General features: G+C 59.4%; 95 protein-coding genes and 1 pseudogene. 39 read left to right on the top strand and 57 right to left on the bottom strand.

Going from position 1 to position 115,343, the window contains the following annotated elements; all coding sequences use genetic code 11:
* Positions 1-170: 170 nt before the first annotated feature.
* Entirely contained in the window at positions 171-977 is an 807-nt protein-coding gene (locus CRI94_RS13130) for a M12 family metallo-peptidase (protein ID WP_098076501.1), read from the bottom strand.
* A 199-nt stretch (positions 978-1,176) separates the two neighbouring features.
* Between CRI94_RS13130 and CRI94_RS13125 the strand changes: the two genes are divergently transcribed.
* From CRI94_RS13125 to CRI94_RS13115, 3 genes are all read left to right on the top strand, one after another.
* Complete coding sequence (locus CRI94_RS13125) at positions 1,177-3,198, top strand: S9 family peptidase (RefSeq protein ID WP_098076499.1); 2,022 nt, start codon at positions 1,177-1,179, stop codon at positions 3,196-3,198.
* 486 nt (positions 3,199-3,684) lie between these two features.
* Entirely contained in the window at positions 3,685-4,398 is a 714-nt protein-coding gene (locus CRI94_RS13120) for a phosphoribosyltransferase (RefSeq protein WP_098076496.1), read from the top strand.
* Positions 4,399-4,428: 30 nt separating this feature from the next.
* Entirely contained in the window at positions 4,429-5,463 is a 1,035-nt protein-coding gene (locus CRI94_RS13115) for a hypothetical protein (RefSeq protein WP_098076493.1), read from the top strand.
* Between the two features lie 56 nt (positions 5,464-5,519).
* Here the strand turns inward: CRI94_RS13115 and CRI94_RS13110 are convergent, their stop codons facing one another.
* Positions 5,520-6,551, bottom strand: coding sequence for a ribose-phosphate diphosphokinase (locus tag CRI94_RS13110; RefSeq protein WP_098076490.1), 1,032 nt, complete (start codon positions 6,549-6,551; stop codon positions 5,520-5,522).
* A 442-nt stretch (positions 6,552-6,993) separates the two neighbouring features.
* Here CRI94_RS13110 and CRI94_RS13105 point away from each other — a divergent pair, with 442 nt between their 5' ends.
* From CRI94_RS13105 to CRI94_RS13095, 3 genes are all read left to right on the top strand, one after another.
* Positions 6,994-7,668: a BON domain-containing protein gene (locus CRI94_RS13105; protein WP_179862302.1), complete on the top strand. Its 675-nt coding sequence runs from the start codon at positions 6,994-6,996 to the stop codon at positions 7,666-7,668.
* 129 nt (positions 7,669-7,797) lie between these two features.
* Entirely contained in the window at positions 7,798-9,009 is a 1,212-nt protein-coding gene (locus tag CRI94_RS13100; RefSeq protein WP_098076484.1) for a baeRF7 domain-containing protein, read from the top strand.
* 214 nt (positions 9,010-9,223) lie between these two features.
* Positions 9,224-9,670 carry an Hsp20/alpha crystallin family protein gene (locus CRI94_RS13095; protein WP_098076481.1) on the top strand — a complete coding sequence of 149 codons (447 nt, stop codon included), beginning with the start codon at positions 9,224-9,226 and terminating at the stop codon, positions 9,668-9,670.
* Positions 9,671-9,857: 187 nt separating this feature from the next.
* Here the strand turns inward: CRI94_RS13095 and CRI94_RS13090 are convergent, their stop codons facing one another.
* Genes CRI94_RS13090 through CRI94_RS13080 form a run of 3 tightly spaced genes read right to left on the bottom strand, consistent with a single transcriptional unit; the run spans position 9,858 to position 13,332 of the window.
* Positions 9,858-10,052, bottom strand: coding sequence for a hypothetical protein (locus CRI94_RS13090; protein WP_098076478.1), 195 nt, complete (start codon positions 10,050-10,052; stop codon positions 9,858-9,860).
* A gap of 48 nt (positions 10,053-10,100) precedes the next feature.
* Entirely contained in the window at positions 10,101-12,506 is a 2,406-nt protein-coding gene (ppsA, locus tag CRI94_RS13085) for a phosphoenolpyruvate synthase (protein WP_098076475.1), read from the bottom strand.
* A 58-nt stretch (positions 12,507-12,564) separates the two neighbouring features.
* The gene (locus CRI94_RS13080) at positions 12,565-13,332 is read right to left on the bottom strand and encodes an SDR family NAD(P)-dependent oxidoreductase (protein WP_098076472.1); all 768 of its coding nucleotides are present in this window, start codon (positions 13,330-13,332) and stop codon (positions 12,565-12,567) included.
* 521 nt (positions 13,333-13,853) lie between these two features.
* On the opposite strand from CRI94_RS13080, the gene CRI94_RS13075 reads away from it, so the two are divergent.
* The 3 genes from CRI94_RS13075 (at position 13,854) to CRI94_RS13065 (ending at position 18,563) form a co-directional block, all read left to right on the top strand.
* A complete protein-coding gene (locus CRI94_RS13075; protein WP_098076469.1) occupies positions 13,854-14,981 on the top strand; it encodes a sensor histidine kinase in 1,128 nt (375 codons plus the stop codon).
* Positions 14,982-15,091: 110 nt separating this feature from the next.
* Entirely contained in the window at positions 15,092-15,823 is a 732-nt protein-coding gene (locus tag CRI94_RS13070) for a response regulator transcription factor (protein WP_098076466.1), read from the top strand.
* A gap of 31 nt (positions 15,824-15,854) precedes the next feature.
* The gene (locus tag CRI94_RS13065) at positions 15,855-18,563 is read left to right on the top strand and encodes an efflux RND transporter permease subunit (RefSeq protein WP_098076463.1); all 2,709 of its coding nucleotides are present in this window, start codon (positions 15,855-15,857) and stop codon (positions 18,561-18,563) included.
* Between the two features lie 53 nt (positions 18,564-18,616).
* Here CRI94_RS13065 and CRI94_RS13060 read toward each other — a convergent pair whose 3' ends face one another.
* The 7 genes from CRI94_RS13060 to CRI94_RS13030 all read right to left on the bottom strand — a co-directional run bounded on the left by CRI94_RS13060 (position 18,617) and on the right by CRI94_RS13030 (position 27,523).
* Positions 18,617-19,642: an FAD-dependent oxidoreductase gene (locus CRI94_RS13060; protein WP_098076460.1), complete on the bottom strand. Its 1,026-nt coding sequence runs from the start codon at positions 19,640-19,642 to the stop codon at positions 18,617-18,619.
* Between the two features lie 71 nt (positions 19,643-19,713).
* Positions 19,714-20,388 carry a BON domain-containing protein gene (locus CRI94_RS13055; RefSeq protein WP_098076457.1) on the bottom strand — a complete coding sequence of 225 codons (675 nt, stop codon included), beginning with the start codon at positions 20,386-20,388 and terminating at the stop codon, positions 19,714-19,716.
* Positions 20,389-20,830: 442 nt separating this feature from the next.
* Positions 20,831-22,042, bottom strand: a complete 1,212-nt coding sequence (locus CRI94_RS13050; protein WP_098076455.1) for an efflux RND transporter periplasmic adaptor subunit — start codon at positions 22,040-22,042, stop codon at positions 20,831-20,833.
* Between the two features lie 72 nt (positions 22,043-22,114).
* Entirely contained in the window at positions 22,115-24,436 is a 2,322-nt protein-coding gene (locus CRI94_RS13045) for an ABC transporter permease (RefSeq protein ID WP_179862301.1), read from the bottom strand.
* Positions 24,437-24,508: 72 nt separating this feature from the next.
* Positions 24,509-25,225 carry an ABC transporter ATP-binding protein gene (locus tag CRI94_RS13040; protein WP_098076651.1) on the bottom strand — a complete coding sequence of 239 codons (717 nt, stop codon included), beginning with the start codon at positions 25,223-25,225 and terminating at the stop codon, positions 24,509-24,511.
* A gap of 143 nt (positions 25,226-25,368) precedes the next feature.
* The gene (locus tag CRI94_RS13035) at positions 25,369-26,727 is read right to left on the bottom strand and encodes a TolC family protein (RefSeq protein WP_179862300.1); all 1,359 of its coding nucleotides are present in this window, start codon (positions 26,725-26,727) and stop codon (positions 25,369-25,371) included.
* A 91-nt stretch (positions 26,728-26,818) separates the two neighbouring features.
* Positions 26,819-27,523, bottom strand: coding sequence for a hypothetical protein (locus CRI94_RS13030; RefSeq protein WP_143815402.1), 705 nt, complete (start codon positions 27,521-27,523; stop codon positions 26,819-26,821).
* A gap of 667 nt (positions 27,524-28,190) precedes the next feature.
* Between CRI94_RS13030 and CRI94_RS13025 the strand changes: the two genes are divergently transcribed.
* From CRI94_RS13025 to CRI94_RS13010, 4 genes are read left to right on the top strand one after another with little or no spacing between them, the layout of a single operon-like run.
* Complete coding sequence (locus CRI94_RS13025) at positions 28,191-29,630, top strand: GAF domain-containing sensor histidine kinase (RefSeq protein WP_098076443.1); 1,440 nt, start codon at positions 28,191-28,193, stop codon at positions 29,628-29,630.
* A gap of 48 nt (positions 29,631-29,678) precedes the next feature.
* Positions 29,679-30,968 (top strand): sensor histidine kinase, encoded by a 1,290-nt coding sequence (locus tag CRI94_RS13020; RefSeq protein ID WP_098076440.1) that lies wholly within the window; start codon positions 29,679-29,681, stop codon positions 30,966-30,968.
* A 47-nt stretch (positions 30,969-31,015) separates the two neighbouring features.
* Positions 31,016-31,438, top strand: a complete 423-nt coding sequence (locus CRI94_RS13015; RefSeq protein ID WP_098076437.1) for a response regulator — start codon at positions 31,016-31,018, stop codon at positions 31,436-31,438.
* Between the two features lie 53 nt (positions 31,439-31,491).
* On the top strand, positions 31,492-31,779 hold the full coding sequence (locus CRI94_RS13010) for a hypothetical protein (RefSeq protein ID WP_098076436.1): 288 nt from the start codon (positions 31,492-31,494) through the stop codon (positions 31,777-31,779).
* 33 nt (positions 31,780-31,812) lie between these two features.
* Here CRI94_RS13010 and CRI94_RS13005 read toward each other — a convergent pair whose 3' ends face one another.
* Positions 31,813-32,205, bottom strand: a complete 393-nt coding sequence (locus CRI94_RS13005) for a hypothetical protein (protein ID WP_098076433.1) — start codon at positions 32,203-32,205, stop codon at positions 31,813-31,815.
* A 162-nt stretch (positions 32,206-32,367) separates the two neighbouring features.
* Complete coding sequence (locus CRI94_RS17735) at positions 32,368-32,781, bottom strand: ester cyclase (protein ID WP_179862299.1); 414 nt, start codon at positions 32,779-32,781, stop codon at positions 32,368-32,370.
* A 183-nt stretch (positions 32,782-32,964) separates the two neighbouring features.
* On the opposite strand from CRI94_RS17735, the gene CRI94_RS12995 reads away from it, so the two are divergent.
* Both CRI94_RS12995 and CRI94_RS12990 read left to right on the top strand, forming a co-directional pair.
* Positions 32,965-34,116 carry a DUF5700 domain-containing putative Zn-dependent protease gene (locus CRI94_RS12995; RefSeq protein ID WP_179862298.1) on the top strand — a complete coding sequence of 384 codons (1,152 nt, stop codon included), beginning with the start codon at positions 32,965-32,967 and terminating at the stop codon, positions 34,114-34,116.
* 311 nt (positions 34,117-34,427) lie between these two features.
* Positions 34,428-36,245 (top strand): DEAD/DEAH box helicase, encoded by a 1,818-nt coding sequence (locus CRI94_RS12990; protein ID WP_098076425.1) that lies wholly within the window; start codon positions 34,428-34,430, stop codon positions 36,243-36,245.
* Positions 36,246-36,300: 55 nt separating this feature from the next.
* Here the strand turns inward: CRI94_RS12990 and CRI94_RS12985 are convergent, their stop codons facing one another.
* The gene (locus CRI94_RS12985; protein ID WP_098076422.1) at positions 36,301-37,215 is read right to left on the bottom strand and encodes a DUF5996 family protein; all 915 of its coding nucleotides are present in this window, start codon (positions 37,213-37,215) and stop codon (positions 36,301-36,303) included.
* A 199-nt stretch (positions 37,216-37,414) separates the two neighbouring features.
* Between CRI94_RS12985 and CRI94_RS12980 the strand changes: the two genes are divergently transcribed.
* Together CRI94_RS12980 and CRI94_RS12975 are read left to right on the top strand one after the other, a co-directional pair.
* Positions 37,415-37,912, top strand: coding sequence for a hypothetical protein (locus CRI94_RS12980; RefSeq protein ID WP_098076419.1), 498 nt, complete (start codon positions 37,415-37,417; stop codon positions 37,910-37,912).
* 98 nt (positions 37,913-38,010) lie between these two features.
* The gene (locus tag CRI94_RS12975) at positions 38,011-38,337 is read left to right on the top strand and encodes a Smr/MutS family protein (protein WP_098076416.1); all 327 of its coding nucleotides are present in this window, start codon (positions 38,011-38,013) and stop codon (positions 38,335-38,337) included.
* 158 nt (positions 38,338-38,495) lie between these two features.
* Here the strand turns inward: CRI94_RS12975 and CRI94_RS12970 are convergent, their stop codons facing one another.
* Complete coding sequence (locus tag CRI94_RS12970; RefSeq protein WP_179862297.1) at positions 38,496-39,116, bottom strand: GNAT family N-acetyltransferase; 621 nt, start codon at positions 39,114-39,116, stop codon at positions 38,496-38,498.
* Between the two features lie 183 nt (positions 39,117-39,299).
* On the opposite strand from CRI94_RS12970, the gene CRI94_RS12965 reads away from it, so the two are divergent.
* Both CRI94_RS12965 and CRI94_RS12960 read left to right on the top strand, forming a co-directional pair.
* Positions 39,300-39,998 carry a gamma-glutamyl-gamma-aminobutyrate hydrolase family protein gene (locus CRI94_RS12965; RefSeq protein WP_098076411.1) on the top strand — a complete coding sequence of 233 codons (699 nt, stop codon included), beginning with the start codon at positions 39,300-39,302 and terminating at the stop codon, positions 39,996-39,998.
* A gap of 163 nt (positions 39,999-40,161) precedes the next feature.
* On the top strand, positions 40,162-42,000 hold the full coding sequence (locus CRI94_RS12960) for a hypothetical protein (protein ID WP_098076409.1): 1,839 nt from the start codon (positions 40,162-40,164) through the stop codon (positions 41,998-42,000).
* A gap of 154 nt (positions 42,001-42,154) precedes the next feature.
* Here the strand turns inward: CRI94_RS12960 and ppk1 are convergent, their stop codons facing one another.
* From ppk1 to CRI94_RS12935, 5 genes are all read right to left on the bottom strand, one after another.
* On the bottom strand, positions 42,155-44,551 hold the full coding sequence (gene ppk1 / locus CRI94_RS12955) for a polyphosphate kinase 1 (protein ID WP_245846188.1): 2,397 nt from the start codon (positions 44,549-44,551) through the stop codon (positions 42,155-42,157).
* A 135-nt stretch (positions 44,552-44,686) separates the two neighbouring features.
* Positions 44,687-46,756, bottom strand: a complete 2,070-nt coding sequence (gene dnaG, locus CRI94_RS12950; RefSeq protein WP_098076406.1) for a DNA primase — start codon at positions 46,754-46,756, stop codon at positions 44,687-44,689.
* 183 nt (positions 46,757-46,939) lie between these two features.
* The gene (locus tag CRI94_RS17730) at positions 46,940-47,095 is read right to left on the bottom strand and encodes a hypothetical protein (protein WP_179862296.1); all 156 of its coding nucleotides are present in this window, start codon (positions 47,093-47,095) and stop codon (positions 46,940-46,942) included.
* A gap of 344 nt (positions 47,096-47,439) precedes the next feature.
* Positions 47,440-49,482 carry a transketolase gene (tkt, locus tag CRI94_RS12940; RefSeq protein WP_098076400.1) on the bottom strand — a complete coding sequence of 681 codons (2,043 nt, stop codon included), beginning with the start codon at positions 49,480-49,482 and terminating at the stop codon, positions 47,440-47,442.
* A 403-nt stretch (positions 49,483-49,885) separates the two neighbouring features.
* Positions 49,886-50,584 (bottom strand): hypothetical protein, encoded by a 699-nt coding sequence (locus CRI94_RS12935; RefSeq protein WP_143815400.1) that lies wholly within the window; start codon positions 50,582-50,584, stop codon positions 49,886-49,888.
* Positions 50,585-50,711: 127 nt separating this feature from the next.
* Between CRI94_RS12935 and CRI94_RS12930 the strand changes: the two genes are divergently transcribed.
* The 14 genes from CRI94_RS12930 to CRI94_RS12865 all read left to right on the top strand — a co-directional run bounded on the left by CRI94_RS12930 (position 50,712) and on the right by CRI94_RS12865 (position 63,899).
* Entirely contained in the window at positions 50,712-51,350 is a 639-nt protein-coding gene (locus CRI94_RS12930) for a class I SAM-dependent methyltransferase (RefSeq protein WP_179862295.1), read from the top strand.
* A gap of 63 nt (positions 51,351-51,413) precedes the next feature.
* Positions 51,414-52,319: a mechanosensitive ion channel family protein gene (locus CRI94_RS12925; protein WP_098076388.1), complete on the top strand. Its 906-nt coding sequence runs from the start codon at positions 51,414-51,416 to the stop codon at positions 52,317-52,319.
* Positions 52,320-52,632: 313 nt separating this feature from the next.
* Complete coding sequence (trpE, locus tag CRI94_RS12920) at positions 52,633-54,138, top strand: anthranilate synthase component I (RefSeq protein WP_098076385.1); 1,506 nt, start codon at positions 52,633-52,635, stop codon at positions 54,136-54,138.
* Between the two features lie 188 nt (positions 54,139-54,326).
* Positions 54,327-54,806, top strand: a complete 480-nt coding sequence (locus tag CRI94_RS12915) for a hypothetical protein (RefSeq protein ID WP_098076382.1) — start codon at positions 54,327-54,329, stop codon at positions 54,804-54,806.
* Positions 54,807-54,873: 67 nt separating this feature from the next.
* Positions 54,874-55,923 (top strand): tryptophan--tRNA ligase, encoded by a 1,050-nt coding sequence (gene trpS, locus CRI94_RS12910; RefSeq protein WP_098076379.1) that lies wholly within the window; start codon positions 54,874-54,876, stop codon positions 55,921-55,923.
* 100 nt (positions 55,924-56,023) lie between these two features.
* The gene (locus tag CRI94_RS12905) at positions 56,024-56,407 is read left to right on the top strand and encodes a four helix bundle protein (protein WP_098076376.1); all 384 of its coding nucleotides are present in this window, start codon (positions 56,024-56,026) and stop codon (positions 56,405-56,407) included.
* Positions 56,408-56,484: 77 nt separating this feature from the next.
* The gene (locus CRI94_RS12900) at positions 56,485-57,084 is read left to right on the top strand and encodes an anthranilate synthase component II (RefSeq protein ID WP_098076374.1); all 600 of its coding nucleotides are present in this window, start codon (positions 56,485-56,487) and stop codon (positions 57,082-57,084) included.
* Positions 57,085-57,150: 66 nt separating this feature from the next.
* Entirely contained in the window at positions 57,151-58,185 is a 1,035-nt protein-coding gene (trpD, locus tag CRI94_RS12895) for an anthranilate phosphoribosyltransferase (RefSeq protein WP_098076372.1), read from the top strand.
* Positions 58,186-58,272: 87 nt separating this feature from the next.
* Positions 58,273-59,082, top strand: a complete 810-nt coding sequence (gene trpC / locus CRI94_RS12890) for an indole-3-glycerol phosphate synthase TrpC (protein ID WP_098076370.1) — start codon at positions 58,273-58,275, stop codon at positions 59,080-59,082.
* 51 nt (positions 59,083-59,133) lie between these two features.
* Positions 59,134-59,814, top strand: a complete 681-nt coding sequence (locus CRI94_RS12885; RefSeq protein WP_098076368.1) for a phosphoribosylanthranilate isomerase — start codon at positions 59,134-59,136, stop codon at positions 59,812-59,814.
* 173 nt (positions 59,815-59,987) lie between these two features.
* Positions 59,988-61,202, top strand: a complete 1,215-nt coding sequence (trpB, locus tag CRI94_RS12880; RefSeq protein WP_098076366.1) for a tryptophan synthase subunit beta — start codon at positions 59,988-59,990, stop codon at positions 61,200-61,202.
* 110 nt (positions 61,203-61,312) lie between these two features.
* On the top strand, positions 61,313-62,131 hold the full coding sequence (gene trpA, locus CRI94_RS12875; RefSeq protein ID WP_098076364.1) for a tryptophan synthase subunit alpha: 819 nt from the start codon (positions 61,313-61,315) through the stop codon (positions 62,129-62,131).
* An 85-nt stretch (positions 62,132-62,216) separates the two neighbouring features.
* Entirely contained in the window at positions 62,217-63,410 is a 1,194-nt protein-coding gene (locus CRI94_RS12870) for a DUF4837 family protein (protein WP_098076362.1), read from the top strand.
* 21 nt (positions 63,411-63,431) lie between these two features.
* Positions 63,432-63,899: a DUF4296 domain-containing protein gene (locus CRI94_RS12865; protein WP_098076360.1), complete on the top strand. Its 468-nt coding sequence runs from the start codon at positions 63,432-63,434 to the stop codon at positions 63,897-63,899.
* Positions 63,900-63,969: 70 nt separating this feature from the next.
* On the opposite strand, the gene CRI94_RS12860 is transcribed toward CRI94_RS12865, so the two are convergent.
* Positions 63,970-65,919, bottom strand: a complete 1,950-nt coding sequence (locus tag CRI94_RS12860) for a RecQ family ATP-dependent DNA helicase (RefSeq protein ID WP_098076358.1) — start codon at positions 65,917-65,919, stop codon at positions 63,970-63,972.
* Positions 65,920-66,120: 201 nt separating this feature from the next.
* On the opposite strand from CRI94_RS12860, the gene CRI94_RS12855 reads away from it, so the two are divergent.
* Positions 66,121-67,155 (top strand): glycosyltransferase family 2 protein, encoded by a 1,035-nt coding sequence (locus CRI94_RS12855; protein ID WP_098076356.1) that lies wholly within the window; start codon positions 66,121-66,123, stop codon positions 67,153-67,155.
* Between the two features lie 19 nt (positions 67,156-67,174).
* On the opposite strand, the gene CRI94_RS12850 is transcribed toward CRI94_RS12855, so the two are convergent.
* The 7 genes from CRI94_RS12850 to CRI94_RS12820 form a co-directional block, all read right to left on the bottom strand.
* Entirely contained in the window at positions 67,175-68,089 is a 915-nt protein-coding gene (locus CRI94_RS12850; RefSeq protein WP_098076354.1) for a DMT family transporter, read from the bottom strand.
* A 65-nt stretch (positions 68,090-68,154) separates the two neighbouring features.
* Positions 68,155-68,580, bottom strand: coding sequence for a DUF4293 family protein (locus tag CRI94_RS12845; RefSeq protein WP_098076352.1), 426 nt, complete (start codon positions 68,578-68,580; stop codon positions 68,155-68,157).
* Positions 68,581-68,796: 216 nt separating this feature from the next.
* Entirely contained in the window at positions 68,797-69,249 is a 453-nt protein-coding gene (locus CRI94_RS12840; RefSeq protein ID WP_098076350.1) for an ExbD/TolR family protein, read from the bottom strand.
* 79 nt (positions 69,250-69,328) lie between these two features.
* Positions 69,329-69,934, bottom strand: a complete 606-nt coding sequence (locus CRI94_RS12835) for an ExbD/TolR family protein (protein WP_098076347.1) — start codon at positions 69,932-69,934, stop codon at positions 69,329-69,331.
* Positions 69,935-70,018: 84 nt separating this feature from the next.
* Positions 70,019-70,297, bottom strand: coding sequence for a hypothetical protein (locus CRI94_RS12830; protein WP_098076345.1), 279 nt, complete (start codon positions 70,295-70,297; stop codon positions 70,019-70,021).
* A 123-nt stretch (positions 70,298-70,420) separates the two neighbouring features.
* The gene (locus tag CRI94_RS12825; protein WP_098076343.1) at positions 70,421-71,161 is read right to left on the bottom strand and encodes a MotA/TolQ/ExbB proton channel family protein; all 741 of its coding nucleotides are present in this window, start codon (positions 71,159-71,161) and stop codon (positions 70,421-70,423) included.
* A gap of 783 nt (positions 71,162-71,944) precedes the next feature.
* Positions 71,945-73,609 (bottom strand): S41 family peptidase, encoded by a 1,665-nt coding sequence (locus CRI94_RS12820; RefSeq protein WP_179862294.1) that lies wholly within the window; start codon positions 73,607-73,609, stop codon positions 71,945-71,947.
* Between the two features lie 203 nt (positions 73,610-73,812).
* Between CRI94_RS12820 and polX the strand changes: the two genes are divergently transcribed.
* Together polX and CRI94_RS12810 are read left to right on the top strand one after the other, a co-directional pair.
* Positions 73,813-75,612 carry a DNA polymerase/3'-5' exonuclease PolX gene (gene polX, locus CRI94_RS12815; protein ID WP_245846186.1) on the top strand — a complete coding sequence of 600 codons (1,800 nt, stop codon included), beginning with the start codon at positions 73,813-73,815 and terminating at the stop codon, positions 75,610-75,612.
* A 52-nt stretch (positions 75,613-75,664) separates the two neighbouring features.
* Complete coding sequence (locus CRI94_RS12810) at positions 75,665-77,851, top strand: penicillin acylase family protein (RefSeq protein ID WP_098076337.1); 2,187 nt, start codon at positions 75,665-75,667, stop codon at positions 77,849-77,851.
* A gap of 10 nt (positions 77,852-77,861) precedes the next feature.
* Here the strand turns inward: CRI94_RS12810 and CRI94_RS12805 are convergent, their stop codons facing one another.
* From CRI94_RS12805 to CRI94_RS12730, 16 genes are all read right to left on the bottom strand, one after another.
* A complete protein-coding gene (locus CRI94_RS12805) occupies positions 77,862-79,142 on the bottom strand; it encodes a hypothetical protein (RefSeq protein ID WP_098076335.1) in 1,281 nt (426 codons plus the stop codon).
* Positions 79,143-79,346: 204 nt separating this feature from the next.
* Positions 79,347-81,083, bottom strand: coding sequence for a sodium:solute symporter family protein (locus tag CRI94_RS12800; RefSeq protein WP_098076333.1), 1,737 nt, complete (start codon positions 81,081-81,083; stop codon positions 79,347-79,349).
* Between the two features lie 51 nt (positions 81,084-81,134).
* Complete coding sequence (locus tag CRI94_RS12795) at positions 81,135-81,431, bottom strand: DUF4212 domain-containing protein (RefSeq protein WP_098076331.1); 297 nt, start codon at positions 81,429-81,431, stop codon at positions 81,135-81,137.
* Between the two features lie 65 nt (positions 81,432-81,496).
* Positions 81,497-82,807 carry a hypothetical protein gene (locus CRI94_RS12790; RefSeq protein ID WP_098076329.1) on the bottom strand — a complete coding sequence of 437 codons (1,311 nt, stop codon included), beginning with the start codon at positions 82,805-82,807 and terminating at the stop codon, positions 81,497-81,499.
* Between the two features lie 231 nt (positions 82,808-83,038).
* Positions 83,039-85,036, bottom strand: a complete 1,998-nt coding sequence (gene acs, locus CRI94_RS12785; RefSeq protein ID WP_098076327.1) for an acetate--CoA ligase — start codon at positions 85,034-85,036, stop codon at positions 83,039-83,041.
* Between the two features lie 418 nt (positions 85,037-85,454).
* Entirely contained in the window at positions 85,455-86,456 is a 1,002-nt protein-coding gene (locus CRI94_RS12780) for a nitrogen regulation protein NR(II) (RefSeq protein ID WP_098076325.1), read from the bottom strand.
* Between the two features lie 72 nt (positions 86,457-86,528).
* On the bottom strand, positions 86,529-86,948 hold the full coding sequence (locus CRI94_RS12775) for a response regulator transcription factor (RefSeq protein WP_098076323.1): 420 nt from the start codon (positions 86,946-86,948) through the stop codon (positions 86,529-86,531).
* 18 nt (positions 86,949-86,966) lie between these two features.
* Positions 86,967-89,747: an ATP-binding protein gene (locus CRI94_RS12770; protein WP_098076321.1), complete on the bottom strand. Its 2,781-nt coding sequence runs from the start codon at positions 89,745-89,747 to the stop codon at positions 86,967-86,969.
* Positions 89,748-89,759: 12 nt separating this feature from the next.
* Entirely contained in the window at positions 89,760-90,023 is a 264-nt protein-coding gene (locus CRI94_RS12765) for a hypothetical protein (protein WP_218919394.1), read from the bottom strand.
* 57 nt (positions 90,024-90,080) lie between these two features.
* On the bottom strand, positions 90,081-90,410 hold the full coding sequence (locus CRI94_RS12760) for an ArsR/SmtB family transcription factor (protein WP_098076319.1): 330 nt from the start codon (positions 90,408-90,410) through the stop codon (positions 90,081-90,083).
* Positions 90,411-90,618: 208 nt separating this feature from the next.
* Entirely contained in the window at positions 90,619-92,544 is a 1,926-nt protein-coding gene (gene pabB, locus CRI94_RS12755; protein WP_098076317.1) for an aminodeoxychorismate synthase component I, read from the bottom strand.
* A 275-nt stretch (positions 92,545-92,819) separates the two neighbouring features.
* Positions 92,820-93,185 (bottom strand): hypothetical protein, encoded by a 366-nt coding sequence (locus CRI94_RS12750; RefSeq protein ID WP_098076315.1) that lies wholly within the window; start codon positions 93,183-93,185, stop codon positions 92,820-92,822.
* Between the two features lie 579 nt (positions 93,186-93,764).
* Positions 93,765-94,223 (bottom strand): hypothetical protein, encoded by a 459-nt coding sequence (locus CRI94_RS12745; protein ID WP_098076312.1) that lies wholly within the window; start codon positions 94,221-94,223, stop codon positions 93,765-93,767.
* Between the two features lie 368 nt (positions 94,224-94,591).
* On the bottom strand, positions 94,592-94,822 hold the full coding sequence (locus CRI94_RS12740; protein ID WP_098076310.1) for a ChaB family protein: 231 nt from the start codon (positions 94,820-94,822) through the stop codon (positions 94,592-94,594).
* A 174-nt stretch (positions 94,823-94,996) separates the two neighbouring features.
* Entirely contained in the window at positions 94,997-96,040 is a 1,044-nt protein-coding gene (locus CRI94_RS12735; RefSeq protein ID WP_179862293.1) for a YihY/virulence factor BrkB family protein, read from the bottom strand.
* A gap of 616 nt (positions 96,041-96,656) precedes the next feature.
* Positions 96,657-100,166 (bottom strand): methylmalonyl-CoA mutase family protein, encoded by a 3,510-nt coding sequence (locus tag CRI94_RS12730; protein WP_098076306.1) that lies wholly within the window; start codon positions 100,164-100,166, stop codon positions 96,657-96,659.
* 445 nt (positions 100,167-100,611) lie between these two features.
* Here CRI94_RS12730 and CRI94_RS12725 point away from each other — a divergent pair, with 445 nt between their 5' ends.
* Both CRI94_RS12725 and CRI94_RS12720 read left to right on the top strand, forming a co-directional pair.
* Positions 100,612-101,094, top strand: a complete 483-nt coding sequence (locus tag CRI94_RS12725; RefSeq protein ID WP_098076304.1) for an FKBP-type peptidyl-prolyl cis-trans isomerase — start codon at positions 100,612-100,614, stop codon at positions 101,092-101,094.
* 124 nt (positions 101,095-101,218) lie between these two features.
* Positions 101,219-102,025 (top strand): NAD-dependent epimerase/dehydratase family protein, encoded by an 807-nt coding sequence (locus CRI94_RS12720; protein WP_098076302.1) that lies wholly within the window; start codon positions 101,219-101,221, stop codon positions 102,023-102,025.
* A 1-nt stretch (position 102,026) separates the two neighbouring features.
* Here the strand turns inward: CRI94_RS12720 and CRI94_RS12715 are convergent, their stop codons facing one another.
* From CRI94_RS12715 to CRI94_RS12660, 12 genes and pseudogenes are all read right to left on the bottom strand, one after another.
* The gene (locus tag CRI94_RS12715; protein ID WP_098076300.1) at positions 102,027-102,797 is read right to left on the bottom strand and encodes a 4'-phosphopantetheinyl transferase family protein; all 771 of its coding nucleotides are present in this window, start codon (positions 102,795-102,797) and stop codon (positions 102,027-102,029) included.
* Positions 102,794-103,327, bottom strand: coding sequence for a Na+/H+ antiporter subunit E (locus tag CRI94_RS12710; protein ID WP_098076298.1), 534 nt, complete (start codon positions 103,325-103,327; stop codon positions 102,794-102,796). The genes CRI94_RS12715 and CRI94_RS12710 overlap by 4 nt, the downstream gene beginning before the upstream one ends.
* A gap of 78 nt (positions 103,328-103,405) precedes the next feature.
* Positions 103,406-104,893 (bottom strand): proton-conducting transporter transmembrane domain-containing protein, encoded by a 1,488-nt coding sequence (locus CRI94_RS12705; protein ID WP_098076296.1) that lies wholly within the window; start codon positions 104,891-104,893, stop codon positions 103,406-103,408.
* 65 nt (positions 104,894-104,958) lie between these two features.
* Positions 104,959-105,351, bottom strand: coding sequence for a Na+/H+ antiporter subunit C (locus tag CRI94_RS12700; protein ID WP_098076294.1), 393 nt, complete (start codon positions 105,349-105,351; stop codon positions 104,959-104,961).
* A gap of 64 nt (positions 105,352-105,415) precedes the next feature.
* On the bottom strand, positions 105,416-105,856 hold the full coding sequence (locus CRI94_RS12695) for a Na+/H+ antiporter subunit B (protein ID WP_179862292.1): 441 nt from the start codon (positions 105,854-105,856) through the stop codon (positions 105,416-105,418).
* 50 nt (positions 105,857-105,906) lie between these two features.
* Positions 105,907-108,399 (bottom strand): putative monovalent cation/H+ antiporter subunit A, encoded by a 2,493-nt coding sequence (locus CRI94_RS12690; RefSeq protein ID WP_098076292.1) that lies wholly within the window; start codon positions 108,397-108,399, stop codon positions 105,907-105,909.
* A 324-nt stretch (positions 108,400-108,723) separates the two neighbouring features.
* Positions 108,724-109,009 (bottom strand): annotated as a pseudogene (gene mnhG / locus CRI94_RS18160) (monovalent cation/H(+) antiporter subunit G); the annotation flags it as partial.
* Positions 109,006-109,311, bottom strand: coding sequence for an MrpF/PhaF family protein (locus tag CRI94_RS12680; RefSeq protein WP_098076288.1), 306 nt, complete (start codon positions 109,309-109,311; stop codon positions 109,006-109,008). The pseudogene mnhG and the gene CRI94_RS12680, both read right to left, overlap by 4 nt.
* A 465-nt stretch (positions 109,312-109,776) precedes the next feature.
* Complete coding sequence (locus CRI94_RS12675; protein ID WP_098076286.1) at positions 109,777-110,391, bottom strand: superoxide dismutase; 615 nt, start codon at positions 110,389-110,391, stop codon at positions 109,777-109,779.
* A 415-nt stretch (positions 110,392-110,806) separates the two neighbouring features.
* The gene (locus CRI94_RS12670) at positions 110,807-111,805 is read right to left on the bottom strand and encodes a quinone oxidoreductase family protein (protein WP_098076284.1); all 999 of its coding nucleotides are present in this window, start codon (positions 111,803-111,805) and stop codon (positions 110,807-110,809) included.
* Positions 111,806-111,897: 92 nt separating this feature from the next.
* Positions 111,898-112,833, bottom strand: coding sequence for an MBL fold metallo-hydrolase (locus CRI94_RS12665; RefSeq protein WP_098076281.1), 936 nt, complete (start codon positions 112,831-112,833; stop codon positions 111,898-111,900).
* Between the two features lie 339 nt (positions 112,834-113,172).
* A complete protein-coding gene (locus CRI94_RS12660; RefSeq protein ID WP_098076279.1) occupies positions 113,173-114,237 on the bottom strand; it encodes a saccharopine dehydrogenase family protein in 1,065 nt (354 codons plus the stop codon).
* A 245-nt stretch (positions 114,238-114,482) separates the two neighbouring features.
* Here CRI94_RS12660 and CRI94_RS12655 point away from each other — a divergent pair, with 245 nt between their 5' ends.
* The gene (locus tag CRI94_RS12655) at positions 114,483-115,325 is read left to right on the top strand and encodes an SDR family NAD(P)-dependent oxidoreductase (RefSeq protein WP_179862291.1); all 843 of its coding nucleotides are present in this window, start codon (positions 114,483-114,485) and stop codon (positions 115,323-115,325) included.
* Positions 115,326-115,343 lie beyond the last annotated feature (18 nt).

Raw genomic sequence — 115,343 nt, 5'->3', positions numbered from 1 at the left:
GCCGACGGCTGCTTCGCTGCACGATACGGCGGTAAACTCGTGGCAGATCGTCGCGCGACACGGACGCGGAATAAACAATTTTGGGGCCACGGGATGAACATGTGGCCGGCTCGACCGCATCGAAGATACCATCTCGGAGCAACGTCCTCTCGCACGGAGTCGATCACGATTTACTGCGACGCGATCGCATCCATGTCCTCGGTGCAGAATTGCTCGAAGCCGGGCACACTGCCGTCGAAGGCGTTTCCGAAGAAGTTCGTCGTCTCAATCGAATAGTACATTACACATTGGTCGTTCGTGCAATGGGCACCGTTCGGATCATCCTGATGGTCCTGCTGCATCGACGTTCCGTTATTTACGAGTCCGAGATTGTGCCCGAACTCATGTCGCAAGACCGTAGCCTCGACGTTCGCCTTCGACGGCTGTGTGACGCCGCCACTGATTTCCTCGATTGTCTGCCCAAAAAAGGCCTGAGATGTGTTGTAGTACGCAATTCCGACGACGTTTTGCGTCGTGAACTTGCCGTCGACGAAGAGAACATATGCCCATAGCGTGTCCGACCGCGTCTCGGTGTACGCATCGCGATACTGGTCTTCAAGATCGACAATATCATTCGTGGAGTAGGTGTCTTGCCCAGCGGCCGGAATCTCGGTTAGGGACTCAACGGTGATGGACGCCTTATCCAGGTGCTGGACGAGCTCCGACCGGAGGTCGGCTAGAGCGGTATCTTCCGGACGATATCCCGTCATATAGTCTACTTCCAGCGCAAGGACCGTAAAGTTCGTATCATCAAGAAACGATCGAGCCGAGTCGCCCGGTGCTTCGCGACTACTGAACGCTGGCGTAGACCCTCCGCCGCCGTCCCCCCCGCCCGGAGTGCCTGGATCCGTGCCTGTCGGACTGCCTCCACTGTCACAACCAACGAGAGAAACGACGCACAGACAGATGACGAGGGTGTGGAGCGAACATGTTCGCATGGGAAGGAAGGGTTGGGTCGAAAAAATCTATTCGCGATACGAGTAATACACTGAAGCGTTCGGCAACACACCGATTATCACCATTTTCAGGCGGTTGTTCTGCATCAATAACTTGCACGTGGGGGCCGCGCTTATGACTTTGGTTCCCATACGACAGCTCATTGTCCCGTCGCCCGCCTCTCCTCTCCCCCTCCCTCCTATGCGCATCCTTTTTGCCGCGTTGCTGTGTTGTATGCTGCCGTTTTCGGCCGTCGGACAGTCCACCAATACCTTTACGGCTGACGATGTCTTTGACCTCGAATGGGCATCCGATCCTCAGATTTCGCCCGATGGCGAGCGCGTCGTCTACAAGCGAATGAGCATGGACAAGATGAAGGATCGACGGCAGTCTCGGCTGTGGGTCGTCGGCACGAACGGGGACTCGAATCGCAAGCTGACGGGTATGGACGTCTCGGAATCGAGTCCGCGCTGGTCTCCGGACGGCAGCCGGGTCGCGTTTACGGCCGGGACCGACGAAGGAAGCGAGATTTATGTGTACGACTTCGATACCGGCATGGCGACGCGGCTCACCCAACTGAACCGTTCACCGTCTGGGCTCCGCTGGTCGCCCGACGGGGAACACATCGCGTTTTCGATGCTCGTACCGGAAGACGCACCGTCCCTCGACGCAGAGATGCCCGACGCGCCAAAAAACGCTGAATGGGCAGATAAGCCGCGCGTTCTCACTCGGCTACGTCATCAGGCCGACGGTCGAGGGTACCTTGAGCCAGGCTACGACCACCTTTTCGTAATCCCCACGGAAGGCGGCGCAGCACGACAAATCACGACGGAAGACTTTCATCATCGTTCGGCCCCCACCTGGCTTCCAGACGGAAGTGGCCTCATTTTTTCCGCCGACCGATCCGATGATTGGGCCCATGACCGGCGAGAGTCGGAGCTGTACCGCGTGGACCTCAAGTCGGACGCGATTACGCAACTCACCGATCGAGACGGGCCGGACTACGCGCCCGCCGTTTCGCCCGATGGTAGCAAAATCGCCTTCCTCGGATTCGATGATCAGGTGCAAACGTTCCAGAACACGCAGCTTTACATTCAGGACCTCGACGACTCAAACCGTCGCTCACTGACGGCCGACCTCGACAAGAGCATTTCGAGCGCAACGTGGGCCGCCGATGGAAACGGTCTGTACGTCTCGTATCTCGAGTCTGGGGATACGAAGGTAGCGTACATCGGGATGGACGGAGAAACGCAAGAGATCACGGGCAATGTCGGGGGCACATCGATTGGCCGTCCTTACACCGGCGGATCGTTTTCCGTATCGGACGATGGGATCATCGCGTTCACGCATGCCACCTCCGAGCGACCTGCGGACGTAGCAACCGTGCAGGCCGATGCGTCTCCGTCCGTCATCACGGCACTCAACAAGGACCTGCTCCCGCACCGTACGCTTGGCGAGGTTGAGGAACTGACCTGGACCTCCGCAGACGGACGTTCCATCCAGGGCTGGGTCGTGCGCCCGCCGAATTTTGACGCGGATGAGACGTATCCCCTTCTCCTTGAGATTCACGGTGGCCCAATCACAAGCTACGGCCCCACCTTCTCTGCCGAAATACAGCTGTATGCCGCGGCTGGCTACGTCGTCCTCTACGCGAATCCGCGGGGAAGCACGGGCTACGGACAAGAATTCGCCAACCTGCTCTACCACGACTATCCGGGGGGAGATTACGGTGATCTCATGACCGGCGTGGACGCTGCGATCGAAACCGGTAGTGTCGACACCGACCAGCTGTACGTCACCGGGGGAAGCGCCGGTGGCACGATGACCGCATGGATCGTGGGCAAGACAAATCGGTTCCGCGCCGCTGTCGTGACGAAGCCCGTCATGAACTGGTACAGTAAGACGCTGGTGGCAGACAATTACTACGGTTACGCGCATTACCGCTACCCCGGCTACGCGTGGGAGAACCCAGAGAAATACCTCGAAGAATCCCCGATCTCTCTCGCCGGCCAGATCGAGACGCCGACGATGACTATGGTCGGATCCGAGGATCTTCGGACGCCGCCTTCGGAGGCTCTTCAGCTGTACCATGCGCTAAAGATTCGCCAGATCGAAACTGCTCACGTGGAAATCCCCGGCGCGTCGCACCACATCGCCTCCCGGCCGAGTCAGCTTGCTGCGAAAGTGGCCTACACGCTCGCGTGGTTCAAGAGATATCGCTAACCCCAACCTACCCCCGTTCATTCGAGCCCCGGTGGACCCCGAGTCAACTCTCTCGGTGTCACCGGGGCTCGAGTGTATGACCACCGTCGGCCGCCAAGCAGACGGGGGCGACCGAATATCAATGACGTCAATTGTTACCTCATTTGATGCCCGTTGTAGCAGACGCGCCTTGAGGCAGATGACCAAACAAACCGCCGCGAGACCCTCATTTCTACACCCGACCATCGTTTGCTCTACATCCTATTGCTACGATGTCCTGCCACCACTGTCCGTTCTGGTTAGGTTCGAGCGCGTCAGGACCAGCGAGGTTCGATAAAAAGAGACATGCTTCCCACGGGCTTGATCTCACTCTCGTAGCAATAGCCACGATGCCGTCGCGCTGTCGTAAGACGCGGAGGCTCACCTTCCACCTCGAACTACCGAAGGAACTCCGTGCAGAATGGTGAGGCGCACGACATTTTTTAAAGATCGACAGCGAAGCGCACGATGGCCGTTCCTTATCGCTATACAAATCGACAAGAGGCCGGACAGTACCTGGCCCGGGAGCTTGAGTCGTATCATCGAATGAATCCGATCGTGCTCGGCCTTCCCCGTGGCGGCGTGATCGTTGCTGCGGAGGTCGCCCGCGCCCTAAACGCCCCTCTTGACATCTGGGCTGTTCGAAAACTCGGACTCCCGCAACAACCGGAGCTGGCGTTTGGTGCGATCTCCTCCGACGACGTGATGGTATTCGACGAGTCGCTGATCCGCTCGGCGCGACTCTCGGAAACCACAATCGAGGCTGTTGCAAAGCGGGAGTTTGCCGAACTAAATCGGCGAATCAACCGCTACCGCACTGCACAGTCATTTCGATCGATATCGAATTACGACATCGGCGGGAGCAATATCATCCTCGTGGATGATGGGCTGGCGACGGGACTGACGGCTGAAGCTGCAATTCGGTCGCTTCGAATGCACAACCCGAACACGATCATCATGGCCGTGCCCGTTGCAGCCGAGGACTCCGCAAACCGAATTCGCCCGCTTCTCGACGGGTTCGTCTGCCCAATAACGACCCGTAATCTCGTCGCGATCGGCGCCTGGTACAGCGACTTTCCGCAGACATCGGACGAAGACGTACTCGCGGCCCTTAGCGACGCATCCGCCACAGCACGGGCAGAAACAAGTAAGGCATCACGCAATCAAACACGCGAGGCTTAACGCGACCCTCTCATCCCGAATCCGCAGACGATGTCCAATCGGCTGAATGACTCTCCTTGCGGATCCCCAACCATTCAGGATGAGGTGGATTTTCTCAGTGATCCCTCGACATATCCGGGCAAAGACGCTCCGGTGACCACCATTGAAACGCACATGGCGTGGGTTTTCCTGGTCGGCGATGAGGCGTACAAGCTCAAGAAGTGCATTAAGCGTCCCGGGATGGATTACAGCACGCGAGCAGCGCGGCGTCACGATGCGTTCGCGGAAGTTCGACTCAATCGGCGGCTGGCCCCTACCATCTATCGAGGCGTCCAACGTATCACGCGTGGCCCGGATGGTGCGTTGCGCCTGAACGAAGACGGCGACGTTGTGGATTGGGTCGTTCACATGCGTCGGGTTCCGGGCCATGCATCCGTTCATGCGCACATCGAGGCGGATTCGCTCACGCGATCCCACATTCGTGCGGTGGCAGATCGACTCTCCCGGTTTTACAGGGACTCCCCTACCGTTGGCCTCAATCCATCGGCGTACATCGAACGCTTTCACAGCCGACTCGACTTCAACGAAGACGTCCTTCGCACGCCTGCCTACGCCCTGAACGCCTCTCTGATATCTGACGCCACCGAGCGGTTACGCAACCACATCGACGGGCATGCAAGCGACCTCTCGGCGCGCGCATCGCGGGTTGTTGATGGACATGGCGACCTCCGCCCGGAGCACGTCTACTTGCAGCCGTATCCACTCGTGATCGACTGCATCGCGTTCGACCGCGGTCTGCGACTGCTAGACCCTGCCGACGAGTTGTCGTTTTTGTCGATGGAGTGCACGCAGCTGGGCGCCGAGTGGGTCGGCCCCGAATTGTTCGATGTCTATTCCGATATTACCGGCGACCACCCGACTCCCTCCCTGATCTCATTTTATCAGGCACAGGAAGCGTGTACGCGCGCACGCCTAGCTATCTGGCATCTCGATGACGGCGACGACGTGGACGCCGCACACTGGCGAAACGAAGCAGAGCGCTACCTCCTCACGACCGTTGCAGAGATGGAGCGAGCCAAGCCGTAGCGCGTGCAAACCAGCAATGGATCCCGCTCTCTGGTGCCTGCACATGCTCGCGACGCTCACTCGGCAGATACCACTTTGCGCTCCGGCACGTACACATCCGTCATGTGACTCAGCGAGTCGTCGTTGTGCATCCGGTGGATGACCTCCGCGAGCAGTCGCGAAATGTCGACACGAACGACCTTCGTCCGGCAGTGGCCCGTGGGTAGCCGGGATGCCGACACCGAATTGGTCACGTATACCGCGTCCAGGCTCGGATGCGCGAGGGTTACCCCGGCTTCGGGAGCGAACAACCCGTGCGTAACAGCCGCGATCACACTGTTTGCTCCCTGTGCTCGACAGGCTCGCGCCGCCTGAACCAGTGTGGTCCCCGAACTGATCAGGTCGTCAACAATCACAACCGTTCGCCCCTGGACGCGCCCGACCACCGAACCGCCCCGAACGATGCCTTCACTTCGTTCCTTTTCGACAAACGCGAGGGGCACGTCGTCACCGAGGTGTGCGGCGAGATGCTTCCGACACGCTTCGGCCCGCTTCGCCCCGCCCACGTCCGGAGAGACGACCGTGACCGGCAGCGAAATTCCGCGCTGCCGAATGCGTTCGATGAGAGTCGGAATCGCTGTGATATGCTCCGTCGGACAAGAGAACGCGTTCTCAAACGCCGACACGTTATGCACGTCAACCGTCAGCACCACGTCGGTACCCACCGCTTCGAATAGACGCGCAACATAACGGGTCGTGACGGGGTCTCGCACCTTCGTGCGGCGATCCTTTCGAGAATAGCAGAGATACGGGACGATCGCGGTGACGCGGGCCGCTCGGGCATCGTTGAGCGCGCCGATAAAGAAAAGCATTCGGAGCAGTTTGTCGTTTGCACTCGCCCCCTTTTCTCCGTCTAAGCTGCTGATCACGTACACGTCCGCCCCCCGCACGCTCCGTAATGGCCGCGACTTGTGCTCGCCCGCTTCGAACTCTCGTTCTTCGTGTGGACTGAGCGACGACCCGAGGCTCCTCGCCACCTCTTCACCGAGGCGGCGACTCGTGTTCATCGCGAACACGTGAAGTGGAAAAGACTGAGCGGATGCAATCATGGATGCGACCCAACCTTATTCGTGTAGATGAGGCGTTTGCACGATCCTGCCGCTACACCTCGGTTTCTTCGGAAAAGGCTATCAAGGAATGCGCATGACCCCATTCGTCTGATCGGTCAAGTCCCCTCGGGCGCAAACGGACCTGACACTAAGGTTCAATCGCTTTCCGACGAACGACCTCAATCATTTGAAGACGGAGATCTGCATCTCTCAAGCACGCTGTTGGCCTTCCGCATCCCGATGGTGTCGTGCTGCAACGATGCCCCCGTTCACATTCCGATCCTGCCTGACCGCTTCTGTCCCAGAACGATGGGTGTCGTGGTATGAAATCGTGCTACGCTGCAGATGCCTGTCAGGAGCAGTTTCACACTCCAGAGGTCTACGCACGACCTCTCTTTACTTCGCAGTTGACCACCATTCAATTCTCAGAGCGTACGCACCCATGGCGATCAAGAAGCGCGACAAAGAACTACGACAGCACGTGATCGATGCGCTCGACTGGGAACCCAGCATCGACTCGAACAACATTGGGGTGACCGTATCGAGCGGCGTCGTCACGCTTACGGGGCACGTCATTACGCTTGCGGAGAAACGCCAGGCGGAGAAAACGGCTCTGAGCGTCGCCGGGGTGAAGGGTCTCGCCAATGAAATCGAGGTCACGCTCGTCTCCGCCCATAAGCGAACCGACACAGACATTGCAAAAGCCGCGCTCAGCCGCATCAACGACCACGTTCAGTTGTCCGACCAGGACGTCCAGATCAGTGTCAACGACGGTCGCGTGACTCTGGATGGGTCGGTCGACTGGCACTATCAACGGCGCCGCGCGGAGGAAACGGTTCGATACATTCGCGGCGTACGCGAGATTCAGAACAACCTGACAGTGAAACCCGCAACCACGCCCGCAAACCTTCGGGGTCGCATTCGAACCGCCCTCGAACGCAGGGTCGACAAGGAAGCGGCGGGCATCGATATCGAGATCGCCGGTTCGGCCGTAACGCTCACCGGAACGGTACGCTCATGGGCGGACCGTGAAGACATCGAGCGGGCCGTCTGGGCTTCGCCCGGAATCACGGACGTAACGAACAAACTCGTCGTCGGCCGCGGCGTGGCTGCCTGATCAAACGCGCCGACGAACGATGTGCACGTACGGTCCGATTCTGCGTCCATCCTCAAGAATCGTCATCAGCGCCAGCCCTCTTTGCTCTCCTTGCCTCTCTTCTTCCGTTCTGTTACAGGAAGACACAACATGACCCACGCCTCCACGAACCCGCAGCGACTGATTCAAACGCTCATTGAGATCGACGCTCCGGTGGTGATCTCGATCTACGTGCCCCTTGAGCGCACCTGGAACCGAAACAACATGTTTCAGAAGGAGCTCCGAGGCCTGCTGGAGCAGGCAGAGATTGAATGCGAACGGTTCACACACGCATCCGCTGACATCACCCCGATGCTCGAACAAGCTGCAGGTGAAATCACGGCAGCACGTGCAGCTGACCCGGATGCGGACGGCATTGTGATCATCCTGACACCATCAGAGATGATTGTCGAGTCGCTCCCATTCACACCGCCGCTTCACGCCGCGGTGGATACCGTACCGGACCTTCGCTACATCTGGCCCAATGTTTACCCGGACCGTCCGTACTACGTGGCCGCATTGTCCGCAGGCGGCGTCGGCCTGTTCCGCGGCACTCGATACTCAATACAGCGCGTCGATCTTGGCCCGGATGCGTACCAGACGCTGGATGAGTTTCGTCAGTTCGACCAGCCCGTCCGCTCCGTACGCTATCACACAGGAACGCCGGCACAGGGTCAGGGTGGAGGCGGACGGCGCCCTGCGATGTTTTTCGGCCACGAAGACGCGGGAGATCGTGCGTACAAGAACGAGGGCATCCTCCAGTTTCTTCGGTACATCGACAACCAAATCCGGAAACGCATCGACCCGGACGTACCGCTCCGACCGCTCCTCCTGGCCGGCCCCGACCGTCTTCGCGGACTGTACCGGGCGGTGAACCAGTATCCCAGGCTCCACGACACGGAAATCGAAGGGGAATACACTGAAGGAACCAATCGAGCGTGGGATACGCAGGCGCTACATGCATCTGCCTGGCCGCTCATTCAAACGGACTTGCTCCGAGAACGCGAGGAGGCCATGGACCGATTTCGAGGCGCTGCCGAACGGGGGAGCACGAGCCTGAGTCCCATTCTCTCGGGTGCGGTTAGTGGGCGTGTCGACACGCTTTTTATTTCAGCTGCCGCGCCGCCCGTCTGGGGAAATATCGGAGAGGATGGCGTCCCGCACCTTCGCGTCGATCGCCGCAGAGGGGATGGTGATCTCCTCAACGCTGCACTGATCCACACGCTCCGGACGGGAGGGGTTGCGTATGCATACGAGGACGGCGTCCCCGCCTTTGCTGAGCGCCGTCAACAACCGCGGATCGCGGCACGATTCCGATACTAAACGGGTCCCGAGCCTCCATCCGACCACAGAGCCAACTCGTCTCGCAGGGCTGTCTTATTTCTCCTACAGCAGCCTCCCGATATTTCGGATGGCGGCCGGTCCGAGTATCTGTTCTCCAGATCGGTCGAGGCGCGGTAGATTACACGCAGTCGTTACGGGCTGATGACCTATCGTCATCACCCGGTCCTCCTTTCACGCAACCTATGCGAACATAATGGATCTTCTCACGCGATATCGCCCAGCTCAGGGTTTGCGCGGCCTTCAGGATGAAGTCAACCGCATGTTCGACGACCTTTTTGTTTCCTCACGCCAGGATACGGACGAAGCAGGGGCCGCCGTCTGGGCCCCACGGGTGGACATGATGGAAACGGAAAATGACTACATGATACGGGCGGACTTGCCCGGCATGACGAAAAACGAGATTAATGTCCGCCTCGAAGACAATCGGCTGATCATCAACGGACAACGTAAAGCCGAAAAGAAAACCGAAGATGCTAGCGTGATCCGGACGGAACGCACCTTCGGCTCTTTCTACCGCTCCATTCGCTTGCCGAGAACCGTCGACGACTCAAAAATCGACGCTTCGTTCAAAAACGGAGTCTTGGAGATCACGGTACCGAAAGTCGAATCTGCCAAGCCGAAGCAAATTGAGATTCGCTAACCAGTAACGTCTCCTTCCCAAGAAGGAGAAGGCCCGCCCCCATCTCGGGTACGGGCTCGATTGCCTCGGTGCGACCGCCATTCTTGTCCCCCCTCGTCGAGCACATCGATCAGACGGAGGATGGCCGGCCCGCATCGGGGCAATTTTCTTATCTGCGTGCCGGAAGAATATCGACGGAACCGAGAACTTACGTTTTACCCACCGGGGCCTGAAGGAGGCGACGAAGCTCGTCGTAGTGTTCTGCGGAAAGACGCAATGGGTCACGCTCCGGGTGAGCAAAGTGAATCGCGATCACCTGACCAAGCTGAGCGTGATCTTCCTCTCGGATGAAAACCACGTGGTCGAGATTGATGCTAATCCCAGCGATTTCAACGAAGTTCATGGTAGATTGAACGTCTAGGTGAGCATGGTTAGGCCAACGATGTGCGCGTCACTGAATGGGCTGCGCAATCTTTTTCTCTGCCTCTGCGACGGTTTTGAGCGTCTGCACGACGCTGTCCGGAAGCACGGAAATTGAGTCGATGCCGGCCTCCACGAGCATCGAGGCAAAGTCTGGATAGTCGCTCGGCGCCTGTCCGCAGATGCCGACCGGGCAGTTCACAGAGTGAGCGCGCTGGATGAGGCTGCGGATGGTTTCGATAACCGCCGGGTGCCGCTCGTCAAACAAGTATGCGAGCCGTTCGGAATCCCGATCGACTCCGAGCACGAGCTGCGTCAGGTCGTTCGATCCGATGGAGAACCCGTTGAAGCGCTCGGCAAAGGACTCGGCCAGCGTGACATTCGACGGGATCTCTGCCATCACGTAGACCTGGAGACCGTCGCCTCCGCGGACGAGTCCGTGCTGCTCCATCTCTTCCAACACGCGATCCGCCTCTTCCGGCGTCCGGCAGAAGGGAATCATGATGACGACGTTCGTGAAGCCCATCTCAGACCGGACGCGATGGAGCGCCTGGCATTCGAGCGCGAACCCGTCACGATAGGCGTCGCTGTAGTAGCGGGATGCGCCGCGCCATCCGAGCATCGGATTCTCTTCTTTCGGTTCGAATGGCGCCCCACCGACGAGCTGAGCGTATTCGTTGGTTTTGAAATCACTCAATCGCACGATGACGGGACGCGGATACTGCGATGCCGCAATCGTAGCGATGCCTTGAGCGAGCGTTTCGACGAAGAAATCTTCCGGCGAATCGTGACGTAGCGTGAGCCACTCGATCTCCGAGCGCACGTCTGGCTCATCGATCTCATCGAACCGGGTGAGCGCCAGAGGATGTGCGCGGATGACCTGATTGATGATGTACTCCATGCGTGCGAGGCCGACTCCATCCACGGGTAGACGCCACCATCGAAGCGCCGTCGCCGGACTCGCGACATTGATCATAATGTTTGTGCGGGTCTTTGGCAGATCCGCAAGCGCGATCTCTTCGGTCCTGAACGCGAGTTTGCCGTCGTAGACAACGCCCTGCGCTTCGCCAGCACACGAGACCGTCACCTGTTGACCGGACTCCAGGACAGACGTCGCGGTCCGCGTCCCAACCACCGCCGGGACTCCCAGTTCTCGGCTAACGATAGCCGCGTGAGACGTTCGGCCCCCATGATCTGTCACGATCGCCGATGCCTTCCGCATAATCGGGACCCAGTCCGGATCGGTGTTCTCCGCCACGAGGACGGCCCCCTCGGGAAAGGTCGACGACGATGTCGGATCGGTCACAATACGTACTGGCCCGGAGGCGATGCTTTCTCCTACGCTTTGCCCCTTCACCAGCTCTTGTCCCGTTTCGATCAGCTGATAGCTCGTGATCGTCGACGTGCCGGCCTTACCGTGGACCGTTTCAGGGCGGGCCTGGACGATGTAGATCGCGTCGTTTTCGCCATCTTTGGCCCACTCAATATCCATCGGAAAACCGTAATGGTCCTCGATGTCCGCCCCCCAGCGAGCGAGGCGCTGAATTTCCGAGTCCGTAAGTACGAAGGCTTCCCGCTCTTCTGGCGTGGTTTCGACGCTGGACGTTCCGCTCCCCGTTCCTTCCTCAGTATAGACTAGTTTCTGCCGCTTCGTCCCGCACGTCTTCTCGAGAATCGGTGGTCCACCCTTTCGATCAACGAAGGGCGTGTAGACCATGTACTGGTCCGGCGTGACCTGGCCCTTGACGACGACCTCTCCGAGTCCCCACGCGGCGTGAATAAGGGCGACATCGCGAAACCCGCTTTCCGTGTCGATGGTGAACATCACACCGGCACTCGCCCGATCCGCGCGCACCATTTGCTGGATGCCGACCGAGAGAGCGACCTTCATGTGGTCGAACCCATGAGCCTCGCGGTACGAAATCGCCCGCTCCGTGAACAGCGACGCGAAACACCGACGACAGGCGGCCTTCAGATCGTCTTCTCCTCGCACGTTTAGGAAGGACTCCTGCTGACCGGCGAAACTAGCGGTCGGCAGATCTTCCGCGGTCGCGGAGCTTCGAACGGCTACGCTCACGTCGTCTCGTTTAAGTCGTCTGCCGAGCTCTCGATACGCCTCCGTGAGCTGTTGGTCAAGCGCTTCGGGCAGCGGAGCCTCGCGGATGAGCGTCCGGATCTCCCGAGCGGCTTCCGTCGCCGAGATGTCTCCATCGCCTACCGCATTCAAATGCTTCTCGATAGGAGTGCGCAGGTCACTTTCGTCCAGCAGCGCCCAGTACGCATCCGATGTCGTCGCAAATCCCGGAGGCACGCGGACGCCACTTGCAGACAGGTTCTGTACAAGTTCGCCAAGGGACGAATTTTTTCCGCCGACAAGAGCAACGTCGTCCTTTGTGAGTGTCTCGAACCAGCGGATGAAGACGGGGGAATCGGACATCACTCTTCGGGGGAATTAACGTGGTACAGCGAACGAGATTCGTAACGAGCCGACGTGATCAGCGCGCGGTATACCCACCGTCAATGACCAGCTCAGACCCCGTGACGAATTTGGCCTCATCGGAGGCAAGGTAGAGCACCCCGTAGGCGATATCTTCTGGTTTGCCCATATGACCGAGTGGGTGCATAGCGGCCGTCTGTTGCTTCCCCTCTTCGACGTCACCCATCTTCTTCAGGTGATTCTCGACCATGGGCGTCCAGATGTAACCCGGATGGATGGAGTTGACGCGGATCTTGTCCTCCGCGTACAGCAGAGCATCCGTCTTGGTCATCAGGCGCACGGCTCCCTTCGAGGCATGGTATGGCGGAACGTCCGGCCCGCCAACAAGCCCGTAGATGGACGAGATATTGATGATACTGCCCGCACCCGCCTCCTTCATGTACGGGATGGCGTGCTTCGTGCAGTAGAATACGCCCATAACGTTGACGTCCATGACCCGCTTCCAGTCGTCCGCTTCGATCTCATGGGTCGGGAGGTTGACACCGGAAATTCCGGCATTGTTGACGAGGACATCCACGCGCTCGTAGTGATCGTGGATTTCGGCAAACGTATCGCGCACCTCTTCTTCGACCGAAACGTCCATCGGCCAAAATTGCGCCTCGCCTCCCGCATCTCGAATTCGACGGGCCGCCTCCTTCCCCTCGTCATCCAAAACATCCGTCAGTGCCACACGGGCGCCTTCATCTGCAAAGACCTCAGCCGTGGCCTTACCAATACCAAGTGCTGCTCCCGTAACGATGACAACTCGATCTTCGGCGCGTCCCATAACTGCCTCTATCCGGGAAAGTGTAGGAGGAGACTCAGGTGCTCAACGAGAGCCGATGCCGCGCAGAATGACTACGGCATCCACCTCGTAATTAGTCGTCATTCCTACATCCGACCGTCTCGATCCGGCATTGAAAACTGTCATACATTCTCTCCGCCGTCCCTGGGAATTTATCCGATTAAGTATAGGCTCAAACCGGACATAGCGAGTCCTCACGCGATGATGACTTGCGATAAATATATTACGATCGGCGATTCTACCACATAGTGGAAGCGTACTATAGGGAATTCCCCCACGCCCATACATCAGTCAACCCGCCCCCGCAAGTGCGGCAGGATCGCTACGAGTAGTCGTCATGAGGCTCGTATTCTGCATCTAGACTCAGTGCGGTCCGACTCTGCCTAATCGTGGTATACAATGCTGATGTTATCGGATCTGCCATCCCAAACGCGACCCGGCGACGTTTGAAGCCAGACAGAAATCTACCGGCTCGCAAGCCTCCGTTATAAGTATCCACTGCCATGTTAGCCACCCCGACGCACGAGACGGAAGAGACATGCGATAACGCTCTCCATCCTCATATTTTCGACCTTGACCATGTCGAAATCCCCATCATCCTCATTGAGCAAACTGGCGCTATCGCAGCGATGAACGAGTGCGGGCTCGCCGTTCTACAGGTCAATGACACATCTCAAGCCAGGACCGACTTTGTTGACCGTTGCGTCGCGCCTTCGGATCAACGCGACGTGCGGGAGACGATTCGAAAAGTGCTAGAACGAGGCGAAGAGGACCGATCATTTAAGGTCCGCTTCCGGTGGCGTAACAGGTCGGGCACAGAGAACGACGCCTCCCATCGACAGTCGATTGATGGCGGGGCCACGCCGAGTACGATGGAAGCTCGGATGAGAGCGTGGGACACGGATGAAGGCCCATTCGTCGTGGTATCTTTAATCGACCGGTCGAAGGAATCAGAACTCAACCAGGTTGTCGCAAACATCAGCGAGAACGAGCGCTGCCGAATCGGAGAAGACCTGCACGACCTGGTCGCCTCACGCATTACCGCCATTTCCATTCGGCTCCAAAATCTCATGAGTCGGATCGACAAGGAAGAGCCGGATCAACTGCGGCAGAGCCTTTCCCCGATCCTGGACGACGTCTGGAGCGTATCATGCGATGTTCCTTCCCTGTCCCACACGCTCTATCCGGTCGAAATCGCGGATACGAGTCTCGCTGAAGCGCTTCAGAATCTCGTCAACACGTTTGACGAGCGGCACGAACCAACATTTCAGTATTTGGGCGATCCGTTTGAGGAGAGACCGGACGATGTGGAGACGGCAACGCACCTCTACCGAATCGCCTATGAAGCGCTGAATAACGCCCTGCATCACGCCAATGCGAATCACGTCTGGATCGATCTGTCAGCCGCAGGCGACATCCTCGAGTTGTCCATCTGGGATGATGGTCGCGGAATAAGTAACGGTACATCATCCGGTGGTCTCGGTCTTCACCTCATGCAATGTCGTGCCGACGTAATCGGTGCAGAATTGAAGGTGATGCCCGCGCCCCGCGGGGGAACCCTCGTCCGATGCCTGTGGCAAAATCGGTGCACCAGTAACACCGACGATGGGATGCGTCACACACTCAACTGACCAATTCTTCTCCACCTGCCGCGCCCTTTTCGTGAGTGGCCGCGGCACTGCCTCCCCCCTGTTACATCGGTGATCGAGCGAGTCTTTTCTTCACCCGATGCCGAAATACCGTGACCACACAAGAAAATACCCCCGTTACGTCGAGCGTCTTTCTGATTGATGACCATCCCGCGATCCGCGACGCGATCAAGGATGCCATCCGCGATTCATCGTCGTTCACGATTCATGGAGGCGCGGGTACCGCCGCCGAGGCAATTGAAGCCATTGAGACCGATCCTCCGGATATCGTCGTCCTGGATCTGTCTCTTCCCGATGCTCACGGGCTCGATCTCGTACGACTCATCCAGACGCGGCAACCGTCGGTAGAGATCTTGGTGTTTTCGATGTACGACGAAACCGTGTACGCCGAACGCGCCCTGCAGGCTGGGGCCCGCGGGTACCTGATGAAGTCCGAACCCATCTCCGACCTTCTGGAGGCTCTGAATACGGTACAGAGAAAGTGTATCTACCTGAGCTCGGTGATGCTCCGACGACTTCTCTCCGGAACGCAGTCGAAGACAGCGCTCGAGCCGGACCCCGTCGATTCACTCACCGATCGAGAACTGGAAGTGTACCAGCTCATCGGAGAGGGATACACCGTCTCCGATATCGAGAATCACCTGAACGTGAGCCGCGGCGCGGTGGATAAGTACCGCCGCCGCGCGATGAAGAAGCTGGGGTGTAACTCCGTTCGCGAACTCCTGCGGCGTGCAGTGCTGTGGGTACACGAACAGGGTACCCGGAAGAAGTCCATGAGTCCGACGATGGCGCAGGAGCCGGTGGACTCGGTTGGCTCGTTCTAACCCCGTCGATAGCACGTTTCTTCGTAATACCATGTCTATCGATTCACTTTTTGACTGGTTGCAGGCGCCCTTCCGCATCACCCACACCGCGCCGAAAACCGTTTTGGCGGTCTACCTCGTTATCACACTTCTGGCCGCCTGGAGTGCCTCTCACCTGTACATCGACAACGATTTTTCCCATCTGATTCCCTCGGATTATCCGAGCGTGGAGGCCCTGACGGAGCTGCGCGAGCGCTTCGGCGCAGAAAGTGATGTCGCCGTGCTCATCGAGAGTCCTTCGTTCGAAGCAAACCGAGCCTTTGCGGATACGCTGGTGGCAGCCGCCCTGAGGCTCCGCAATCCGGATGCCCCCGATTCGACCGAGTACTTCAAATCGGTCGATTATCGGCGCGAGGTCGGGTTCATGAAGAGCCATGCGCTCTACTTCGCCACGAATGCTGAACTCGACTCGCTGACGGCGTACCTCGAGCGGCAGGCCAGAAAGGCCCGACTAGAGGCAAATCCGTTTTATTTCGAGCTGGATGACGAAGTCGAAGCGGACGACGCCACACTCACGGAAATGCAGGAGCTATACGATGAGCTGGTAACGTCGGAATATCGCGTATCTCAAGATTCCACGCGCCTTTTGATTCGGCTTTTCCCCACAGGGACACAGACCGATCTCGCGTTTATCGACGCCGCCTACACCGACCTGAGAGAGCTCACTCAACGCCTCAATCCGTCCGCATATCATCCCGAAATGCAGGTCGAGCTGGGTGGTCGCCTACAGCGCCAGCTCATCGAAGTCCGTGCGATCCTCAACGACGTCACCGGATCGTTCGGTGCGGGCGTTCTGACGCTTCTCGTGCTCGTCACTGGCTATTTTTTCTACAAGCGGATTCGTCTTTTCGGTGCGAAGCAGAGCCGCCGCCAGGTGATCTGGTCAGAAATGAAGCGGATGCCGTGGACAGCCGTGATCCTGGGGCTGCCGCTGCTTTCGAGCCTAGCGTGGACCTACGGCGTGGTGTACCTCGCGTACGATCATCTCAATCTTATGACGTCGACACTGAGCCTCATCCTATTCGGGCTCGGCATCGACTTCGGCATCCATTTCTACGCCCGCTATCTCGAGGAGCGGGGCAAGGGACGCCCCGTTGCTTCCGCGCTCGATCACACATTCATGACAACGGGCCGTGCCATCACCGTCGTTGCCCTCACGACAGCCGGCGGTTTCTTTGTTCTCGTACTGGCGGATTTCAAGGGCTTTAGCCAGTTCGGCTTCACCGCTGGCATCGGAACGATCTTCGCCCTGCTGTCGATGCTCGTTCTTCTGCCAGCCCTGCTTGCCTTCCTCGAGCAACAGCACTGGCTTCCGGCATATTCCAGCCTGGACGCCGATGGGGCACGCCGGTTGACGACCGACGGGCGACACTCGGCGCGTCGTCATCAGGAGAACATTCTGACGGAAACGCCGGTCCGGCGGGATTCAGATGGAGAAGGTGACACGCCCCCACAAATCCGTGACCCGATTCATCGATGGATCGGAATGTCTTCGGTGAAGCGGAAAATGGGGCACCTGAACCTCACGGCACTCACAATTCTGCTCCTCAGTCTGCTCGGGGTGGCAGCTGCCGGCTCCCAGCTGCCCGAGGTGCAGTTCGAGTATGACTTTGGCGAACTGGAGCCGCGGTACGAGGAGTACGAAGCGTTCAAGGACCGGACGAGGGACCTCTACAGCTCAAGCAGCACACGAAATGCGGCGTACATCCTGGCAGATTCGCCGACCCATGCGGAAGAGATCGCCGACGTGCTCCGGCGACGGGCCGCCTCCGACACGTCCTCTCCGACAATTCGCGCCGTAGAGACGATCTACGATCGCTTTCCCGCCCGGCCCGAAGCGAAGACGAAAAAGCTGGAGCGTATCGCAAACGTACGCGGACTGCTGGATGATCGCTTCCTCAAATCATCGGACGACGAGAACCTGGAGCGCCTCCGGCAGGCTGCAAGCACACGAGAGCCGCTGACGCTCGACCAGATTCCCTCTTTCATTAAGAGCCCCTTTCTGACACGCGAGGGGACCGTCGGCGACATCGTCATCGTGTATCCGTCGGTGGGACTCGCGGACGGCCGAAATTCGATGGCGTTCGCCGACGATGTCCAAGAGGTCACGTTGACCGATGGCACGACGTATCACGCGGCCTCCACCAGCATCGTGGCATCGGACATGCTGCGGCTGATGATCGACGAGGCTCCGCTGATGGTCGTCCTTACGGTCTTCCTGATCATCATCTTCAAGCTGATCGCTCTACGACGCGTGTTGTGGGTCGCCGTCGCGCTCGTCCCGCTCATAGCCAGCTTCCTCTGGATGTTCGGATTGATGGGAGCGCTCGGATTGAAACTCAATTTTTTCAACCTTGTCGTGCTCCCGACCATTCTCGGCATCGGGGATGATAGCGGAATCCACCTCGTGCATCGCTATCTTGAGGAAGGCCGCGGCTCGATTCGACGCGTGCTAACCTCCACCGGCGAGCACGTGACCATGAGTGCCGTGACGACGATGATCGGCTTTGGTGGCCTTCTCTTGTCGATGCACCCCGGCCTACGCTCAATCGGCGCACTCGCCGTTCTGGGGATTTCGATGACGTTGCTCGCGGCGATGATCAGTCTCCCGGCGCTGCTCGTCTGGCTCGAATGGAAGCGCACACCTGCGACGCCCTCCACGCCCGAAGAGGCGGAGGAACGAGCATCAACGATTTCGTAACCACCTTGCCCCCGGCGTTGCCGTGCGCATATCGCGCCCACCGGTTTCGTGACCTACCGACAGATTGCTTGAACAACGCGCTTCGCCTGTTGCCGGGCCATCCTCCCGGTCTTGAGCGACCGGAGGCCGGTGACATCCCCAACACCGAACACGGATGGATACTTCGGATGCTGTAGCGTTTCCGGGTCCACTTCCATGAAGCCGGTCATCGGCCCGACGGAGTATGCTAAAATGCTGTTCTCCACGACCGCGGGCGGGCGCATGGGCGGAGCGATGTGCAACAGTGAATAGCGGACCACGTCCTGGCTCTGAGACGCTCCTTTTTCGACCGTAAAGACGGCCTCCTTCAAGTCTGGGCGCACTTCAACGAGATCATATCCGCGATATACGTGCGTGTCTTGCGCATCGGAGATGTCGAGATCGACATCATCCACCCCGGAAAAGGCCTCGGCCCATGCCGTCGCGAAGATCAATTCGGTCGACGATAGCACGCCCCGGTTGCGCCAGACGTCGACGGCGTTTCGGAGCACCTCGTAGGGCGCCTGTCCTCCCTTGTATGGGCTAGACGAGGCTGTAAAAATGGCTCGACCACCCTGAAACGTCCGGATCACATCCCACGCATGCTCTGCGTGCTCGTAGCCATACACACTGCAGAGACCGTCCGCGTCCATGTTCGGGCCGATTCCGCGGATGCGATCCCACCGCGTCTCAATACCAGCGGCGACGACGAGGTGCTCATACGAAATGGATTCATTTCCATCCAACTCGACCAGGCCACGGTCCGGATCGATCCCCTCTGCCCGCCGCCGGATCCACGTCGTACCCGGCGGTACCTTCAGGTGGTACCGCGTCGCCTCCTTGCGCTCTCCGCTCGTGGCCACGCGAATCCAGCCCGGCTGGTCGTAGACATAGCTCGACGGCTCAACCAGTGCAACACGACCCGTGTACGACGAGACACTGAGTGCCCGTGCCACGCTCGCCCCGGCTTCCCCACCGCCAAGAATCACAACATCGAATCGCCAGGTGCGCTCCCGCACTTCCTCGACCCGATTGACGGTATCGCTGCGATTCGAACTCATATTCCTGTTGTCTTGGCTACGCTCCGCGGCCTATCCTTGCTAGCCGTCCTGAGGCTCAGTGGGTTCCACGCTTACGCGACGACACGACTTTGAACCTCAAGGTCGTTAACGACATCCGTGATCCCTGGCGCCGACCAGGCGGCTCGCTCGGCGTCGCGCTTCTCCACCCAGGAGTGAACAACACCGGACAGCTTCACCATGTCCCCCTCGATCTCAATCTTGAGATTCTTTGCTTCGCGATTGACCTCCCGTTCGAGCGCTTTTCGGATCCGCTCTCGAATGTCGCTGGAGGTTACGCGCGGAGCCACGTTCAGGGTGTTGGTGATCCCCTTGACGCCGGTTAGGTGCCGTACGGCTTCTCCGGCCCGTTCTCGCTGGTAATTCCACTCCACTGTCCCTTCGAGCGTCACCCATCCATCGCGCACCTTGACCGAGATCGTGTCCTGCGGCAGCTCGGTATGCCAGCGGATCGCGCGAACGGCAGCCTTCGCAATGTCCGTGTCGGACCGCTCCTTGTCCTTCGGCAGCTTGACGACCAGATCGTTGGCGACGCCCTTCACCCCGGCAATCCGTAGGGCGGTGCGTTCAGCGGTTCGCTTCTGCGCGTAACTCGGCACGTGTCCGTTGAGCGTGACGACGCCACTGGAGACGCCCACACCAATGTCCCCGGACTTGATGCTCGGCTCCCAGTCCAGCGCATCCAGAACCTCGGCGCGCATTTCCTTATCGGCTTTTGTAATCGACATAGCTTCACCTCATCGTTCCTTGACTCAATTCGAGTGCCCACGCATACGTCAAAACGCATTTGCCCGTCACTTTCAGGATTGCCGACGACGGTTCTGAAAAACAGATGGATCGTTCACCACCTGTGTGGCGGCTGGGTCGCGACAGAGTAAGCGTGGTTGTTCATATCTATTCGCAGGCCTGAAGGGGATCCGTTCGCAATGACGAAGTAAACCCGGCGCGCAAGATCAACCGAGCCTCGTATTGCGAGCGGGGCGAGGACCGACAGTGGGAAGGTCCGCACCTTTGAACCGCCAAAGGCTGTCCGCCAAACACGTTCTCATATTATCGGATATACCCCCGTGATCGAAGCCTCCGCTGGCGCATGTTCACCTCCGAGAAAACGGACAATTGAGGCCAGGAGCTATCACGATCGTACGCGCTCATCATGCGATGTCCGCGCACTCACCAAATGACGTTCTCGTCGCGAACCGAGACACGCATTCCATCCTCCAGCGTGTGATCCGGGTGCACAATCACTTCTTCGCCTTGTTCGAGTCCACCGTTGATCTCGACGCGGAGTCCGGCATCACGACCTGGAGACACGAAGCGGACCCGAGACCTCCCACTCTCTACGGTGAACACCGCCCACTTCCCGTCCATCTTGAAAAGGGCATTCGAGGGAATCGATAACACATCGTCGTCCGACGACACGATAAACCGAGCAATAACCCGGTATCCGTCCCCGACGCGTTCCCATTCATCGTCGCTGGCAGTCGCGACCGAGATCACGCGTACACGTTGCTCCTCAACGCCGAGAGCGGATATTTTTGTGAAGCCCTGTGGCTCGACGCGAAGAACCTCACCGGACACGGACGACGCTCCGCCCCACCGTTCGAATTGAACCGGCATCCCCGGTCGAAGTCGAACCGCTTCGGAGGTGAGCACGTCGGCCACTACCTCCAGCGATGTCGTCTCTCCGATTTCAACTAGCGGCTCCCCGGCCCGGACCACCCCTTCGCTCTCCCGGTGCACCCGAAGAACCGTAGCTTCGTGCGGTGCCCGGACGTGGAGGTTATCATCGGCGCCGCCTGATGCCGTTTCCGACGTGACTCGAAAGGCGGCCTCTGCAACTTGTTTTTGATGCTCGGCCACCTCCACCGCCCGCACGGCCGACGCCCACTGCGCTTCGAGATGGCGCGCTTGGGAGGCTGCACGTTCACGCTCCTGATCCGTCGCGGCTTCCTCCTGCCAGAGCCGGTCGATCCGGCGAAACTCGGACTCGGCGTACTCGGCGTCGGCCTGCGTTGCACGCGCAACCTCCTCCGCACGGGCCAGTGACGCCTGGGCAGCGTCGACGCTCGCGCGCGCCTCGGCTCGGCGTCTCGGGTCAAGCATCTCGGAGCGGTGTGGCTCCATCACGAACAGCTCATCTCCCGGCGAAACCCGTGCTCCCTCGTCGAGCCCGATGCGCTGGACGTATCCTGTCACCGGCGTGGCGATCACGTAACGGTCCGTCACCTGCGTTCGCGCCTCCTCTTCAATCGTTACCTCAAGCCGTCCGTGTTCAGCGACCGCCGTTTCGACAGCGACCGATTCCGGCCAAAACCCCCACACCAATCCCACGATGAGAAGGACGCCAACGAGGATCGATATCGTCGTTCGATTCCAGGACATGGTTCTCACTGTTTTCGGATAAAAGAAACGCGCCGAGGGGCCAGAGGCCGTGAACCGTTTCGGCCGTCAGAGTCATTCGCGGGTTTTCAGCACCTCGATCAAGTTCAGTCGATAGAGACGGTACCGTAGACCGATGGCAGACAGGAACGCGGATACGAGCACGATGAGCGCGGCATATGCGTACGTTTGCCGGCTGATGACAAGTGGGATCTGAAACATCTCCATCTGAAACGCCCGAACGGTCATGGCACAGATGGCTCGACCAAGCAAAAAGCCAATCGGGATCGCCGCTACCGCGAGGACGGCTAGCTCTGCGAGCAGAATGAACGAGATTTCTCCGCGCGTGAGGCCCAGGATCCGAAGGCTCGCAAGCTCCCGGCTCCGTTCCGACAGGGCGATGCGGGCACTGTTATAAATGACCCCAAACGCGATGATGCCGGCGAAAACCGTGATTACGAAGGAGAAAAACAGCCAGTTTTCGCCCGTGCTTTCGTAAAAGTCGTTGATGCTACGCTCTCGAAGGATGAGGGCCGAGACGCGCGGTGCATCCTGGAGAACAGAATACACCGCCTCGACCGAACCGGGACTTACTGTGACATAGGCAGCCGTGGCCGCCCCCTGCTCACCAAGCCGGTGATGGAGCGCGTTCCAGTCCATGTACGCGAGTTGGCCGACGTACTGCTTGACGTGCGCCGTCACGGGCATTCGCCATACCGGACGGGCGTGCTCTTTTACGTTCACCGTCACCGAATCCCCAACCTGCACCCCCAGTCGATTCATCGTGTACTCCGTGAGCATCAGGCCTCCCGAGGCGACGCCCAGCGGCTCGAGTTCCTCCGTGAACAGCCGTTTCAGAGTCACATCGCGGGGCATACCCTGAATGTTTGTTCGAAACACTCTGTGCTCATGTTGAAGCTCCACATCCAAGAATCGCGTCAACTCCACCTGCTCGACACCTTCAATGCCTCTAATGCTTGAGGTGACGTTCTCCGATGTAGGTTCGCTAAACACGACAATGATATCCTCTCGCTGTCCCCACCGAAGCTGAACGTCGATCATGAAGTCGATGGCGTCGCTGAAAAAGAAGCCCATCATCACGACAGCGCACGCGGACGATATGCCGGCAACGGTCAATCCTGCCCGCAGTGGACGACGTTCGAGGTGCCGAATCACCATTCGGACAGGCTGAGAGAATCGATCCTGAAACCCCATGCGCTCGAGCAGACTGGCGCGGAAGAGCATCGGCGGCTCTGGACGCATCGCCTCCGCGGGAGGAAGGACGACCGCAGACCGAACCGCCAGAATCGTCCCCGTCGTCGCAGCCAGAGCACTGATTCCAATGGCAAAAATGACGACCCGCGGTCTGAGCACGTAGACGAGATCCGGGAAGCGGTAATACTGCATGTACAGGTCACCGAGCCCGTGCCCCATCCACACGCCGACGCCCAACCCGAGTATGCTTCCGCCTGCCACGAGCACCATCACGAGCGACAGGTAATGCGCACCGACCTCCAGATTGCTATACCCGAACGCCTTGAGCACCGCAATCACCTCGCGCTGCGTTGAGATCAGGCGGCTCATGACGACGTGGAGCAGAAAGGCCGCCACTCCCAGAAAAATCGCCGGCATCACGGTCGCCATCTGATCCAGCTGCCGAAATTCCTCCGTCAGGTAATTGTGCGACACCTGATCGGCGCGTGGAATTGCACCCTGGGCTCCATACTCGTCCAGCACCTCATCCACGTAATCGATGACCCGGTTCTCTCCCGCTCCGGGCGACAGCTTCAGCGCCGCATTGTTGAAGGCACCGTCCATGTCCAGGGCGACGCTCAGGGCTTGCTGCCCCATCCACACGACCGCCGTCCGCTCGAAATCAGGAAATAGCGCTCCGGGATGCATCTGATAGACGAACTCGGGCGAAAGCGCAATGCCAACGACGTTCAGAATTCGCTTCCGGCCGTTGATAATTGCCTCGACCGTCGAGCCCGGATCCAGACCGTGAGCTTCGGCAAACCCGTCGCTAAGGATGATCTCGTCGTTCCGGAATGGCTCTACCATCCGACCCCGACGAAGGTAGAGGCGATTCAGACTTGGTTCGCGCGTATCCGGGACCGAGACAAAATACCCGGAGATCGGTTCGTCGAACCCCGCAACACTCATTTTGGCACTCGAGATGACGCGCGGTTCGATGTCGGACACGCCGGGAAGGGACGCCAGTCTCCGGGACACCGACATCGGTGCTCGCTTGACGGTCGCGAAGATATCGGCGAACCGGTACGTGGAATAGAACACCGTTTGGGTCCGGTGAAGCGAGTCGATGGTGCTACGTGCCATCACGAAGGTGGCCACACCACACGCGATCACAAGCACGATGGCGAGGACCTGACCTCGCATTTGCATTAGCTCGCGCCACAATTTTCGGTTGATCGCACGCATCGGATGTATGGCGCCGCGAGCGCCAGCTCGTTACCAGGTCAGATCGCTCGGGTCTCGCTTCGACGTATTCGTTTTGATATCTGCAATTCGACCATCGAGAATGGAGATGACACGATCTGCCATATCGCCAATGACCGCGTTGTGTGTGATGATTACGGTGGTCGTTCCGAGCGTCTCGTTGGCACGTTTGAGCGCCTCAAGTACGACGATGCCCGTCTTTGAGTCGAGCGCACCCGTGGGCTCATCGCACAGCAGGACGGCCGGGTTCTTCGCGATCGCTCGTGCGATGGAGACCCGTTGCTGCTCCCCACCCGAGAGTTGCGCGGGAAAATGGTCCATCCGATCCTGAAGGTTGACGAGGGCGAGCGCCTCTTCCGGTGTCATCGGATTCTCCACGATCTCGGTCACGATGGCGACGTTTTCGCGCGCTGTGAGGCTCGGGATCAGGTTGTAGAACTGGAAGACAAATCCGACGTGCTGCCGGCGAAAATTGGTGAGGTCACTTTCCGTGGCATGAGACAAATCGATGTCACGGTACACCACGGTACCGCCGCTCGCCGTGTCGAGTCCGCCGAGGATGTTCAGCAGGGTCGACTTCCCGCTTCCCGACGGCCCGAGCAAAACGTCCAACTCCCCTTCCAACAGATCCAGATCGACGCCCCGTAGTGCGTGGACATCCACTTCGCCCATGTGGTACACTTTTGTCAAACCACGCGCGCAAAACACGCGATCCGGCACGACGGACATGGCGTTTGTATCGGATGCCGATGCACCCGAGAGACTACTCGCTTCCGCCCGGTTCGAATTCTTCGCTTCCATCACAGCAGTTGGCTATCGCCGACGTGGCGCCTGTTTCGTTCGATGGTCTTCGGCCATGGACAGCCCACGTTTCATTCGGGTGTGGATGGTGGTTTCCCAACGGCGAGATCTAGCCCTGCGTGGGCCTGCGCGTATCGGGCTTCCGCCTCAACAGTGGCATAGCGAGCTTCGCGGTACGCCCGCTCGGACGACAGCACCTCTGTCGTCAGGGCCACACCTTCCGCATGACGACGACGCATCACGCGAAAGACTTCCGCCGCGGCTCGTTTTCGCTCTCGCGCAGCGTGCAATACGTCGACCGAACGGTGGACCTCTTCCACGGCGTCAGCAACCTGCAGTCGAATCCGTCGTCGCATCTGCCGCTGTTGCTCGCGCGCCTCCATCCACGTGGCCTCAAACTGTTGGGCACGGTGTCCCTGCCGGTTCCAATCCCACAGATCGACATTCATCTGCACGCCCACCTCCCACGTCCCCTGGAATCGGTCCTCTTGCGGGAACATGGCAAGGTTGGGGCGGGCGTAGACGTACGATCCGACGAGGGAGATCGTCGGCCACCGGGCGCGCCGGTTCGCGCGGCTTCGGTTGCGCCAGGCACTAACCGTATGATCTTCGGCCTCCAGATCCGGTCGCATCGCAACCGCGACGGCGAATAGCTCGGAGGTCGTTTCCCGGATCGGGCGCAACGGAAACGTGCGCGTTGTCGGTCGGACGATGACGCCTTGGTCCAGTCCCATTCGATCGCTTAGAAGACGTCGACCGGACGCTACCGCCGCATCGGCATTTCGTTGCTCCGCGCGCAACTCGCTCGCTCGTGCTTCCAGGGCAAGAACATCGCTCCGCAACGCCATTCCCTGCCGATAGCGCGCTCTCGTCACGCGTAACTGTTCGTCTACCTCCCGGCGCGCCGACCGCGCAACGTCACGGCTGGCCTCCGCCGCGACGAGCGACCAGTAGGCTAGTCGCACGCGATGCGCCACATTTCTCCGAACGGCGCTCGCCCGATGCTCCTGCGCAAGCGTTAACTGATGCTCTGCTTCGATTTGGCTGCGCGTCTGCCCGGCGGAAAACAGAGTCTGCTCAACGTCGCCGCGAACCGCGTACTGATCTTGGAGGGAGGCGTCGAAATTTAGATCCTGGATCGGCGTCGTGTCGCCGTCGAACACATTTTCGTCGAGAGTAAACGTTGTCACATTCGAACTTAGCCGTCGATAGGATGCGCTTACACGAAACGTGGGCAAACGAAACGTTCGCGCCTCATCATAGACGGCCTCCGCCTGGTTTCGCCGGTAGTCGGCCATGCGCACGTCGCCATGTCGCTCGAGCGCTATCTCGACGCACTCTGATGGTGTCAGGTGGCGGACATCCTGCGCTCGAACGCAGCCCGTCAGCGCGATCGTCATCAGAACGATCAGCCAGGATCGAACAGACACTCCAGCGGGATCATAACGGCGTGATTGCATCGCTACTGACGGACTCTCAGCACAAAGTGAAATGATCGCGTCCGGCGAACGTACGCCCGACCTACGCCGGAATCGGCTCTTCTTCCGCGCGGGATGAGGCCTCGACCGCCTCCTTCACATCGAGTAGCAACGTACGCTCGACAAAGAAATGAATCGGATCGTAGAGCGACACCACGGGTTGCCGCGCCCAGGAAGGTCGTGCCCGAGTCCGGATAACCAAGCGCGTGCTCGTCTCGTCCACCGGCTCCAGCACAAAGGCCCACGTCCCACGACACGACCGTTGAGCTGGCAACCGCGCAATCGTTTCTCTCATCGAACCGAACACGATCGCTCGGTAGGGAATCAGTTCGATCACCTGCATCTGATCGCTCTGCCCGATCCATGGCGCGGGTCCGAAGCGAACGACATCGTCGACATGAATCTTCTTCCGCGGCCGGGCCCGACCATTTCCTCGATCCCGCTTCTCGGAGGCCTCGACCTGACTGTCCGTGTAGAGCCGTCCATGTCGACGTCCAATCTCGACAAGATGAGGCCAAATCTCTTCCGGGGCCGTCTGGATCGTCACCGCACGTGTGGTGGAGTATGTGGGTCGGGGGACAAGCTCATCCCCGGGAAGCGTCCCGTTGAGTTCATCTCTCGTCGCTCCCCAGTGCCGGTGCCAGGGCCGGACACCGGCATTATAAGCCCATATCGCACCGACCGCGGTCGCCAACCCGATGGTTGTCAATAACGATTCGGACGGTTCGTCCTTCTTTTGCTGCGACAACCAGTTTCTTGATTTCCGGTCCGTTACTGCCGGAAGGCTGGAGAGCTTCTCGCGAACCCTTTGTACGGGAGAAGATGATGACTTGCGTACGAAAGGAAGATCACGTTTCAAAATCGGGTTCATTGTCTCTCGGCGTATCGCCGCACCATGCGTAGCGTCCTGATTTTCGCCCCTCGTCCCGTGTCATGCACGTGCATCTAACGTCCATGGATGCCGCGACGAGAACGATCTATGGGCAAACTACGCGCTTCCGCCTCCGAGCCGAATGCTCCCTTCGAGACCCTAGACATGCGAGAATGATGGAACGAGGGTACGACTCGACCCGGCATTTTGCGTGAGGGGAAGCTGTATTTGATTGACATGTTCTCTCGGACTCGCTGGCGTTGGCGAGTACACACCGAGGGAATCGTCCCGGCCCGATATTCGACATGCAGATCTTTCATCGATCTCCACGTCGAGTCCTTCTTGCTCGGCCCGCCCTGCGACATCTACCCGGGAATCCGCTTGCAGTAGAAGGTAAATATGTTCGTACGTCTCGGCTCAGATTACCGATGTCCCTTACATACCGACGTCATGCCACTATATTCTCCGTTGCCATTTACTACAAATCGTCCAGCGCAGCGAATTCCGACGATTCCCCCTTTTGTTTCTGCCCGTTGCCCCCCACATGTCCTCCCTTACCTGCACCGCTCCCATGCACGACGGCGGCCGCTCAACCTCCAGCATCTCACCGTACACGCTCGACGAAGAGAAGCGGCTTCAGGCCCTCCACCGATACGATATCCTCGACACAGTGCCCGAGGTTGCGTTCGACCGCATCACCGAGCTCGCGGCGCACATGTTTGACGCACCCATGGCCGCGGTATCGTTCATCGACCGTGATCGTCACTGGTTCAAGTCGTCTCTCGGACTGGAAGCAGACGAACTGTCTCGCGGGGACTCCTTCTGCGCCAGAACGATCGAAGCGGGCGAGGTCATGGTCGTTCAGAACGCTGCAAATGAAGAACCTTTCGCCTCATTTTCCTCCGTTCAGAGCGACCCAGGAATCCGGTTTTACGCCGGAGCTCCTCTAATGACGGGAGATGGATATGCCCTCGGAACCCTCTGCGTACTGGATACGAAGCCACGTCCGAAGCCGAAGCGCACGAAGCTTCGCCACCTGGACCATCTTGCGAGTCTGGTAATGGGCGAACTCGACTTACGGCTCGAAATGCAACGCCGCCGGCAGCAGACTCAATCGCTCCGGCAAACGGCGCAACGAGCGGAGATCGCGCGGGCCACGGCCGAAAACGCTCGCGCTGCTGCTGAGCAGGCCCGCATGCGCGCTGAGGAAGCAAGTCGATCAAAGTCGCAATTCCTATCGGGCATGGCGCACGACATCCGGAGCCCGATTTCTGTCATTGATGGCTATGCACAGCTGTTGGATCGCGACGTTGATGGCTCACATACTGAATACGTCCAACAAATCCTCCGGGCGGCCGGTCACCTTAACGGCATGGCAGATTCCCTATCCGAGCTCGCTGAACTCGAGTCTGGCGCGATGGACCTCACGTTGCAAAACGTAGACATTGGACCTTTGATCACAGAAACCGTGAGTGCGCTAACCCCTCGCGCTCAAGATGCGGACATCACGCTCCACGCCGAAACGCCCGAGCGTCCGATCCTGGCCCACATCAATTCAGAGGCGCTTCGACGCGTCCTCGATAATCTAATTTCGAATGCCATTAAGTATAGCGGTACGGGGGACCGGGTTGTGGTTCGTGCTCACTCGCCCGATCCACGAAGTCGCTGGATCTGCGTCGAGGTCTCGGACACCGGCCCGGGCATCGATCGGGAATTTTTGGATGTCATGTACGAACCGTTCACCCAGCACGACACGAGCGCGAACGGGAGCGGGCTCGGTCTCGCCGTGACGAAAGAGCTGCTAGAGGCGATGGACGCACGAATTGATGTTACGTCGTCCCCGGGAGACGGAACGACGTTCTTCGTTAACGTGCTATCCACACAGGCGATACGAACCGATGACGCAAGTACGCAGGCGGAGGTCCTACCAGCCCCTCAGAGCAGCGAACACAGCCAGCAACCGTCCCAACCCACGGCATCCTGACGACCCGCCTCCTGCAGTTCCACCACCCGCTTCCCGGACCCGCCCCCCATGCCGCCCTCATCTGATACGTCACCCGATTCGCGCGAAAAGAGCGCCGATGCGGATCCGTCTTCCGCCCGTGCGCGACGCCCCAGTAGAGACCGTGCGACCGATCCAGACGCTTCCGGCGACCGCATGCGCCGACTCGATGCTCTCGTCAACCGACTTCCAGGCGCCGTCTACCGGTGCACGTACGACCGGGAATGGACGTCACTCTACATGGGCGATGGGTTCGGAGAAATCACTGGGATTGCTCCGGATTCCCTCGATGCAGCGGGACGTTCGTTCCGAGATGTGATCGTCAGTGCCGACGTCCAACATATTCGAGATGAGGTAGCACGAGCCGTTACCAATAGAACGCCATACAACATCGAGTATCGCGTTCTCACGTCAGACGGATCCGTTCGATGGCTTCAGGATAGCGGGCAGCCCCTGTACGATGATGACGGACATGTTCGGTGGCTAAATGGCATTCTGCTCGACATTACGCGGCGGCGGGAGTCCGAGGAATCGCTTCGTGATCTCATGGAATCGCTGGAAGAGACCGTCGCAACGCGAACACGGCAGGTCCGAACGCTCGCCGTTGAACTATCGATGGTCGAACAGCAGGAACGAAGCGATATTGCACGCACGCTGCACGACGAATTACAGCAGTTCCTGTACGGCGTGCAGGTTCAGACGAAGATGCTTCTGAACGACATTGAGTCGAATCCGAACGTTGATCCTGAAGCTCTGTCCGTTGATCCCTCACGAATCGACGATCTTCTTCGGGAAGCAATTCAGACCACACGCGGACTGAGCGTCGATCTCGCCCCGCCCGTTCTCGACTCCGATGGGCTCCTGGAATCACTCCAGTGGCTCCGGTCTCACTTTGATGAAACGCGCGGATTCGATGTCCAACTTAAGGGAGACCGCCTGAGCGTAGATGTCCCGGATGAGATGCTCCTCATCTTTTTCCAGGCCGTTCGCGAGCTACTACTGAACACGTACCGTCACGCAGGCATCGGCAAGGCGACCGTACACATCGCCGAAACCTCGGCAAATATCGTAATCGCCGTCGCCGACGAAGGATGCGGATTCGATGTCGCGAAGGAGCTGGAAAAAGAACGTACTGGTTACGGGCTCCGGACGGCAGGAGAACGGCTCCGCCTGCTGGGGGCCAATTTCCAGATCGACTCTCCTCCGAGCGGCGGAACCAAATGCACCATTCGTTTCCCAAAACAGAGGCTTCAAGAGTTTCCGTCGATCCTGTCTGGAGACATGCCGCCTCCGCCTCCAGGCCCATCGGGCGCATCTTGATGCTCCCACTCCCCCCCTTTTCTTCAACCAGTCTAACACGTAAACCGATGACAGCAACCGTATTTCTCGTCGAAGACCAGACCTTGATGCGCGAGTCGATGCAGGCGTACCTTAACGCAGAAGACGACCTGGAGGTATCGGGCGTCGCCGGGCGAGCCGAGGACGTGCTCGACCGTATTGGCGACGACGTCCCCGACCTCTTCCTCATCGACGTCGCGCTCCCCGGAATGAGTGGGATCGACCTGCTCCGGCGTCTCCGACAACGTCATCCCGATGCGCGATACCTGATGCTGTCGGGCCACGTCGAACAAACGTACGTCGAAGCCGCCCATAACGCAGGCGCGTCTGGATACGTCATGAAGGGGAAACCCGACGAGTATCTCGACGCGATCCGGCAGATTCTGGCCGGCAAGACCTACCGGAGTGATACGGTCGCGTCGATGTGGGATCAGGCGGCCACGACATCGTGATGGGTGCCCATCCGTTCCAACTTCCCTGTCCCCCACCCTGCGACTAGCCAGTCATGGAAAACGAGCAACTCAATACGCACCTGATCGAACTCGGAAATCGAGCGACGAATGCCCATGAGATTCTACGAGGCGTGACGGACGCGCTCGCAGTCATCGCACAATCAGCCATCCGCGCCGCCAGTGATGACCTCGACGATGTCGAAGACCTCGAGGAGTGGCAAACGGAGGCCCAGGTAGCAGCCGGGCAGAGCGAAGACCTGATGACAAGCGCGGCGGCGCTACTACGTCGTACTGCACGTCGACTTGAATCGGAAACCGAGTCGGTCGAGAGGGACGACTGAGCCGCACGCAGCACGAAATGGAGACGGCGGTTCCTACAACGCGCCGACGGCATACGCAACGGCAATGGCCAGTGCAGCAGCGAAAGCCAAACCCGCCCCGATCCACAGGAATAGAGAGGAAAAATCCCCGTCCGAGGTCGTCGTCTCGCGCAGATCGAGCAAGACCTCGTCGGTCCAGCCAGCATCCACCAGAGCGGCGATGGCGTCGCTCGCTTCATGGCGCAGAACGCCCAGCTTAACGCCGTGGACGTGCTCGAGGTCGGGGCGAATACCACCGGCGTCATCAGCAATCACCAGCGCGTCGATTGCGGCCTCCTGCAGACGGGTCTTCGCCATCTCCGCGTACCGACGATTCGCGAAGTGGGCGATGACCGTCACGGGCTGGCGGGCCAACGGGTTGGATCTTGAGGCTGTAGCGTCAGCCATAGGCTCAGGGGGAATCGATGCCGGGGATACTTCAGTACAGATCTGTATCACTGATACTGAGAAACGTTTCCCGATACATGACACATCGCTCGTCCCGCATTCCTTTGTGATTGATAATCCTGCGACAACCTCCTCCCTGCTCATGTAGAGAATCCTCTGCTCTCACCTCGCGCCGAGTTGATCCATCAGACCAAGATTGTCCACCACACCGCGATCGCTCACGACGCGCCCACGCTCGATCTCGTACATTGATAGTCCAGACACCTCGACCACCGTCCCATCGGCTTCCACACCGAACATCTCTCCAGTCGTGTGCGTGCCGCGATACGTCCAACGGACGGCCGCTTTCTCTTCCCCAGCGACAAGGTCTTGAACCTCAATTTCCAGATCGGGAAAGAACCGATACGTCTTCTCCATCACCTTACGGAAAGCCTCTTCCCCTCGAAGGGGTTCGGGGAAATGAGGATAATCGACAATGATCTCACTGGCAGCCACGTCATCGATCACGTCGAGGCGCCCGGCGTTCCATACCTGGACAAACCGCTGGGCTACGTCGCGCGAAGGGTTGGTAGACATAGCGAAGCACGTGTTTATTAAGCAGGATACGGGTGCATCGTGACCAACGCCCGACCCCGCTCGTTCCGACTTGCTCTGTGTCCGTAGGCTACGGTCAAATCGTTGCGCGGTCGATTCGGCACGCATCTTTCTTATTCGACCTACCGTACACGCCGTCCGTCTCTCCCCGGAGCTCGTTTTGCCATGCGCTTCCGCCTCCTGCGTGCTGTGATCATTTTCCTCCTGGCTGTGGCGGCCTGGGGACTGGAGACCCATGCACAGCCCGACGATGCGCCAAACGACCGACTGGCGCAGATTCCTCTCCCGCAGGTGGACTTTTCCGGGCTGGATGCATTCTGGTCCGTCGCGGACACGCTCGCAGCATCTCGACCGCTGGATGAGCGGGACTGGCGCCTTCTGTTTACATCGCCGGGATACCACATGCTGTCGGGGCGCTACCCGCTTCGATATCCGATCGTCGAAGCCATGAAGCTTACCTTCGACCCGCGACGGACGGACGAACGAGAATCCGTCGAGCGGTCAACGGTCTGGATGCGTCCTCGCATGATTCGGCACTTCCGCCGCGTGAAAGCCCATCGAGAGGACCTGGAGACCTACAGGCAAACCCTCGCTCGGGACGACTCGCTCGTGGTTGACGTGATGCGAACGCTGCAGCCGCACCTGCCCGAAGGTGCACTCACCGACCGCTACCCGCCGCGGATTACCTTCCTGCTGTTTCTAGACGACGGATACGCCTCTCCGGATGTCGTCGCGATTGATCTCTGGATGGCGTACTCGATGGGACGTGATGCCCTCGTTCGGTTCATCGCACATGAGCTGTTTCATTCTTATCGTTCGTCCATCTCGCGGCAACGAACCGACCGCGACAATGGGCACGTCACGATGCTGGTTGGGGCGCTGGAGCAACTCGAGAATGAAGGTATTGCGGATCGAATCGACAAACCGGCTATGCTCACCCGGGACCTGCCACTCGGGACGCCGCTTGGCGACTACTCTCAGGACTACCGGATGGCCTACGCGGATGCTCCGACGGTGATTGCAGAAATCGACCGGCTGCTCGCACAGCTGGAACAGCGCCAGCAATTTTCACCGGGTACCGTGCGCCAGATCCAGCGCGCTATTCCCATGGGCGGGCACCCGACGGGCGCGTTCATGGCCGATGTGATCGCCGACCAATCCAGCGCTTCCGCACTCCGAAAAACGGTCGGTCGCGTCTTCTCATTTCTGCGTGCGTATCACCGCGCAGCGAAGAGCCATCCGAGCGCTCCTTCATTTTCTGATGACGCCCTTTCCATGATCGATCGACTGGACGCCTGGACCTCAGAGGATCGATGAGATGGGACAACCGGAACGAACTCCAGGAACGCAGCACGGTCTCGTGACGCACCCGTCCATTAATGTCGCTTTCCCTGACCTCTGGGCAGTTCACTCTCTCCGTACTCGCGGCTTCGCGAAAGCGTCACGTAGGAAGCTTTACCGTCTCCTGTCTCCTGCCGTACATTAGTCAGTCGTGTTGAGATGAGCCGACCGACGACCGCGGTATAAATCTGCGTCACGTCGGTATCGAAGTGCCTCCGTCGCTTGACAGAGTGCGTGATCTCGCACGCCCCCAAGCTGCCGCATCGAAGTGATTCCCCCCTCGCTGCATGAGTTCGTCGCGCCCCTCCGAAGCATCTCGCTCGTCCGGCACCGAAACGCCAGTGGCCGACGATGTTCGTCCCGCCGCTGCCATCCCCGGCATTGATCCCGCGCCGGGTTTCTCGTTTCGAGATGGTCAACACGTCTTTCTCGACCGTCTCGCGAAAGCCTATGACAACGGCCAGCGCGACCACCTCGGGGTGTTCGTTCCGGGATACGGAAAAACGTTGACGGCGCTCGGCTCCTTCGCGGTCGCGCGCTCGATGGGCATCTGTGACCGGCTCGTGGTCTTCGTTCCCCGCGGCAACCTTCGCGACCAGTACGCCGACCCGGAGGAGATGGCGCGGATGCTCCAGTGGATCGGCCAGCCGCCGCTCCCCTTCTGCGTGGCGGACAGCAGCCGGGTGTATCTCAAGAACTCGTCGATTCCCATCGTTATCGCCACGTACCAGTATGCCTGCGGCGATTCGGGAAATCGAGACCTGAAGCGCTACTGCAAGCAAGGCAAGCCGCTCTTCGTTCTCGATGAGATCCACCATTTGCCCGAAGAAGGCGCATGGTCGGCTGCGGTCGACAATCTACCATACAATTCGCTGGTCGGGCTCTCCGGAACTCCGATTCGAAGCGACGGGCAACCGCTCTTCGGTGTCCCGCACGATACAATTACGCGCGACGACGGCTCCGAGGACCAGTTCTACCGGGCACTTCATGAGGTTACACTCCGTCAGGCGCATGCTGAAGGCGGCATTCTCAAGCGCGTGGAGGCCCACGTCATCGACTACTCAATCACGATGGTTGAGGAAGACTCCGGGCGCGAGGTCGAGTTTACGCTCAAAGAACTGAAGGACATCAAGCGAGAGGATGCCGACATCGATCGGTATTTTGCCCGCCGCCGCCTTCGCTTCCACGACGTCTACCTCGACTCCCTCCTGGGGCCGGCTGTCGCGCGGTTTCAGTCCAAACGCGCGCAAATGAAGGGAACGCTGCGCAAAATGGACGGCGATGGACGCAATCACCAGATGCTCGTCATCTGCATGAGCAACCGCCACGCCGCCGAGGTGCTGGATTTTATGCAGCGCCGGTACGGGTGGTTGTCGTCGACTCGAATCGGACAGGATGTCCCGCGAGAGGAGCGTGAAAAGCGACTTGAGGCGTACCGGAATGGCGCATACGACGTGATGGTCCAGGTAGACATGATCGGGGAAGGCACCGATATTAAAACGATCAGCGTCATCGCCAAGCTCGACCTCGTCAGCGCGAAGTCCAAAACGCTGCAGCAGATCTTCCGCGGCATGCGCTACTTTTCGCCGTGGGACGAGGACGCGAACGTGTGTGACGTTTATACCAGTGGAGACCTTGGGCTGGAGCAAACGCTCGACTGGGTCACGCGCGAGGTTCAGGAAGGCATTCGCACGCGAAAGGAAAAGTCCCCGCCGAAGGATCCGGCCGAGCCGAAAAGCCCCAGCGAACGCTCGAAGTGGGCAGTGACGTCGGTCAGCGAGAGCGAGTTCGAAACGCACCGCCTCGAACTGAACCGCCGGGGCACCGACTCTGCCCTGCAGGTGAGTCGGCAGCCGTATAAGCGTCCAGATCCGTCCGCGATGGACGTTTCAGCGCGAGAAGAAGAGCTTCGCAAGGAGCTGTCCGAGGATGCGACCGAGTTGGCGTACTTGCTGCAGGATCGCGGGAAGGATGTCTCGATCCGGGACGTGCACGCCGCGGCAAAGCGCCGTTTCAACGTCGCGCAATCGGAAATGAGCATCCAGCAGCTGGAAAACAAGAAAAAATGGCTCCGGCGCTGCAAGATGATGAAGAAATTGGTCTAGCCAACCGGCTCGCCCCGGCGACGTGCCCCTCGTTCGATGAGGGTGATGACCTCTGTCAACTCGGTTGTACCGGTTGCCTTACGAGCCCGGCGGGCCATTCTGCGAGCTTCGCTCCCGCCTCATAGGTCGAGTTCAAAAAGGTCAGGATGTCCTCACGTGCGGTCGCTGATCGCCGCACGGCTTCGTACGGGAGAAACGCCATCGAGCCGGTATCCTGCGTGACCCACGCCGCGGCTTCAGGATCGATATGAACCCGTGTGAGTCCGTCTGGCTCTGGAAATGTATACGAGTAAAATCCGGCTTCCGGCGTCGTTTCATCTCCGGCCCAGAATCCGAAGCTGATGACCTCGTGGGAGTACGCTTCGCGCGTCACCGGATCGGCATCAGGCATCGGTGGCGCTTCTCGACCGGAGAATCGAGTGTAGGCGAGGTCGAAGCTATGCCAGAAGAGGTGGACCGGCGTATCCTTGCCGAGGAACTGGCCCTGAAACTCCTGGAAGATCGGCTGGATCTGCGTCGTCACTCTCCAGAATCGGCGCACGGCGTCTCCGTCATACCCATCGTGCTGGTCATCATCCGCAAACGGAATCGAGCTCGGCGCATCGAACGGAGACGGATGCGAGATCGGGTTTTTCACCCCGAGCGACGACAGCGCATGGTCGATTTCCCGATAAAACTCGCTGATCGACTGACCGTCGTGCATCGAGACGTGAACAATCTCACCGTCGGTCGTCCGCAGCCGAACACGGTCGAGGAGAACGTTGATTTCAATTTCGAGCAGCCGGCTCCCATCACATGGCATCGGACGGGTCGTGAACCCCGAGGTGGAAACGTAGAGCGGTACGTGCCACCAGTGGTTGCGCTTCGGCATCAAAGCAAGCCGAATTTTACCGATAATCTGGAGTCGAAGATGAAGCCCGATTCGAGTTGATATCCATTCTTCGTATGGGAGGGGTGGGAACGTGTCCATCGGATTCAAGTGGGCAAGTGGTAAGAATATATCCGATCTCTCTGACGTCGCAGACCGACAGCGATGGATTGCTTCCGGCGATTCGTCATCTTTGTCGTGCCGCGCCAACGTCCTTGGAAAGTATCGCATGACCGCCTCAAATGCTATCTTCCGCTGGCGCACCCTCACGTGATCGTACGCCCACGTTTCCGACGGTGATATGAATCAAGAGCCCATCGATATCATCATTGAACGTGCCGCTCGCTGGGCACGCACGGAAGCGGACCGGGGGGCACGAACGGGACGCGCGCTTCGCCAGGACGAAATCTCCATTGCACGGTCAGCGGGCGTTTCAGACGTAACGAACATCCGCATCATTGAGACCGAGCACGTGCCATTCCCCAACGATCCGCTATTGGCCCGGCTCTGTCGCGAAAACGGGCTCTTGGGCGATCAAACACTGGGACTCACGCTCGATCACTCCATCTACCTGAAACCGAGCGTTCAGTCAGACCTGGAAGTACTCGCCCACGAGTGCTGTCACGTTGCCCAGGTCGAACGTCTCGGCTCACTCTCCGCATTTGTGGATCAGTACATTCGGCAGATCACCGTCCATGGGTATCGTGCCGCTCCCCTTGAGCTTGAAGCCTATCGAGTTGGCCGGTCGATCTTGGCGGACGATCGCGATTCAGGCCAGCGAACGGACGGATTTCGTTGATTGCCACCGGCCGGAAACCGATCCGGCGAGGGCGTTTAGTATCTTACGGACGCGGATCACGTCCTCTTTTTTCTTTCCCACCCAGTCCACCTCCTGCCATGCCCGGCCCAAAAATCAAGGACGACGGATCGATGGTCACGCTCGACTTGCATGGGCTCAGGGTTGATGACGCGATTGAGGTTACGTACGACACGCTCCGACTGGCGCAAGACCGGGGACGAGCTAGTTTGAAGGTCATTCACGGCTCATCAACAAGTGGAGCGGGGCGGCGGACGATCAAGTCCGCTCTGTATCGCTTGCTAGATCGCGGAATGCTCGTCGGTGGCCACGTTCACGTCATGAAGCAGCGGAGCTACTTCACCCTCTCACTCGATCTCACCGCGTCGACCGACCCTACGCCCATCCGGCTCCTCGACGTGTGGTAGTGGCACTGTTCGCTTCGAACGCTACGTGCAAATTACACGCGGCTCCTCGATTCCATGCCGCGACTCGGAGAAAGCGGGCGATGTGTACTTAACTACCGACTCTTTTTTGCAATAACGGCATACTCAGTCCCCCTTCGCCGCTCGGTTCTGATACCACCCTACACCTCTTTCTCGACGAGCGCTTCATTGAGCGCCCGCCATGCCCAGCGCACCCGGTCGTGAACGGGCGTCTCCGGAAAATCCTCCGCGTTCGCGTACACGGGAAGGTCAATTTCCACAACCCCCATGTTCACGATTTCGCGGGTTGCTCCCAGGCTCCGAAGATAGTCCAGAAAGGCGTCGTTCTCCTGCATCACATACGCTCGAAAAGCTCGCACGCCGTTCTCGTACGCATGCCGACTGAGCGCTGCCATCAGGAGCGCACCAACACCGTGTCGCTGGTACTCGTCGATTACCAGAATGGCTGCCTCCGCGACATCCGGCTCCTCCTTTAGCCGCACGTACCGTGCTGCGCCGAGTCCCGGCTCCGATGGATCGTCCGCATTCACGGCCGCAAGGGCCACGTGGCGATCGCCGTCCACCTCCGTGAGGTACCGCAACTGAGCCTCGCTAGGCACGAAACGAGGGGTAAAGAACCGGTGGTACGATGTCTCTTTCGAGATTTGGCGCAGGCCCCGGAGCACACGCTCACGATCTGCAGGCGTAATCGGTCGGATCCTCACACGCACATTTTGAGCATTCACTTCAACCGGCAGATGAAACGGAGGGAGACGGGACATAGCCATGAGTCTGTACCGGAACCGATACGGGAGTTTTGGTGGACGCCAGATTGAGAGATGGAGCAACTCAGCACGAACAGGCAACAATTACTGCATAAGGGAAGTGTAAAAAACACAGGGAGACTCGTTTTCTCCTAGCGATCTGGTAAATTTACACAACGGATCCCTCAAGCACGCGGCGCTATGATCCCACGGATTGGCATTACTCCGTCTTTCGTTGATGGTGAGCAACGACTTCGGAGGGAATATGTGCTCGCCATCGAAGAGGCGGGCGGGCTTCCCTGCCCCTGCCCCATGGTCAGCGCTGGTGAGACACGAAGAGCCTTTGTCGAAACACTTGACGGGCTCATGGTGACGGGCGGTCCCGCTGTCACGGATGGTCTCGTCGGCCACCTGCCGGACGATCTGGGAACGACCGATCCCCTTCGCCTGACGGCCGACAAACACTGGATCGATCTCTGCGATACGGCAAGGCTACCCATCATCGGTATTTGCTACGGGATGCAGTTACTTAACGCCCGCGCCGGCGGAACCATTTACGGCGACGTGGAGGTCGAGGTGGAGGGTGCGCTGACCCACAGTCAGAAACGTGGTGCTGCGAACCATCTCATCCAGATCGAACACGACTCCCGGCTTTACGACGCTCTTCGCACCCAACGCACGTCTGTAAATACAAGGCATCTACAGGCGATCGCAACTGTGGGCGAGGGATTTCGCATAACGGCAACCGCACCCGATGGTACCATCGAGGCCATCGAACATGAAAACGGCAGGATTCTTGGCTTACAGTTTCATCCCGAGCGAATGCGGGAGACGATGATGCCTCTCTTCCGTATGTTCGTGGAACAGGCCCGCACCGCCCGAGCCGCCTCACCCGCCTAACCGCGCCGCCTCGTTCCACCTCGCCCGACCGACGTAACAGGCCCTACGCTGCGACCGTGTCCCCGACGGTCTCCACGCGTTTAACACCGTGCTCTCTCCCAGCATCGCGGCCTGCTCCATACCGCCTTGCTGCCCCCTTCGCACGAACGCCGCCGACTGACTCATGTCTCACTCCCAGCCCCCGTCTCCATCTTCGCACCATGCTGAGCCGCGGCACGTCGTCGCGGCTACCATCGTTCTCTTGGCCGGCATCGGTATCGGACTCACCGTGTCCGGCCACCTGACCACGATGGCGAAAGAAGTCATGGGCACCTTCCGTGTGCCGGTCTCCGTCTCGTCGCCGGACACCACGTCTTCGTTCGTCCCGTCCCGGCTCTTCACGCTGCGCGACCTGCCAACGCATCCGGACGCCGTGCACAGCGAGTATTTCTCTCCCGAGCTCTACGCGAGCGCTGGAGCGACGCCGACCGACCGGCGTGGCGAACTGCACCAGGACTTCCAGGCCCTCCTCGACCTCTATCATAAGCGGCAAAGAGTGGATGACAACTTTACGATCCGCGTCGCCCGTGATGACACCCACGAACTTCTGGAAGTCTACGTTCTGAAAGAAGACCGACGGCGCTACAACAATGGCGCGGACGTCGAGTGGCCTACGATCGATGCGAAGCGGCGCGTTCACACTCGCCGGCTCGTGGACAAATGGGAAGAGCGCGGCGTCCCGCGGGAAGAGATCACGGTGAAGTGGGGGCGCTCCAACCAGATCGACGAAGCACACGAGCGCGACCGGCCCTTTCTCGCCTACGAGCTTCGCCTGACGAACTATCTCGGCCTTAGCCTGCTTCCAACCGAGATTGGTACCGTGGAGACGTTCAACCAGGACGACCTCCGGTCCCACGTCGGTGCGCGCAGCCGATACCAGATGATGCCCTTTATCCTGCGTCGTAGCGGAGTGCACCAATACAGTCTGCGGACGGAGGAGAGTTCGTGGGTGGAGGTCAGCGAAGACCTGCATCCCCTCCTCACGATGGAGCCCGCCTTCCGCCTACTCCGAGGCTATGTGAACGCGGTCGGCCATGAGATTCCCGGTATCTCCGCGTACCATACCGGTCCGGGCAACATCTACAAGCTCTATCGAAAGTTCTTCACTCAATCCGGAGCCTTCGACACCGGGTCCACGGTGATGGACGCCTACATGTGGGCCATTACCGACGGCTTCGAGACCGTCAGCGAGAACTCCACCTTCGGCCCCTACTCTCGCGGATACGTTGCATCGGCGTACGGATCGCTGCGCGCAATCGACGACCGCCCGATTGACCTCTCCAATACGGTCCGTGCAGAGCGCGTCCAGCTTGAACCGGGCGAGACACTAATGCTGGCTGACATCCTGCGAGTGCTGGACGGCTCGACATCGGCCCTCAACTGGAGCATGGTCGCCGACCGGCCAAGCACATACGAACGCTTCCGCGGACTCAACCCTCACCTGGACCTTCCCGAAACGGACGACGGCGAACTCACGCCTTCTGCGAATGTCCGCTTCGTGTCGAGCGTCGACGGAAAAGCCGTTCGGTTCTTCCTCCCCACCGGCGGATCGAAAGCGCTCGAAGATGCGGGAATCACCGCGCTGGACAGTCGAGCCACCTTCCGGTTCGATGATGACACCTACCGTCTTCCATCTGATGAGCAGCGCACTGCCTGGGATCGTCGCTACGATAGCCTGGTCGACGACATCAAGCGGTTCGGATTTACCAAAGAGAATCGCGAGCGCCTCCTTACGATCTACGATGCGTTCGAACGCCTCGCGGAGACGAACCCAACGCATTACCGGCAGACGCAGCTCGACGTGATTCAGACGCATCGCCGGATCTGGCTATCGAATCCGTGGGAGACACTGTCCGATGCCGCGACTCTCGCGACCGGCAAGATGCGCATGCGCCCGCAACCGCCGGAGACGCTGGACACGCATCCGCTCGACGATTACACCCGGTCGCTCGACTCGAAATAACCTGAAGCACCGCGGGTCCGGCCCAAAGCGAGCGACGTAGCATCCGGGCCACGCTCTACATTTTAGCAGACATAGAACCGCCGGCGACAGGGATCGAGTCCCATCGCCGGCGGTTATGCGTTCGTTCGAACCGTTGGGTACACGCCCGTTCCGCTTAACGATTCCGGGCGGCCGCCATCAGCTGCTCCTGATACCCCAGCTCACCCTCATCCGGCACGCGCTGAACGTACCGACCGTCGGACTGCAATTCCCAGGCGGTGCGAGGATCGTTCATAGCACGTTTGAGAGTATGAATGACCCGCTGCCGCTGCGTCTCGTCGGTGATCGGGACCGCTGCTTCGACGCGGTCGTCCAGCCGGCTTCGCTGCCAGTCGGCACTGCCGATGTAAACGGCAGGGTCGCCGTTGTTGTGGAAGTAGAACGCACGGTCGTGCTCCAGAAACCGACCAACGATGCTCACGACCCGAATGGAGTCGCTGTAGCCATCGAGCCCCGGACGAAGGCGACAGTGACTACGAATCGCAAGGTCAATCTGGACGCCCGCCTGCGAGGCACGGTAAAGCTCACTGATAATCTTCGAATCGCCGAGTTCATTGATCTTCACCATGATGTGCCCGTTGCCGTGCTCCTCTTGGTGCCGCACCTCACGACGGATCATCTCCAAAAAGTGGTCGCGCATCTCCTGGGGCGCAACCACAACCTCTCGATACGACTGCTCCGGTGCGTAGCCCGTGAGGTAGTGAAAGAGATTCGTAAAGTCGTACCCGATGTTTCGATCGCAGGTCAGTAGCCCATAATCGGTGTACTGCCGCGCCGTCTGCGTATTGTAATTGCCGGTGGAGGCGTGGACGTACGTCCGGAGTCCATCGTCCTCGCGCCGGACGACGACAGCGGCCTGCGCGTGCGTCTTCAACCCGACGAGGCCATAGGCGACGTGCACGCCGGCGTCCTCCAGCTTGCGCCCCCAGGCAATGTTCTTCTCCTCGTCGAATCGCGCCTTGACCTCGACGAGCACCGCGACCTGTTTGCCACTTTCAGCCGCGTCGATCAGCGCATCCACGATGGGCGAGTCCTCGGACGTGCGGTACAGCGTCTGCTTGATCGCCAGAACCTGAGGATCTGCCGCAGCCTCCTCGATAAACCGCTGGACGCTCTCTTCGAACGAGTCGTACGGATGATGAACGAGCAGGTCGTTGTCGCGGATCACGGAGAAAATGTCGCCTGATTCGCGCCCCACGCCTCGACGGAGTCGTGGTGGCGTCAGCGGCGTCCACTTTGAAAATCGAAGATCCTTTCGGTATCGATCGTCCGGAACGTGGAGATCGGCCAGGACCCGCACGTCCGTGAAGTCGATCACCCTTTCGGCGACATAGACATCCTCCGGCCCGATGGAGAGCTTCTCCATCAGAAAGGACCGAACGGATTCCGGCATGTCGCGGTCTACCTCCAGGCGGACGACGGGCGCAAAGCGCCGTTCGCGGAGACGCTCAGAAATCATTTCAATGAGGTCATCGGCCTCCTCCTCGTCACGCCGGACGTCGGCGTTCCGCGTCACCCTGAACGCGTAGACGCCTTCCACCGTCATCCCACGAAACAGCTCGTTGACGTGATGCGCGATCACTTGCTCGATCGGCACAAAGTGGAGCGGTTCGTCGAGGGAGAGCCAACGAGCGCGACTCGTGGGTACCTTGACACGCGCGAAGTGTTGTGTACCGCGGTCCGGGTGCCGCAGCAAGACGGCGAGCGACAGGCTCATGTTGGAAATGAATGGGAACGGCCGCCCCGGGTCGACGGCAAGCGGCGTAAGAATCGGAAAGATATTTTTCCTGAAGTACGCCGCAAGTTTTTGTTTTTGCGCATCTCCGAGGTCCGCGTAATCCCGGATGCGGAGCCCGATCTCTTCTTCCATTGCCGGCTCGAGCTGATCCCACGTATGCCCGAGCGCACTGTACATCGGCCGTACGGCCCGAACGATGTGCGCAAGCTGCTCTTCCGGGGTCCGGCCATCCGGCGAAAGTGTCGTCACGCCGGCGGCCGCCTGCCGCTTCAGACCACCGATCCGCTTCCGAATGAACCCATCCAGGTTTTGCGCCGTAATGCTGAGAAATCGCAGACGCTCCAGCAAGGGCGTTCTGTCATCCCGCGCCATCTGCAGAACGCGCCAGTTAAAGTCGAGCCAGCTTAGCTCTCGATTGAAGAAAAGGCTCGGATGATCAACGTCTGCCTCTTCCGGCACCCGTTGCGGCTGAACGGCCCGAGCCAGAGGACTTTCGGACGTGACGAACGGCCGACACGGCTCATGCATGGCTGTTTTGCGCGCGTTCTCCACCCTCTCATTCGCAGAAAGGCCTGCGTCATCGTCCGTTAGACTCGTCGACTCCACGGCGGTAACAACATCGGCGCTGCCGTCGCGCTGGTCCGTTTCCAACTCCGATCCATCTGATTCGGGTGATGAAGTCTCGCGTGGATTTGTGGAGCCGGCAGGACGTAGATCGGAAGGTGAATCTTCCGGGGCGGGCGGGTCCAGCGAATGATCAGAATCAGAAGCCATGGAAGACAACGTCGAGTGTCGAAGACATGCGAGGGTTCGGGGCTGTCCCGAGAAAAAACGACCAGACTCGTCGCCAGGTCCGACTAAACACTCCGATAATGCGCTGCTGGGATGCTGGCGCGTCCGTAGGACATCCTACTCCCAGTCTAAAAACTCCCGCCTCCGAATTTGCTTGCGAAGGTCGTAGAGTTGCATCATCTCTTTCTGGAGCTCGCCGACATTTCCGGTTGCGGATCGAGAAGCTTCAAACATTTTCTCCTTGGTCCGAGTGATCGCCTCATCCACACGATCGAGTTTGAGCAGCGTCATGGCGCTCGCGCCCGCTTCGTACGGCTCCTGATTGAACCTCGGAACGGAAATATTCTGACGCTGACGCCAGTTTTCCGAGGGCGTGTATTTGTCAACCATAACAGATGCGGCGAGGCTCTGCAATTCAGCGCCGAATTCGCCGTCCGTGATCCGGGTCGGCTTTACAGCATCATCGCTGTACATATCGATGAACACTTCCACCATATCGCGCGCCGGGCCTTCCGTAAACTCACCCAGCGACATGTTGCCGAGGATGAATTCGACCATCGGCGTCCCGCTATCGAGCATCAGACGGAGCAGAACCTTCTCTTCCGGGAGCGGCGGTCTGCGTTGCGATGCGGAGCGCGCTTCTTGAGCACCTTCTCCTGCATCTTCATTCCCGTCGGATTCGTCGCCCTGGTAGTCGGCGTCGGTGTGAGGAGGCGGGGCATCATTGCTGGAGCTGGCATTGGCGGTCGAACCTGATGACCCATCGCGGGCATCGGGCGGAGCCACGGGGCGCCCCTGGGGCTCGTTCACGGACGCTCCCCCCGAGCTGTTGTCGCGCTGCTGCCGTCGCTGTTTCCGCCGTGCGCGTCGCTGATCTTGTCGTTTGACCTTCTCTACCTCTTCCTCCAACATCCGGAAAAGGTCTGAATCCGGTACATTCAGGACATCGCTTGTTCGCCGCACGTACTCACGACGCAGATTCCGATCTGGAATCTGAGCGACGGCGTTCACGATTTCACGCTGCACCTCCACGCGGTCTTCCGGCGTGTCGAAACGGCCTTCTCTGCGGGCACGGCGATACGCAAACTCTGGCAAGTCCTGCCGGTGCTCTTCGATGTAGGCAGCGAACGTCTGTGCATCTTCGGCACGAACGAAAGAGTCCGGATCTTCGCCATTGGGAAGCTCGACCGCGTAGGCGCCAAGCCCGTTCTGGAGAACGAGGTTCATCGCGCGGACGGCGGCTCGGGATCCGGCCTCGTCGGCATCGTACAGGAGGACGATGCGTTTGGCGTATCGATCGAGCGTCTGCACCTGGCCGTCCGTGAGAGACGTCCCGCTGGATGCAACGACGTTTTCGACCCCCGCCTGGTAAAGGGAGATAACGTCCGTGTAGCCTTCCACCAGAAGCACTTCTTCTTCACTCCGAATGGCCTGCTTAGCCTGCCGGAGACCGTACAGGACGCGGCTCTTGTCGTAGACCTCCGTCTCCGGAGAGTTGATGTATTTGGGCTGATCGGCGTCGGCATCCAGAATACGGCCACCAAAGCCGAGCACCTTCCCCACGTGCGAGAGGATCGGAAAAATCACGCGCCCACGGTAGCGATCGTAATAGCCGCTGCCGTCATTTCGCTCGATAATGAGACCGGCGCGTTGAAGAATCTCTTCGTCAATTTGCTCCTCCTTCGCAGCCTTGAGTAGGCCGTCCCACCGATCGGGTGCCCAGCCAAGACCAAATCGGGCAATCGTCCGGTCTTGAAACCCGCGGTCGTGCAGGTACTCCATCGCCTCGTATCCGCCGTTCGTGTCCGTTAACTGGTTGTAAAACCACCGGGCGGCCCACCGAAGCGCGTGGAAAATCGCTTCCTTCTCGCTCGCCGCTTCCGGATTGATCTCGTCATCCGGCAGCGGAACGCCGAACCGCTCGGCGAGCATGCGTACACTTTCGAGAAACCCAACGCCTTCGATTTCCTGGACGAACTTGAAGACGTCTCCGCCACGCTGACAACCGAAGCAGTAGTAGAGATTCTTCTCCGGATCGACGCTGAACGAAGGCGTGTTCTCATCGTGAAACGGGCACAACCCCTTGAAGCGGGATCCGCTCCGCTTCAGGTTGACGTAATCGTTGATTACATCGACCACATCCGCGACATCGCGAACTTCCTCAAGTTTGTGATCCGGGATCGCCATGGATGCACGATTTCTGGGCGCAGCACGTCTCCTCAGATAGGGTTATGTGTACGACGTGTGCGCGCCGCAGATCCTCTCTACGCGCTAACCGAGAGTAGCAGTTGACAAGCCGGCTGGCTGCCGAGACAGCACCTGGATAATCCGTCGTTCAGCTCGCCCGACGCGCTGGCGCTGTAACTAGGGCTACGCGCGAATCCCGTTCGGAGCAACAGGGGCGTCCGGGACGACGACAGCAACCTTATCGTCTTCCACGGGGGGAACCGGTGGCTTGTACGAGCACTGGCAGGACGAGAATCCGATGGCAAAGATAATCGCGAGGGCGGCAGCGATACGTTTCATAGGGATCGCGGGAAACAGGGGAAAATACATTCAGCGTTCTAAACAGAGCGGTCACAGGATAGATGCACGAACCCGGTGACGCAAGACCGGATCGCGACGGGGCACAGCCTACAGGGCGGTTTCGCAGCATTTTCTGGATTGACGCCGAATCAGACACTGAGATCCTCGCCAGTTAGACAAACGAAAGTTCGCGTGATGCCCTGTGTCCATCCAGCCATTCAAATCCATGCGACGACCGTCTGATTCCTGCCGTGGCCCGTGTATCCCGTCGTAAAGCAGGACGGGGCGACCTCCGCGTGGAAGTCGCCCCATCGTGCAGGCTCTCAAGCGTCAATCAACGTTGCTCACTGATTTAGGACGTCGCGGGCCATTCCCACCACGTTCTCTGGTGTGAAGCCAAATTTCTCCATGTTGATGCTGCCAGGAGCAGACGAGCCGAAGCGGTTGATTCCGATAGACCGTCCTTCCGGCCCGACGAATCGCTCCCAGCCGTAGGTCACACCAGCCTCGATCGATACGCGTGCCGTCACCTCCGGCGGCAGCACCTTGTTCCGGTATGCCTCATCCTGCTGGTCGAACAGCTCGAACGAGGGCATGCTGATGACCCGAACGTTGATCCCGTCCTTGCGCAGCGTATCGGCGGCGGCAACGGCGTGCTGGACCTCGCTACCGCTCCCCATGAGGATGATGTCGGGGGTACCGTCGTCGTCGGAGAGGATATATCCGCCCCGATGAACGCCTTCTGCCGGCCCCATAACCGACCGGTCGAATGTAGGCACGGTCTGCCGCGTCAGGGCGAAGGCCGTCGGTCCATCCGTGTTGCGGAGCGCGGCGACCCATGCCTGCGCGGTCTCCGCCGCATCGGCCGGGCGGAATAGCGTCACGTTCGGAATTGCGCGAAGCGCCGCCAGGTGCTCGATCGGCTGGTGCGTCGGGCCGTCCTCGCCGAGCCCGATGCTGTCGTGTGTGAACACGTAGATGACGGGCTGCTCCATCAGCGCGCTGAGACGCAACGAAGGCCGCAGATAATCGCTGAAGATCAGGAAGGTGGCGACGTACGGGCGAACCCCTCCGTGCAAGGCCATCCCGTTCGCGGCGGCGGCCATGGCATGCTCACGAACACCAAAGCGGAAGTACTGCCCTCCCGGGTTGTCCTTTTGAAAGTCTGTTCGGCCGTCGACCTCGGTCTTGTTCGACCCACTGAGGTCGGCAGACCCGCCAATGAGCATGTCCCCAACGACCGGGACGAGTGCAGACAGCGTTTTCCCGCTTGCCTTGCGCGTCGCGAGTTCGTCGCCTGCCTCGAAGTCCGGCAGAGCATCGTCGAGGTCATCGGGCAGCTCCCCGGCCATCCACGAATCAAATCGATCCGCAGCCTCCGGGCTTTCCACGCGGAACTGCTGGTAGCGGCCGTTCCATTCGGCCTGGAGCGCAGCGCCCTGGTCGATGGACTCCCGCATGTGCTCAAGCACGTCGTCCGGAATGTAGAACGACTCGTCCTCCTCCCAGCCGAGATTCTCCTTCGTCAGCTCGACCTCATCCGCTCCGAGCGGGGAGCCATGGGCGGCGGCGGTATTCTGCTGGTTCGGACTTCCGTATCCGATGTGCGTCTTGACTTCGATCAGCGACGGTCGATCCGTTTCCGCTTTGGCTTCGATAATGGCCCGGTCGATTGCTTCCAGGTCATTTCCATCCTCCACCGTGATGACGTGCCAGTCGTACGCTTCGAACCGCTGCTGGACATCCTCAGTGAACGCGAGGTCCGTTGAGCCATCGATGGAAATCTCGTTGTCGTCGTACAGATAGATCAGCTTGCCGAGCCCCAGGTGTCCGGCGAGCGATGCGGCTTCGGACGCCACGCCTTCCATCAGGTCGCCATCACTGACGATGCCGTACGTATAGTGGTCGATGAGTTCATCATTTGCTCCGGGCTCATCGTTGAAGTGCGCGGCCAGGTATCGCTCAGCAATAGCCATTCCGACTCCATTTCCGAAGCCCTGCCCAAGGGGGCCGGTGGTCGTTTCGACACCGGGCGTGTGGTGTACTTCGGGATGCCCGGGCGTCAGGCTGTCCCACTGGCGAAAGTTCTTGATTTCCTCCAGCGAAAGATCATACCCCGTCAGGTGCAGCAGCGCGTACAGTAGCATCGAGCCATGGCCCGCGCTGAGGACGAAGCGGTCACGGTCAACCCAGTGCGGATCGGTTGGGTTGTGACGTAGGTGACGGCTCCAGAGCACGTAGGCCATCGGGGCTGCACCCATCGGCATACCGGGGTGGCCGCTGTTGGCCTTTTCCACCGCATCCACAGCCAGGAAGCGGATGGTGTTAATGGTGCGCTCGTCGAGGTCAGTCGGCTGAATCAGGTCCAGCGTGGATGCGTCAGGCATGTGGCAGAAGCGGAAACGAAAGGCGGGAGATCACGGATTCGCTCGAACGGCAGTCGCGGCATCGCCGATCGGCGTAAAACATTTCGGTACAGCAGGAGGAAAGCTGCCAAATGCGGATAGCGGGACTACGATCCGCGTCCGCATACAGCAATAAAGGAATTCGCGAACCTCCGATACAGCGCGTTTCCAAAAAATACAATCAAATGGGGATGAAGGCGCTACTCCACCTGCCCCGGCAGGCCGTCCATCGACAATCTCGTCTCTCCCCTCGCTACTCGAATTCATGAGAGCCCATGACCCTCGACTCAGCCAAAGTGATCGCTCAGTCCTTCTCCAACGCACGCCCATGCCCCCATCGACACAGAGCACTCAGACCGAACGAGATATGCTCGCTGGGTCCGTATCATTCGCCGGTAGACAAAGCCGCTTTTCCTCCCAGCAAGGATGTCGTCCTGCCCGGCTCTCCTCCCCCGGTCGACAACGCGTCGTATGCCGCGTAATCAGCCCCGACGAGCACGATCGCCAGCGCGACGAGGTAAATCACGAAGGCGGTTTCCCGCTTAAAGGTGCGATCAGACAGCGACTGCGAGCTCATGATCGCGCTGGGTGTACGCGGCGAGATGAGCGTGGACGCGAGAGCGAAAAGCAGGCTAATGCCCGTCATGACCGACATCACGGCAGCAATCGCACCGGCACCACCTGACGCGATTGATGATGCGATGACGTAGTAGGTCGTAACGCCTGCGGCCATCGATATCACACCGAGCCGTACCAGAGCGACCCAGCGCCCAAGCGGCGGTGCAAGGTAGGCGACAACGAAAAAGGCTATGCTCGTTCCCGCAATTGCAGCAAGAAGGCCCGTCATCACTGAAACGACAGGCATTCCCGCAACAACCGGCAATCCACCGTGAACCATGCGTCCACAGGATGCCAGGTCTCCAGGTACGAGCATCAACCCGAGGCATCCGTTGGGAAACCCGACGGCCATCTGCAGTCCGAGATGCATGATAACCACGATCCCGGCCAACGACGACACGACGATTGTCCGCTCCATAACGGGGCGGTACGCGGATACATACAGAAGTAATGCGCGAAAGGACATGCAGACTGGATCCTAGAAAAATTGGCAAATGCAGTCTAAGGCAACGCCCGGACGCCAACCGTGGGACACAAGACCCCACGATCCGTTAAGTTCCCCCTCACCACCCACCCCGCTTCCCTCCGCTCACGTGACCTGGTACATTCCCCCCGAATGGACGCCGACCCTCTACACTGCGCTCGCGCCATTCTACGACGGATTCGCACAGCGTGTCTCCCGGGAGGCCCGACGTAGAGCAACCGAATTACTGAATGTTCAGGATGGGGACGCCGTTCTTATCGCCGGTTGCGGAACGGGGCTCTCCATTCCGCTTCTCCCCAACAAGCGGCCCGCCGTCCGTATTACCGGCGTCGACCGATCAAAAGCGATGCTCCGCCGGGCACGGCGTCGTGCGACAGGGAAACCAAACGTGACGCTACAACAGGCAGACATTCTCTCCCTTCCTTTCGAGACCGGCAGCTTCGACGCGATTCTTTCCGCATACGTTCTCGACCTCCTCCGACCTCCCCGGCGTGTCGACGCCTTGCATGAGATGAAGCGCGTTTCCAAACCGGGAGCTCGGATCGTTACGATCACACCGGCCCTACCGGAACGCGCGGACGAGCGACTCTGGGACCTCCTCGTGCGCGCAGTACCTATTGCACTCGGCGGCGGAAAACCAACCGACCTCACTACGGCATTGCAAAATGCTGGATGGCAGGTCGCTGAGTCGCTCCGGACCCGGAACGTGGGTCTTGCGAGCCATCTCTTACGCGCCGTCCACGTTTGAAATGCATCCATCCTTCGACGTAGGTTTGCATTCCATTCCGTCGCTTCCCAGCCTCTCTCTAACGTGGACGAGTTTATCGCACTGAATCCGGTCCTGGTTCGACGCCTGATCGGGACGCTCATCGTTATTATCGCGACGATCGTTCTCTCAGCGATCGCTCGCCGCATTGCTCTGGCGACGTTCGACGAGCAGGAGCGGCAGTACATGGCGTCCAAGTGGCTGTCGCGCGGGCTGTGGCTCATCGCGATCGTGCTGACGATCGCACTCTGGTCGCCCAACGCGAGCCAGCTGATTACCGTTCTGACAATCATCGGTGCGGGTCTGGCCGTTGCGTTGAGGGACGTGCTCCTCAGCTTTGTCGGCTGGATCCACCTGCAGCTCCACCCGCCCTACCGACGCGGCGACCGCATCGAGGTTAACAATGTTCGGGGGGACGTCGTCGATGTCGGCCTCACCCAGACAACCATGCTGGAGGTCGGCGAGTGGGTCGAGGCCCACCAGAGCACCGGTCGACTGGTCCACGTGCCGAACGGCTGGTTGTATACGCACGGCGTCAAGAACTACACGGAAGGGTTTGAATATCTCTGGTTCGAGCAGTCTGTCGTGGTCACCTTCGAATCCGACTGGGAAGAGGCACGGGAGATCATTCTCGAGATCGCCGACGCGACGGTCCCGAACTGCGAAGAACCGGCTCGGCGACAGCTCCGCCAGATGACGAGCGAGTATCTCGTTCAAATGAACGTCCTCACCCCATATGTCTATGTTTCGCTCGCCGATCACGGCGTCAAGCTCACACTGCGACATTTAACGGCAGCACGCGGGCGCCGAAGCGTACGGCACGACCTCATCTCGGAAATCCTACGCCGCTTTCAGGAGCATGAAGAAATACACATTGCCTACCCGACGTACCGGATCTCATCCTCCGACTCCGTGCCTCCGGCCCAGAACCAACGAATCTCACACGAATGAAATGACGACTAGCATCCTGACGCGCAGCCGAATTTGACGAGGACGGTACATCATTTCTTTTTCAAGGTCCCACCGGTTGCAGGATACGGTGCGGTTGTGTATAGTGAAGTTGCTATGGCAAACGCGATCAACAACACGACGTGGCGCTGGTGGTGGCCTGGACTCCGGGTCAAGGGCTGCGCGTGCTTCCACCTCGCGTCTGAATAGCATCGACTTTTAGAAGGATGCCCCTTGACCCGCTGCTTCCCCGAGGCAGTGGGTTTTTTATTTGGCCTCACTGATCTTTCCCCGCCCTCTCTCCCACTCGCTGTTCATGACGCAAGAGGAGTTTGTTTCCATCGTTCAGGCTGCGCGCGCCGACGGTTCCGACCACGTCGTCGTACCCGTTCCCGTTCGCCGGTCTGCAGATTTGCTCACGCCGGTGTCCGCGTTCCTGTCCCTCCGGCAGGATGCGCCCTTTTGCTTTCTTCTGGAAAGCGTTGAAGGTGGTGAAAAGCTCGCGCGCTATTCGTTCATCGGTCGCAATCCCTACCGCATCATCCAGGCCCAGGATGACGGCGCGACGGTTTCGATCAACACCCGCCGCGTCCCCGGCGAAGCGCTGCGAGACGAGCCGACAGGGGACATTTTCAACGTCATGGCCGATTTGATGGATCGGTACGACGAGGTCGATGTACCCGGCCTCCCCCGACTCACTGGAGGGGCCGTGGGCTACATGGGGTACGACACCGTTCGCCTGATCGAGGATCTTCCAGATGCCCCGCCCGACGACCTGGACGTGCCGGATGCGATCTGGGCGTTCTACGATACGGTGACCGCCTTCGACCACGTGCGACATCAGGTGGTTATGATCGCCCACGCGTTCGTCGATCCGGACACGGACCCAGATGCGGCCTACCAGGAAGCTCAACGTCGACTCCGACGGCTCGAGGCCGATCTCGTGCAGCCCCCGATGAGCGGTGCACCCGTGCGACTCACGGGCGACGGCATGACATCGAACTTTGACCAGGACGCGTTCGAGGATGCCGTCCGCACCGCACAGCAGTACGTGTACGATGGCGACATCTTCCAGGTCGTTCTGTCGCAGCGGTTCGAAATGGCATTCGACGGCGACCGCTTCAATCTGTACCGTGCCCTCCGGCAGGTCAACCCTTCCCCCTACCTCTTCTACCTCGACTTCGACGACATCGCTCTCGTCGGCTCGTCTCCTGAGGTCCTCGTTCGCGTCGAAGACAACCGCGCAGAGGTACTCCCGATTGCCGGCACCCGGCCGCGAGGCGCGGATGAACAAGAGGACGCCGACCTGGCCGACGAACTTCTCGCCGACCCGAAGGAGCGCGCCGAACACCTGATGCTTGTCGATCTCGGCCGCAACGACCTCGGACGCGTATGCTCGTACGACTCGGTCGAGGTGGAACGGTACGCGTTCATCGAGCGGTACTCGCACGTGATGCACATCGTCTCATCCGTCGCCGGCACCGTATCCGACGACGAGGGTCCACTCGATGTGCTCGCGGCCTGCTTCCCGGCCGGCACGGTGAGCGGTGCACCGAAAGTCCGAGCGATGGAGATCATCGACGAACTTGAACCCAGCCGCCGGGGCGTCTATGCCGGAGCGGTCGGCTACATCGACTTCAACGGGACCCTCGACACGTGTATCGCGATCCGCACGATGGTCGTCCGAGACGACTCCATCTATGTGCAGGCCGGTGCAGGCATTGTCGCCGACAGCGACCCAACGGCCGAGTACGAAGAGACGCGCAACAAGGCCGCTGCACTGCGCGAGGCCATGCGCGTAGCATCCGATGGGTTGCTCTAGACACCTTTTTTCGCCACTGAACGAAACGAACACGATAGACCCTTGCAAATGCTTCTTGGAGACGGGTTGAAGGGCAAACCTCGCCCCGATCTGACCGTTATCACGTACTAGTCTCACTTCGGAAGATCATTCACCTTCCGACCGAGCCGTACCCTCTCGCAATCTGACCTCTCTGACTCCTTTTTCCGATGCCGAACAAACTGAAAGAACTGCTTCTTGGCAGAGGCTGGGCGGGTCGCACGATCACGCGTGCGGAAACCGTTGAGCGTCTCAACCCCATTGTCAAGGAGCATATCGTACTCAACCACAACTACGAGGCCGCCATCCGTTCGCTCGGCCGTCAAGACATGGTCGAAGCACTTCGTGAGATGCAGCGGACATCACGGATGGACGTGGGCAAGCTGTCAGAGACCATCTTCAGTGCGGGTGGTGCTGCCTACAACGGTACCGACCTTGAGCCGGATCAATACGACCTTGGGAACGACGGCCTTGAGATCGTCAACTCGCTCATCGAGCAAGAGCGCGATTTCAAAACGACGGTCGAGACGGAGCGCGAGGACATCGAGCACCAGATGCGTACCCGTGCCATTCTCGAACTCGTCGCGTCAAACAGTCACGATCGGTTGAAAGGGCTAGAGAAAATGAAGAGCCAGCTCACCCGCCGCTAACCCCTGGTTGCCTGGCTCCGGCCGGCCCCACACCCCGTTCGCTCCGACTTCTGTTTTCTGAACACGCATGCCTACCGACGCGCCCACCACCGACGCCGCATCCCACGAGGACGACGCCCCCGAGAAGGACTTCGACACCGTCGTCGTGTCCGGCATCCAGCCCTCCGGCCGACTTCACTTCGGCAATTATTTCGGGGCTCTCCGCCAGCACATCGACCTGCACACGGAGCACGAGTCGTTCTACTTCATCGTGAACTACCACGCGATGACGACCGTGCAGGACGCGGATACGCTGCGGCAGCATACGCTGGACGTAGCCCTCGACTACCTCGCTCTAGGCTTCGACCCGGACGAATCTGCACTTTTCTGCCAGAGCGACGTGCCGGAAGTGACGGAGCTGATGTGGATGCTGCTCAACCTGATCCCGACGAGTCGGCTCGAAAAAGGCGTCTCATACAAGGAAAAGGTCAACGCCGGTCTCACACCGAACGCCGGCTTGTTTACCTACCCCGTGCTCCAGGCAGCCGACATTTTGGCTTACCTTGGCACACGCGTCCCGGTCGGCGCCGACCAGAAGCAAAACCTCGAGATCGCGCGCGACTGCGCTCGGTGGTTCAATCAGACCTACACGCCGGATGACCCACTCTTCCCCATTCCCGAGCCGTACATCCTCGACGACGTCGCCGTCGTACCCGGTATCGATGGGCAGAAGATGTCGAAGAGCTACGGCAACACGATCGGCATTTTCGACGAAGGCAAGGAGCTGAAGAAAAAGGTCATGAGCATCGTGACCGACTCCACGCCGCTCGATGAGCCGAAGGATCCAGAGAGCTGCAACGTGTTCGCGCTGATCAAGCTCTTCGCCGACGACGAGACGCAGGCGGAGATCGCTGCAAAATACCGCGCAGGCGGCTACGGCTACGGCCACGCCAAGAAAGAACTCCTGCAGCTCATCACCGAGAACTTCGCCGAGGCCCGCGCCCGACGCAAGGACCTCGCGTCCCGCCCGGACTACGTGCACGACGTCCTCCAGCAAGGCGCCGACCGAGCCCGAGCCCGAGTCGCACCGGTTATGGAGAAGGCCCGCGAAGCTGTGGGGCTAGCGCCCCACGTTTGAAGGTATGGACGTGTGAACGGATGAATGTAGTTTATTTATTGTGTTGTTTGTACTACTATTAACAAGACACAATAAATGATACAGACTCAGTAGAAGGCCCATGGTGAGGGATTTTAAAGACCTTCGTGTTTACGAGCAGGCATTCGCTTGCGCAAGTGAGATTTTTAGACTTTCGACCGACTGGCCTCCGAGCGAGCGGTACTCCATGACCGACCAAATTCGGAGAGCATCACGGTCGGTGTGCGCCAACATTGGCGAAGCATGGTTCAAACGAGACTATCCCAAACACTTTTCGAGCAAACTGTCAGACGCGCTCAGCGAAGCATCGGAAACGATCGTCTGGCTCGATCTGGCCGCTGAGCATGGATACGTCTCAAACGAAGTCGATAATTTCGAATCACGATATCGTTCGATCATCGGCGGCCTGGTCAAAATGAAGGTAAACGCCGACAAATGGTGCCATACCCAAAACGACGACAAGTAACCTCCCCCACTTTCACACATTCACACTTCGACACTTCCACCCTTCCACACTTCCGAACCTCCAAACGGGTTGCCCCAATGATCCTCATCATCGATAACTACGACAGCTTTACGTACAACCTGGTGCACCTGGTGGGGCGGCATACCGACGACCTGGAGGTCATTCGCAATGATGACCGGACGCTCGAGGAGGTTCGCGACATGGCTCCCGACGGCATTCTGATTTCTCCGGGACCTGGACGGCCGCGCGAGGCGGGCATTACGGAGGGCATCATCGAGCACCTCGGCGCAGACATTCCGATTTTCGGCGTGTGCCTCGGCCATCAAGCGATTGGCGAAGTGTTTGGCGGGTCAATTACGCACGCTCGAGAACTGATGCACGGCAAAACAAGCACGGTGACCCACGACGGCCACTCGGTCTTCGACGGTGTCGAGCAGAATTTCGAGGCGACACGATACCATTCGCTCGTCGTTGACCGCGAATCCATCCCGGACGTGCTCGAAATCACCGCCGAGACCGACGACGGCACCGTGATGGGCCTGCGCCACCGAGACCATCCGATCGAAAGCATTCAGTTTCATCCAGAGAGCGTCCTCACGAAGGCCGGTCCGCGCATCATCGCGAACTGGCTCCGGTCCATTGGCTCCATCGACCTCGATCCTGCACGATCATCCTGATCGTCGCCTGAGCTTTACGCTCCGAACGACACGCTGTCCTCTCCCCTCACCGCACCACCCCGCCGAATGAAGGAGTATCTGAACGCGATTGCCGACGGACACCCACTCACGCGCGAGCAGGCTGAGTCTGCCATGCGCATCATGATGACGGGTGACGCTTTGCCCGAGCACGTGGCTGCTCTCCTCATGGGACTCCGCGCCCGCGGAGAACAGCTCGACGAGCTCGTTGGCTTCACGAAAGTGATGCGCGAGTTCGCCATTTCCGTAGATGTTGACGACCCTCACACGATTGACCTCTGCGGCACGGGCGGTGACGGCGCTTCCACCTTTAATATTTCGACAACGGCCGCAATCATCGCTGCCGGCGCCGGCGCGACCGTGGCCAAGCACGGCAACCGCTCCGTATCCTCAAAATCCGGCTCCGCGGATGTTCTCGAACACCTGGGCGTAGAGATCGAACTCCAGAAGGCCGGCGTGGAACATTGCCTGGACGAAGTCGGCATTGCCTTTCTATTCGCGCCCTACTTTCACCCGGCAATGCGTCACGTCATGCCCGTTCGCAAGTCGCTCGGCGTGCGAACGTTCTTCAACATTCTCGGGCCGCTCTGCAATCCGGCCGGGGTCAAACGTCAGCTCGTCGGCGCCTTCAACACGAAGACCGCGCAGATGATGGTGCGCATCCTGTCGCACCTCGATGCGGAGCACGTCGTAACCCTCCACGCGCAGGATGGGCTCGACGAGGTGTCGGTGTCAGCCTCTACGACGGTGTTTGAGTACGACAACGTACATGGCGACGGCGTCCCGCGGAGCCGCGAAGTTGGGCCAGAACAGCATGAAATCAATCGGGCGCCGATCTCCGCACTGGCCGGCGGCACCGCTGCCGACAACGCGGCTATTCTCCGCAACATTCTGTCCGGCGATGACAAGGGTCCCCGCCGACATGTCGCCGTTCTGAACGCCGCCTACGCGCTCCAAACAAGCGGCAAATTTGAGGACATCGACGCGTGCATCGAGGCCGCCAACGACAGCATCGACAGCGGCAACGCTAGCCGGACGCTCGATCGCCTGATCGAAGTCTCCCAAGATGCCCCGAAAGGCTGACTCGATCGACTTCACTCCCCAACCTACCAGACCGGGAGACACGTTTCTCCCTCTTGACTCTTCCCTCCTTCTACGCTTCCACTCGCCATGAGTATTCTCGACCAGATCATTGACGACACCCGTGAGCTTGTCGCGACGCGGAAGAAGGAGACGCCGGTACAGGAACTGGAGCAACGGCCGTTCTACACCGACCGGGAGCCGCTCTCCCTCGTCGAAGCACTGAAATCGCGAGGGATGTCGTTCATTTGCGAAGTAAAAAAAGCGTCGCCGTCGAAAGGAGTCATCCGGGAGCCGTTTAGGCCGGCACAGATCGCGCAGTCGTACGTGAAGCATGGCGCCAACGCGATCAGCGTCCTGACGGAGCCGAATCACTTCCAGGGCTCACTTCAGAACCTTGCCTGGATCCGAGCGCACGTCGAAGATGTCCCGCTGATGAGGAAGGACTTCATCATCGACCCGTATCAATTAGTCGAAGCTCGTGCGGTCGGCGCGGATGCGGTCCTTCTCATTGCAACGGCTCTCGACGCCCGCCAGCTTCGCCACCTGCATCAAGCAGCCACCGACCTCGGACTCGACTGCCTCGTTGAGGTCTACGCGCTCGACGACCTGGATAAGATCGATTTCGACCAGGTCTCGATCCTCGGCGTCAATAACCGCGACCTGAACACGTTCGAAGTCGATGTAGACAACTCGCTCCGAATCTTTGAGCACGTCCCTCGCAACGTTGGTCGCGTTTCGGAGAGCGGTTTGAGCGATCCGGCAACACTCGTTCGACTTCGGCAGAACGGCGTGAACGGTGTTCTGATCGGCGAGCACTTCATGCGCGCAGAAGATCCGGGACAAGCGCTCGACGACCTCCGCAACGAGGCCAAAGAGATCGCCATGCAGCAGGCCTGATCCGCTAAGTTCTTTTTTCAACTAGACGTTTTCCCTCCGACTCCGCTCTCTATGCGCACCAAGCTCAAAATCTGCGGCATCACCGACCTCGCCGACGCCCGCTACCTCGCCGGTGAGGGAGTCGACTACCTCGGCTTCGTCCAACACGAAGACAGCCCGCGGTACGTCGTCCCATCGCTCGTGAGCGATATGCTCGAGTGGCTCTACGGCCCGGAATCGGTCGGCGTGTTCGTTAACAAGAGTGCCGACGAGGTCAACGCTATCGCCGACACCGCCGGGTTCGACTACGTGCAACTCCATGGAGAGGAGTCGCCAGAAACCTGTAAGGCGATCGAGCGACCGATCATCAAAGCGATTCGCGTCCGTCACGACGCGTCATCGGATCAGCTTCGAGCGATCATGGAGCGCTACGAGGATCTCGTCGACCACTTCCTGCTCGACACGCACAACTCGAGCGTGTGGGGAGGAACGGGCGAGTCTTTTAACTGGCGCCTTGCACGCGATTTATCAAACGAATACTCCCTTTTCCTAGCAGGTGGCATAGACGACAGCAATGTCGAGCGAGCCGTCAAGACGATGCGTCCGTACGCTATCGATCTATCCAGCGGCGTCGAAAGTGCTCCCGGCCAGAAGAGCTTTGAAAAAGTCGATGCCTTCCTCGAAACGTTTCGACGCGTCAACAAAAAAATGAGCGACGAAAGCAATCCGTCGGAAACCGATATGGCGTCATAGCGACCCCTCTCTTTCTCCGTCATTCCGTTTTTTCCTCCGGCCCGTACCGCCGATTCCACTTTCTGCCTACCTGCACGCAGACCTTCACGACCATGCCTACCTCTTCTGACGCTTCGGCGTCTTCTCGGTCCGCAGACTCTTCGGCAACGGGCGACGGCGCACCTGCCCCCTCCATGACGAACAATCCGAACATCGCATCCACCGAACGCTACGACGCCCCGGACGCCACCGGCCATTTTGGCACGTACGGCGGCGCCTTCGTCCCGGAAATCCTGTATCCGGTTCTGGAGGAACTAAAATCTGCCTATGCGGAAGCCCGGGTCGATCCTGAATTCGATAAGCAATACCGCGATCTCCTCCGGGAGTACGTAGGCCGACCGACGCCGCTCTCGTTCTGCGACCGGCTGACGACCGAACTCGGCGGAGCCAAGATTTACGCCAAGCGAGAAGACCTGTGCCACACCGGTGCCCACAAGATCAACAACACGATCGGGCAAATCCTTCTCGCCCAGCGCATGGGCAAGACGCGTATCATTGCCGAGACGGGAGCTGGCCAGCACGGTGTTGCGACGGCGACGGTCTGCGCCAAATTCGGTCTGGACTGCATCGTCTACATGGGGTCGGAGGACATTGAGCGACAGCGGCTGAACGTGGAACGAATGGAGCTCCTCGGAGCGGAAGTCCGCCCCGCCACCAGCGGAAGCCAGACGCTCAAAGATGCTACGAACGAGGCGATTCGAGACTGGGTCTCGAATCCGATCGACACGTTCTACATCATCGGCTCCGTCGTGGGCCCTCATCCGTATCCGATGATGGTTCGCGACTTCCATCGCGTGATCGGGAATGAGACCCGCGCCCAGCTTCTGGAAAAAGAGGGGCGTGAGACGCCGGATGCAATCGTCGCCTGCGTTGGTGGCGGTTCCAATGCGATCGGCATCTGGTATCCATTTATCAACGATAAAGACGTACAGCTCCACGGCGCAGAGGCCGCTGGTGAGGGACTCAACGGACGTCACGCCGCAACGCTCGCCAAGGGCACGCCAGGCGTTTTGCATGGAGCGATGAGTGTCATGCTCCAGGATCACTCCGGACAGGTCGAAATCGCGCACAGTGTGTCGGCCGGACTCGACTACCCGGGCATCGGGCCAGAGCACGCCCACCTCCGCGACCTCGACCGCGCACAGTACCACCCCGTCACGGACGAGGAAGCACTTCACGGCGTCGAACTTCTCTCGCAAACGGAAGGCATCATTCCGGCACTTGAGACGGCGCATGCTGTCCACTTGCTACCGACGCTCGCCGACCAACTCGGTGAAGATGCTGTCATCGTGTTCAACTGCTCCGGTCGTGGCGACAAAGACATGGAAACCATCGCCAAGCACCGGTAAGATCTGTTCAGGCTCCGGGACGCCTCCCGACTGGTACAGATTCCACGTCACAGCCACCGGCTACACCCATACTTCGCCTTTCGCCCTCTCCATTTCGATCTGCTCCACCTATGTCCCGACTCGATAAAACATTTGCTGACCTCCGTGATCGCGGGGAAAAGGCGATGGGACTGTTCCTGACGAACGGATTCCCCAACCCGGATGCGACGCTTCCGATCCTTCGAGCCATTGACGAAGCGGGCGTCGACTTTGTCGAACTCGGAATGCCGTTCAGCGACCCTCTCGCCGAAGGTCTCCCCATTCAACGCTCGAGTGAGCGCGCCCTGTCACACGGCGTCACCATGGACGACGCGTTCGAAACGGCGGCCGCCTTTCGCGAAGAGAGTGACACCCCGCTGCTGCTCATGGGATACGTCAACCCGGTCTTGAAGTACGGAGCGGAGCGGTTCTGCGAGCGGGCGAGCGAAGCCGGGGTTGACGGCGTGATCCTTCCGGATGTCCCCCCGGAAGAAGCCCGGTTTATCACGGACGCGGCGCAGAGGCACGACCTGGATATCGTCTTCCTTATCGCGCCAAACACGAGCGACGAACGGATTCAGCGTATCGACAAACTCGCCAGCGGCTTCGTCTACGCCGTTAGCGTGACCGGGCTCACCGGAAGCTCCCTGTCCGGCGACGTCGACGCGTACCTGCACCGTGCCCGTAACCTCGTCACAGACAACGCTCTCCTCGTTGGCTTCGGTATTAAGACGCATGAGGATGCCATGGAGCTTTCGCAGCACACGGACGGCTTTATCGTCGGATCGGCGCTGATCAACCACTGTGCAGACCTGTGGGACGCCCCGTCCTTGTCTGATGAAGAACGGCTTGCCTCCGTTCGCTCATTCGCTCGCAAGCTAAAATATGGAACGGAAGCTGAACCGGCGTAATTTTCTCTGGGAGCAATTTCCCTGCATCTCCGTGTAGAGACGTGCTATTTGTTCGCTCGTGATACAGACCCCTCTTCCCGCGTCAATGCTTATCCCCTCGCGTACCGCGCCGGCCGTCGTCGCGCTCTTAGTTGCCGGGTTCATTGTTTCCGTATCGCTCCTCGGTTGCGAAGGTGACTTTCGTCCCCGCGCAGTTGGCGTCGAGGGCCAGGTCACCGTCGTGATGGACAGTACGAGCTGGCAGGGCCCCGTCGGCGAAGCGTTCCGGGCCAACGTCGCCCCGTACATCAATACGCTGCCTCAACCGGAGCGCATGTTCGACCTCCGGCAGATCGACCTCAACTCACAGTCGACGTACGACCGGGTTCAGGAGCAGAAAAATGTCGTTTTCATCGCTCCGTTGAGCGACTCAACGAACGAAGCTAATTTTCTCCGGGATCGCCTGTCGAGTGACGTTCGAGAGGCTGTTCAGAGCGGTCGAAACATTGTCGTTCCACGCCCCAACCTGTGGCGAAAAAGTCAGCGCGTGTTTTACGTCACCGCTGCAACGCCGGAAGAACTGATCTCAACGCTCGAGAATCAGGGGCAGCAGATGCGAGACACCTTCCAAGAAATCACGCTCCAGCGCATGGAGCGCGAGATGTTTGAGAAGGAGCGCCAGTTCGCTCTCGAGGATTCACTCCTCGAGCTACACGACTTCATGGTAAAGGTCCAGCACGACTACCGGATCGCCTCACAGGACACGACGGGACCAGAAGGTAGCGTGTGGCTCGCGCGGATCCTGTCCGACACGCGACGCGACCTCATTGTCCATTACGTCGAAGATGCTTCGCCCAGCCTCATCACGCCGGAGTGGATCGTCAGTACGCGCGACTCACTCACACGCGAATATATCCGCGGTAACGTGGCCGGATTTGCCAGAATTGACAAACGACGCGAGCTTGACACCAAAGAGGCTGATTTCCTCGGTCGGTACGGCTACCAGACGGAAGGCCTCTGGCATCTCGTCGCTGACCCGGATAGCGTGGATATCGAGGGCGATTACAGCAACCAGGAATACGTTGAGATGGGAGGCGGTGGACCGTTCGTCAATTACACGTTTTACGACCAGCCGTCGGGCCGCGTCTACATGATCGACGGGTCCGTGTTTGCGCCGACATACGACAAGTTGCAATTCCTCCGCCAGATGGAGGTGATCGCGCGAACGTTTAAGACGGAACGCGAGGTGGAAACTGCACCAGACGGTGAGGCCCCGGCGATGATAACGTCGACCCCGTAGCCTGGCGTACGCACTTCGAGAATGGCCCGTGCTCTCCTTCCGATGACATTGTCCGTTTTACCACGTCCCGCGCGCCGACTCTGCGGCGTCCTGAGTCTTGCGGTTGCCCTTCTGTTTCTGGCAACCGCGACGGGCTGCTCTGACGAAGATGGTACGGAGGGCCCCGTCGCAGACAGTACGATGGTGCAACTGTTCATCGATCTACATTTGCTCCGTGCTCGATCCACATTCCGAGAAAGTCAGGAGATTCCGGACTCCATGCGGGCCGTCCGAGACACGATCTTTGCGCGGCGTGGCATCACACAACGTGAACTGGAGACAATGATGAACCTCTACGCAGGGAATCCAGATCGGTACCAGGAGATGTACACCGCTGTCGTGGACTCGCTGAACGCCATGCGAGTGGAACTCTCCCGTGCTGAGCGCGACACCTCGATACTCAAGTCTTTGATTGAAAATCCCCCTCACGGCGCACTTCCTCCAAAATGAGTATAGGGAACGACCTTGAAGGGACCGGACTCATTGCTGGAGGCTGGATTCCAGTTCTGCGTTGTCAAACTCAGAGAAAGCGACTCGCCTTCTCCGTCACCACGTAGCGTTCGTCGAGCGGGTCCTTCAGGCTGAGGTAGTCATGTCGCACGAGCCAGTCCACGAGTCGGTCTACCTGGTAGCGAACGCGCTCGCCCGGGTCGTCGAACCACGAGTCACGCTCCTCCCCTTCCGCGACGCTCTTCAGAATGTGACGAAGCGTCTCTTCGTCTTCCGGTGTGACGGGCTGAACCTCGTGCCGGCCCAGGCAGACGTCACACGTCCCACACGTCTCCGATGCCGTTTCGCCGAAATAGGTCAGCAGGAACCGGCGCCGACAGGTCGACGAGCGTGCGTAGCGCAGCATGTACTTCAGTCGTTTGGCTGCGCGCTTCTTCGCCGTCGTCACCCCCCTGTCGTCGACGGGTAGCTTCTGCGCGCGTGGTATCGTCAGTTCGACGCGGAGCGCGTCCCCCGGCGGGTGCCATGTCAGCAATCCACGCTCGGCGAGATATTCCAGTCCCCTGGAGACACGTTCGCGCTCCAGCTCGGTCCGACGGACGAGCCGACGCAGGTCGAGACGCCACCAACCGGAAAACGCATCGGCGTGGACGGTCCGTAGCAGGTCCTGCACGAAGGTTGCCAGGCGGCGATTCTCCAGTTGATGTGCGTAGTTTCGAAGGGCATTCGCCGGCTCCTCGAACCGAATCAGCCCGTCGTGACGTCGTCGAGGTAGGACGCGAATTGCATCCTGTCGCTCCAATAGTTCAATCGATGTCTTGATTTTGCCGCGGCTCAGGTCCGTGAGCTTCATAACCACCTCCTCGTTCACCACAACCGGGCCATCCGGCTCTGACCCAATCGGCACCTGCCCGGCGTTGCAGATCGCATCGTACACCGTACGCACTTCTTTTCCTGAAGGATGTGCGGATTCGATCAGCGCCTCCTGGGTCTCGGCGTCTGGTGGCTGAAAAAGCAGAACGGCGTACGAAGGCTTTCCGTCCCGTCCCCCACGACCGGCCTCCTGATAGTACGCCTCAATCGAATCCGGGAGGTCGACATGAACGACGAACCGCACGTCGGACTTATCGATCCCCATCCCGAAAGCATTGGTGGCCACGATTACACGCGTCGCCCCCTCGACCCATTCGTCCTGAATTCGCGAGCGCTCGGAGCTTTCCAAACCGCCGTGATAACCGGCAGCGCTCACACCCTGGGCTTCCAGCCACCGTGTCCACGTGTTCACACCGCGGCGCGTCGAGGCGTAGACAATTCCGCTGCCGACCACTCCGCCCAGGACGTCGCTGACCTTCTGCTTCTTGCTTTCCGTCCGAAAGACCGACCACACGATGTTGGGCCGATCGAAGCCGTGAACAAGCTCCAGCGGGTCGTCGAGTTCCAGATGCTCAATGACGTCTTTTCTGACGTACGGGGTCGCGGTCGCTGTCACCGCAATCGTGGGCGGATTGTCCAGGAGCTCGCGTCCCTCCGGGATCTTGAGATACGCCGGGCGGAAGTGGTGGCCCCATTCACTGACGCAGTGGGCCTCGTCAACAGCAAGAAGCGAGACGTTCAGGCGGCTCGCACGCGCCTCGAACATGTCGCTTTCGAGGCGCTCGGGCGCGACATAGAGAAGCCGATAGCGTCCATGCTCGGCATCCGTCCACCTCTGGTCAATCTCCCGATGCGAGAGCGTGCTGTTGATGAAGGCCGCTTCGATCCCGCGTGCTTTGAGCCCTGCGACCTGGTCCTGCATCAGGGCGATGAGCGGCGAGATCACCATCGTAAAGCCATCACCGAGCAAGGACGGCACCTGGTAGCAGATCGATTTACCTCCGCCCGTCGGCAACACGCCGAGCACGTCGCGTTTTTCAAGCACCGCCTCAATAATCTCGTCTTGACCCGGCCGAAAATCCGTGTAGCCCCACGTATCCTGCAGTATGGCGCGGGCGTCCTCAAGCGACGGGGCAGAGTCTGGCATTCGTGATGGTCAGGTTCACGGATGAAAAAAGACGGTCACATGTACCGCTGCACCGGAGGAAAGGATTCGGCCTGAACAAACGCATGGTCAGGGCCTCGCGATCATCACCGACAACTCATTCTTCTGAAACCGGGCGGTCGGGAACGGTCCCAATCGATCGTACTTTACGATGCGGCTGCCTTCCACCCACCCACTCTACTTATGCCTTCCGCTCCCCGCGTTTCGATCGTTATCGTATCCTGGAACGCGTTGCCCCTCCTGAAGACGTGCCTTCCTTCGGTGGTCGAGACCGACTATCCCGATTTCGAGATCATTCTCGCGGATAACGCCTCGACCGACGGCTCAGCCGCCTGGGTTGCTGCGGAGTTTCCAGACGTCGTCATCGTTCGTCATCAAGAAAACGGTCTCTTTTGCCGAGGTAACAACCTCGCCCTTCCCCATGCGACGGGCGACTACATCGTCTTGCTAAACAACGACGTGGAAGTCGAACCTGACTGGCTTCACCCACTCGTTCGGGAAATGGAGGCGGATGATGTCGGCGCTGTGCAGCCCAAACTCCGTCAGTACGATGACCGAAACCGATTCGAATACGCTGGCGCCTGCGGCGGATTCATCGACCGGCTCGGCTACCCCTTCACGCGAGGCCGGGTCTTCGACACCATGGAAGTAGACGAAGGGCAGTACGACGACGCCCGCGACGTTTTCTGGGCGACCGGTGCCGCACTCATGCTCCGCCGAACGGCCCTGGACGATGTCGGCACCCTCGATGAGCGATTCGAAATGCACATGGAGGAAATCGACCTCTGCTGGCGCCTGCAACGTGCGGGGTATCGGATTCGCGTTGCCCCGGACAGCACCGTCTATCATATCGGCGGAGGATCACTACCGAAAGGCAATCCGCGGAAAACGTACTACAACTTCCGCAACAGTCTGCTCATGCTCTACAAGAACCTCGCGCCGGCAGACTGGCGGCGTGTGTTTGCCCAGCGGGTGGCGATGGATACTGCAGCCGGTCTCCGCACGCTCGCCAACGGTAACATTGAGGAGGCCAAAGCCATCGTTCGCGCCTATCGCGACGCGCACCGCATGAAGACGGCGTATGACGGGATGCGCCCAAAGGAAACGCGCGTGCAGCCGCCCTATCGAGGTCTGATTGCCGTCGACTATTTTCTGAGGAATCGGTCAACGTTCGGCCAACTCCCTCGGGATGCGTTTGTCCCGGGCTGGTTCGACTAAGCCTTGTCCAATCTACCTGTCAGGCAGACTCCTTCTTCGCCCGTCGCGTCCAGATAACCAGGGCCACACCTGCGAGGACAACCAGCATTCCGGCAATGGCTATCAGCGGCGGCACCTCCGAGAAGAAGACGTACGCGAGCGCCGAAGCACCAACGGGCTCGAGCAGAGCGAGCATTCCAACGACCGTTGCTGGAAGGAATTGCACGCCATAGTTGAACGCTCCGTGACCGATTACCTGCGGACCGAGTGCCATCGCGCCACAGAGGGCATAGAACGACGCGTCGTAGCCCATCAGTGGCACACCCGCCGCCCAGGCCGCCACCAGCGTCGTGAGCGCTGAGACGGCATACAGCGGAAAGACATACGCCAGCCAGGACACCTTCTGTCGCACCACACGACCGATGAGCAGATACACGCTCACGAGGAGCGACGCCGACAGGGCGAGCGAATTCCCCCAGAGGGCACCATCTCCCAGAACCGGGACGTTCGCCCCGGCGGCAGCATCACCCCATCCGATCAAAATGGCACCGGACACAGCCACGCCCACACCCGCAAGGGTCCGCCAGGCAAGTCGTTCGCCGAGAACAACATAGCCGAGGGCTGCGAGGAAGATGGGACTTGTCGTGACGAGAACGGACGCGCTCGCTACGGTCGTGTGGTAGAGCGACTCGATCCACGTGATGAAATGCAGCCCGAGAAAGAGCCCTGCGCTCGCAATCAAAATGGTATCCCTGCGATCGAAGCTTCGGACCTCGTCCCCGATCTTCACGAGAGCGACGGGGGCGAGAAGAGCCACCGCAAGGATGTTGCGCCAAGCGGCAATGGCCAGTCCAGGAGCATCATTCGCCCACCGGACCAGGATCGGCGCGAACGTAAAGCTTATGACACCTAGTGCCAGAATGAGCAGCACACGCGGCGAACGAGCATCCGGCATATCGAGCGGGTAAAGTACAGACGATGACGATAGACTCCGGTCATAGCAACAACCTACTGCCGTCGTTACCGGAGTCGGTCCATCGATTTCACGAGCTCGATGTCGCTCGTAATTGCTCGGCGTGCCAGGTAAAACAGAATGTAGGCGAGGACCGGTAAGAGTAGGACGATCGTCGTTTCCCATTCAATTCCATCTTGGGTCCGTAGCACAAGTTCACCACTTAAATAAAAGCCGGTATACAAGACAACCAGATATACGACCGTGAGCACCTGCGCCCATACGACGATTTTGCGTTGCTTCTTCCGGTTGCTGTACATCGAGATGGATCCGAGCCCTGTCAGCGCGGCGAGTGAAAGCGAAGCGATGAGCGCAGGGACGAACCATCCGAACTGTGTGGCGGCGTCGCTCGCCCATGGATCATTGAAGAAGCCTGTGGCGGCCAGGGCGATCGCGGCAAGAGCGAGATAGACGGTTTGGATACGCTGGATCATGGATGCGTCGCAAGAATAGGTCGCAAAAGTGAATCGGACCGGTCGTCAGCGAAGAGGACTCGACCGGGATTGAGCGCTACGTATCGAGCCGACTCCCGTTCGGGCTTCGTGGATATTTCCGCTAGACGGGTCGGTGGCTCTTTTCGTGTCAGGTATGAAAAAAGCCCTGTCGTGGTGACAGAGCTCTTTCCATACAAAACGTAGACGTAAGGCCCATTATCTCGGGCCTTCGCGCGTCGAAGAGTAGTTAATTCGCAGTGTACCCGCTTCGCGAAGTTCCTGCTGAACCTCGTTCACAATTTTCATCTGCGACTCGCGGTCGACCTTCAGCGAGACAATCAGCTTCGGCTGCTCCTGGAGCTTGCCGTACATGATGTTACGAATCGCCGAGGTGTTCTCGATGAGCGCGTCATCGATCTGTACCGCGGTCTGGCCCTGCTTTTCTCCTTGCTTAATGGGACCGATATACACGGCCGAGATGAGTCGCTTCTGGTCGATCTTCGTCAGGGCCTCAGCCGAAGGCAGCGAGGTCTGGACCTTAAGGTCCGTCTCCCGCAGAACGGTCGACACCATGAAGAAGATCAGGAGCATGAAAACGATGTCCGGTAGGGATGCCGTCGTGAAGCCCGGCTCCGTGTCGGAGGATCGTTTTTGAAAGTGAGTAGACATATCGTCTGGGGCGTAGGTGCGTATCGAGCGGCGAAACCGGAGATTCGGGCGTCAGGGCCCGTCTCAAGTGAGGCGAGAACTACTGCTGGTCGCCAAGGTCCGGCTCCGCGATCGAGATGTTGCGCGGGATGGCTTCGCGGATCTGGTCTTCCTCTTCAGGTTCGAGTCCCGTGCGATACTCCTGGTAACTCGAGTACGTCTGTTGCAGAACCTGGTCTCCGCTCGGAGCATTACCGCTTCGAGCGACGCTATCGTAAATCTCCCGAAAGCCCATCATGACTTCGTCGAGGGCTTTCACGTAGATGCGATACGGCGTCTCGGCGTCCGTTTTGATGGAGATCACGGACTTCGAGGGGTTCTCGGAAAGATCCGGGTTGCTACCGTAGTTCAGGACCTGTTCCTTCACGCGGTCCCGAATCGCGTCGAGGGAAGCCAGCTCCCCTTCGATGAGCACATCTCCCTGCGAGTTGACGAGAATCTTGAACAGGTTGCGCTCCTTCACAGGAGGCGGTTGCTGCTCCTGGTCAAGCTTCGGAGGGAGGGTCATACCAATGCCGGTATCGACATTGATCGTCGTCGTGACGAGGAAAAAGATGAGGAGGAGAAACGCGATATCCGCCATGGAGGCGGTTGGAATCTCCACGTCATCTCGGCCCTCGCGTCGTTTATCAAGCAGTCCAGCCATGTGAGTGTCGGGGCACAGTGAAACGTGTCGGCGTGCGCCCCGGGGGTGCCGGAGCGCCAAGGTCGAGCGCAGCGTCGTGGAGCGCTACCAGATCAGGTTCTTCACGCCCGTGTAGACGAGGCCGAGCAGGCTCAGCGCGAACATGATAATCAAAGTCATAATGCCGGCTTCAGCCGCTGTCGGCATAGCGACGAGCATGATGCCCAGCAGCACGAAGGGAACGGCGATCGCGCCGATCGTGAGAGGCTCCACCTTCCCGTAGGTCAGGTTGCGGATGCCAAACCCGACGAGGGCGAGGAGGCTAAGGCCGGTGATCCCGATCGCAAGATAGATCGAGATCATGAGGACGGGATTGCTTCCCATGAGAACAGAGGGGTGTCGGTGACAGATGCAGCGATTAAGTCAGGGAGCTCGCCGAGGCGAGGTTGATGCGCATCCCGGCCGGATCAGGATCCCCCGATCCGGCCTCTGCGCAGAGCAACTGAGTTACTTACCCCCGACGTTTTCCGGAATTGCCTTCTCTTCGCCACTCACTTTGCGGCCTTCGCGCAGAAGCACGAGCGCATCGATGAGTTCGATAGAAGCATCTTCCATTTCCGCAACGATCCGGTCGATTTTCGACACGGCGTAGTTGTAGAAGAACTGCAGGATCACGGCGACGATCAGACCGAAGGCGGTCGTCAGCAGGGCGACCTTAATACCGCCGGCAACGAGTCGCGGCGAAATGTCACCCGCGTTCTCAATAGCATCGAACGCCTGGATCATACCGATCACCGTCCCGAGGAATCCGAGCATCGGGGCGACGCTAATGAAGAGCGAGAGCCATACAAGGCCGCGCTCGAGAAAGCTCATTTCGATCGAGCCGTACGATACGACGGCTTTCTCGACAGCTTCGATACCTTCGTCGGCGCGAAGCAGTCCAGCCTGGAAGACGGACGCGACGGGGCCGCGGGTATTGGCACACTCTTCTTCAGCCGCGGGGATGCCGCCTTCGTCGAGGGCCACGCGAACACGCTGCAGGAATTCGCGGGTGTTGATGTCCGCGCGGTTGAGCGAGATGATACGCTCAAACGCGATGGCGAGACCGATGATCAAGCAGATGAGCACCGGCCACATCCAGCCGCCACCCTCGTTGAAACGCTCTACGAGAGCATTGATGGGGCTTCCTCCGCCCTGCTGGGGCAGCATCAGAAGGAGCGTAACCGTCAACTTATTCAAAATCACCATAGGTGGCTTTTCCTCAGTGGGGTCAGTTGCAATGTGCAGTCGAAGCGATCAGAAGCGCGGCGCCTGTGGCAGGCCCGCTCTGGGATGCATCAGGCACGCGGTGTGCGCAGAGCGCACGATCCGGGGTGCCGTCCTCAGCCGTCTAAAAACCACATCCGCCTCGCAGGTCGCGTGGGTGAGCGAGCAAATCGCGACAACGTGTGGGTACCTCGGTGTTACTCTTGCGCTGTCGCCGAAAATCAACGTTCGCGCAGCGCATATCAAAAAGTCCGTGGGGATGGTGCGTCCGCTGAGAAGAAAGACGCTACCATAGCCAACCGCGATGAAGCGGAAAGGCAACCGAGACGCCAGTCAACTACTCCAAACGTCCGATCATCTCGGTAGACCCAATCGGACTCTTTTCAAGATGGTGTCACATCCAATTAATATACACGCCAGCGCTCAGCGTGTCAAAGGAATGAACAGCCTCTCGGCTTGCGTCGGTTCACAACAGCGTTACGACAGAGTTCCGACGACATCTGTACACGTACCAAAATCTCGAATCCATACGCAAGTCGAAATCGCCTCTGCGAAGCCTTTTCGTTTACATTCGTCCATTCTTTTGGAAATCCAACCTGTACCTCGCACGAACGGCACGCTGTTTTCGGCACATCGGCGGCATTTCCGCTCTGTACCTTAAACGGGCGTAAACCCACCTCCTTGGCACGCCGTGCCCGTGCGAGCATCTCTCGGCGCTCAAGTCTAAAAGCGGATATTCGAAATTCTCGTTTAAACCTGTTTTACCTACCTGTTCACCGGATATCGCGACGCCAGTAGCTCTGCATCGCCCCACGACTTCCGGGCCTCATGAACAACCGGATCGATCTCGTTTCGAACTCGGATCCACATTTCCATCCCAAAGAGTCGTCGCCCGACATAGCTTTTAAGAAGGGCGTCTGCGTACATCCCTACCGGTGCGTTGGCGAGGAGATCGTCTTCGGGTGCAGGATTGACGGTCTCGGTAATACCACGACTACGGGCGTACTGAACGAGAGCTGGGAAGGCGGTCTCCGGAACCGTGTACTCACGAGCGAAGGCCTCGGGCCGGTCCCCCCAGGCGGTCCTGAGTTCGCTCGTTCGTCCATCCACCCACTCGCGGGCAAAGTCTCGCATCACACCCCCCCGCATGATATCACCAATAAACGGGTGCAGCGAGGTGTCCGGCGGTACAATGTGATCGGGAATAATCCCGCCGCCTCCCAGAACGACGCGACCGGCATCCGTTCGGTATTTGAGTGAGTCCGGCATCGTGGCAACAAGTTCCTCGCGGCTCCGGATCGTGTCGCGTGAAAGGCGCTTCGCTTTCCGTTCGTAATAGTCACGTCGCCCGTTTGCGTAATCCGTCTGTATAAGACGACCCGTCGGCGTATAAAACCGCGCTATTGTCACGCGCAATCCGCTGCCATCTTCGAGCCGGAATTCGCGCTGAACCAGGCCCTTCCCGAAGGTTCTGCGCCCGATAATCAGCGCACGATCATGATCCTGGAGGGCGCCAGCCACAATCTCGCTCGCCGACGCCGAGTGCTCATCAACGAGCACGGTCAAAGGGCGGTCTTCGAACGCACCTCCACTACTGGCTTCGGTGGTCTGGGTATACTTTTTATGACGGCTCCGCGCCGAGACGATGACCTGACCTTCTTTTAGAAAATCGTCCGCGATCCGCTCCGCCATCTGCATGTAGCCGCCCGCGTTGCCTCGAAGATCCAGCACAAGGCGTTGCATGCCGCGCGTCTCAAGACGTGAAAGCGCATGCGAGAACTCGCGATACGTCGTCTGCGCGAACCGGTTGATTTTGATATAGCCCGTCGTGCCATCCAGCATGTACGCGGCGTCGAGCGTAGCAATCGGAACGTCGTCGCGAGTGACAGCCACCTGCACGAGATCCGATCGCCCGGGCCGACGAAGCGTCAATTCGACCGTCGATCCCTCCGGTCCCTTGAGGCGATTCTGTATCGTTTCGTGCGACAGTCCCACAGCGGGGTCACCATTGATCGCAACAATCCGGTCGCCAGCCCAGATGCCGGCTTCCTCACTGGGTCCGTCCGGTAAAACAGAAAGGACACCGATGGTATCGCGGTCGGTTGGTCCATCGATCAGCTCATATGTTACGCCAATCCCCTCAAACGAGGCGTTGAACTGCTCCCGTACCGCTTTCATACGTTCCGGGCCGATGTAGACGGAATGGGGGTCTAGCGACGTCAAAAACCCCTCGATGGCGTAACCGGACAGGCGGTCGCGCGCTACGGAATCAACATACGCACTCTCGATCGCCTGGACGGCCTCTTCCACCAGGCGATATTCGTCTGGAGTCGATCGTGAAAGTCGAAACTCACTCAGCCAGATGCCTCCAAGCAGTCCAGCCCCCAGCAATAAGAGACTGCCGAGGACGACAAAAACGGTGCGCTGCATTCGCGGGTGGTACCGTTTGAGAAAGACGAAAATCGCGGGCACCATGAATGCTTTGCCCGCTCCTTGGAATCCGTACCCGGTCCGTCCCCGATTAGATCCACAGTTGACCCCGTCGATACCTACGGAGCTTCAATTTTCTCTGCGCGGATCCTCTGCGCCGGTGCGCTCACGGGAACCGGCTGACGTTGCGAACAATTGCTCGCATGGATGCTACCACATCCGCACCGGATGCACTCCCCTTTCCTTCCCCCTTTTCAACAGCCATTCCCTCCCGCCGCATGACCAACAAGGAAATTGCAAGCGCCCTTCGCCAGACGGGAGACCTGATCGAACTGACGGGCGGTAATCCGTACAGGGCCAACGCGTTCGGCCGAGCCGCACGGACCATTCGAGGCCTGGAGGACGCCGTCACAGATCTCGTTCAGGACGATGAGTTGACGTCTGTCAACGGAATCGGGGACGGTCTGTCGGAGCAAATCCAGGACTTGCTTCAGCGTGGCTCGTTCGATCTGCGGGACGAATTGCTGAGCGCTGTACCGACGGGACTGCTCGACGTACTAAAAGTCAAAGGCCTGGGCACGAAGAAAGTCCGCACGCTCTGGCAAGAGTTGGGCATCACGTCACTCGACGAACTCGATGAGGCTGCACGGGCCGATCAGGTTCGGTCACTGAGCGGGTTTGGGAAAAAGACGCAGGAGAACATCATCGAGAATGTTGCCCTGCTACGTGCCTACAGCAATCGCCGTCGATTCGCAGACGCAATTCGAGCGGCGCGCGAGGTCCACACTGTCCTCACGGACGGAGATGCCTTCGATCGGGTCGTATTCACGGGTGAGTTGCGGCGCAAGGTCGAGACGGTTCAGGCCCTCGACATGGTCGTTGCCACGAGCGACGGCGCGGACCACGTAATTCAGTTCCTGCAGGAGGCGGACGACACGGCTCCCTTCGACCCCGACACGATTTCGGTCACAACGGAGGTCGAGGACGCGGATGCTCTCGTGGAAACGCCGCTCACGAGCGGCTTGTCGCTCCGACTCTTCGTCTGCACACCTGACGCGTTCGGCACAACGCTGTGGCGAACGACAGGCAGTAAGGACCATGTCGCGACGTACATTCGCGAGCACGGCGACCCGGGGATGCATGCGACTGAAGCAGCTATATTCGAGGGCGCCGGCGTGGATGTCGTCCCGCCGGAGCTGCGGGAAGACGATGGCGAATGGGAGGCCGCAACCGACGGACATCTGCCTAACCTGATCTCCGTCGACGACCTGCAGGGAACCGTTCATAATCACTCCACCTACAGCGACGGGTCTCACTCTCTTCGCCAGATGGCAGAAAAGGCCCGCTCGATGGGGCTTTCGTACTTCGGCATCTGCGATCACAGCCAGTCGCTTCAGGTCGCAAGCGGCATGAAACCCGACGAAGTAGAGCGGCAGCAGGATGAGATTCGCTCTCTGAATGAGGAATACGCCGAGAATACAGAATCACCATTCCGCATTTTCTCTGGGATCGAGAGCGACATCTTGCGGGATGGCTCTCTCGACTACGACGACGAGATTCTCGCCTCCTTTGACTTCATCGTTGCCAGCATCCACTCCGGATTCAACATGACCGTGAACGAGGCGACCGAACGGATCATCACGGCCGTCGAGAATCCGTACACGTCGATTCTCGGCCACCCGACCGGGCGTCTTCTGCTTGTTCGGGAAGGGTATGAGATCGACCACGATCGGGTCATCGACGCCTGCGCTTCCAACAACGTAGCGATCGAGTTGAACGCGAACCCGTACCGTCTAGACATTGACTGGCGTTATATAAAGCGCGCGATTGAGAAAGGCGTGCTCATTTCCATCAATCCAGATGCTCACGCGATGATCGAACTGGAAAACGTTCGCTGGGGCGTCGAGGTCGCGCGGAAAGGCTGGCTCACGGCCGAGCATTGCCTGAACGCGAAGTCGCTCGACGAATTTGAGGCATGGTTGACGGCACGCCGCCCTGCGTAGCACCGTAACACCGGCTCTCGCTCTCCCGTCCCGTTTTCGTGCCCTGCTGTCCGTGGATCGACCGACCCTCCTCCCCATCGGCGTCGCCATCTTGCTCTTCGTGAGCGTCGCGCTTCTGTGGTCGATGTCGTCATCGCAGAGCGTAGCGCCCGAAGAACAGGTCGTTCCGGCCCTCGATGGGCGAGCTACCATCGAGTGGCATCCGTCGGGACTCGCCGCCGCATCGATTTCCTCTGCACGGGATGAGGACTTCATTCTGGGGTATATCCATGGCGTCCGACGAACGTGGACCATGCTTCTCTGGCGCCAGGCGGCGGAAGGACGCCTTTCAGAATGGTTTGGCGAGGCGAGTGTACCACTGGACCGCCACGTTCACCGTTTGCGGATCCCCGCGACGTCTCGCGCCATGATCGAGCGAGTGTCCGACTCGACCCGGCAGCGTCTATCCGCATATACGGCCGGCGTCAATGCGGCGCTTTCGACACGGTCCGTCTCGAACCGTGCCCCTCTTCTTGCTCTGGACCTGAAACCGGAGAACTGGCACCCCTGGCACACCCTCGCCGTCGAGCGTCTCTTCTCCTGGCTGTCGACCGAACCTCTTACCAGCACACACAGGCCAACGAAGGCCGACTCTTCGCTCGCACGCTTCGCCGAAGACGACGCCCTGCTACGCCGATTCCTGCACGTTCACGGGTTGCACCGCAGCGTGGCATGGGCGCGGCAGGACTCAAGCACAACCCTCGCGACCCGACTCGTGACGGGTGCCACCGCCCGCCCCATGCTCCAGGATGTTGTCATCGACGTGGGGGATCGCACTCGGATTACCGGCGGAAGCCTTCCCGGTACGCCATTTCTACTCTCCGGCACGGTTCGTCGATCCGGCCGCCGCGGCGCAGCGTGGAGCCTGCTACCGGGCCACGCACCCAATCTACGACGAGTTGCTTCTGACTCCCTACCCTATCGTATCGACTTTGTCCGGTTGAGCCCGCGCAATGCCGACGAACAGCTTGTTCGCCTCGTTCGCACCCGCCCATCCGGAGAAGGCACCACCGTGCCGATCGGTTCGGGACCCTGGGATGACGGAAATGAAAAGGCAAACGATTCGGCCGAAGAACCCCAACCGGTGCGACGGGATACAGCCGGCACGGATACCGTCTCTGCTCGTGCCGTCCCACCCGACTCGATTCCCGTCGACTCCGTTTGGGTGCTCGACTGGTCCGGGCTCGATCCGGCTACCGACATCCGGACGTGGCGCAGCGCTCGCACGTCGGACAGCAGCGCCTTCGCTCTGCACGAACCGGCCGGCCTCCGCGTGGACGACAAGGACTCCGTGTCGGTCATTGGATCGCCGCCGTTCGACATTCGCAACCGTACGCCGGACACGTCTCTACACGTCGTCGGTCGCTCAGCATGGACCCACACCGTCGCCCATGCACTGGGGAATCAGCGGGATCGACGAGCGATGGTGGAAACCCAGAGCGATACGAGCGCCTGGGCCGGGCACGTGATGCGTGATGCCCTGCCGAACCTGCGTGTCCTTCGCCCGACGTCACCGTACTTACGGGAAGCCCTCACGTACCTTCGGAACTGGGACGCCAATTACGAGCGCGCCAGCATCGGTGCGTCCCTGTTCGAAACGTGGATGGACGAGTATCGACGCGACATCGGCACAATCCCGTATCTCACATCAAGGCCGTGTCGCGTGAGCTCATTGCGGGCAGATTCGCTGTCACCCGACACCACTTACTTCGCGGCTCATCGCCAGCGGCAAGCCTTTCGTCGCGCCGTTCGGAGACTAAGAGAGTCGCACGGACCCGACCTGAAGCAGTGGCGCTGGGAGCGCGTCGCACCAAACCGTCGGTATTTCCCCGTATGGTCTGCTGACAGTCTCGTCAGCAGCAACCTTTCCGAACTGGCGTCGACCCGATATGCCCCGATCGACATGCCGGCAACGGGGCATCCGTCCACGCCTCCAGGGGGGCCGTCAATCGTTGCGCCAACCGAACCCGCGCGGTCTCCAACGACGTGGGTTTCGTGGACCTCCGGTCGGCGGGACCACCTCTTCGTGCGAAGATATGCGTTCGATGTCGACGAATTTTTTTCCCGTCCCTTCCTCCGCCGCGACATTCCTCCCACTCTCCCCCTCACGCCGGGCTCAGAAACGGTCGAGACGTCGATCGAACGGGAGCAAGAGAAAATCCAGCGCACGCGCCTTCTACCCTCTGACGATGAACGATAGCCGCACCTGTTCACCGCGTCGGCGCTGATTCATCGTTTCCATGATCAACGGTTCTCATGAAGCGCTGCGTCGCCTGCTCATCGAGGAGTAACTCGAGAAAAAGACCCTTGTCAATCCCTGTCTGAGCGAGCTGGTAAAAGACGGCGATCGGCAGATCGTGAAGCGTCAACACGACAACGCGAGCACGATCGTCCGCATTCGTTCTCGCGTAGCCGGCAAGGGTTAGCATGCCCGGGTGCGCTCCTGCTACGTCTGCAACAACGCGAACGCTCGCAGCGTCAAAGGCTACGTCCATCGTATCGGGACGAAGTGTATCGGCCCCGGCGGCGGTTGTCAAGCGATCCGTCGATCCGACCGGACGTTCCAGAACCGATCGGAGCCGTGGCCATCCATCACCTGGTGTGGACCGAATGTTTGCCATGAGCCGGGCGTAGTCGAGGGCCGTCCCCCGCGGCAACGTCGCCATGGCGTAGTCACGCTGCTGCCGAACGCTCAGGTCCGTGCCCCGCGTCGTCAACTCCTCTTTTTTCTCCGTTCGGTAGGCGCCATCGCTCGAAAGTCGATCGGCGATTGAGTAGACCCGATCCCGGTATGCTCTGGCCTCCATTCCGAGAAATGAGTCCACAGGTGGACGTTTGCCGGCCGATGAATCCCGAACAGCCTGCATCCACGTCAGATACGTCGCGCTGTACGGCTGGGGCGCCATGCTTCCAGATAGACTCAGACGATCCGGCAAGGACGTCATTGCGTCGCGTCCCATTCGCATCATCAGCCAGTCCGCTGCAGCCTGATTCTCAAATATGTGGATTGCCTCGAAAAGATCACCGAGTGCGATGGCTCCGTCATGGATCGCACCGCTTACGGAAAGAGAGTCCACCATTCGCTCATGACCGGAGGCAGTCAGCCCGGGGAGAGCAAATCGACCGATCTCCGAGATCGGGATCTGCTCCGTAGAATCCAGGGCCCCTTCGTCCATCATTCGCGAGGCATCCGTGAGTAACGCGATCATCGGGAGACGATGAAGCGGGCGGTCCACCGTTGCGTGAACGGTGTCTTTCACTTCCCCCGACGCAGATAGAACGGCCAAAGATACTTTCTCCGGGTGATTTCCCAGGTATTCGGCGAGCGCGTCCGGCGTCTGAATGTTTGCCGCCTCCTGACGTCCCTCTTGAAGTGCGGTCGCGTTGTCCCAGGCAAGCGAAACGGTATCCCAGTTTCGGACGGCAATGAATGCCAGGGCAGCAACGAATAGAACGAAAGCGAGCGCCAGATATCGCCAGAAGTTATTCATCTAAACGTCTGTACTGTGGAAAACTGTCAGTTGAGCGAACGGAGATCGTCGTTCTGCTATGCGAGGTGCAATCGCGCCGTACCCGATGAAGAATAATGGTTCGTTCGGGAAAAGGCACGCCGGTGCTTTTGCAAGACAAACGTAGCGGAGCCCGCCGAGCGGACCCCGCTACGATCTACGTTGTCGCGAATCTATTCGCGAAGATTAGCCACGTGCCTCGGCAACAGCCTCTTTCAGCTCGTCCGGTGTCAGTTCGCGTGGATAGCGAACCTGCTCCACCAGATCCTGAACTTTCTGCGGCGGTGCGGGCGTGTTCAGGGAGATCCCGATCGTAAGCGCAAAGTTGATTAGCATGCCGATAATGCCGATTCCCTGCGCGTTGATTCCGAGGAAGGAATCGATAAACGGCTCGGCGATGGCGCCTCTGGTGATGATGTGGATCCGCATGAGGACGATCATCACAAAGGTAAACGTAAGGCCGGCGATCATGCCGGCAACGGCACCCTGACGGTTGCATCGCTTCCAGAAGATGCCGAGAACCAGGATCGGGAAGAAACTGGCAGCCGCGAGACCGAACGCGAATGCGACCACTTCAGCCACGAAGCCCGGCGGGTAGATCCCCGCGAGACCGGCAACGATGACGCCGACAAAGATCGCCTGACGTCCCACGCGCAGTCGCTTCTGCTCCGACGCATCCGGGTTGATGACCTCACCGTAGATGTCGTGCGCAAGCGACGAGCTGATCACGATCATCAGACCGGACGCCGTCGAAAGGGCAGCAGCGAGACCACCGGCCGCGACGAGTCCGACGACCCAGGCGGAGAGCCCGGCCAGTTCCGGCGTGGCGAGCACGATGATGTCGCGGTCGATGCCGCCGAGCATCTGCTGGACGGTCGTATCCGCGGTCCAGCCTGACGACTCGATCAGACCAGCCTGGGTCCAGTTCTGCACCCAGCCAAGCTGTTGCGCCATACCCTGCGCACCGAGTTCGTTGAACGACTGCAGGATTTCCAGACGGGAGAACATGGCTATCGCCGGCGCAACCGTGTACAGAATGCCGATAAACACGATGGCCCAGAACGCCGACCAGCGCGCATCCCGAACGGTTTTCACCGTATAGAACCGGACGATCACGTGCGGAAGCCCCGCCGTGCCCGCCATGAGCACGAACGTAATACAAAAGACATTCAGCATACTCAGATTGCTGAATGGACCGGTGTACATGTCGAGCCCCAGATCAGCCGAAAGCTGATTCAACACGGGCACCACGTCGCCAATAGCACCCTGTGGAATCGGGTTCCCGGTCAATTCCGCCGCAATGGCGACTGCAGGAATCAGATAGGCGATAATGAGCACGCAGTACTGCGCGACCTGCGTCCATGTCACGCCCTTCATGCCACCCAGAACGGCGTAGAGCGCGACGATGATCATACCGATGGTCACACCTATCGTGACGACCTCGACACCGATTGCAGTTGCGAACGGCGCTAGAAAATCGCCGAGGAAGCGGCTAAACACGACGCCAACGCCTCTCATCTGGCCGGCGACGTATGTGAACGAGACGAAGAGGGCGGCTACAGCCGCCACGACGCGGGCGGTTTTCGAGTAGTAGCGTCGGGCGACGAAGTCCGGTACCGTGTATTCGCCAAACTTGCGAAGGTACGGGGCGAGGAGCAACGCGAGGAGCACGTAACCGCCCGTCCAGCCCATCAGGTAGACAGAACCGTCAAATCCGATGAACGAAACGATCCCGGCGAGCGAGATAAACGAGGCAGCACTCATCCAATCCGCACCCACAGCCATGCCGTTTGCAACGGCAGGCACACCCTGACTGGCGACGTAGAAGCCTCTTGTATCGGCAACGCGACTCCAGATAGCGATGCCGATGTAGATTGAGAATGTGATGACCACCCAGACGGCGGTCCAGCCTAAAATACCCATGAGATGTTATCGCTTCAGGTGATACAAATGGCGGGGAGACAAATGCATTGGTCAGTGACCCTGACCGGCAGAGGACGTGCTGCCTTCGGCTTCCTCGACGCCCGCTTCGCGGTCGAGCTGGTTCGAGGCGAGCGTGTAAATCAGAATCAAGCTGACAAAAACGAAGATGCTGCCCTGCTGGGCCATCCAGAAACCGAATGGCACCCCGCCGAAACTGAAGCTGTTGAGCGGCTCGGCGAGAAAAATGCTGAGGACGAATCCGACCACGAACCAGACCCCGAGAAGGATCGCGGTTCGCCGGATTTGGGTGCGCCAGTAGGTGACGCGGTCAATCGTGGGTTCAGACATGGTCTTGACGGATGCTATACGACGGAAGGGTTCGGTTGGAGACGGTGTGCCGTCCGTGGAGGCGTTTAGAAGAAGAGAAAGACCGTGAAATTGCCGCGGACGTTGAGAACAGAATCGGTATCGCCGTTCGGGGCGTAGTTCTCGTCGAGTGACGCAGCGTACGTTGCGCTGGTAAACTGTGCTTCAAGCGCGAGCCGGAGCGCTCCGTAGTTGAATGCCAGACGCGGAGAGATATCGAAGACACTCTCCAGGTTGGGGCTACGGGTCGCTCCGATGATATTGGTCGTCCCGACACTGCCGAAATTCGTGATGTCGTCGGACGAGCCAAGCGCTTTCAGGTAACCGATGAAGAGCCCGGGAGCAACCGTCCCCTTTTTCTCGATCTCAAGCCAGCCGGATGCCGTGTTCAGCTGCGAGAATGCATCCGTCACGTACTGCGGCTGTCCGTTCTCGATGTCATCCGCGCCAGGGTCGTAAATGAATCCGCCCGGCATCACGTGATCACGCGTGCTGCCGTATACGCCTTTTGCACGGAGTGCCATCGCGTCGGTCGAATACGCCAGGTATGCCGTTCCCGCCCCAAGAGGGACACGGTCCCCCGTGGCAACCGGACGGAGCCAGCGAAGATAGCCACCGGCCCCAATAAGGAAGCCGTTGTCGCCGACATACTGAGCATGCCCGTGCAGGCCAGGGAGTGCAGATTGCTGCTGCAAATCGATGCCGTTCACGCCCAGGAAGTCCGCCTCCCGGAAGGCATCAAACTGCCACGACGTGATGCCGATAAGCCGAAGATTTCCGGGCTTCAGCGTCAACTTGATCATGGGCTGGCGAGCGAACGGGTTGTACGGCGCTCCGGCCTCCGTCGCCACCGTGTGCGGGTACGCGCCGAGCGTGAAGAGCGGAGACCACTCCAGTCCGAACTTCACTTCTCGATTGTCCCAGGACATGTTGGCAAACGCGCGGCGGAGGCGAAAAATATTCTCTTGGCCGACCGCGTCCGTGACCGTCCCCGGACCGAAAAAGTCCGCCTCCATGTAACCGGTCACGTCGGCCCCGAGCGCATCCGGTAGATTGCCGATGCTGAGACGGAGTCGGGAGAAAAGCTGGAACGCAGATAGGTTGTCGGTATCGCTCGCGTCATCCCCATCGGGATTGGCGTCCGGTGCCGGATACAGGAGGAAGTCCTCGTTCCGCGCGGTGATAACGTCCCGCGAGTCGTAAAAGTACGAGCTCTTGATGAAGCCGCTGACGTTCAGGGAAGGCCCGTCATCGGATTCCTGCGCGAGAGATGATTGAGGCAGGAAGAAGAGCAGAATGACGAGTACGGCCGCGAAACCGCCCCCCACAGCGGGCGTTCGTATCTGTAGCGAGTCCATATCGTGCTAGTATCGGTTTGTCCGAGAAACATATGAGTGGGCTTCTGACCCTCTCGCCGGCCGACGATGCGCGGCAACGCATCCGTCGGCGATATATGAGAGGGCTTCGAACATGGAACGCTTCGTCCTACTGGCTCAACACCTGGGACGAGGCGTTCTTTTTTTGCACAAGGGTCATCGGCGCGCCGAGGGGCCTCCGGCGGCAACCGGAGACCCGCGACGGCCTTCCCCCTACGATCCGTTTGACATGCCTTTGCGTTCGTCGATCAGTTCTTCCACAACACCTGGGTCAGCAAGCGTGGAGGTATCGCCAAGATCATCGAACTCGCCGGCCGCAATCTTGCGGATGATGCGACGCATGATTTTGCCCGAACGAGTCTTCGGTAGCGATGGCGTGAACTGGATAAAGTCCGGCTTGGCGATCGGCCCGATGTGCTCGCGGACGTACTGAACGAGTTCATCACGAAGCTCCTCGCTCGGGTCTACGTCTTTCAGAAGCGTAACGTAGGCGTAGATTCCCTGTCCTTTCACCTCGTGTGGGAAGCCAACCACGGCCGCCTCCGCGACTTGGTCGTGAGCGACCAGAGCACTTTCCAGTTCAGCGGTGCCGATCCGGTGACCGCTTACATTAAGCACATCATCCACGCGACCGGTAATCCAGTAGTAGCCATCTTCGTCGCGACGGCATCCGTCTCCGGTGAAGTACTTACCCGGGAACTGGGAGAAGTACGTATTCTGGAAGCGCTCGTGGTTCTTATAGACGGTGCGCATCTGTCCCGGCCACGAGTCGGCGATCGTGAGGACGCCTTCGCACGCCCCCTCCTGGATGTTACCCGCGTTGTCGACCACTTCGGGCTGAATACCGAAGAAAGGTTTCGAGGCCGCACCGGGCTTTTGCGCGACGGCGCCCGGAAGCGGGGTGATCATGATTCCACCGGTTTCCGTTTGCCACCATGTATCGACAATCGGGCATTTGCCGTTGCCGACCTTGTTGTAATACCAGCGCCAGGCCTCGGGATTGATGGGCTCACCAACCGTTCCCAGGACGCGCAGCGAGGAGCGGTCCGTTTTCTCGACGTACTCATCCCCCTGCCGCATCAACGCGCGAATCGCGGTCGGGGCCGTGTAGAAGATGTTGACGTCATGCTTGTCGACAACGTCCCATAGGCGAGACGCATCGGGGTAGGTCGGTGTGCCCTCAAAGAAGACCTGGGTCGCGCCGTTGATGAGCGGCCCGTAGACGATGTAGCTATGACCGGTAATCCACCCGACGTCCGCCGTACACCAGAAGACGTCGCCCTCGTGATAGTCGAAGACGTACTCGTGCGTGAGGCTGGTAAAGACGCAGTAGCCACCGGTCGTGTGCAGAACGCCCTTTGGCTTGCCTGTCGAGCCTGACGTGTAGAGGATGAAGAGCGGATCTTCCGCATTCATCGGTTCGCATTCGCACTCCGCGTCGACCGTGCTAAGCTCCTCGTGGTACCAGATGTCGCGACCTTCCGTCCAGTCGATGTCGCCACCGGTGCGCTGCACGACGAGAACCGTCTCCACGTCGGGGCACTTCTCGAGCGCCTGATCCGCGTTCTCCTTGAGCGGCACCGTCTTCGTGGCGCGGACGCCTTCATCGGCGGTGATGAGGAAGGTGGATTCACAATCCAGGATCCGGTCGGACAGTGAGTCCGGCGAGAACCCGGCGAAGACAACCGAGTGAGGCGCACCGATGCGAGCACAGGCAAGCATCGCGTACGCGGCCGCCGGAATCATCGGCAGGTAGATCGTCACCCGATCCCCCTTCTTCACGCCGTTCTTCTTCAGGATGTTTGCAAACTTGCAGACGTTTTCGTGCAGCTCCGCATACGTGATGTGCTGCGCTTCCTCCGTATTCGGGTCGTTTGGCTCGTAAATAAACGCCGTCTGATCCGCACGTTCATCCAGGTGCCGATCGACAGCGTTGTAGCAGGCGTTCAGAACGCCCTCCTCGTACCATTTAATGCTCACGTTGCGCGGTTCGTACGAGACATTCTTTACAGTCTCGAACGGTTCAAACCAATCGATGCGATCGGCCTTCTCTCGCCAGAATGACTCGGGATCGTCGACGGAGCGCTGCCACATTTCCTCGTACTCCTCCATGGAAGCAACGTGGGCCTTCGATCGAAACGAATCAGATGGTGGATACACTTCTTCGTTTCCCGAATAGGCCGCGGTTACTTTCGTGTCCTGCTCTGCCATGACAAATTTGGATCGTGGTGAGGGTGATTGCTTTAATTACCATCCAGCAATATCTCGCCGGCACACGGTGACAAGAGCGCCGTTTCGTGGCTGCACCGGAAGCGCTTTCTTGAATAGTTTACCAAAACGTAATTAAAGAAGGCCACCGATTCAAGGTTGTGCCCAACTTTTTGGTTTTCACTCAGGAAAGCGGCCGCAGACCGCTGCAGACGGAGGTCAAGTGCTCAGCGACGTGCCGTGGCGCTGTATTCCCGGCGCCCGGTCCAATCCCCGGACTGACGAACTGGAGCGTCTGGCGCTTGAACGTCGTCATATCGAGCACATCAGAGAAGATAACCGCACCTTAACCACATCTATACCGGCGGGATGGGCCCGGCTTGGTGCGGGGCACGGTCGCGATCTGCTGTAGGGGATTCTCTTACCGACTTGACATGTCATCCGAAATTGGGAGCAGCAGGCGAATACTGCTGTCGCCGTGATCGGTCTGAATAATCATCTGCGCATCGTTGTGATCGAGAATCTCCGCAAGCGTCATCTTAATGATGCTGTCGCCCCACGTGATCGTCGACTGCTCCCACTCCCGGATGCGCGCGGAGGTGACGGCTCCGCCCTCCCAGCTGAGATCGAGTGCCGCAAGAGAGCGGACACGCTCAACGGAGACGCGGAGCGCCGTGCATCGAGCCGCATTCTCGATACGGTTCGCCAGGAATGTCAGGGATTCGGTGATGGCCTGAGCGTCAAGGAGCAACCGCGCGTCGACCTCCTCCGCCATGGGCTGAGCGGACACATCGATTGACAGGTTGTCGTCGAGATGCTGTGCAAGAGCCGTCGTAAACTCGCCGGCATGGATCGGATGCAGCGGTCCAGCACGACGATACAGCCTCGCGTATGCAGCTACAGCCGCATCGAGCCGGTCCGACAGCGCGGCCGTCTGTTCCTCGACGATGCTCATGAACTGGGTCGTGGCCGCTCTATCCATCGATGGATAGAGCGCCATGGTCTCAGCCGCAGCACGCACGCTGGCGAGCGGTTCCCGCATCGTTTCGATCAGATCCCGCAGGACTTCGTGCGGGACGGGGGCCGCATCGGTCGACGACATCTCTGTCTTCAATTGAAGCACCACCTCGTCATCTTCTGCAGGATGCAGCGTCGCCTCCACCCATCGTCCGTCATTCGTCACGACCATCGACGAGAATGGGAGCTCATCCCTTTCCTCATTCTGTGCGTGTTCAAACCACGTTCTGGCCTCACCGTGAGCCAGCGTGTCCAAAATGCTACCTCCGGGCGCCGCTCCGGCACCAAACCAGTCCTGAGCCGTGCGGTCAGCCTGCAAAATTGTTCCTTCTGCAGTACATACAAGCACCGCCCCCTCCAGCGCCTGCAAGAGAGCATCGATGATTTTTTCTGGAGAGGATGACACGTGTGAGCGGTGTGCAGGCACAGATAACAAACGATTCGATGACATACGACGCGCGGGACGAGAGGATGTCCGTCAGGATGGATCGAGCAGCCGACGTGCTGTGTCGAGGACATCCTGAATTCCGAACGGCTTGGTGATGTATGCGTCAGCGCCAAGCGCTCTGCCTTTCTCAATATCTGCCTCGCGACTCTTCACCGTGAGCATGATAATTTTCACGTCCCGCCATTCACCTCGTCCCCGGATGGTTTCGCAGAGCTCATACCCTGTCACTTCCGGCAACATGACATCCAGTAGCACGAGGTCTGGACGGTCTTTCTCCATCGCGGGAACGACCTCTTCTCCCGTTGTCACGACACGAACGCTGTGCCCCTGTTGCTGCATCAAAAACTTGAGCGGTGCCACAATACTCGGTTCGTCATCGACGATGAGCACGCTCCGACTAAGGGGATCGGTATCGGAATCTGAAGAGGATGTATCAGAACGATCGGACATTGCGTCAGCGGGGTGATTTCAAGACGGGTCTGATGCTGAAAACGAGGCAGATCTGGAGGATCCATCATTTCCCGTTGCAACGGTCTCAGAAGGATCCATTTTCTTGTCCTTGACGGCTGGAAGATGGACAGAGAAGGTTGCTCCTTCGCGAGGTTCGCTGTCAACCTTCAGAACGCCGCCGTGAGCGTGGATGATTTTCTGTGCGATAGCAAGGCCCAGCCCGCTTCCGCCTCCTGGCGTGGTACCGGACTCCAGCTGCCGGAATTTCTCGAAGATAGCATCCTGATCATCGGCGGAGATGCCCGGCCCATCGTCCTGCACGTCGAAAATGACGGGATCGCCAGGAATGAGTCGGACTCGGATCTCCTCGTTGCAAAACTTTGCAGCATTCGATAATAGGTTGAGTGCGACCTGCATGAGCCGGTCACGCTCGCCAGCGATGGGCGTTTGATGCTCTAATCCTGCAACATGTAGGCGCGCTCCATCACGTTCGATGGACTGCTGCATGGCTGAGGTAGCATCCTGGAGCACCTCCTCAAGATACACCGTTTGGCTTAGATCGACACGCTCGGCCTCGAGACGCTGCAGGTCCAGCACCTGATTGACCAGACGCGTGAGCCGGCGGGTCTCCCGCTGGATCGTGTCGAGAAACTCCGTGCGCTCCGTCACGCCGAGATCGGGATTGGCGTGAAGGATCTCCGTCAGGGCCCGAATGGCAGTAAGGGGCGTCCGGAGCTCATGCGTCACGGTCGACACGAAATCGTCCTTCAATCGGTCGACCTGCTTGAGCTTCTCGTTGGCCGCCTGAAGGTCTCGCGTCGTGGCTTCCAGTTCGGCCTGTTTCCGCTCCAGTTCTCGGCTGTACGCGAGAACCTGCTGCGCTTCGTCGAGAATGCTCAATACCTCGTGTAGTCGTAGCGGTGTCTCCTTCACGACGGAGCTCACGGCAACCTGAGCGGAGGAGGCACCAATCGCCCCCGCGAGTGCGGTCTCGGCGTGCCGGACGAGCGTTTCATCGGCTTCGTCGAGAGCATCGAGGTCCTTCCTATGCTCCTTGGCATACTCCTCCATCACCCGTTCCGTCCGTCGCCAACCCAGAAAGCGCTGGAGGAGCATCCGAATGTCTCGAACGGAGGCCGTCGCTCGGCGGACCGGATCGTGTCCCTTTGCGTGTCGATATACCTCGACGAAGAGGTGCGCCTGCGATCGCTCCAGCACGGTCGGCGTGGTGAAAAGCGACACGGCCGCGTACAAACCGGTATTGATCGACAGGCTCCAGAAAAGAGCGTGGGGAATGTGAGACAGTGTATCGAGACCAAACATCGCGTACGGCCGCAGAAGAGCGATACCGAACGGGCCATCCTCTACAAAAGCGTTGGGTAAAAAGCCCGTTTCGGCGAGCGATGGAAGGGGTAACGTGTATCCCCAGACGGCGACCCCGGCGAGGAGTCCGGCAAGCGCCCCGTACTTCGTGCCGCGGCGCCAGTACAGTCCGCCCAACAACGGCGGGGCAAATTGTGCGACCGCGACAAACGAAATCAGCCCGATCGACACGAGCGAGTAGCTCTCGCCAATGGTCTCGAGATAGGCGTATCCGAGCAGCAAAACGACGATAATGGCTCCGCGGCGTAGTCCGAGGATGAGGCCAGTAAGTCGGGGCCGGTCGGCCAGTCGGAGCGCCGGAATCCGGAGCAGCACGGGCATGAGCAGGTCGTTGCAGATCATCGTGCTGAGAGCGGTCGTCGCGACAATAACCATTCCCGTTGCCGCTGACAACCCGCCAATGAAGGCGAGCATAGCAAGCGCCTCGTTGCCCGCCGAAAGAGGTAAAGACAAGACAAACGCATCGGCCGTTGCCGCATCGCCGAACGTGAGTAGCCCACCGACCGCGATCGGCAGGACAAAGAGATTGATGGCGAAAAGGTAGAGGGGAAACAGCCACGTGGCTTTTCGGATGTGGCGTTCATCCACGTTTTCGACGACAGCCACCTGAAATTGGCGGGGTAAAAGCAGAAACGCGAGCATCGATAGACCCGTGAGCCAGATCCACTCCGATGCCTCCGCCGGGTCGGTTTGGGAATACAACTGACGAATCGCTGGCACCTCCGCCCCTGCAGCGAACAAATCGCTGAAGCCATCAAACATCCCGAACGTGACGTACAGTCCGACGGCTAGAAACGCCACCAGCTTGACGACGGACTCGAACGCGATTGCCGCGACGAGTCCTTCGTGGCGCTCCGTGACATCGAGATGACGCGTGCCGAAAAGAATTGCAAACGCGGCCAGGAAGAGGGAAATCCAGAACGCGGTGTCCACGCCGCCGGGGGCGAGACCGGAGCCTGGCAGGCCGCCCGACGGACTCACGAGAACCGTGTAACTCGTTGCAATCGCCTTCAACTGCAGCGCGATGTAGGGGACGACTCCCATCAGAGCAACGACAGCGACGACCCCCGCAAGCCTCGCGCTTTTTCCGTAGCGGGAGGCAATGAAGTCAGAGATGGACGTGATACGCTGATACCGGCTGATACGGACAATTTTCCGTATGAGGATCCAGCCGACCACGGCGATGAGCGTGGGGCCCAGGTAGATCGGCAGAAAACCGAGCCCGGACGTGGCCGCCCGTCCCACACTGCCGTAGAACGTCCACGCCGTGCAGTACACCGCCAGGGACAGGGCGTAGATGTACGGATTGGCGATAATCGACCGACCCCGCTCCGCTCGCTCGTCACCATAATACGCGACCGCAAAGAGCAGCCCGAGGTAAGCGGTCGCAAGAAGTAGGACGAGGCTAGGTGCCATGACGTGCGAGACTTACCCCGTATAATCGTCTGTTGGCGGTGGAGTCCGCAGTGGATCGGGCCCTCCGCGCTCCATGAGCCAGGCGACTCCGACGATGAGAAGGGCCCAGATGCTGAACAATGCCACGACCAGAACCGGTACACCCGCGATCATTTCATCCGTCCGAAAGATCGACAGGAACGGATCCGTCAACATGACCGCCCCAGTGGCGAAGAGTAGAATCTGGCGCTGGCGATACGTCGTGCTATCGGTGTTCATGATTTTCCACACAGACATGGTCCACGACGTCACAGGTGCAGATGCTTTGTCCGGCGTTGAACCGACCGAACGCGGCTACTCAGACGCGGTCTCTGTATCCTCGATGGTGTTCGAGATCAAAAGACAAATCCCGGGGAGACTGGGGTCATCCAGCGAGTAGTACGCATTCACTCCCTCCTTTCGTCGTTTCACGAGTCCCTCTCGCATCATGATGCCAAGATGCTTCGACACGTTCGCCTGTCGCTGCCCGGATGCATCGACGAGAGCCTGCACGGACAGCTCCTCGTGCACTCGAAGCAGGTTCAATAACTTCAGACGCACGGGATCCCCCATGACCTTGAGTCGGCGAGCGGCTCGCTCAATGAGGGCGTCAGGAAGTAAGGGCGGATTCGTGGTTTCGGACATGCAGGGTCGCGGAAAAACGTACGGATGAGAACGGCCTTGACCTATTTACAATGCGTTCACATTGTTTAAAATTGTAAGCATCGATATCGCTTCTGTCAACCGCTGCCCCCTCCTCTTCGATTCGTTCGTCTCCGTGTAGTCAGCGGCGACTGTGCTCAACCTCGCCTCCCTCCGCATATCTGTGCGGAAGGGTCACTCCAGAACGCGCTCATGCGAAGCTGGAAAGGGCCGAGCCTTTGGGCATGGGGGGCCTTAGATCCTTCTCAACGTGTGCCGGAATCAGGCCGCGCACGGCGTTGCAGCAAAACACACGATCAGCGTGCATGAGATCGTCGATCATAACACGCCCGACCTCAAGCCGGGGCTCGGTTTCGAGGAGATGAGCGCGAAAGACGCCCCCGAGCAGACCGGCCTCCACCGGCGGCGTGACCCACCGACCGCCGATCTCGATAATCACATTACTGCGGGCGCCCTCGGTCACCTCACCATCTGGCGTCATAAGAATCGCTTCGTCGCAACCCACCTCGGTAGCCTGTGCCTGCGCCCGGGTGTACGGGGCTCGCCGAGTCGTCTTGTGATAGAAAAATGGATCGGTCGGTCGAGCCGGCTCGGTTGCGATTGCCAGAGACCAGGAATCTACACGGCTCGGCATGTCCTTTATTTCAACCCGAGGATCGCCTGCCTGCCCCACGGTCAACCGAACGACGTTCTCTTGATTTCCCGTGGACCTCATGGCGTCACGCAAGGCGACTTCGACGCCCTGACGGTCGACGGGAAGGCCGAAGTACGCCGCAGAATCGGACAAGCGTGACCAGTGGCGAGACCAGAGTGGAATGTCTCCGTCGATGGCTCGCATCGTTTCGATTAAACGAAATGAGCGATTCTCTCCCCTCGGCGGATCCGTTAGAAAGCGAGCTTTCAGACAGCACTCTTCGTATTCTGCGTCCAGATCAGAATCCCATACGATGCCGCTACCGGTGCCCATCGTTCCGTGCAGGTGTCCAGATGACGCGTCCTCGGTAAGTGTCACCGTCCGGATCGCGACGTTGAAGCAGGCGGTGTCGTCCGGCGCCGCATACCCGATTGCACCGCAGTACACGCCGCGCGGTCCGGTTTCGAGCTCGTGGATTCGTTGCATTGCCCGCCGCTTCGGCGCACCGGTGACAGAGCCGCATGGATAAAGCGCCTTGAGGATGTCCGACAGCCGAGTATCTGATGTCAGCCGCCCTTCGACCGTCGACGTCATCTGTGTGAGGGTATCGTACGTCTCCGTGGCAAAGAGCGACGGAACGTTCACCGACCCAGGCTCACAGCAAATCGACAGATCGTTTCGAAGAAGATCCACGATCATCAGGTTCTCGGCCTGACTTTTCGAATCGTTCGCTAGTTCAAAACGAAGATGCTCGTCTTCCGCTTGCGTCATCCCCCGGCGGATGGTTCCCTTCATGGGCTTGGTGACCAACCGCTTTCCCTCGCGGCGAACGAAAAGTTCGGGAGACGCGCACAGGATCCGTCTGTCGTCGAAACGGAGCCAGGCGCCGTATGGAACCGGCTGGCGCTTGCGTAGCTGCGCATACAGGGGAATCGGGTCGTGGGATGCACAGGTAAAGCGGACCGGTCCGGTGTAGTTGATCTGATAGACATCGCCTTCCCGGATCAGCGATTTGATTTGGCGCAATGCGTCTCGATACATGTCCCGAGACACATCGAACCTAGCGTTTTCGATGCTCGGGTACTCCTGAAGCGAATTGAAGCCGTCCAGGGATGCGGTATGGGGCACCTCGACAGGCGACTCGTAGACGCCGAACCAGGCCAGTGGACCGTCGAGTGCGTGTGCGGACATGTCGCAGAGAGCAAGGCCGGCTTCGTACGTGAGCATTCCCGCGACATAGTAGCCTGAAGCAAGTGCGGCGTCCAGCGCACGCAGTACATCAGCAACTTCGTCCCGGGCATCTGCCCGCAAAATCTTTCGAGGTCGCTCGAAAAGAAGTGAGCGTCGGCCGGAAGCACCATCATCACTGCTCGGCGGCCTCGATGTATCTAAAAACACCGTTCCCGCGGTGTCGAGCCGGTCGGGTCGAAAGATGCCATCGCCACCGTACGCGGAGGCGGGCAGGGGTTCAGATTGAGGCATACAGCGACGTAGAACGCGAGGGATAAACGTGCTCCATCGTACGCGCGACATTGCGCTGTCGTTCACTTGAGACGCCTCCATGACCAATGCTACGCATGGTTCCCCCACTCCCACGTGGTGAGGCACGGAATAGATAACGTCCCAGCCCAAAACGAGCCTAAGCAGAACATTCAGGTAGGCACAAAAAAATGCCGGGGTCGGCGTACCGACCCCGGTCTTCCCACGCTACTTCACTTCTGTCGTCCGGATGCTAGGCACCCCGAACCAGCAGAATGCTAGTTCAGGCACATCGAGCATCGTCGGACGCACTTCTCTCCGCTTGGGTCAGAGACCGTTACGGAGACTTCCGCATACGGTGTAATCACCGCAGCGTTTTGCACAGAGCGGTCAACAGACGAAGCAGCCGTCGTCGACTTACGCTCTGAAGGAGACAGCATCCACCACTCTTGCTCTTCCTCCTGCGCACGGATGTCGACCTCGAGGGGGGCAATCCGCAGGTGCTGCACGATCTCAGCCGTGCGCACCGGAGATTCAGGTCCTCCCTGGCGTGTACGCTCGCGCTGATAGGCAATTGCAACAAGCGCCGCAGGGAGGGTCCAACACACGGCGAGAACAACAAGGATAACAGGCGAAAGAGGCATATCGGTAAAAGCTGGATGATCCGGACTTGCTCCGTTAGTTCGTCTGTGTATAGTTAGTACAAACCGTATGCCGACCTTCAGATCTGAGCTCCACGCATCATAAACTTGATACTTGAGCCACACTCGTCACAGCTCTGTCACGATATCGCATCAGACAACCGCTTGACGGCCGCTTAAGGGCCATAATCCCGACCAGACGCGCTCAAAGCGTGTTCTAGGTGACACAATCCAACCCGGCGGGTGTCCATCCCAAGACACAGGGATTCAACAGATTTGCCCCTCGACAGCATACATTATGTAATCAATCGATTCTACCTGACAATTACATGGGTATAATCGAAATGCACGTTCAGTAATATCCTCTACCTGCAGAAATCAGAACGGTACAAAACGCTCCAGTCTGTTCTCGGCCTACTGGGCATACGTCGCCTTCGCAGGGGCAAACCGCACGAGGGGTTTCAGACGTGCGACGCGGCATACGACCGGTTTCGTTTGTTGAAGCGGTCGGTCGTTGTTCGACGACTGAACTCGACAGGCGGGTGCTGTCGCAGCCGTATCGATTGCCCCGATGTCTTGGCCCTACAGCGTCGGACGCAGTCCTCCAGCGATCGAGAAATGCGCACCGTCAGCAAACGTGAACCGCATCTGAACGAAGAAGTGCATGTCTCCGAGCCGCACGCGACTGCCACCAAAAAGATTGAGTCCGGGTCGCTTTCCCTTCCCATCCTCTTGCCCGACCACACAGGCCCCTGCCCCAACATACGGTGTCACCTTGGCGGATTCGCGACCGAAGACGTGCATGGCATCGGCGTTTATCTGCCAACGCTCCGTTCCGCTTGCCGGATTTCCCTCTATCGAGGTAACCACACGACCGGGCCCCCCTTTGAGATTGAGTTGTCCCTGAATGCCGGAAAAGAGCGAGCGCTTTTTCACGTCGTACCCCGCGTATGTCCCGGCGGCCGCAGCCGCCGACTCACCGTTCCAGCTGAGGCGTTTCAAAACCATCGATAGCACAACTTTACCAATTAGGTCTTTCATGCGTGCGGATCGGTATGGGTCGAGGTGAAGGCTTGAGAATCTCTTTGGCAGCAGTTTCCGGCTATCCAAAGGTGCGGACCTCCCGTCAGTCGGTCCTCGCAATGCTCGCAGCACCAGGCGCCGTACATGTCGCGTACCGTGTCAACTGCGTCATTCCGGACGGGTGACCGTCACGCCCATGAATAGGCATGAACGGCTGCGCTTACGTTCTCGCGATACATCCGCCGAAGAGGCTTGAAGATGGATGTTGTACTGACACTCGAGTGTTCTACGCCGACGATCGGTGCTCCACAGAAAAGGATGAGGGAATGAGGTGCGTCTAGAATGGACCGGGAGCGACCGCATTCAAGCGCAAGTTATCGTCAGATTTATTCGTCCTTACGAGTCCATTCGCCGTACTTCTTCGTGTACTTCTGCTTGACAGCCGACCAGGCTACACGATGGGCCGTCTCTTCTTTCGATTCGTCCCCACGCCGCTTATCAGGGTCGTCGTACTCGTCCTCCGCGCTGTTGTAGGCTTCCTTGTAAATCTCCTGCGCGTGCTTCGGTAGATTGTCGCGGACGGAGTCAGGTAGCTGATCGATTCGATTGAATGGCATAATGCACCTTCATTCGTGAGTGTGAATCGAATGGCTTGGTGGCCGTGATCGATAGCACGTTCATTTCGGTTTTGAATCATAGTCGGTCATCGCACATCCATCTGAGCGCGGGCGTCTGAACGCACTCAGCAACCATGATTCGAACCGGATGCAGACGATCAACCAGCACCTGATTCAGCCCTTCCGTTTCTCTTCTCCTTCGTCCCCTGCGGTTGTCGTTACAATTCTCACAGCACCATCTGCTGGCTGTATTCCGTGTCCGTGGCGACGCGTCCACACCTGCGTGAACTCAGCTCCGAGGAAGAGAATCATTGCTGAGTAGTAGACCCAGACGAGTAGAAGTGCGAGCGCTGTCGCGGCGCCGAACACCTCTGCTGGATTGCTATGTCCGATGTAAAGACTGATCAAGAACTTCCCTGCGACGAAGAGGAGCGCCGTCACAAACGCCCCGATCGCAACATCCCGCCACGAAAGCGTCGCATCAGGTAAAACGCGAAAGATCGCGGCGAACAGGGCGGTAATGACAAGTAAGTCAACAAGCGCGTTGATGAGCCAGACGAAAGGACCCGAGAGCCCGGAGGGCAACAGCTCTCCAATTTGTCCGCTTACCGCCGCAAGGACGGAACTGAGAAGGAGTGAGACCAGAAGCAGGAATGCGATCACGAGAATCATCCCAAAGGAAAGAACCCGCTTCATCACGAGATTCCAGACACCGCTTCGTTTCGGGTCTGGCTGAACTTCCCAGGCTTTGTTCAATGCGCTTTGCATTTGCGCAAAGGCACCGGTTGCCCCGAAGAGGAGGCCCGCGATGGACAAGATCAGGCCGAGTGAGAATCCTCCCATCACTCGTTCCTGCGCGCTCATAGCCATCTCTTGCACCTGCTCGGCCGTCCCCGACCCGATCACCGTGCCAACCTCCGTCTGAATCCAGCTTTCGACCGTCTCTGGACTCAGGAAAACACCTGTCAGCGTAACAACAATCACGACGAGCGGGGGCAGAGAAAACACGGTATAGTACGCCAAGGCGGCCGCCATCCGCGGACAGTCATCATCCACAAATTCCGAAAACGTCTGTCGAACGACGCTCTGGACATCGGCCGCACGTTCACTCGAAAGTACGTCGCGCACAACATCGACGGACGTCTCACGCCGCGTCTTGTTCTTTTCGACATCGGATGATGCGAATGAACGGTCAGAGCGCTGAACCGGTGGCACCATGAGATCCTTGTTTCGCGTGCTTCGTAATCTCGGATGTTCTGTCTCCCGATAGATGCACTCCACGGACTCCGCACTTGTACACGCGGAATGCACCTCGTGCGAAACTACATTCCAGACGCCACCCGGCTGTTTCTCCTGCAGCGCTACAAATCGGTTCGGGCCGTCTGCCTTCCGGGATTTACGTCTCTGCTTGACACGATGCCGGGAAACCGTGCCTGAAACGCGGTGATCCACGCTTACGACCGATCGCGCCATAGTCGGAGCCACCGGAAGCCACGTCCCATTCGGTCGTCGGTGACGTTGGATTGCCCCCCGTATGCTCACCGCGGCAAAGCACAGCCAGACGGCAACAACGGAACGGAAATATTATACCGTTTCGACTTTAGAATGCCGGTGTCTCCAACGGCTTCGATTCGGCGGTCGCGCCACACCGTAGCAGAAAAACATCCGTTGAAACGGTCTCTTCTCAACGCGGAGCCCCTACGAGGACACGGGTTGGGCGATCCCGACCATATCATTCGGAAAACGTATTATCGACGTCAAACTACCGAAAACAGAACGCCGCCCTCCCATCGGGAAGACGGCGCGATGCCACGACAATCGTGGAGAGGCTCAATTACATGTTGCGGCGGTACTCGCCTCCTTCGTCGAACAAGACGCGTGTGATCGTACCGAGCGAACAGTATTTAACGGCCTCCATCAGAACGTCGAACGTGTTACCCCCGGTGCGGGCCGCTTCGCGAAGGTGCTCGATCGCATCGTCCGCCTTCTCGGGGTAGCGGTCCTGGAAGGCACGGAGCGCGCGAAGCTGGTGCTGCTTCTCGTCGTCCGACGATCGCATCAGGTCGACCGACAGATCTTCCTCCGTCTGCCCATCTTCTCGTAGAAACGTGTTGACGCCGATGATCGGGCGTTCGCCGCTGTGCTTCTTCTCCTCGGAGACCATCGACTCCTGCTGGATCTTCCCGCGCTGGTACATCGACTCCATGGCTCCGAGAACACCGCCGCGGTCGTTGATCCGTTCGAACTCCGCCCAGACGGCTTCCTCGACAAGATCGGTAAGCTCCTCGATGACGTACGCACCCTGCAGCGGGTTCTCGTTTTTCGTCATCCCGAGCTCGCGATTGATGATCATCTGGATCGCAATCGCCCGCCGCACGCTCTCCTCCGTCGGCGTCGTGATGGCCTCGTCGTACGCGTTGGTATGGAGGCTATTGCAGTTGTCATACACCGCCATGAGCGCCTGTAGCGTCGTGCGGATGTCGTTGAACTGAATCTCCTTCGCGTGCAGACTGCGCCCGGAGGTCTGGATGTGGTATTTCAGCTTCTGACTCCGCTCGTTGGCGCCGTATTTCTCGCGCATCGCAACGCTCCAGATCCGGCGAGCAACGCGACCGATGACGCTGTACTCCGGATCCATGCCGTTCGAGAAAAAGAACGACAGGTTCGGCGCGAAGTCGTCGATGTCCATCCCGCGGCTCAGGTAGTACTCGACGTACGTAAACCCGTTGGCGAGTGTGAAGGCAAGCTGTGTGATCGGGTTGGCGCCGGCCTCCGCGATGTGATACCCGGAAATCGACACCGAGTAGAAGTTGCGCACGCTCCAATCGATGAAGTACTGCTGGATGTCGCCCATCATGCGAAGGGCGAAGTCTGTCGAGAAGATGCAGGTATTCTGAGCCTGATCCTCCTTCAGGATGTCGGCCTGAACGGTGCCGCGCACGACGTTGAGTGTATCCTCTTTGATGCGCTCATACGTTTCGGCATCCAGAACGTCCCACTCCACGAGCTCTGCGCCAGTGCAGCCGAGCAATCCGAGGCCGCTTCCATCGTGCGTTTCCGGCAGTTCGTCTTCCCGTCCGTTGGGGCCGTACGGAACGTATTCGGGCCGATCATCACCGAGCTTCTCTTCGATCACGGACTCGGCTTTATCCCAGCGTCCCTCCTCGCGGAGATGTTTCTCAACCTGCTGATCGATCGCCGTCTGCAGGAACATCGCGAGGATCATCGGCGCCGGACCGTTGATCGTCATCGACACCGACGTCTTGCGATCGGCGAGATCGAAGCCCGAGTAGAGCTTCTTCATGTCGTCCAGCGTGCAGATCGACACTCCGGCATTCCCGACTTTCCCGTAGATGTCCGGTCGTTCATCCGGATCGAACCCGTACAGTGTAACGCTATCGAACGCTGTAGAAAGTCGGTTGGCCGGGCTGTCGGAGGAGACGAGGTGGAACCGCCGGTTCGTCCGTTCGGGCGAGCCCTCTCCGGCAAACATGCGTGTCGGGTCTTCACCCTCACGTTTGAATGGGAAGACGCCGGCGGTGAATGGAAAGTAGCCGGGCAGATTCTCGAGGAGGGCGAACCGGAGACGTTCTCCGGGATCTTCGGTCTTCGGTAGTGCAACGCGCGGGACCTTCGTTCCACTTAGCGTTTCGCGGTACAGCGGCACCTCGAAGTCACGCCCGCGCACGGTATAGGTAAATGTGTCCTGCTGGTACGCGTCCTTGAGGTCGTCCCAGTCCGTGAGAATGTCACGGCAGCGGGAGTCGAGCTTGTCCCACCAGTGCTGCACCATGTCATCCAGGCGCCCGGCGATCTGCTCCCGGTCTTCTGGCGCCCAGTCATCGACCTGCGAGCGCGCCCCCTGAGCCTCGCCCCACTTTCGTGCAATCTCGATCTGCTCTTCTGCCCATGAGCGGTAGCCTCGACCGGCCTCGACGATCTCTCCCAGGTAGCGGTTGCGGCTCGGCGGGATGATCGCGACCTCCGCCGGATCGGGCTCTGGCACGTCCCGGTCGCCATACGTCGGCGACGTACGGTCGAAGCCAAACGACGCGTTGAGCTCATCGAGGAGCCCGAGGTAGAGGCGCGTCACGCCGGGGTCGCCGAAGTGGGACGCCATTGTCGGGTACACCGGCATATCTTCCGGCTTCTCATCGAAGCGCACGCGGTTGCGTTGCACCTGCTTGCGTACGTCACGCAGCGCATCCTCCGACCCTCGCTTCTCAAACTTGTTGATAGCGACGAAATCGGCGAGGTCCAGCATGCCGATCTTCTCCAGTTGCGTCGGCGCACCGAAATCGTGCGTCATGACGTACAGGGAGAAATCCGTGAGATCGACGATCTCGGTGTCGCTCTGACCGATGCCGGCCGTCTCGAGGATAATGAGATCAAACCCAGCAGCCTTGCACACGCTCATGGCCTCACGCAGTGCTTCGCTGGTGGAGCGATTCTGCTGACGTGTGGCGAACGAACGCATGTAGACGCGCTCCGAGTTTCCCCCGTAAATCGCGTTCATGCGGATGCGGTCTCCGAGGAGCGCACCGCCCGTCCGCCGCCGCGTCGGGTCGACGCTGAGGACGGCAAGGTCGATATCGTCGAAATCGTTGATGAACCGGCGGACCAATTCGTCCGTCAGCGTAGACTTCCCGGCGCCCCCAGTCCCGGTGATGCCGAGCGTGGGAACCGTGGATGCCGACAGATTGACGGATGCAGCATCCTGCGGCTGCCCATCCCCGGCCGGCGCGCCATCACCCGCATCGAGCTCCACATCGTCAGCCCCTGCGAGCTCTGCAACGACAGTTTCCGCTTTCTCAGCGAAGGGCGTCTCAATCCGCGATAGGCTCCGCGCGATCGTGCGATCATCTTTGGCGTTCGAGGCATCGACGCCCTCAAACTCGGCATCCGTGATCGGGTAGTCGCAGTCCCGTACCATCTGGTTGATCATGCCCTGAAGGCCCATCTGCATGCCGTCCTCCGGGGAGAAGATCTTGGCGATGCCGTATGCCTCCAGTTCTTCGATCTCCTCCGGCACGATGACGCCGCCTCCGCCGCCGTAGATGCGGATGTGGCCGGCTCCCTTCTCCTCCAACAGGTCGTGCATGTACTTGAAGTACTCGACATGCCCACCCTGATAACTCGACACCGCAATCCCCTGCGCATCCTCCTCGATGGCGGTTTCGACGACATCCAAGACCGACCGGTTGTGGCCGAGATGGATCACCTCGACTCCGGTCGACTGCAGGATCCGCCGCATGATGTTGATCGCCGCATCGTGCCCATCGAACAGGCTAGTCGCGGTAACGAATCGGACGGGGTTCTCGGGCTGATAGCGCTCGGTCTCCATGGCTCGACGGCAGGAATTGTACAGGACAGCGGGGACGGCGACAACAGGAGCGTATTGCCGTGCTTCAACCGAATATAAAGGCGCGATGCACCCGCGGTTTCCTGTTCACGAAAAGCGCTTCCGGCACGGTCCATTGCAATCGCGTTCGTACATTCGGCTGCGGTGCGTCCTGTGTTAAGGAGGAAGGATTGAGGATTGGCGATTGAGAATAGCCGATGGGCGAGGACGACCTCTTTTGGAGTCGCGGACTTTGCCCGAAGACGATCCAATCGACAACCGACCACGACTCGCGAGGAGGGTACGCGTGGAACAGAATTGCGCACGCCGAATGACACATTTTCGAAACCGAACAGGCTTCGCACTTGCATAAGGCAGCCCCCGACCGCACCCTACGTACTACATTGCGCGCGGAGCTTTATTAACCTCAATCGTTCACGCCCCCTGTATGACTCGTCTCATTCCCTCTTCCCTCTTCGCCGTCGTCGGAGTTCTCGCAGCCCTCGTGTTCCTGTCTGCTTGTGGCAGCAATGGAGACGCAGAAGAATCCTCTTCCTCTCCGCGCGACGTATCGGCATCGGAATATACGACCACATCCTCTGGTCTCAAGATCTACGACTTTCAGGTCGGGTCTGGCGAAACCGCCGAGTCCGGCGATTATGTCCGCGTTCACTACACCGGATGGCTGCAGTCAGACAACACACAGTTTGACTCCTCCGTCGGTCGCAGCCCACTTGAGTTCCGCTTGGGCGCAGGACAGGTCATCGAAGGTTGGGATGAAGGGGTCGCAGGAATGAAGGTCGGCGGCGAACGCCAGCTCGTCATTCCACCGGAGCTCGCTTACGGAGCCAGCGGCACCGGCCCCATTCCGCCGAATGCGACATTGATCTTTGAGGTAGAGCTCCTCGACGTTTCGTCCTCCGCCGAGTAGGAACGGTCGCCACGACCTTTCCGCGCGCATTATTCCGCGTGCATCATCCCACACTTGTCCCCTCGTCCCCGAACCCGGCCGTCAGTTTCGGACTCAACTTCTCACTCATGAATCGGTCCGTCCAATGAAACTCGTCATCCCAGGAGGCAACGGATTCATAGGATCACACATTTGCGAGGTGGCCGTTAACGCGGGACACGATGTCGTTGCGTTCGGTCGATCCGGAGAACCCGACCTCACGCCGGTCCGGCATCCGTGGGTCGGGAAGGTGACATGGCTATCAGCGGATGTCTTCGACGTTGACGCGTGGTCGGATGTGCTCGACGGAGCGGATGCGGTCATTCACACAATCGGAACCATCGTACAGGATCCATCGAACGGTATCACGTTCGAGCGCATCAACGGTGAAGCCGCTATCGTTGCTGCGGATGCCGCGGCGAAGTCCGGGGTAGACACGTTCGTGAAACTATCCATCCAGGATAAACCCCCTGGTGTATCGGGTCGATTCTTGGCCTCGATGCGGCGGGCCGAGCGCACCATTCCGGAACGGTTCCCATCGCTACGGAGCGTATTTCTCCAGCCAAATCTCGTCTTCGGAGACGACCGATTTGCCACGTGCACGATGGCTGGCCTTCTACAAGCCGCGGCACGGGTGGTCCCGTTCCCCTACGGTTCTCACGAGGGCCGCCCCCTACCCGTCCAGAGCGTCGCAGCCGCGGCGGTGCATGCGGCAGCACAGGACACGCTGAAAGGGCCGCTGAACGTCAATCAGATCGACGACATCGCGCGAACGAGCGGACTCATCGATCCCAGCGACCTGCCGGAACCGACGCTTCGACCGCTTCTCGCAGGTCTCGGGGGCGCCACGATGGCCTACTGGATGCTTAGACGGTCGAGCAAAACGTCGGAATCATCCAGCGTGCCCGCGTAATTCATTCTGGAATGGCCACAGACCACCAGTACGTGTCTTTTTCTCCCTCATCGGGGTCGACACGGGTATAGGCAACCTTCCATACCCCGCCGTCGTCAACCGTAACGAACGCCTGTCCGGTCATCGGAGGGGCGTTTTCTTTTTCGACACTCATTCCTTCGACGACGTCTCCCGAATGGACTCCAACGTCGATGTTCAATTTCTTGGGCGACGTACGAAATCCACTTCTTCGCGCCTTCAGGACAGATTCCTTGATGGTCCACACGAGGATAAGAGATGCGTCATGCTCATACGGAAGTGTCGCAAGCAGCCTCTCGTCCTCCGGGTGCATAAGAAAACGCTCCAGACCCGCGTCGCGCTCAGCAATCGCCTCGAGGTCCGTGCCAACGGGTGTAGGTGACAGTGCTGCGACGGCGTGCGGACCGCAGTGCGCAATCGAGAGGTGCCACATCAGATCGGGCACATCGACCGCTCCGTCGTCTGCAACCTTCAGCCGGACATCGGCTGGGTCGATCTCCTCCTCCTTTCCGATCAGATCTCGCGCTGCTGCCCGCCCCGCGATAAACTCGCGCTGGCGCTTCTCCGCCCCGAACGTCTCCAGACACGACCGCTCCTCGACCGACAACCACGTGCGCCAGGTCGCGGCTCGGTCGTCGTCGTACGCGACCGCCTGAAGTTGTACGTCATCTCCTAGAACCGACCGCAACCGCTGCTCCGCACGCAGCCATGCGCCGGTCATTGGCTCCTTTCGCCCCGGATGCGGCTCCGTCATTCGGCTGTTTCCTGGTTGACTGGACCGAAGGCGAGTTGGACATGCTTCTCCAACGACCGCTTGATATCAGAAATCACGCCCTGACCATCATCAGATTCGATCGCCATGCTGTGGATGTAAAGATGCTTTTTATCGGACGAGACGTCAAGGGTCATCGTCCCGGGCGTGAGCGTGATAAGGTTCGAAAGCGCCGTAATCTCCCGGTTCGTTGTCACGTCCAGCGGGTACTCAATTACGGCGGACCGGATGTTCAGCGTCGGAGCGACCGTAATCCGAGCGACACGAACGCTCGAGATGGCTAGCTCGCGCAAAAAGACGAGGAACAGGACCACGATGCGGTACATCCGACGCACAGGGTTCGCGCCCCGAAGCGTGCCCTTATCATCGGCCCGATCGAAGATCGGCTGCGAGAACACCGTGACGGCCGCGCCGAGCAAGAGGCCGAAGATCAGATTCGGGACCGTGAATGTCCCCTGCAACGACACCCAGATGAGTGCCAGAACCAGTGAGCGGATCGTCGTAGCAAGCATCAGCTGGAAAGGGAAAAACGGGAACAGGTGAACGAAGGTGAAGGGCGCACCATCACGCGAGGCACGCGGCGCCGGCGACTATCCGAGAACCGCCTGGATGTAGGGGGCGGTGTTCGTCAGGTTCGTCGCTGCCTGGTGAGCAAGTTCGAAGAGCGGCTGTGCGTAGAGACCGACGGCAAAAAGGGCGACGGCCAGCACCACGATGGGCGTCTGAAGCACGGACCGCTGCAGGAACGTGTCGGTACTCACCAGCCCGTCCTCCCGGGCGGGACTCCAGAACGCGCGCGCCCAGAGTTGGCCGACGACCAGGAGCGTGAGGGCGCCGACGAGCAGCGCGACGGCTACGATGAGATAGTTCTCTGTCTCAAGTCCCGCCTGAACAAGCGTCAATTTACCCCAGAAGCCTGGAAACGGTGGGAAGCCGGCAAGCGAAAACGCTGGGACGATGAACGCCAGTGCGAGCAACGGACGATGCGTATACAACCCGCCCATCTTTCCGATTTCCGTCGTCCCCGTCTCCCGCTCCATCACGCCTCCGATAAGGAAAAGAGAGGCTTTGACCGGGATATCCTGGAAGATGTAGAAGACGGCGCCGGCGAGGCCGAGCGTCGTAAAGAAGCCGAGGCCCATTACGACATAGCCCATTGCGCTGATCACGAGAAACGCGAGCAGGCGGTTCACATTTCGCTCCGTCACTGCACCGAGCACGCCGATGACCATGGTGAGACCGGCGACGACCAGAAGGAGTGTTTTCGTGTATCCGGTCGGCTCGGGGAAGAGCAGGGTGAAGATGCGAATCAACGAGTACACGCCGACTTTCGTCAGGAGGCCGGCGAAGATTGCCGACACAGGTGCGGGCGGCGTGTGATAGGACGCAGGAAGCCAGAAATAGAGCGGGAAGAGCCCCGCTTTTATGCCGAAGCCAACGAGAAACAGAGCGGCGATCGTCGCCTCCAGGCCCGCCTCGCGGATATTGCCCATGCTGGTCGCAATGTCCGCGAAGTTAAGCGAGCCGGTGAAGCCGTACAGCAGTCCGATGGCCGTGAGGAAGGACACGGAGGCGACGAGGTTGATGCCAACGTATTTGACCGCCCCATCCAGCTGCCGCTCTTCGTTACCGAGCACGAGCAGGACGAACGAGGCAATCAGAAGCACCTCAAACCACACGTACATATTAAACAGGTCGCCCGTAATGAACGCCCCGTTGATCCCCATCATCAGGAGGTGCAGCAGCGTGTGAAAGCCGAAAAACTCACGTTCCACGTCCATGCCCCGCAACGCATAGACAGCGACGGCGAGCGCCACGAACGCAGAGATCGTGATGAGACCGGCTGAGAACGCGTCCGCGACGAGCGTAATCCCGAAGGGAGCCGCCCAATCGCCCATTTGAGCAACCTGAATCCCCTCCGTCTGCACGTTCCACAGGATAACAGACGAGGCGCCGAGCAATGCGGTCGCCCCCAGAACGCTGAGGACGCGCTGGGCCCTCCGCGACCGACGCAGCAATAGCGTCAAAATGCCGGTTAAGGCTGGGATGATTACCGGAAGTACAAGAAGAACCTTCATCGGCAGGGTAAGGAAGTCAGGGCGAATTCAGGGGGGATGGCTCGGGTACGACCTACAGCGCGGGTTTACGCGGGCAGGCGCTTGTCTTCCGTCTGAAGGTCCACGTCACGCTTAGGCTCAGACGCCATGAGGTTGTCCGCATCGACGGTTTCCGACACGGTGTAATTTCGATATATGAGTACGAGCGTAAACGCTAGCAGGCCAAAGCTGATCACGATAGCCGTCAGGATGAGTGCCTGAGGAAGCGGGTTGGCATACGCCCCCTCAATCGTCTTTTGCCCATACGGAATGACGGGCGGCACCTCCCGGGTCAACCGTCCCATCGTGAAGATGAGCAGGTTGACAGCATTACCCAGGATGATAATGCCGATGACAAAACGGAGCAGGTTACGACGCAGGAGCAGGTAAAAGCTCGCGGCGAAGAGTAGCCCCGAAACGACTGCAAGAATCAATTCCATAACAGCAAGTCAGGTCGATCAGAATCAGCGTAGGGCGCTGGCAGTGCCCGTCGGCAAAACAGAACTAGTCGTCGATGAGTCCGGGCACGCGGTCTTCCACGCTAAACACCATCAGAAGCACGGTGCCGACGACGACAAACATCACCCCGATGTCGAAAGCAAGGGTCGACCCGAGTTTGAGCGGATCGTCGAGACCCGGCAGCGGAACCTTGAGCCAGAGGCTCTGCAAAAACGAGTTGCCCGTTCCGAGTGCCAGAAGTCCGGCTCCGAGTGCCAAGGCCAATCCCGTTCCGAGAAGCGTCCGTGGTTCAATCCGAAGGACGCGACGAGCACCGTCTACACCGACGGCGAGTGCATACAGAACGAACGCACTTGCAGCGACCAGCCCCCCCACGAAACCGCCACCGGGGAGATTATGACCTCGGAGAAGCATGAACACCGAGAATACGAGCAGAATCGGCACGAGCAGGCGCGTGGCGATCTGGAGAATCAGCGATTGAATCATAGCACGTTGAGAACAGGTCAGGGGGCTACGGAGCGGGAAACGATGTCGGATTAGCTTCGATTGTCCGATGTCGTTTCCTCTTCTTCCGCCGCCTCGTCTTCGGGGTGAACTTCGGTACCGCTCTCATCTTTCGGTCCTGGATCCTCAGGTGGCGTTTCGCCAGCGTCGGTTAGTTCGGCTTCCTTCTGCATTCCATCTGCAGGGACGTCTTCGGAATGGAAACGCGTGCCGAGAATCTCCGGCAGACGAATCCGTCGCATCCGCATCATGACGAATACGCCGAGAGCCGCCATCGTCAGGACGGTGATTTCGCCAAACGTATCAAGGCCACGGTAGTCGACCAGAATGACATTCACGACATTCGACCCCTGCGCAGCCGTATAGCTGTTGTTCGTCATGAAGTCAGACACAGAGCGGTCAAGCGGGAACGACAGCGCAGCAAACGCCACGGTCGTAACGATGGCGCCGACGCCCAGCGACACCACGGCATCGCGGATTCGCCTTGCCACGGGCTCGTGCCCTTCGATATTCGGCAGGTGAATTAAAACAATCACGAGCAGAATGAGCGTCAGTGTCTCGACCGAGAACTGCGTCATCGCGAGGTCAGGCGCGCCGAACAGCAGGTAAAGCAGGGCAACGCTGTATCCACCGATGCTGAGCGCAAGGATAGCGACGAAGCGGTCGTGCGCCCGGACCGCGGCCAGGGCCGACAGCACAATCAGTCCGGCGAGGGCGGCTTCGTAATAACGAACCTCACCGAGTTCGGTCGGCCAGGAGATCGATGATTCCGCAATCAGGGCTCCGCCGACCATAACGATGGTGCCCAAAAAGATGAGCAGCAGGTAACGGCGGAATTTGCCCGTCTGCAGAGCATTCGTAATCGAGTAGCTTCCTCTCCCCAGGCCATAGAGCATACGCTCGAATCCGTCGCCCGGCGCGTCGGCGAAGGCCCGCCCGAACCCAACCATCGCGGTGCTCTCGTGCAGGCGTTCCCAGAGATAGTAGATGCCGAAGCCGAGTGCGAATGTGACGAGGCTCGCAATAAGAGCCGGGTTCACGCCATGCCAGAGGGCCAGATGCAGCTCGTGGGTCTCCTGCATGATTCCAGCCTGGGCCGTCTGCAGAAGCCCATGATCGACCAGGGCTGGGTAGACGCCGAGCAGTAGTCCCAGTCCGCCAAGAACGCAGGGGCCGAGGTACATGCTCAGCGGCGCTTCGTGCGGCTCACGTGTGAACGCGCCTTTCACCTCTCCGATGAACGGTTTCAGACCAACAAGGAGCCCGGATGCGACCAGCGCAGCATTTGCGAGAACGCTCGCGACAAGAATCAATGTGCTCCAGCTTCCGCCGTGGAGGGCGGCTTCGTACGTAATCTCTTTTCCGATGAAGCCAAAGAATGGAGGAATGCCGGACATAGACAAGGCGGCTGCGAGGCCGCCAGCCATCGTGATCGGCATGGCGGCGCGAAGCCCACCGAGTTCGGTCAAATCGCGCGTCCCGGTCTCGTGATCGATGTTACCGGCCAGCATGAAGAGTGCCCCTTTGTAGAGCGCGTGAACGAGTGTGAAGGTGACCATTGCGGCGATGGCCTCCTCGGTCCCAACGCCCAGGAGCATTGTGAGCAGCCCCAGGACCATGGTCGTCGTATACGCCAGGATTTGCTTTAAATCCGTGTAGCGCAGTGCGAGCCATGCCGTCAGCACCATCGTGAAGCCGCCGAACAGCACGAGCGTGGTCGTCCACACCTCCGTGCCGCCAAGAACGGGATGCAATCGCGCGAGAATGAAGACACCGGCCTTGACCATCGTCGCGGAGTGCAGGTATGCGCTAACGGGCGTCGGGCCCGCCATCGCAGCCGGGAGCCAGAAGTGGAAGGGAAACTGCGCGGACTTCGTGAACGCACCGGCACAGACCAGAATGAAGATGCCCAGGTAGAGCGGCGACTGCGAGACCATGTCTCCCATCGCCAGCATTTCGCTGAACTCCCAGGTCCCGGTGACCTGCTGCAGGAGAACGAGCCCGGCCATGAGAGCGAGCCCACCTGTCCCGGTCACGATGAGCGCTTTCCGGGCGGCACGACGGGAATCTTCTTCGTTGTGGTAGAAGCCGATCAGCAGATACGAGGTGAGGCTCGTCAGCTCGAAGAAGATAAAGAAGACAATCGCATTGTCCGCGAGGACGAGCCCGAGCATCGCGCCCATAAATGACAGGAGCTGGACGTAGAATCGTCCGAGCTCGTCGCTATGCTTGAGGTACCCACCCGCATACACGACGATCAGCGTGCCGATCCCCGTGACGAGGAGGGCAAAGAGCAGACTCAGCCCGTCCAGATAAAAAGACAGGGGGAGGTCGTAGGCGGGAAACCACGTGGTCGACTGCCGGATGGCGCCTTCGTGCGTAACGTGTCCGGCCTGAAGCAGGAAGTAGACGAACGCACCGAGAGGCACCGTCGCCAGAATCCAGCCGGAGGCTTTCCGCGTGAGGCGGACGACGAGCGGGGCAATGGCGGCAGCGGCGAAAACGCTAAGAACAGCCAGCAGCATGAGGGCGAGTCATACGTGAGCGAGGGACGATCGACCGGGGAAGCGGTGAGGCAACAGCCCGCGGACGATGTAGAACGAGACCGAAACGCTTCGGTCAGAGCGTGTCTGCACGTCAGGAGTCGGTAGCAGACGAATTCTTCTTACTCGGGTCGGGCTTCTTCGGGTCGACGTCAGAAAACAGGGCGCGTCGATCCCCTTCGTGAAGCGCGTCCGTACGATGCACAGGTACGTCGTTTTCCGGCGATGAGCTGCGGATTTCAAGGCGTCCTTGCTCCTCCACAACATCGCGAAACGTCTGGCGCCACTGATCAACGACGGTTCCCTGCCACATCGACACGCCGCCGAGATACCCGGCCCGGCCGATCATGTGTGCAGACACCGGAGCGGTAAGCAGGACGAACAGGATGACGACGATTGCCCGTGTGGTAAAGCTCACGTCGCCCATATATACAGCGACGCCTACAAGAAGGAGACCGATCCCGAGTGTGCCGGCCTTTGTGATGGCGTGCATCCGAGTATAGAGATCGGGCAGTCGAATCAAACCAATAGCGGCTATCGACATGAAACCCGTTCCCGCCAGCATGAGCACGGCGGCAATGATCTCGCTCATAGTTCCTCTTGGGGTTCGTTCGACTCGACGCGTTCGATATAACGAGCCACTGCGACGGTGCCAAGAAACGCAAGAAGGCCCAAGACAAGCGCAGCGTCAATGTACGTCTCCTGGTTCGAGAGCACTGCGTAGGCACCCAGAAAGCCCATCGCGAGATAAGCTACGAGGTCCAGCGCCACGACGCGATCCGGCAGACTGGGACCGCGCAGAACACGTGTAAACGCTGCGCCAATCGCGAGGCTTAAAACCGCGAGCGTAATATAAACGACCCACTCGATCAGCGTCAGATCAGTCAGCGTCATGAAGCGTCGCCGGGAAATACAGTGGTAGGGACGGGCAGCACCTCGGGACCATGCACTTGTGCACAGTCTATGGACGTTCGTCCTGTTATCATCGTGGGGAGGACGAACGGACTCCCTGTGTGGCCACACATGTTGGACGCACAACCGAGATACCGCTTGTTTTTCGATTTGTAATGGTACGCGGAGACAGCGAAAGTATCCAGTTTTGACGTAACGTGAGCGTCACTGCGTGCGGCATTCATTATCTCTTGCTAAACGCGGCTCCTATTTCGGCCTCTTCCCTACGCTCGGACGCTACGAATTCAAGGGGACGCGCAGCACGCCATCCACCTGACACCCCCGACGGACGCGACCGCAGCCCCCTCCGTTTGCTGGTATATCACAAAAAGGGCAGCGGACGTGAATCCACTGCCCTTCGAGCGTCAAGCATCAGACGGATCCGCTACGCGGCCGTCGGTGAGGGAGTCAGGATGTGATCTCCTCGTAGTTCTCGTTCACGGCATCCCAGTCGACCACATTCCAGAAGTGATCGATGTATGTACCACGCTCATTCTGGTAGTGCAGGTAGTAGGCGTGCTCCCATACGTCCAGTCCCATGACGGGCTGGTGACCATCCATCAGTGGGTTGTCCTGGTTCGGCGTGCTGAGAACCGTCAGTTTGCCGTTGGCGTCGGCCACGAGCCAGCCCCAGCCGCTACCGAACTGGCCTCCCGCCGTATTGCCAAACTCCTCCTTGAAGGCGTCGAATGAGCCGAACTGTTCATCGATGGCATCGGCCAGCGCACCCGTCGGTTCGCCGCCGCCATTCGGCGACATAATATTCCAGAAGAGACGGTGGTTGTAAAACCCGCCGCCGTTATTCCGGACCGCCGTCTGCACATCTGCTGGCAGGTTATTGACAGCCGACAGAAGTTCTTCAATACTATGCTTCTGAAGGTCTTCGTAGCCTTCCAGGGCAGCATTCAGCTTGGTCGTATAGCCCTGATGATGCTTGGTATGATGAATCCGCATCGTGCGCTCATCGATATGCGGCTCGAGCGCGTCGTAGTCGTACGGTAGATCAGGAAGAGTGAAAGCCATAAATCAAGTTCCTCGTTTTCGGTTGGAAAGTCCGAACGTCGGATTGTAGAACCGTGCAAGGTTGCCGGCCGGCATGGCGGAATGCACTTCACTCCGCCCCCGACCTGTTCAATCATTCTGCTACATACAACCTCCTACAAAATCCGGTGTCGTTACGGCGCCACGGGCGGTTTGTTTTGTGATTGCCATCCGGTTACAACCTCGTGGCCACGGATGCAACGCGCGTGAATCGTCAGAGCAATTCAATGACTCCCACACACGGCGATACACACGTGATAGATGACCGAGGTTTACCCGAAAATGGCAGATTTAGCAAAAACCACCTCAGCATGTTCGAACGCCCGAAGGACATCCAACGACTGAAACGGGCGTCAGCATGCATCTAGCATTGATCACCTTAGATCGACGGGTCCTGCTACAACTTCACGACGACCTTTCCTCGACTCTCCCCGGTGTGCAGGTATTCGACTGCGTCCGGAATGGACTCGATCCCCTCGAAGGTGCTCTGATCGATCGACACCTGCAGCGCGCCGCTGTTGACCAGCTTCATGAGCCGGCTCATGTGATCGGCGAACGACTCGGCGAAGTGTGGCAGGAAAAAGCCGCGGATTGATGCACTCTTCGGCAAAAGCTTCGTGTAGATCCGCTCAGACGACACTTTCTCCGCCCCACCTTTATACTCGCTCACGTAGCCAATGCTGAGGAGGCGACCGTACCGCGCCAGTGCATCCACGCACGTATCAAAGAGTTCACCGCCGACGCCTTCATAAACGAGGTTCACGCCACTTGGATACTCGCTCCGGAGCACGTCCCGGACATCCTCTTCGTTGTAATTGATCGGATGATCGCAGCCGAGCTCTTTGAGAAGCTCCATCTTCCGCTCGTTCCCGCACGTTCCAATCACGTGGTTGCCAGCCCGTTTCGCCAGTTGCACAGCGTACTGGCCCGTTCCGCCGGCGGCCGCGGTCACCAGAACGGTTTCACCGCTGGACATGTCGCCAACCTCTTCCAGTGCGATCGATGCCGTCAACCCGCTGACCATGATGCTTAGTGCCTCTGGCGTAGGCTCGTCGACCGGAAGGGCGTTGCTCGCACGGACCACGTTGTACTCGCGGTACCCACCGCCCAGTGTGCTGGTTACCACCGCATCTCCGGGCGACAGGTGGCGAACCTCGCTCCCAACCTTCTCGACAATGCCGGCCGCTTCCGCACCAAGGTCGATCGGCGGCTTCGCACCGGGCTGATACCGTCCGGCCGTGATATTTACATCCGTCGCATTAATTCCGGCGTATACATTTCTGATCAGGACCTCATGCGGTTTCAGTTCCGGTACGTCCTCCTCGACTAATTCTGCTGCATCACGGAAATTGGTCGTGAGCTTGGTCGCAATCAGCTTTCTGTACGTCTTCGCCATCGGGTGGAAAGAGGGTCTTCGCGAGAGGAAAATGGTCCCATCGGGCTACGCGATGGGATAGTCATGGTATCGAGACAGGTGCTCGGCAGTAATCAGCCGTTTCCGGACATCGCGTGCTTGCGCCAGTAGCGTGCGAGACCATTCCACGAGTCCCGCGGCTGCCCGAAGCGTTCGTACGCCTCCCAGTACGCCTCATCTGTGTGACTGCGCATGCGGTCATTTTCTTTTTCAGCAAATCGAGCGGCAAGCTCCGCATCATCCTGCTGCTCTGTCGAGTCGAGCGTGAGACGCACGGTCTCGGCAAACGCGTCGATTCTCTCGGCGACAACACGGATGTGACGCTCCACGTCTTCCGACGGGCCGAAGTGGGTGAGAAAAATTCGGTCGGGGTTCCAGGCCAGAACTTTCTCCAGGCTCGTCGCCCATGCGGGAAGATCTACGTCCGGTGGAGGCATCACAGGAACGATGTAGTCGGAGCCGTGGACTCGCATGCCACCGACGTCACCAATAAAGGCCGTGCCACTGGCCGTGTCGTGGTAGCTCACGTGGTGTTGGGCATGGCCGGGTGTGTAGGAAACCTCGATCGCGCGGCCGCCGATGTCCAGCTTTTCTCCTCCCTCGAGAACCGTCACATTCTCTTCCGGCACCGGTTCGAAATCACCCCACAGGCGATCCATGTCGTCCCCGTATATGCGGCGAGCGCTCTTGAGCAAGCGACCCGGACGCTTCATGTGGGGAGCGCCGCGTTCGTGCACAAAGACGCGTGCATCCGGCGCATGGTGCTGGATGATTGTGCCCGTCGACCCGGCATGGTCTAGATGGATATGCGTGAGCAGGAGACCGGCTACGTCGCTCCAGTCGTACCCGGCGCTCTCCAATTTCGACGACAGCGTGTCCAGAGATGTCGTCGGACCCGGATCCACGAGAAGAGGCCCCTCACTAGTTTCGAGTCCCGCCGTCGCAATCAGGTTATCATGACCGAGGTATTCGGTGTCCACGTACCATGTCGACTTGTCGATCCGATTCATAGCGGCAAAAGACAGCGATTGGTTTATCGATTTATGTGCAAGAACCCGAGTCCGGGTCTACTCCGCCCTCTCAAATTTCTCCTGCTTCAGCGCCGACTTTTCTACGGCCCACTTCGGGCCAAAGAATACGAGCCCGAGACCTGGATGTCGACCGATTCTCGCTGTCGATACCTAACTTTTTCGTGACTGTGGAATTCCGTGGATTGTGCGTGGTGGATAGTGCATTCGATGGTCGGAGACGGCGCGTATGATTCGGCAGGGGTCATTGGCACGTGGCGGTGGTGCCCACCTCTTCGCCCCTCGCGTAATCCGCCCTCCGAAATCCTCAATCCATAATCCTCAACCCTCAACCTTCCCCGACTCATCCAACACTTCGACGCCCTCGAAGTGGCGAACAAAGTGCGAGCCGAAGGCCGTCGACGGAGTCTGGAAACCTGGCGTTGCACCTCCGTCCAGAACGTGCTGTGCTGCTGCGACCGACGTTTGTGCCGTAAAGGTATACCCTTCCGGCCCTTTCAGTCGGGCAGTGACCTCGTCCCCTGCATCATTCGTAGCGCGCCCCCAGACCAGCGTGACTCCCTGCTCTCGCTCGTCTTCGTCCGGTCCGGCCGGCTGCATGCGGACGAGAGCCTCGAGCACGCGCTTGACCGGCTCCCACTTCAGCAACCACGAAATGTAGCGGCTTAGCCGGAGTAGCGTAATCGCATTGTTCGGCAAATACGTGTAGGCCGTCACATTGGGTATGCCGGTCGAATGGTACGCGGTCGACACATCGCCCCACGGGATCGAGACCACTGTTTTTGGTCCCCGGCCGAAGTCGACCTCGCGCGTCGTCCAGGCTGGTGGGACCGTGACGATCCGCCCGTTGCGGCGCACCATCCCGCCCTCGCCGAGATTCGAAACGGCCGTCAGGGCCGTGCCACGCGACACACGGCCCAGTCCCATGAACGCGATCTCGAGCGTGGTGGCATCGGGCAGTTGCTCGGAAAGATATTTCGCCGTGCAGTCCGTCGGCACAACATCGAATCCGACGCCCGGGCATACCATAATGCCCGCCTCCTTCGCTTCCGCGTCCCGCTTCGCGGCCGCCTCGAACACCTCGATCTCCCCCGTGATGTCGAGATAATGCGTTCCCGTATCGAGACACGCTTGCAGCATGGGGGCCGACGTGTGCATGAAGGGTCCCGCGCAATGGAGAACCACATCAACGTCTTCCAGCCCCCGCCGAATCTCTCGCGGCATGTCGAGGCTGAATACCCGTGCCGGCAGATCGTATTGCGTAGAGATCCGATGGACCTTCTGTGCGTTCCGGCCAGCTACAATCGGGGTCAGCCCCCTTTCGACGGCCTGCTCCGTGACGAGTTGGCCGGTGTAACCGTACGCTCCGTAGATGAGTAGAGACATGGACGCTGTAAGTTGGACGAGAGTCTGATAAAGGAGCCGATGACGTCGGGTCCGCGCTTACGCTTGTTCGAACGTCAGGCTCCGGATCGGTGTCATTTCGCCTCAGCATCGTGGGGTCGTTCAGACTGTGATCGCTGGAGGCGTGGGAATAGACATCCGACGGGATGGCGTGTGATCGTGTAATTTATGCCTTATCATTGTCTTGGCATCATCCTCGACTCTACAACGAACCTGGGATCCTGCGCATGCCTCTTGCCCTGACAAGTCGCCTCACCTCACACCGCGCATTCATCACGGGCGCCGCGTCCGGTCTCGGCCGAGCGTTTTGCCGCCACTTGGCGCGCGACGGCTGGACGATCGGACTCGCAGACATCGACGCCGACGGTCTGGCGGAAGCGGCCCGAGAGATGCAGAACCTCGGTGCGGCCACTCATTCGGTTGAGCTTGACGTGACGGATGCGACTGCATTCGAGGCCGCAGCAAATGATTTCGTAGAGGCGACTGGCGGGATCGATCTCGTGATTAACAACGCAGGCCTCGGTGCTGGGGGCCCGTTCATGGATTCGACAATTGATCAGTGGCGCTCGGTCATTGACGTCAATCTCCTCGGCGTGGTGAACGGGTGCAAGGCCTTCGTTCCTCATCTCCAGCGCGGCGGCGGACACCTGATGAACATAGCAAGCATTGCCGCTGTGGCCTCAGCGCCGCGGATGTCAATGTACAACGTGACCAAAGCCGGCGTCCGCTCCCTGTCCGAAACATTGTACGGCGAACTAAAGGACGACGGAATTCACGTCTCGGTCGTGATGCCATCCTTCTTCCAAACAAACATCGATCGAGACCTTGTCGGCCCCGACTCCGCCCGGTCGATGACGCAGGCGCTGATGGCCAAATCCGACCTCTCAGCTGCAGACGTCGCGGAGCATGCTCTGGAGAAAGCTGCCAAAGAGACGATCCACGTCATCTATCCGACGTGGATGTCTCGCATGATCTGGTACTGGAAACGCCTCTTTCCGGGTAGTTACGTACGAAGCCTTCCCGGGCGCGAAGAGGAGGCCAGAAATTTCGCCAATCGATCCGAAAGGTGATCTGAGGCAAACGGGACC

It is taken from the genome of Longibacter salinarum (genome assembly GCF_002554795.1).
In the GTDB taxonomy this organism is placed as follows: domain Bacteria; phylum Bacteroidota; class Rhodothermia; order Rhodothermales; family Salinibacteraceae; genus Longibacter; species Longibacter salinarum.
Note: the sequence above shows the minus strand (reverse complement) of the source record. Positions and strands in the feature narration are given on the sequence as shown.

Bases quoted from the DNA above. Each gene is read 5' to 3' on its own strand.
- CRI94_RS13130 (WP_098076501.1), bottom strand. From the start codon at position 977: ATGCGAACATGTTCGCTCCACACCCTCGTCATCTGTCTGTGCGTCGTT.
- CRI94_RS13125 (WP_098076499.1), top strand. From the start codon at position 1,177: ATGCGCATCCTTTTTGCCGCGTTGCTGTGTTGTATGCTGCCGTTTTCG.
- CRI94_RS13120 (WP_098076496.1), top strand. From the start codon at position 3,685: ATGGCCGTTCCTTATCGCTATACAAATCGACAAGAGGCCGGACAGTAC.
- CRI94_RS13115 (WP_098076493.1), top strand. From the start codon at position 4,429: ATGTCCAATCGGCTGAATGACTCTCCTTGCGGATCCCCAACCATTCAG.
- CRI94_RS13110 (WP_098076490.1), bottom strand. From the start codon at position 6,551: ATGATTGCATCCGCTCAGTCTTTTCCACTTCACGTGTTCGCGATGAAC.
- CRI94_RS13105 (WP_179862302.1), top strand. From the start codon at position 6,994: ATGGCGATCAAGAAGCGCGACAAAGAACTACGACAGCACGTGATCGAT.
- CRI94_RS13100 (WP_098076484.1), top strand. From the start codon at position 7,798: ATGACCCACGCCTCCACGAACCCGCAGCGACTGATTCAAACGCTCATT.
- CRI94_RS13095 (WP_098076481.1), top strand. From the start codon at position 9,224: ATGGATCTTCTCACGCGATATCGCCCAGCTCAGGGTTTGCGCGGCCTT.
- CRI94_RS13090 (WP_098076478.1), bottom strand. From the start codon at position 10,052: ATGAACTTCGTTGAAATCGCTGGGATTAGCATCAATCTCGACCACGTG.
- ppsA (WP_098076475.1), bottom strand. From the start codon at position 12,506: ATGTCCGATTCCCCCGTCTTCATCCGCTGGTTCGAGACACTCACAAAG.
- CRI94_RS13080 (WP_098076472.1), bottom strand. From the start codon at position 13,332: ATGGGACGCGCCGAAGATCGAGTTGTCATCGTTACGGGAGCAGCACTT.
- CRI94_RS13075 (WP_098076469.1), top strand. From the start codon at position 13,854: ATGTTAGCCACCCCGACGCACGAGACGGAAGAGACATGCGATAACGCT.
- CRI94_RS13065 (WP_098076463.1), top strand. From the start codon at position 15,855: ATGTCTATCGATTCACTTTTTGACTGGTTGCAGGCGCCCTTCCGCATC.
- CRI94_RS13060 (WP_098076460.1), bottom strand. From the start codon at position 19,642: ATGAGTTCGAATCGCAGCGATACCGTCAATCGGGTCGAGGAAGTGCGG.
- CRI94_RS13055 (WP_098076457.1), bottom strand. From the start codon at position 20,388: ATGTCGATTACAAAAGCCGATAAGGAAATGCGCGCCGAGGTTCTGGAT.
- CRI94_RS13050 (WP_098076455.1), bottom strand. From the start codon at position 22,042: ATGTCCTGGAATCGAACGACGATATCGATCCTCGTTGGCGTCCTTCTC.
- CRI94_RS13045 (WP_179862301.1), bottom strand. From the start codon at position 24,436: ATGCGAGGTCAGGTCCTCGCCATCGTGCTTGTGATCGCGTGTGGTGTG.
- CRI94_RS13040 (WP_098076651.1), bottom strand. From the start codon at position 25,225: ATGTCCGTCGTGCCGGATCGCGTGTTTTGCGCGCGTGGTTTGACAAAA.
- CRI94_RS13025 (WP_098076443.1), top strand. From the start codon at position 28,191: ATGTCCTCCCTTACCTGCACCGCTCCCATGCACGACGGCGGCCGCTCA.
- CRI94_RS13020 (WP_098076440.1), top strand. From the start codon at position 29,679: ATGCCGCCCTCATCTGATACGTCACCCGATTCGCGCGAAAAGAGCGCC.
- CRI94_RS13015 (WP_098076437.1), top strand. From the start codon at position 31,016: ATGACAGCAACCGTATTTCTCGTCGAAGACCAGACCTTGATGCGCGAG.
- CRI94_RS13010 (WP_098076436.1), top strand. From the start codon at position 31,492: ATGGAAAACGAGCAACTCAATACGCACCTGATCGAACTCGGAAATCGA.
- CRI94_RS13005 (WP_098076433.1), bottom strand. From the start codon at position 32,205: ATGGCTGACGCTACAGCCTCAAGATCCAACCCGTTGGCCCGCCAGCCC.
- CRI94_RS17735 (WP_179862299.1), bottom strand. From the start codon at position 32,781: ATGTCTACCAACCCTTCGCGCGACGTAGCCCAGCGGTTTGTCCAGGTA.
- CRI94_RS12995 (WP_179862298.1), top strand. From the start codon at position 32,965: ATGCGCTTCCGCCTCCTGCGTGCTGTGATCATTTTCCTCCTGGCTGTG.
- CRI94_RS12990 (WP_098076425.1), top strand. From the start codon at position 34,428: ATGAGTTCGTCGCGCCCCTCCGAAGCATCTCGCTCGTCCGGCACCGAA.
- CRI94_RS12985 (WP_098076422.1), bottom strand. From the start codon at position 37,215: ATGGACACGTTCCCACCCCTCCCATACGAAGAATGGATATCAACTCGA.
- CRI94_RS12980 (WP_098076419.1), top strand. From the start codon at position 37,415: ATGAATCAAGAGCCCATCGATATCATCATTGAACGTGCCGCTCGCTGG.
- CRI94_RS12975 (WP_098076416.1), top strand. From the start codon at position 38,011: ATGCCCGGCCCAAAAATCAAGGACGACGGATCGATGGTCACGCTCGAC.
- CRI94_RS12970 (WP_179862297.1), bottom strand. From the start codon at position 39,116: ATGTCCCGTCTCCCTCCGTTTCATCTGCCGGTTGAAGTGAATGCTCAA.
- CRI94_RS12965 (WP_098076411.1), top strand. From the start codon at position 39,300: ATGATCCCACGGATTGGCATTACTCCGTCTTTCGTTGATGGTGAGCAA.
- CRI94_RS12960 (WP_098076409.1), top strand. From the start codon at position 40,162: ATGTCTCACTCCCAGCCCCCGTCTCCATCTTCGCACCATGCTGAGCCG.
- ppk1 (WP_245846188.1), bottom strand. From the start codon at position 44,551: ATGGCTTCTGATTCTGATCATTCGCTGGACCCGCCCGCCCCGGAAGAT.
- dnaG (WP_098076406.1), bottom strand. From the start codon at position 46,756: ATGGCGATCCCGGATCACAAACTTGAGGAAGTTCGCGATGTCGCGGAT.
- CRI94_RS17730 (WP_179862296.1), bottom strand. From the start codon at position 47,095: ATGAAACGTATCGCTGCCGCCCTCGCGATTATCTTTGCCATCGGATTC.
- tkt (WP_098076400.1), bottom strand. From the start codon at position 49,482: ATGCCTGACGCATCCACGCTGGACCTGATTCAGCCGACTGACCTCGAC.
- CRI94_RS12935 (WP_143815400.1), bottom strand. From the start codon at position 50,584: ATGTCCTTTCGCGCATTACTTCTGTATGTATCCGCGTACCGCCCCGTT.
- trpE (WP_098076385.1), top strand. From the start codon at position 52,633: ATGACGCAAGAGGAGTTTGTTTCCATCGTTCAGGCTGCGCGCGCCGAC.
- CRI94_RS12915 (WP_098076382.1), top strand. From the start codon at position 54,327: ATGCCGAACAAACTGAAAGAACTGCTTCTTGGCAGAGGCTGGGCGGGT.
- trpS (WP_098076379.1), top strand. From the start codon at position 54,874: ATGCCTACCGACGCGCCCACCACCGACGCCGCATCCCACGAGGACGAC.
- CRI94_RS12905 (WP_098076376.1), top strand. From the start codon at position 56,024: ATGGTGAGGGATTTTAAAGACCTTCGTGTTTACGAGCAGGCATTCGCT.
- CRI94_RS12900 (WP_098076374.1), top strand. From the start codon at position 56,485: ATGATCCTCATCATCGATAACTACGACAGCTTTACGTACAACCTGGTG.
- trpD (WP_098076372.1), top strand. From the start codon at position 57,151: ATGAAGGAGTATCTGAACGCGATTGCCGACGGACACCCACTCACGCGC.
- trpC (WP_098076370.1), top strand. From the start codon at position 58,273: ATGAGTATTCTCGACCAGATCATTGACGACACCCGTGAGCTTGTCGCG.
- CRI94_RS12885 (WP_098076368.1), top strand. From the start codon at position 59,134: ATGCGCACCAAGCTCAAAATCTGCGGCATCACCGACCTCGCCGACGCC.
- trpB (WP_098076366.1), top strand. From the start codon at position 59,988: ATGACGAACAATCCGAACATCGCATCCACCGAACGCTACGACGCCCCG.
- trpA (WP_098076364.1), top strand. From the start codon at position 61,313: ATGTCCCGACTCGATAAAACATTTGCTGACCTCCGTGATCGCGGGGAA.
- CRI94_RS12870 (WP_098076362.1), top strand. From the start codon at position 62,217: ATGCTTATCCCCTCGCGTACCGCGCCGGCCGTCGTCGCGCTCTTAGTT.
- CRI94_RS12865 (WP_098076360.1), top strand. From the start codon at position 63,432: ATGGCCCGTGCTCTCCTTCCGATGACATTGTCCGTTTTACCACGTCCC.
- CRI94_RS12860 (WP_098076358.1), bottom strand. From the start codon at position 65,919: ATGCCAGACTCTGCCCCGTCGCTTGAGGACGCCCGCGCCATACTGCAG.
- CRI94_RS12855 (WP_098076356.1), top strand. From the start codon at position 66,121: ATGCCTTCCGCTCCCCGCGTTTCGATCGTTATCGTATCCTGGAACGCG.
- CRI94_RS12850 (WP_098076354.1), bottom strand. From the start codon at position 68,089: ATGCCGGATGCTCGTTCGCCGCGTGTGCTGCTCATTCTGGCACTAGGT.
- CRI94_RS12845 (WP_098076352.1), bottom strand. From the start codon at position 68,580: ATGATCCAGCGTATCCAAACCGTCTATCTCGCTCTTGCCGCGATCGCC.
- CRI94_RS12840 (WP_098076350.1), bottom strand. From the start codon at position 69,249: ATGTCTACTCACTTTCAAAAACGATCCTCCGACACGGAGCCGGGCTTC.
- CRI94_RS12835 (WP_098076347.1), bottom strand. From the start codon at position 69,934: ATGGCTGGACTGCTTGATAAACGACGCGAGGGCCGAGATGACGTGGAG.
- CRI94_RS12830 (WP_098076345.1), bottom strand. From the start codon at position 70,297: ATGGGAAGCAATCCCGTCCTCATGATCTCGATCTATCTTGCGATCGGG.
- CRI94_RS12825 (WP_098076343.1), bottom strand. From the start codon at position 71,161: ATGGTGATTTTGAATAAGTTGACGGTTACGCTCCTTCTGATGCTGCCC.
- CRI94_RS12820 (WP_179862294.1), bottom strand. From the start codon at position 73,609: ATGCAGCGCACCGTTTTTGTCGTCCTCGGCAGTCTCTTATTGCTGGGG.
- polX (WP_245846186.1), top strand. From the start codon at position 73,813: ATGGATGCTACCACATCCGCACCGGATGCACTCCCCTTTCCTTCCCCC.
- CRI94_RS12805 (WP_098076335.1), bottom strand. From the start codon at position 79,142: ATGAATAACTTCTGGCGATATCTGGCGCTCGCTTTCGTTCTATTCGTT.
- CRI94_RS12800 (WP_098076333.1), bottom strand. From the start codon at position 81,083: ATGGGTATTTTAGGCTGGACCGCCGTCTGGGTGGTCATCACATTCTCA.
- CRI94_RS12795 (WP_098076331.1), bottom strand. From the start codon at position 81,431: ATGTCTGAACCCACGATTGACCGCGTCACCTACTGGCGCACCCAAATC.
- CRI94_RS12790 (WP_098076329.1), bottom strand. From the start codon at position 82,807: ATGGACTCGCTACAGATACGAACGCCCGCTGTGGGGGGCGGTTTCGCG.
- acs (WP_098076327.1), bottom strand. From the start codon at position 85,036: ATGGCAGAGCAGGACACGAAAGTAACCGCGGCCTATTCGGGAAACGAA.
- CRI94_RS12775 (WP_098076323.1), bottom strand. From the start codon at position 86,948: ATGTCCGATCGTTCTGATACATCCTCTTCAGATTCCGATACCGATCCC.
- CRI94_RS12770 (WP_098076321.1), bottom strand. From the start codon at position 89,747: ATGGCACCTAGCCTCGTCCTACTTCTTGCGACCGCTTACCTCGGGCTG.
- CRI94_RS12765 (WP_218919394.1), bottom strand. From the start codon at position 90,023: ATGTCTGTGTGGAAAATCATGAACACCGATAGCACGACGTATCGCCAG.
- CRI94_RS12760 (WP_098076319.1), bottom strand. From the start codon at position 90,410: ATGTCCGAAACCACGAATCCGCCCTTACTTCCTGACGCCCTCATTGAG.
- pabB (WP_098076317.1), bottom strand. From the start codon at position 92,544: ATGCCTCAATCTGAACCCCTGCCCGCCTCCGCGTACGGTGGCGATGGC.
- CRI94_RS12750 (WP_098076315.1), bottom strand. From the start codon at position 93,185: ATGCCTCTTTCGCCTGTTATCCTTGTTGTTCTCGCCGTGTGTTGGACC.
- CRI94_RS12745 (WP_098076312.1), bottom strand. From the start codon at position 94,223: ATGAAAGACCTAATTGGTAAAGTTGTGCTATCGATGGTTTTGAAACGC.
- CRI94_RS12740 (WP_098076310.1), bottom strand. From the start codon at position 94,822: ATGCCATTCAATCGAATCGATCAGCTACCTGACTCCGTCCGCGACAAT.
- CRI94_RS12735 (WP_179862293.1), bottom strand. From the start codon at position 96,040: ATGGTGCCACCGGTTCAGCGCTCTGACCGTTCATTCGCATCATCCGAT.
- CRI94_RS12730 (WP_098076306.1), bottom strand. From the start codon at position 100,166: ATGGAGACCGAGCGCTATCAGCCCGAGAACCCCGTCCGATTCGTTACC.
- CRI94_RS12725 (WP_098076304.1), top strand. From the start codon at position 100,612: ATGACTCGTCTCATTCCCTCTTCCCTCTTCGCCGTCGTCGGAGTTCTC.
- CRI94_RS12720 (WP_098076302.1), top strand. From the start codon at position 101,219: ATGAAACTCGTCATCCCAGGAGGCAACGGATTCATAGGATCACACATT.
- CRI94_RS12715 (WP_098076300.1), bottom strand. From the start codon at position 102,797: ATGACGGAGCCGCATCCGGGGCGAAAGGAGCCAATGACCGGCGCATGG.
- CRI94_RS12710 (WP_098076298.1), bottom strand. From the start codon at position 103,327: ATGCTTGCTACGACGATCCGCTCACTGGTTCTGGCACTCATCTGGGTG.
- CRI94_RS12705 (WP_098076296.1), bottom strand. From the start codon at position 104,893: ATGAAGGTTCTTCTTGTACTTCCGGTAATCATCCCAGCCTTAACCGGC.
- CRI94_RS12700 (WP_098076294.1), bottom strand. From the start codon at position 105,351: ATGGAATTGATTCTTGCAGTCGTTTCGGGGCTACTCTTCGCCGCGAGC.
- CRI94_RS12695 (WP_179862292.1), bottom strand. From the start codon at position 105,856: ATGATTCAATCGCTGATTCTCCAGATCGCCACGCGCCTGCTCGTGCCG.
- CRI94_RS12690 (WP_098076292.1), bottom strand. From the start codon at position 108,399: ATGCTGCTGGCTGTTCTTAGCGTTTTCGCCGCTGCCGCCATTGCCCCG.
- CRI94_RS12680 (WP_098076288.1), bottom strand. From the start codon at position 109,311: ATGACGCTGACTGATCTGACGCTGATCGAGTGGGTCGTTTATATTACG.
- CRI94_RS12675 (WP_098076286.1), bottom strand. From the start codon at position 110,391: ATGGCTTTCACTCTTCCTGATCTACCGTACGACTACGACGCGCTCGAG.
- CRI94_RS12670 (WP_098076284.1), bottom strand. From the start codon at position 111,805: ATGGCGAAGACGTACAGAAAGCTGATTGCGACCAAGCTCACGACCAAT.
- CRI94_RS12665 (WP_098076281.1), bottom strand. From the start codon at position 112,833: ATGAATCGGATCGACAAGTCGACATGGTACGTGGACACCGAATACCTC.
- CRI94_RS12660 (WP_098076279.1), bottom strand. From the start codon at position 114,237: ATGTCTCTACTCATCTACGGAGCGTACGGTTACACCGGCCAACTCGTC.
- CRI94_RS12655 (WP_179862291.1), top strand. From the start codon at position 114,483: ATGCCTCTTGCCCTGACAAGTCGCCTCACCTCACACCGCGCATTCATC.